The sequence below is a fragment of the Yersinia artesiana genome (genome assembly GCF_902726545.1).
Classification (GTDB): Bacteria; Pseudomonadota; Gammaproteobacteria; order Enterobacterales; family Enterobacteriaceae; genus Yersinia; species Yersinia artesiana.
This window is the reverse complement of the sequence record NZ_CACVAD010000011.1, coordinates 1-103,292: the sequence shown is the minus strand read 5'-3', so window position 1 is coordinate 103,292 and position 103,292 is coordinate 1. Positions and strand designations below refer to the sequence as shown.

The following is a 103,292-nucleotide window of genomic DNA, read 5'->3' as shown; positions in this document are numbered from 1 at the left end:
GTTAATGACAAAGTGCCCGTAACGGTGAAAACAGGCAGATCGTAAAGACGCCGTAAACCCCTCCCTGGGGGCTCGACCCGCGCCATCCTTGGCGCGGACGCTTTACTCTTCTACCTGTCCTCACCTTACAAGATCGAGTCTTTGGAGTTTGTCAGCAGCAAGGCTTCAGCCTATCCAACTCATAAAATAAGTAGAATATCGCGCAAAATGACTTTATGGGGTTGTTGACTTAGCCGCTTTTAGGCTCTCAATATGGTCTGCCAATTGTTGAATATCATCATCGGTCAAATGTGCTTTTGCCTTATTACCTCTGCCGACAATCTTGCCATCACGCCGTGCGGTTAGCCCCTCAACGATTTCATTGCGAGATAGCGATATCAGTGGCGGTGCTTTATCCAGCCCTTTTTTATCAGCCAAACGCCCATGACAACTTGAACACGTTTGTTTATAGATGTGTTCGCCGTCAGCGGCGGCCTGAGCAGCGCCGCTAAACACGATTATGCACGCCGCCAGTAACAAGACTTTCATTATGCCCCCGCCGCCCATTGTTGGAACAATGTGGTCAGCGCTTTCTCATCCCGCGCACCTTGATGCAACTCCGTGACCTTACCGTTACGGTCAATCATAAAAGAGGTTGGTGTACCAATGACTTGATAGCGCTCCTGCGTGATACCCAGTTGATCGCGAATGACGGGATAACTGATATTACGCTGCGCCAGTACCGGGTTAATATCCACCTGTTCCGGATCAGTATTGATCGCCACCACCACAATATCCTGCTGATATTGCTGACTTAGTTTATCCAAAGCCGCCATCTCTGCCAGGCAGCCACCACAGCTTGCTGACCAGAAATTGAGGTAAACCTGTTTGCCTTTCCACTGTTCAAGTGCGACGGGCTTGCCTTGCAGGTCATAAGCCGCCAATTGGGGTGCAACTTCCCCCACGGCTACTTGTTCTTGCTTACAAGCGCTCAGCAATAACAGTAAAGCGCATAAACCGACCGTTTTACGCCACATGATGATTGCTCTCTTCATTAAGATATTTACCGTGCTGGAGGCGGATAATCCGGTCAGCAACACAGCCTAAATCCGGGTTGTGGGTCACCATCACAATGGTTCTACCTTGGCGATGGATATGGTTTAACAAATCCAATACCCGCTGCTCATTCTCTTCATCAAGGTTACCCGTTGGTTCATCAGCAAAAATAATGGGTGGCTGATTGACCAGCGCCCTCGCAATGCATACCCGCTGCTGCTCACCCCCCGAAAGTTGGCTAGGTAAATGGCTCATACGTGGCGTCATCCCCACCTGCTCCAAGACTTGTCGAGCCGCGTCTTCATCCACCACACTGTGATAATGCTGCGCCAACATAATATTCTCCAGCGCAGTCAAATAGGGAATAAGATGAAATTGCTGGAACACCAACCCAATCTTGTCTGCCCGGAATTTCCTGCGGCCTTCTTCATCCAAGCCAGCAGCATCAACCCCATCGAGCAATACTTGCCCTTCAGTGACGGTATCCAGGCAGGTCAGAATATTCATCAACGTGGTTTTACCTGAGCCAGATGCCCCCATAATTGCCACAAATTCACCACGATTAATGCGGATATTAATATCTTCCAGCGCCGTCACTTGCCCAAAGCGTTTGTATAAATGCCGAGTTTCAATAACCGCATCGGTGTCGTGTTCAGGTTGCACCCGTAATAGTGATGAGGTCATTTGCTACTCTCCTTTCAGGACTTTAGCGGGTTCAATATGAATTGCCCGACGGGTGGGAACAATTGCCGCCACTGCGGCCACTAACAATGACAACACCAGCGTCAGCGGCAATACCGGCGCACGCAAAGCAATTGCCGCGCTGAATACTGTTTGCCCCAACACTTGTGCCAATATATAACCTAACAACGCGCCGCAGACAGCGGCAGCCAGCGAGATAATCAAAGTTTCGGTTAACATCTGGCGGATAATGTCCCCACCACTGGCTCCCAGTGCTTTTTGCAGAGCAAACTCTTTTGAGCGCTCGCCCACTATCGCCATTAAGGTGGTGTTAACGCAAAGGGATGACAGAATGAGGATAACTACAGAGACCAACCCCATCAGCCCTTTTATTTTGTCGAGAACCTGTCCTTCGGAAGCTGAAACCTTACGAATCGGCCTAATCTCAAGATCCTGATATTGCTCACGAAGATGGCTGGCAAAGGTTTCAACCTGACCCACATCATTACTGACACTCAATAATGCATTACTGATATGCCCTGGTTGATTGAGCCATTTTTGTGCCAGCTCCAGATTGACGATCAACATGTTATCCGTGGCATCGCCAGCCTCAACAATACCTTTAACTTGCAAACGTTGGCGTTCACTACCATTGACCAAAGTGAGAGTGTCACCCACCTTGACATGCAAACGCTCGGCTAGTTTGACGCCAATCATGGCATTGCGATCATCAAAACTAACGCCAATCCAGTTACCGGTCACTTGCCAATAAGGGACTAACTGTTGCAATGACTCAAACCACACGCCCATCAGCACCACTTTTTCCAGCTCAGTGCGCGCCATCCCATAAATATAGGGGCTTGAAGCGTTGATCAGCCCTTTGGGCGCAGCATCAATAATTGGCTGGAAGCGCCCTTGTTCAAATGTGCTGCCATGCCCTGGGCCAATGTAAAAATTAGCGCCAAAAGTGCGTAATTCCTGACTCATTTTGGCATTAATATCGAAATACACCGCTGACATTGCCGTGACAATCGCCGCGCCAACTGTCAATGCCGCAAAGACAACACTGACCCGTTGCAAACGTAAGCGCAGTGCGCGCAGCACTAATCGCCAGAACATGCCATCCAACCCTTTGTGCTGAATTGCCCGATGATTAACGGCCATAAAGCACCTCCACCGGATACAGACGGGCGATGCGACGAGCGGGGAACCATGTTCCAATCACAGCAATTAAAACAGAAATCACCAACACACAAGGTACTACCATCCAGGCAAAGCTCAGCGGTGCACCAAACAACATCAGGCCGATGGTTTTTGCCAACCCCCAGCCCGCCAGGCAACCCGCCAACCCGCCGATCAAGCCGCTGATTGCCGCTTCAAGATAGAACAGCATCAGAATTTGCCACTGCCGAGCGCCCAAGGCTTTCATTAAACCAATCTCTTTCGCCCGCTCCATGATCGTGCTGGTCATCAGCGACGCTATCCCCATAGCTGCTGCAATCAATGCGGCCAATGTCACCACTGCCAACAATAGCTGTATCTTTTCAATCACTACCCCTTCGGATGCGGCGACTTGCCAGATAGGCCGTACCACTGAACCGGATATTGCCTCTTCTAATTGGTGAGCAATGGAAGAAACGTAAGCAGTGCAGTACCACAAGTCATATTCTTCGGCGTTGAGGGCTTCCAGATTTTCGCGCGCTTTACGCGATAGTTCATTCTCCGGCACCGTCAGCGCCGAGACGCGGATTGCCTGAACTTTCCCCGGAAGGCCAAGCAGCGATTGCACCGCGGCCAGTGGCAACACCAGGCGACTTTCCTCTTCACCACCACTGCTGAGCACGCCACTTATCTTCACTTTCAGCGGGCCAGAAGCTCCGTTAAGGTTCAGTTCATCACCGATTTTCCAACCGGTCTGTTGTGCCAGTTGCTTACCTAATAAAGCCTCTACCTCTGTGGCATCGGGTTTGACCGGCTCTTGCGGCCAATTGCCATCGACCTGCCAATAAGGACTAATAATTTGCTGACCGGTGTGATAATCCTCTTCATCAGGCACATCAACGGGCTGATTAAAATAGGTGCCTAATAGTGGGATATCCTGACCGTTAACCTCAGTTTCCCCACTCAACAATGGGGCAAAACCCACAATATTGTTACGCCAAAAAATATCTTTGATGTTGGGTAATTCAGCCTGATCCAGAAAATCCTGGCCCGTGAGGGGGTTACTTTTCTCACCAAACAGAGATGGCAATGCCACCTGCCCGGCTGGCTCTATCAGGATATTGGCACCATAAGACTTCAGTTCGCGAGACATTTTATCGCCAATATCTATCGACACTGCCAGTAGTGAAGAAATAAGTCCGGCGGCCAAAAATACCGTAAATACTGCCAGCGATTTACGACGGACATTTCGCAACCAAGACTGCTTGAGCATGCGCCACAACATAATTACGGGTTCCCCTGTGAGTCACTGTCTTCATCACTGATAACCGGGGTGACAAATTGCTCAGGATGTTCGCGGAAACGGTTGTAATTAGCTTCGGATGAGAAGAAGTAGGTTTTATCGCCATAACTATATTTATACTCAGCTTTTTGATTCGTCAGGTGAGTTTTATCAACTGGATCAATGACATCCAAGGTAACAACCGTCGTGAAGTAATTTACACCCGCCTCAAGAGAAGCTTTGGGAATAACCAACTCTTTATCATCACTTTTCCAATCGTCCAGCGGGATCGGGTTACATCCCCCTGCTTTGCCAATAGACGGAATGAAGATATGCACTGCGCAGGCAACACAGATAACCTGATTACCCTCCATCACATAGCCCTGATCACCGCACAATAGGCAAGCGTCAAAGACCACACTCAAGCGCAAGCGATCGGGATAGCGGTTGATAATAAAGAAGCGCACCGCTTTACCATCATCAGCCACCCAGACAAAACGGTGCAATTTACCATCCCGCACTTGCTCGACAGGAATATGAACTAAGCCATCGGCGGCTAGCGTGACAGGTAAAGCTTCAGATAATTGAGGGGGTTGCGAGGCGATTTTATCCCAGTAAAGTTGGGCACCAGCCACTACTATCCAAGCGAGTAAGGAGAAAATAAAGATTCTGCGTACGTTACGGTAATCGGCCAAAGATTTGCGGTGCGCAATCGGCTCCGAATGTTCAGCCACCACTACCTCACTGGCACGGCGCAGCGGCATTAAATAGCACAGAGTTGTTAGCGCCAACAGCAGCGCACAAATATAGCTCAACCAGGCATGCCCATTGGTCACTAAAGCGACATAACTGAGCAGTGATTTGGTTAACGGCAAAACCTGTAACTTCATCAATAATAGGATTGCATCGCCACTCAGCGGCAAAATCAGCAATAGTGTTAACAGTAACAATAATGGCCAGCGACCACGCGGTAATTGCCTCACCATCATCAGCAGTAATACCGCACTGAAGACGACCCAAGCGAATGCCAGCACAATGGCGGCCAGGTTAAGTAGTAAATCAGTATTGATCACATGAGTATTGGTAAAAGCACCCAGATTAGGGTTATTTCCCCAATTAAATGCAGCCCCCAACACCAGCAAAGCTTGCCAGCAATAGCCTAATCCGCGACCAAGGGTAAATTGACTGAATAAAAATAATATCAATGCAAGGAGTTGAATCCCCGCCAGAGCTAACTGCAATTGCTGCGATTTAGGATAATGGGCACCGGCCCATATCCCCACCACTACCATAAGTATTGTTATCCATACGACACGATTTAGTGCAGGCGCGGGCCTAACAGCCCAACTCAGCCCCAGCAATAACGCGACAGGTAAAAAGGCTTGTAGTACGGAAACAAAAAAGTAACTCATTAGCACACCTTGGAGGGATCACAACACCTGCCAGTTATCACTGCTGACCTTACAGGAAACTGATAACACCCATTATCTGACCATTTATCATCAAGAAAAGCCGCGACAACCATGCTGTCATCGCGGCCAGTGTTATCAATTCAGGCCGGTATATTTAAAGTCATAACTCACATCAAAGGGTTTCCACCAGCGACCAACACCGGTTTCGCTGTCGGTATGGCGATGCAAACCCGCTTTGGATGGCTCGCTGATATGATAGGTAACTTTATAATTACCTACGCCCATCATTTTGATGTTCGCGCCATAATGTGGGCCATCACTGGCAACCATTGGCATAAATGTGCCTTCTTGTTTAGCGCCAGTGTCTGTATTCACCAGGGTATACGCGATAGTCAGGTATGGCATCCATTCACCGGCACCGAAACCATTTTTATTACCTTCAGTGGCATGAATATCTGCTTCCAGATGAATATCGGCTTTCGCGGCAGGCAGGCCCATGCCACGAGGTTCCATATCAATCGGTTGCAAATAAACCGCAGCAATTTCCATATCATTAATTTTGATAGGTTCGCCCGCTGGATACTCTTTAAAGGCAAAAGCAGCAGGTGCTGCAAAAATACTGGCAATGATGCTGCTGGCAATAATCGTTTTCTTCATAGTCATGTAACACACCCTCAGGTATCAAATGATAAGTACAGTTTGTTATTCACACCGGCATCATGCCGGGCCATCATACTGAGATATTACTGAGCCGGAATAGCGCGCCCCCGCCGCTGCATTACCCACAAGGCAACCAGCGCAGCAATCAGCAATATTCCTTGAGGAATCAATGTCTCCAGATATGGATAGATTCCTAACCAACTAATTTCAGGTACGCCAGGCAGCAGTGTTGGCTCAAACAATTTGCCTTCAATCAATTCAAGAACACTCTTACCGGCAAAAACAAAGGCCATCAGGTACATAAAACCACCGGTAAACATAAAGAAGGGTTTGAGCGGTAATTTGACGACGGTAAAGCGCATGACCAGATAAGCCACCAGCAAAATGACACAACCGACACCAAAACCGGCCAAAATCGACAGGTGACCGCTCGTGGTACTGGCGTCGCCCATCAGTGCGAGATAGAACAGGACGGTTTCAGCCCCTTCTCGGTACACCGCCAGGAAACTGGTTAGCCATAGCCCTATCATTGAGCCACTGCTGAGTGACTTGGAGAATTTCCCCTCCAGATAGGCTTTCCAGTGGCGAGCTTCCGTTTTTGATAGCAACCAATAACTCATGGAGAACAGCATCACCACCGCAATCATCATGGTGAAACCTTCTAATAACTCTCGACTTTGGCCTGAATTTGCAAATAACCACTGGAAGACAAAGGCCGTTAACACACTGGCAATTAAGGCCACCACCACGGATTGGCGAATCAGTGGCAATTTGTCCTGATGGTTGTTTTTCACCAGATATGCGACGATAGCCGCCACAATCAGCAAGGCTTCCAACCCTTCGCGGACAATGATTAGCAAACTGTAGATGAACAGGCTCCAATCAGTTTCATCCCCACCACCGAGCATCTCAACCGCGCTAGCCAAATCTTTTTGCAACGCCGCGGCTTCCGTTTGTAGCTGTTCTACTGGCTGACCGGCTTTCATCAAACTGACTAAACGGGTGAAATGGCCCTCTAATGTTGATTTAAACGCAGCATCACGCGAGCCAACTTTATTCTCCATGCCGCTGGCTTCGAATAAATCAAAATAAGTATCCTGGACAGCCATCATGGCTGGCGTGGTTTGCCCGTTCTGGTACTGGCTGATAGCTGCGCTAATAGCCTGATTTATTTTGCTGGAAACAGCCGCCCAATCGGCATTAGCCTGCCCATCAGAATGGGTATTTGAGTCAGAAGGTTGCCCTGAGGCTGGTTGATCAGCAGTGACTTGCTGCTGTTCGCGGGTAGTCGGTAAGCCCGGCAATGTATCTTCGATGGTTTGAAGTAAGCCCGTGACACGATAAGCAACTTCGGTTAGTTGGTCAGGTTTGCTGGTTAAATCGATAAGAGCAGTAAATTGTTGGTTTATCGCCGCCGCTTGTTGTGCGGAGCGATTGCCACGCACCGACATCTCCATTTCAGAGTTTTTAAACCCCAGATAGTGCGCTTGTTGCACACTTTGGCTGGCGGCGGCGAATTTACCTTCTTGATATTCACTAATAGCCTGCGCTAATAAATCATCAATAATTTTAAAACTTTGCTGCCAGTAAACGGCAATGTCGCTATTTTCATAGGTTGCATGTTGCTGTTCAGCGGTAAGTTTATGGCCGTCAGTTAAAACGGGCAGTACGCCAGTCAACTCACCTTTAAGCCAATTAATTTTATTATCAACCTCAGCTTGGGGTTTCCCCTCACCGATCATGCGCCGGATTTCACCAAAGGCGGCTTCCATTTGATAACTTTTCTGCGCCGAAATATTGATACGAATCGGCCCTTCCAGATTCTCAAATACTTCAAAATAGGCCATTTGTACCGTGGTACGGGCTTCATCATTTTTCTGCTGTTGGTACAACTGAGAGGTTTTATCGAGACGGGATTGGATATCATTGACCCACTGCTGATAGTCTTGAGTCGCCCAGGCTAAAGAGCTGGATAGCCACCAACAGCAGCAAAGCAGGAAAAGTTTGTGCCAAATTCGCATAATGAGTGACGCACATGAAGTTGATAATGAGATTTATTAACATTAACACTAAACAACAGAAATGTGTCTTGATCCGTATCAAAATATATTTAGTCTTTTGAATTTTTGTTTAAAAATGCGGAATGCCTCGCAAGATTAGAGCGAGTAACAGCAATGAATAAGGCGGTTTGGTGATGAGTTACATTGAAACGGAATATGAACAGGTTCGCGCAATTATCGGTGATAATTCTATAATCACTCTGCTATCTATCGGCCATGAATCGACAACGGTGGTCACAGGCAGCTCTGGCAGGGTTTTCGCTGAACAGCATCTTACTGTTGGCTCTAATCATGTTGCTTTGCGTTATTTCAAACATAACCCCCCCACGCCAGATGAGATGGAAACCGCCATTATGGTGGTGGAAGATGAAGTTATTCGTATCAGCCCTGCGGTGAATAAAACCTCACAATTGATAACCACCGATGGTTATATTGCCGAGATTGCACATCTTGCGGGCTTATCCACGCAAGCGAAAACCGTTATGTCACTGGAGTCTGTTGAGCGAATGTTTGACCGGTTGGCTGCCGTCATGATGGGGAGACCGGCTGCATCGGAAGGAATACCCGCAGACAATGAATTTGCTGCACGTTTGCTGATTTTACGCGAATTTATGCATCATTTGCAGTTTTCTGCCATTACAGTGCTGAGATAAGAGCGCATGATTGAGTGAGTATTTTGGCTAAAAAAAACTGACAGGGCCGTATTCGCGGCGCACTGTCAGTTCATAATTAATGGTCAGTTCATAATAAATGGTTAGTTTCTTTTACTGCCAATAATAACTCGGCTTACTTACCGGTTTTTTTAACCAGATTATCCGCAGGTAATTCCCCTGGCAGATAATTAGGCAAACGCCCCGCCGGGAAGATAGCCAGTAGTGATAACAACGCCATAATCAATAAGCCAAATTTCAGTGAGCGAAGACGGGCTTCTTCATTGACTCGCACCGCTTCCGCGACCTGCTCAGGTGTTGCGGTGGTTTGCGCCAACACACCTTGCAGGCGGTCATTACTGACGAAGTTGATGCTATCCATATTCACTTGCGCCTGAATTTCAGCCGTCAGAATTGGCGTTTCAGCCACGCCACGGATCACGTTAGCGCTCAGCAAACCAACCAGTAACGCGCCGGCAACAGCAGTACCGATGGCGTTTGCCAGGTTATTCGTGGTACCACGTAATGAGCCGACATCACCGGCCAGTTCTTTCGGTGATGCACTAACCAACACGTTGAACAGCAAGGTGACCAATGCTCCTTGAGCCAGACCAAATACCACTAAACCAAACAGTACAGCGAATTCACTCCAGTTATTGCGCACCACAAATGCCAGCCACAACAGAGCAATGGTACAGGTGATGAAACCATAACGGCCAATTTTGCGTGGTGTCAGCTTCTTATAGAAACGGACAATCAACATCGCTGAGAAGAATACCGATAAGTTAAATGGCATCATGGCAATCGCCGTCGCCATCGGGGTACTGCCCTGCACTATCTGGATATACAGCGGAACCGAGAAGTTCAGCATAGCTTCCAGTGCAACCACCGCAAACATAGCAAATACAGCCGCTTTTTCAGTCGGTGAGCTAAGCACTTCTAATGCCAATAAAGGCGTTTTACCTTGCTCTTGACGACGGCGAGTCCAGACGACAAACGCCTGTCCCAACACGATACCCAATACAATCATGAAAGGTGCAGGAGAGAAGCCCAGCAGGTCGAACGGCGCACCATCACGAACCAGACCGAAGCCCCAGCGGTTCAAGTTGTTAAAACCAAATGACAGCAGGATAATCGCCGACGCCGCCAAAATGACACCAAACACATCAATGCCAACTTCCGGACGGCCCTGGTCAGACTTCAAACGGAAGCTCAACACAAAGATGATGGCAGATAACACAATCAAGATGCCGAACGCTGGACGCCAGCCGATGTATGTTCCCAGCACACCACCAATCAAGAATGCTGCCACACCGGCACCGGCACGCGCTGAGCCTAAAGCACCCAGTGCTGTAGCCTGTTGCGTACCGCGGTAGTTTTCAGCAATCAAGGCCACCAGAGCAGGCACCAACGCGGCACCCGCCAGACCACTTAACGCCTGAGCACTGATCATCACGGTCACATTCGGGCTGAATGTCATCATGACCTGCGCGACACCGAATAACAGCACGGTACTGCGGAATACCACCAGCGGCCCGAAACGTTGGTTGAGTTTGGCACCCAACATCACGAAACCAGCAACAGAGAGTGAGTACATCACGATCGCCGTTGCAATGGTCGTTGGTGGCACATTAAAGCTCTTGACCATCCCACCTAACGCTACCGGCAGGGAGGCCACGTTAAATGACATCAGAATCTGGGCCAATGCGATGGTGATCATCGGCACCCACGACTCTTTAACTTCCGCACCTGCGCGGTGAGTTGATTGATTCGCCATAAATATCTCTATCCTTTTGAAAAACAATATTGTTTTAAACTCAATCCGGTTGTACAAAGCGCATTTGACGCCACATGACCGGTTTTTTGAGCTTTACCTGACTCTCACGGCTCAACTCTTTTCGGTGTAAGGCTCAGAAACAAACATGTCCATCCCAAGACTACGTGATAAGAACCGGGCGGCCAGTTGACCTTTAACACTGTTACCTGCGCTATCCAGTAACGGGGCAAAAGTCCCCAAGCCACCTTTACCTGGTGACACTGTAACAATACCGCCACCAATACCGCTTTTCCCAGGAAGGCCGATATCATAAAGCCAGTCCCCGGATGTTTCGTACAACCCTGCCGTGACCATTACCGCCAATGCGTAATGGCAAACATCATTATCGACCACTCGCTCACGAGTCAGTGGATTGACACCGCCGTCTGCCAGTGTCGCGCCCATGACAGCTAAGTCCCGCGCACTGACATTCAACGAACATTGGCGCGTATAGAGATCGGTGGCGATAAGAGGATCGCACCCCAGACGGCCATAGCCTTCCAGCACGTTGGCAATGCCGCGGTTGCGGAAATTGGTTTCGCAGGCGGATTGATACACTTCTTCATTAAGGGTCAGTTCTCGGCCAGCAAAGCGGCACAAACCGTCATAAATGAATTTCCATTGCTCATCACTGCTCGCCCCCGGAACCAGACTGGTGGTAGCAATAGCGCCGGAGTTCACCATAGGGTTAGTGCGCCCATCAGGTGCGCGCTCAATGGCCGTCACTGAGTTAAAAGCCATACCTGTGCTATTCACACCCAATTTTTCACGGGCGACTTTCGCCCCGATGGCCTGACAGACCAGTGCAAAAACAAAAGGTTTGGAGACACTCATGATGGTAAATTCATAGTCTACATCGCCGGCTGAATGCACTTTACCGTTAGTGCCGACCATGCAGACGCCAAATAGATTGGGAGGAATGCGTTCCAATGCAGGATAAACCGTCGAAACGACACCTTCATTATCAGAGCTAAACCGTTTGTGGGCTTCTTGCACCAATTTAACTACGGTATCAGGATCCGGCAGATGCCCGGTAGATACGTAGTCGATAATTCTATTTTTGCTATCATCTGTTGGCATATAGTTATCTCTCGTTTAACTTCTGTTTATATTTCTGCCTTTCTTTTACCTGTAAGGCTTATTTTAATCGCCAGAAATACAGCTACGTTTTAATTTATATAAAACGATAATAGTAACTTTTAGTTTCTCTGAGCCATGTTTTATCAAAAGATCATAAAATTCTTATAGTAAGATATCTCAGGTTAAGAAAACTGTATATCAGTTGTTTTGAATAGTTTGGTTTTGTTTTTACAGGGAAAATTTATAAGAACTGTTGCAATATCATCGAAATAACGATAAAGCCGGAAGGTTTTTGCGGAGAGTAAGATAATGACAAACAGCAGATAAACGTGTTAGCTAGTATTAATCCGACATAATAGTATTTTATTATCGGTAAATAGCCCTTTAATAAACGCCAAACATTGAATTGCGATACTCAGGGCCGACCAGCATATTATTACTTATGATAAATAGGGTTGTATCCAATTTAGCCCAACCACAGTACCTGCCCGCGGATGATATTCACAACCAATCCACCCTTTGTAGTTAATCTCATCCAGTAGCCCAAATAAATAGGCGTAATTAATTTCACCTTCATCGGGTTCATGACGGCCCGGTACTGATGCAATCTGAATATGCCCATAGCGCCCCGCAAACGCGGTAATTAAATGGCTGAGATTACCGTCCACTATCTGCGCATGGAATAGATCCAACTGCGTAAATACATTAGGGCGGTTGATGAGATTAACCAGTTCCAATGTTTGGTATTGGCTGGAGAACAGGTAATTAGGTTTTATCTTCGGATTTAACGCTTCAATCATGGCATTAATATTATACTCGGCAAACCGGTCAGCGGCATAACGCACATTGTCGATAAAGACCTGTTGATAATTTTTTCGGTCGGCGTCTACAGGTACCACACCAGCCATGATATGAATAGATGGGCAGCCCAGTGCCAGCGCATATTCCAAAGCCAAATCAATATCACGGCGAGCCTCTTTTTCTCGCCCCGGCAGCGCTGCCAGCCCCCACTCACCTGCATGAATATCGCCGGGAGGAGTATTAAACAACACCTGTTGCAAACCTTGCTCTTTCAATTTCGCTGCCAATTGATCTGCTGGATATTCGTAGGGAAATAAAAACTCCACCCCCCTGAAACCCGCGTCTTTCGCTGCCTTGAAACGTTCAAGGAAAGGAACTTCTGTAAACATCATGGATAAATTAGCGGCAAACTTAAGCATATTTAACTCCTTAATTCGGCGATTTCGTCATCGGTCAGATAACGAATAGGTCGGTCACCCAGTGTAAATATCAGGCGCGCAGTTTCCTCTAACTCTTCCATATTGTCTGCCGCTTCCCGCAAACTTTTCCCCACCACCACCGGGCCATGATTTGCCAGTAAAAAAGCACGATAGTGCGGAGCCAACTTCGCCAACGCCTCCCCTAATCGACTGTCTCCCGGACGGTAATATGGCACCACAGGAACATCGCCGACCCGCATCACCACATAGGGTGTAAAGGGCTTAATGGCATTGTGGCAATCAAGACCTTGCAAGCAAGAAAGTGCTGTTAAATAAAGGCAATGCAAGTGAACGACGGCTTCACATTCAGGATTATTAAGATAGATTGCACGATGAAAACTTACCTCTTTTGAGGGTTTATCACCCGAGATCCATTCACCCTCTAAACTGACCTTAGATAGCCGTTCGGCATTTAACTCACCCAAGCAGGAGCCGGTAGGCGTCGCTAATAATGTGCCGTCCGCCAGTTTCAGTGACAGATTTCCAGCTGAACCGGTGGCATAACCTCGTTGGAAAAAGGAGGCTCCCAACTTGACCATATCTTCCCGCGCCTGCTGCTCATTCATACGGCAAACTCCGTTTGTGCTCTGGCAAAAAAGTTTTCATCACCAAAATTACCCGACTTCAACGCTAATGAAATGGGGTGGTCGGTCGATTTTACCCAAGGAACCCCAGGAGAGATGGCTGGCCCAATATGAAAAGCTTGAATACCTAATGATTGGGCGACAATACCGGAGGTTTCACCACCCGCCACGATGAAACGCTGAACACCTTGCTGCTGCAAACTGCGTGCTAAAGTTCCGAACAGATGTTCCACCGCCTCACTACTGGCAGTCGCGCCCCACTGCTGCTGAATACTCTGTAATACCTCGGGTGCCGATGTGGCGTACAGTAATGGAGCTAATGGCCCAGAGATATTCTCCATCACCCAAGTACAAAGCGCCTTAGCATAGGATTCAGGTTCATTGAGACAACGGGTTATATCAATTGACCGGGCTGGAGCCTGTTGAACATATCGAGCAACCTGCCGATTGGTCATCGCTGAGCAAGAACCGGATAGCACAACACATAACTTGCCTTGTGGAGCACCGGCTTGTGTCGCAGGCAAGTGGTGTGGAACACCGTTCATCCACTGCCGAGCCAGGCCGATTGCCAAGCCAGAACCGCCCGTCACCAACACCATATCGCGCACCGCTTCGGCCTGTGTCAGTAAGTGGCTCTCGTTTAAGGTGTCCAGCACCACATAGCGTATGCCTTCATCTTTCAGACTGTGCAAGTGTGATTTTACCGCGTCAGCGCCTTGATCCATCACGGAGCTATTGATCAAACCACTGCGCCCACGACTCTGCGTATCCATCAGGCGCAGGAGATTACTGTCAGTCATTGGGGTCACCGGATGATGGCGCATCCCTGATTCAGACAATAATTGCCCCATAACAAATAAATACCCCTGATATACTGTGCGCCCATTGATTGGCAGCGCGGGGCAGAGGATAGTTTGTTGCTGGCCAAGAGCATCCATTAACGCGTCGGTCACCGGACCAATGTTACCTTGCGCGGTGCTATCAAACGTCGAACAGTATTTAAAATAGAATTGTGTGCAGCCCTGATTTTGTAACCATGTCAAAGCCGCTAACGAATCTGCCACGGCCTTCCCGGCTGAACAAGAGCGCGATTTCAAACTGACCACAACCGCATCTGCCTGCACCTGATAATCCGTTTTAGGTATGCCAGTGACTTGCACCGTAGACATGCCATTTTCCACCAAAAAACTGGCAATATCCGTAGCACCGGTGAAATCATCTGCAATAACGCCTAGCCGCATCAGATACTCTCCTGTTCTTTTATCAAGCCAGATTCCATGACACATACTGATAGCATTTTTGTGTGAGTCATAACCCCTCCGTGTTAATTTTGGTGATAATTTGATTTATTATGTTAATGGTAGCCAGAGTGGTCAGGTATTATTGTGAGTTTACTCACAATAATTAACACAATGTAATCATAAATCACATGAATTAACATCAAAAACAGGGCTTGCGTTCACATCATAAGAAATAAAATGGATAAGTGAGTGATTCTTAGCGTTAAAAAATGAGAAATATTTCCTAACTGCTGACGTATAATCACATTAATTACCATTGCCATGTAATGAGCAAACTGAATAAGGAGCGAACGTGATACCCGTTGAACGCCATCAACAGATACTGGCACTGGTTGCCGAACGCGGCGTCGTCAGCATTGCTGAACTGACCGAACGTTTAGGTGTATCGCATATGACCATACGTCGTGACGTGCAAAAATTGGAAGAGCAAGGTGCCGTTTTATCCGTTTCGGGCGGCGTACGTTCAACTGAGCGACTGGCGACCGAGCCCTCTCATCAAGACAAAACACTCATGTACAGCAGTCAGAAAAACGCCATTGGTATGGCGGCAGCGCTGCATATTCCACGGAATAGCTGTATTTATCTTGATGCAGGAACCACCACATTGGCGTTGGCACGGCAGTTGGAAGCCAGGGATGATTTATTGGTGGTCACCAATGACTTTGTTATCGCGAATTTTTTGATTGAATCCTGCCAATGTAAAATGATCCACTCCGGTGGCACATTATGCCGCGAAAACCGTTCTTGTGTCGGGGATGCCGCCGCCCGCACGCTACGAAATTTATCCATTGATATCGCCTTTATTTCAGCATCCTGCTGGGGGCCCCGTGGCATATCAACACCGGACGAAGACAAAGTTGTGGTAAAACGGGCGGTTAGTGAGGTTAGTAGCAAGCGCGTGCTACTGGCTGATGCATCAAAATACGGCAAAGTTGCCACTTATTTAGCCTTACCTCTTACTGACTTTGATGCAGTGATTACTGACACCGGTTTGACACCTATAGCCCATGAAGAACTGACCACTAAAGAGATCGAACTGATTATCGCCCCAGCCGTGCGTCAAGCTGATTGATCGATAAATAGCCTGCCCTCCTCTTGTCATGCATACCGCCCCGACAAAGGAGGGAAATTTGACAACTATATACCTCGCGATGTAGTTAAAGTCGCCCCAAGTCTTAGCGCCCTAATAAATAAACGGCGTAAACTACAGGGTAATTTCGTTTGCATCATTTTTATTTGCAACTTTTGATACAGCACCCATCTCATCAATCTGGATGTCTGAAGATCACGCAGGCCGCTGTTTCTGGAGCATGACATGAACAATGCAACAACGGCTGGAAAGCAAAAAGTGCCGTTACGACTCAGTACGTCTATCACCCTCATGGTTGCAGCAGTGATTATTTCCGTGTTATTGGTGGTTCACACGCTGTTCTTCGTTCAACTCAGCAAGATGGCGCAAGAGGGTTTGCAAGACAAAGCGGTTGCCGTCGCCCGGGCTCTCTCTTTTTCCCCCACCATCATTCACGGATTAACTGACCCTGAAGCCGGGAAACACATTCAGGCTTATACCAGTCAAGTTCAGCAAGCGAATAACCTGCTATTCATTGTTGTTACTGATATGAACGGCATTCGTTATTCACATCCTAATACTGAGATGATCGGACAGCATTTTATCGGCGATGATTTAGAACCAGCGCTACTAGGCAAAGAAAACAGCGCGATAAATCAAGGTGTACTGGAAAGAGCATTGCGTATTTTTATTCCTGTTTATGAACCTCACGGCAAACAAATAGGCGTCGTTGCGATAGGGATTTCGCTTACCAACATTGACTCGGTGGTCAGTGAAACCCGCTGGACTATCCCCTGGACCATATTATTTGGGGCACTGATTGGCTCACTCGGCACCTGGTTTTTAGTCAAGGTACTGAAAAGAATTATGTTGGGTTTTGAACCCTACGAGATCTCCAACTTATTTGAACAGCGTAACGCCATGCTGCAATCGATTAAAGAAGGCGTCATCGCAGTCGATGCCAATTCGCGCATTACCGTGGTAAATCATGAGGCGAAACGCTTATTTAAACAAAGTGGGCCGATGGAAAATTTATTACTCAGTAGCGCCAGCAAGTATTGGCCAGTGCGTTTGTACTTAGAGCAGGTTTTGGAAACCGGGATTGCCCGACGTGATGAAGAAATAAACTTTAATGGCAGCATATTACTGACCAATACTGTTCCTGTGATGGTAAAAGGCGATATTATCGGCGCAATCGCCACTTTCCGTGATAAAACCGAAGTGAGTCAATTGATGCAACGCCTCACCGGCATGGTGCATTATGCTGATGCCTTACGAGCACAGTCGCACGAATTTATGAATAAACTCCATGTGATTTTGGGTTTATTACATATGAAGTATTATCAGCAACTTGAAGATTATATTGTTAAAACATCGAATAATTATCAGGCGGAGATTGGCTCTCTACTGCGCAAAATAAAATCCCCAGTCATTGCCGGTTTCCTGCTGGGGAAAATCAATCGGGCACGCGATTTGGGCATCACATTATCCATCAGTGATGATAGCCTATTACCCGACACCGATAATGAGCAAATAACGACCACCTTAATTACAGTTTTGGGCAATCTGCTTGAGAACGCCATGGAAGCCATTGGCAACCTGTCTCAACGAGAAATTAACGTCAGCTTCCATTATCAAAATGGCCGAGTACATTGCGTTGTCAGTGATGATGGGCCGGGTATTGCCACCGAGTTGCAAGACAGTATTTTTGATAATGGTTTTTCCACAAAAGGAAATGAACACGGCATCGGTTTGAGCCTGGTTCGTCAGAGCCTGGAAAGTATTGGCGGCAATATTGAGTTCGATTCCGAAGCGGGTGTTTTTACCCAATTCTTTATCAACCTTCCCTACGATGTAACCTCAAATAATATGACCTCCAGTGACAATTATTCCAACAACATCAGCGCGGTAAATCATGATTAATGTATTAATAGTAGATGATGATGCAATGGTAGCTGAGCTGAACAAGTGTTATTTGAGCCAGGTAGCGGGCTTCAACTGCTGCGGTTCGGTCTCCAGTTTGCAGCAGGCTCGGGATCATGTGATAGCAGCGGAACAGCCTATTCACCTGGTCCTGTTGGATGTTTTCATGCGTCAGGACAATGGATTAGACTTGCTGCCAGTTCTACGTGAATTCAGTGAGCATACTGATGTTATTGTTATTTCATCTGCGACTGATGTGAATACCATCAAAAGAGCGCTGCAATACGGAGTAGTGGATTACTTAATTAAGCCGTTCCAATTCTCACGCTTTGAAGAAGCACTGTCGACTTATCGTGAAAAACAGAGTTTGCTGGGACAGCGTGAATATTGCGCACAAGAAGATGTCGATTCCTTATTACGGCGCAGTAATGCCGCTCCGATCGAGCGGAAGAAACTACCCAAAGGGCTAACAGCGCAAACACTGCGCACTGTGTGTGAATGGATTCTGGAAGTACAAGATGGGGAATTCTCAACGGAGCAGATGGCAAATGCTATTGGTATTTCACGCGTTTCTTGCCGTAAATATTTAATTTACCTTTCCGATACTGAAGTTCTGAGCACTAAAGTTCTGTATGGTGCAACCGGGCGGCCGGTTTATCTCTATAAACTCTTGCCCAATCAACAGGAGGTATTAAAGCAGTATTGCCAATAGCATTAGCGCCAAACAGAACTCAATTATCAAAAACAACCGGTATCCAATAAAATATGCCGGTTGTAATGCCATTACTAAAAAAACATTTGAATACCTTATTGCTAATTAGGTTTATTGATCATAATTAATAACACCTATAGAACCGATGTCAAATCATAGACTTTGTGTAAAAAGATAAATCATGCATATAAAAAGAATATCTTTATAAAAAAATAGCGCCTACCTTAATTAATTAAGATCAACTGAAACTTAATGCAAAGTGATAGTAATAAAAGATAAAGTCAGGCTAAAAACAGTATCGATAGGAAATATATAGAATAGATTTATAGTAAAAAACGCGCCCCCCACATTCATTTACATAACAACCAGTTACAAATTTCTCTAAAACCAATCAATAGTTACAATAAATGTTTTAATATGAAAGCATGTGGTGTGATTATAAATTAACCTTAGCTTTTCAATTAGTGACTTCGTTAATACCGCAAAAAAAATAATTTATAAGTTAATATTTTTTTGCCTCATCACGATAGAAACGATAGCATGCCCTCCCATAATTCAAGAGTAATGTTCAAAGCCATAACAAGTGAAGGCGCTAAGACGCTATTTATGCATTAACCTTTAGCAATCAGTTGCAGTAATACATTCACGATGATTGCACAACAGACAGGAAAATAGGGAATGTCTATGATGTCAGGAAAGCACTCTGCAAAAACCCATCACGACGCGAAAAAACGCTGGTTAGATTCTCATGATACTGGCTATCACAAAAGTATGGGCCGACGTCATATACAGATGATAGCGATCGGCGGTTCTATTGGTACCGGCCTATTTTTAGGCACAGGTGCTCGTTTGCAAATGGCAGGCCCAGCATTAGCATTAGTTTATTTGGTCTGCGGGGTTTTCTCATTTTTTATTCTCCGGGCCCTCGGCGAACTGATTTTACACCGCCCCTCCAGTGGTAGTTTTGTTTCTTATGCTCGCGAGTTTCTCGGCGAAAAAGCATCCTATGTTGCTGGATGGATGTATTTTCTCAACTGGGCAATGACTGGGATTGTTGATATTACCGCTGTTGCACTCTACATGCATTACTGGGGCACCTTCTCTGATGTCCCTCAATGGCTGTTTGCGTTAGGCGCACTTTCAATTGTCGCCACCATGAATATGATTGGTGTTAAATGGTTTGCAGAGATGGAATTCTGGTTCGCACTGATCAAAGTCGCCGCCATCTCCCTATTTCTGATCGTCGGGGTTATCTTTCTTGGGACTGGCCAAAGTGTTGGTGAGCACTCGTCCGGTATGCATCTGATAACTGATAATGGCGGATTTTTCCCCCACGGATTACTGCCCGCACTGGTATTAGTCCAGGGAGTCATATTTGCTTTTGCTGGTATCGAGTTAATTGGCACCGCAGCCGGGGAGTGCAAAGACCCAGAGAAAATGCTGCCCAAAGCGATCAACAGTGTGATTTTACGTATTGGCCTGTTTTATGTCGGCTCAGTGGTTCTGCTGGTATGCTTATTACCTTGGAATGCCTATCAGGCAGGTCAAAGCCCTTTTGTGACATTCTTCAGTAACTTAGGCGTTCCTTATATTGGGACAATCATGAATATAGTGGTGCTATCCGCCGCTCTTTCCAGCCTGAACTCTGGGCTATATTCTACAGGTCGCATTCTGCGCTCATTATCGATGGGCGGTTCAGCCCCCAAGTTCATGTCAAAAATGAGCCCCCAATCAGTTCCTTATGCCGGAATACTGGTGACTGTCGGTATCTATGTTTTTGGTGTTGTACTCAACTTTCTCGTCCCATCACAGGTATTTGAGATTGTTTTGAATATTGCATCACTTGGGATTATTAGCTCATGGGCATTCATTATTGTGTGTCAGATGAAGTTACGTCAGGCAATAAAGAACGGTACAGCCAAACCGGTTGCCTTCAAGATGCCTGGCGCCCCCGTGACATCCTGGCTAACCCTGCTTTTCCTGGCCAGTGTATTAGTCATGATGGCATTAGACTATCCGAATGGTACCTGGACCGTTGCAACTTTACCTGTCATCGCCGTATTGCTCGTCATTGGCTGGTTTAGCTTACGTAAACGCGCTCGAGAGGTTGCCGCTGAACATAGAGATATGCCAGTTAAAGAAAGCGGAGCTAAAACAGTGCAACCTGCTGAGTTGTACGGACAAAAGTCAGCGGGCTAAATAAAATATTCAGCCCGTAGGTTGATAAACAAACCTACGGACTGAGTTTCCCCAGCAGAAAATCACGCAAAACTACTGCCTGATTATTTTGCGCATCACGACTGCCATATAACAACGTGATCGGATGCTGTTGCAACACCGCCAACAAAGGTTCCCAAGCGGTAGAGTTATTGAGCTGATCCTGATAGCGTCTAACAAATTCCGGCCAATCCAAATGTTGATGAAACCATTGCCGCAAAGCGTTATCCGGCGCAACCTCTTTTAACCATACGCCCCCCTCCAGGCGTGCTTTACTGATTCCACGCGGCCATAAGCGGTCAACCAAGAAAGTATGGGCCTGATAAGGTGGTTCAGCATCATAGACCCGCTGCAATGTAACCTTATTTATACTCACAGCAATCCCCTTTCGCTCTTTTCAGTCTCCAATTAAACCAGTGACTGGTGTTACAACTCGCCTAATGTGGGTTTTACTTTCTGATCCGCAATGTGAGTTCTATTTTTGGTAGAGATCCCAGCGGTTGCCGTAGATATCTTCAAATACCACGACCATACCATAGGCTTCTTTACGCGGTTCCTCGCAAAACGTCACCCCTTTCGACTTCATTAATTGGTAATCACGCCAGAAGTCTTCAGTCTCAAGAAAAAGAAATACTCGTCCGCCACATTGATTGCCAATAAATACTGCTTGATTATCATTAGATGCACGAGCCAGCAATAAACGACACTCACTATCTTCTGTAGGTGAAACCGATACCCATCGCTTCCCAGGCTGCGGCTCATCTTCCCTCAAAAAGAAACCCAATTTCTCAGTGTAATATTCAATCGCTTTATCGTAATCATCAACCACGATGGCGATGTAACCTATCCCTCTTTTTTTACTCGTCATATATTATTCTCATCCATCACAGTTAACTTAACTCTAATGCTATCAATATCTCTCGACAAGCATAAGAAGCTTATCACTCATGTTAAACACTGTAACATCCGGCGAAGACCATGATAATTATTTATTCATAAATACGAACATGCTATATTTCTTCCAGCTAAATTTTTGGTAAAAAAAATGACTACAGTGCTGATTAATACCACCAAACAGATGAAGAAAAAAAATATCATGCTGGTGACGGGTACATTAAAATCACTGGTGTCCGCAACTAAAGGTGATATATCTGCTCAAACGGGCTTAAGCTTAGCAACCTGTGGCACGATACTGAATGAATTGTGTTCTGAGGGAGAAGTTATCGAGGAATCTCTCGATGAATCACGCGGTGGTCGACCAGCCAAACGTTATATCTATAACCCAAATTACTTCAGTATATTAAGTGTCTATGCCGAAGGTACAAATGACAGCGGCGTTATTTCGTCTTATCTCACCTCGGCCGATGGCAAAAAAATTCAAGAATATAATGAAGTCTATAATAGACTGACTGTAGAAACATTAATTAACCATATTAAAGAGATAATAGATAAACATCCTAATATCAAGGCATTAGGCCTTGGCCTCCCCGGCGTTGTGGTCGATGGGAAAGTCCTGACTTGCGATATTACTCACTTAGAAGGACTGGATATCGCTGAACGGTTAAATAGTCAATTAGGTATTTTTGTCCAAGTGGGTAATGATATGAATTACACTGCATTTGGCTTTTATCGAAATGATTGTCGCGATATAACTGACCCTATTGCTTACATTTTCATGCCTCCAAGACATTGCGCAGGTTGTGGCATCGTTATTTCTGGAAAAATGCTACGTGGGGCAAGCCAATTTGCTGGAGAAGTATCAAAACTGCCCTTCTATGATAATTTAACCACCGGAATGAATACTAATTCTGGTCAGAGTCCCGAATTTGAAAGACTTCTCCATATCACTTCATCTTTAATTGTTATAATTAATCCGGTCACCATAGCAATATCAGGGAATAACATAAATCAGGCATGTATTGATGCGTTAACTATTGAGTTATTAAAAAAATTCGACAGCAAACACATTCCTCATTTTGTTTATCGCGATTGTATAAAATCTGATTATCATAAAGGTATATCTGAATATACCCTTGATGCCTACAATAATTTTAGAGTCTTTGACAGTTAACCCTGACCTACATCCAATGATGCTGGAAACCCAGGCTTAACACTAAAAATCTCATATCTGTGCTCGTATTCTATCCCTACTTAATTCCCTCGAACAAACATCTTCCACGGCGAGAATGTTCTTGACTTCCTGAATGTCATCATTATATTTTATGACTTAATATAAGTCTTTTAGTAAGTGTTTCTACATAGCTAACAGGCTCGATTCTTCAACCATTAACCAGAGAAAGGTAACTACTGAATGTCTGGATCTACACTCGATACCACTCTGGATACTTATGCTAAACGCTCCGCTACTCGGGCAATATTCTTTGTCGCCGGGTTTGCAATGGGCCTTTGGGCTTCACTGGTACCCTATGCACAAAATCGTCTGCATTTTGATGCCGGCTCATTAGGATTACTGCTGCTTTGCCTGGGGACTGGCTCACTACTTGCTATGCTTTTCTCCGGGAGACTCATCGGCCATTTTGGTTGTAAAAATATCATGCTATTAGGTATCGCCCTAACCTGTATATTCCTGCCGACCCTGGCAATCATTGATCAATTCCCTTTAATGGCTTTATGCCTATTTTTCTTTGGTGCCGGAATTGGCTTGGCTGATGTTGCGGTTAATGTCCAAGGCTCACTGGTTGAGCAATCATCTGATAAACCACTCATGTCAGGTTTTCATTGTTTGTTCAGTGTTGGCTCAATTGCGGGGGCTGGTGGTGGAGCAATATTATTTACGCTTGGTTTGATGCCTCTCTCCGTGACATTCATTGCCATAGCAGTCATAGCGATTATTACCGCGACGGCTTTCAATGAATTAATCCCCTTTGGTGATCATAAAGAACCTACTGAGCAAGCAATAACAAAACCGAAGCCCAATTTCCGGCTCATGCTAATGGCATTGATGTGCATGATTTGTTTCATGGCGGAAGGTGCGGTATTAGATTGGAGCGGCGTTTTTCTCACTAATGATCGGGGCCTTGATATAACACATGCAGGTTGGGGATTCGCAATTTTCGGTGGAACGATGTCAATTATGCGTTTCACTGGTGATAAAGTTGTTAGCCTTTTGGGGCGTAAACGCGTGCTGGTTTTCAGCAGTATCATCGCCATGATCGGGTATGCGGTTGCGGTCATTATCCCCGACTGGAAATTCACATTGCTTGGTTTCGCGCTCGTCGGAATTGGGGCCGCAAATATTGTCCCGGTACTGATAACCCTGGCTGGTCAGGAAAAAGTCATGCCGGTCAATATGTCCGTTGCCATGGTTGCAACACTGGGTTACTTCGGTGTTCTGGGTGGGCCGGCACTGATTGGTTTTATTGCCCACTTAACTGATCTCTACACCGCATTCACCATTATGGCACTGACATTCCTTGTTATTACGGTCGGAGCATTTAAGCTGAAATATATCAACGAGGAATAGCCACATCAAAAATTAATACAGCATGAACATATTTTTAAAGATTTATCTAAAGAGAAAAATTGTGACTGAGTATGGTAACTTTACCAGCTAGCAAAATTTTGCTAGCTTTTTTTTAGATAAATAAAGTTAAGATATTTTCTATCAAACTACTATCTTCAATATGTTAAAGAGGGAAGCAAAATGAGTATTAAAATCGTTGCCGTTGATATGGATGGAACCTTTCTTAACGATCAGATGAGTTTTGATCGGAAACGGTTTAGTGCTCAATATGCACAATTAAAAGATAATGGAATAAAATTTGTTGTTGCCAGTGGTAACCAATATTACCAGCTCATCTCATTCTTTCCCGATATCGCTGATGAAATTGCATTTGTCGCTGAAAATGGTGCTTACGTGAGCAATAAGAATACAGAGGTTTTTTGCGGCGTAATATCAGATGAGAATTGTGATATAGTTCTAAAAACACTATTACCAATAGCCTATCTTGACGTTATTGTTTGCGGAAAGAGCGGAGCCTATATGCTCGATTCATCAGATAATGCGTTTTTTACCACCATGAGTAAATATTATCACCGCCTTAAAATAATCGACAGCTTCAATCAAGTGGATGAACCTGCTTTCAAGTTTGCCATCAGTTTACCCGATGAAAAATTGGCTGACTTTATGACGTTCATTGAAACTGAATTAGCCGGTATTGTCACACCGGTGTCCAGTGGTCATGGTTCCGTTGACCTGATCATTCCCGGTGTACATAAGGCTAATGGTATTAAATTACTCCAGAATATATGGGGGGTGAAAGATGAAGAAGTGGTGACTTTTGGTGATGGTGGCAATGATGTTGAGATGTTGCAATATGCCGGTTTTGGATTTGCTATGGCGAATGCGCCAGATCGTATTAAAAAAATAGCGAAATACCAGGCCGATTCGAATAATGACTCAGGTGTATTAAATATCATTGATAAAATCTTAAGAAAAGAGCCTCCATTTGCATAACTATAATCACTCGCATAAATTATAAGAAATTTTAGCCGTTATTTTCTTCTCATTGTGAATAATCATAAAGACAAAATGGGGGCCAGATGATTGCCCCCGTAATGATTTTACAAATGCTACTTAAATCTTTTTTATCAGTGATTATTCAAAAATTTATCAAGGAATTGGCGAGTGCGTTCATGCCGCGGATGAGCAAACAGTTCTTTCGCCGGGCCTTGTTCCACAATCCTACCGTGGTCCATAAAAATAGCCCGGTCTGCCACATCTCGGGCAAAACTCATTTCATGAGTGACGATAACCATCGTCCGTTTTTCCTCAGCCAGTGCGCGGATGGTATTTAATACCTCACCCACCAGCTCTGGGTCTAATGCAGATGTCGGCTCATCAAATAGAATGACCTGAGGCTGCATAGCGAGTGCACGCGCGATAGCCACACGCTGTTGTTGCCCACCGGATAAACGACGAGGATAAGCATCTTCCTTGCCACTTAATCCAACTTTCGCCAACAGCTCACGCGCACGTTTAACAGCCTCTGACCGTTTTTCGCCCTTCACAATCACCGGCCCTTCAATGATATTTTCCAACACCGAGCGATGAGGAAATAAATTGAAGCTCTGGAACACAAATCCGACCTTTTGTCGTAATGCGCGAACTTGCCGTTGTTGCTTATTAATGGGGATGCTGCCATCAATCTCTATATCACCGACCCGAATAATCCCAGAGTCAGGCGTCTCAAGCAGATTGATGCTGCGTAATAGCGTTGTTTTACCTGAACCACTTGGCCCGATTATCGCCACCACTTCGCCACTGTTCACTTCAAGCGAGATACCGTGCAGTACCTGTTGACCTTTAAACTGTTTGGTCAGCTCTTTAATGTCGATGGTACTCATGGCTACTCCTGATCCTGACGATTAACATGGGCTTCCAGACGATTTTGTAATGCTGATAACAGGGTCGCCATGATCCAATAAATCAGTGAGGCCGCCAGATACATAGTGAAAACTTCCAAGGTACGAGAAGTCACCAATTGCGCCTGGCGGAAAAGTTCGGGGACCTGAATGGTCGCGGCCAGCGAGGTGTCTTTGACCAAACCGATAAAACTGTTACCCAGCGGAGGGAGTGCGGTACGACCTGCTTGCGGCAATATAACGCGGTAGAGGGTTTGCCAACGCGTCATCCCGATACTGGCGGCGGCTTCCCACTGCCCTTTCTCGATCGATGAAATCGCAGCACGTAATGTTTCTGAGGTATAAGCCGCCGTATTCAGTGATAAGCCAATTAAGGCTGCTGGCATAGGGTCCAGCTCAATGCCAAATTGCGGCAAACCGTAATAAATCATAAACAGTTGAGCAATTAACGGAGTACCCCGGAAAATAGAAACGTAAAAACGAGAGAGAAGTGAAAAAGGCAAGAAGCGGGATAACCGCATCATGGCTAACATAAAACCTAATGCCAGACCAAAAAACATTCCCCCTAAGCTCAGTTGGAGAGTAAGCCAGGCACCTTTCAATAAAAATGGTGCTGAATCCAGCACCAGTTGAATACTTTCTTGCATTATTTAGTTACGTCCGCGCCAAAATATTTTTCTGAAATTTTGGCCAATGTGCCATCTTTTTGCATTTCAGCGATAGCTTGATTGATCGCTGCCAACAGCTCAGGGTTATTTTTACGCAATGCCACACCTGACTCCTGACGGGCAAACGCTGGGCCAGCCGCGGCAAGAGTATTGTTGGTTTTCTTCACCAAGTCCAATGCAGCTAAACGGTCAACCAGAATGGCATCTGTACGGCCAACACGAAGATCTTGATACTTAGTTGGGTCATCATCATAGGTGCGAATATCAACATCTTTCAGGTTTTCGCGTAACCATTGCTCATAGTTACTGCCCAAACCCACGCCCACTTTCTTACCCACCAAATCTTCAGGTTTGGTGAACTTGCCTTCATTGCCTTTCTTGGTCAAAACCTGAATACCTGAAATAGTATAAGGCGTTGAGAAATCATATTTTTTCTTGCGTTCATCTGAAATGGTGACCTGATTAATCGCCACATCGATACGCTTAGATTCCAGTGAGGCCAGCATACCATCCCATTTAGTCGGGGTGATTTTTGCTTTAACGCCCATATGCTCTGCCAATGCATTGGCAAAATCCACTTCGAACCCAGTGAGCTTGCCATCTTCACCCTGGAAGCTGAACGGTGGATAAGTTCCTTCCAACCCGACAATCAGGGTTCCTCGCTCTTTAACCTTATCTAACAGGTCTCCCGCAGCATATGACTTCACATTCAGGCCTGTTGCCAGTGCAACCGCCACCATGCCCAGAACTACCCGACGACGTACAATTGAAAAGCCCATAAATACCCCAGCTGTGATGTTTACTTTTGATATTCAAAACTTTATCAGTGTTGTTAATAGAATAAAGAAATATAAACTAATAACGATAGCTATAAATGGAATAAGCAATAACCAAAGATTACACCTGCGGATGATAAGCAAATAATGCAGGTGCACCGCCAGTATGGATAAACAAAATGGGGCCATCATCGCGAAACTTTTTCTGCTCCAGGCCATCAAGTAAACCAGCCATCGCCTTACCGGTATAAACCGGGTCCAGCAATATCCCCTCCAGCCTTGCCAAAAGCGAGATTGCCGCCAGCCCTTCTTCGTTCGGCATACCATATTGCGGCGCGAAATAATCATCCCACAGCGTAATGTTCTCCAGCTGATTAATGCCCAGCGATGTCGCTAATTCTTGCTGAATCTGAGTGACTTTAGGGAGTTGCTCTTCTGCTTTACGCGATACCGTGACACCAATCAGTTCCACTTGTGGTAGCAGCTGCTGCATCCCAACAGCCAGCCCCGCATGGGTGCCCGCACTGCCCGAAGCCACAACCACCGAGCTAAAAGCGACCTTCCCAGCCGATTGATCTGCAATTTCCAATGCACACTGCACATATCCCAGAGCGCCCAAGGCATTAGATCCCCCAACCGGCACCATATACGGGCGAAAACCTTGTGCCTCGAGGCGGGTTGCCAACTCAGCCAATTGCTGGTTTGGGTCATATAGACCGTCACACATCACCACTTCAACATTAAACAAATCCAACAGCAATCGATTGCCATTGGTCAGATAGTTTTCCTGTGAGGTACCGATAGGATTCTCAAGTAACGCGACACAATGTAGCCCCAATTTTGCAGCAACAGCCGCTGTTTGGCGCACATGGTTAGATTGGATAGCCCCCGCAGTCACTAATGTATCCGCTCCCTGCCTCAACGCATCGGCGGCCAAAAACTCCAGCTTACGTAGTTTATTGCCGCCAAGGGCCAGCGGTGTGACATCATCACGTTTAATATAGATCTCACGCCCTACATAGTCAGAAAGACGAGATAGCTTTTCTAATGGCGTAGCATTACCGACTAAATCCAGGCGCGGAAAACTTTTCAAGTTTTGTTCAAGCGTCACAGGCCCTCCAGGACATTAATGATATGACTGCCACGATTACCTTAAGTAATTCGAGTTGCAGACAGGCAGAAGCAAACCAATCCCCGACTGACTGACTCAAGTCAGCGGCTCGGGTCAGTAAACGTCGCTAGCACCCCTGCTCAAGTGCGGAGGGAAAACATAGATTTATCAGAAGTGGCATCAATAATCACTGATTTTATTATAGATGTAGGTAAGCAATCACGCAGGTGAATATAGGAGATAATAAAAAGCCCGGCTAAGGTGAGCCTTGCCGGGCGCGGAACCACTGAAGATAATGACGTAATCGTTTTGCTTTATATTAGAGGCGCTTTCAATGAAAAACACAGAGTTTTCTCAAGTGAGAACACGCCGTCATTAACCTTAGTAGCTCTTTTGCCATGCCAAATATTGATCATACTTACGCAAAGCAATGCGGTAATTGTTATGTGCTGCATTGGGCAATTCATCAATAATACGTTGATGCATGGTTTCGCTGGCGAATTTATCTGCTGGATAATTGGTTGCAACCAGCATTTCATCTAACCGGCGTAACCGCACAACATATTCGCGCACGGTACTATGACTCATCTCAGTTTGTTCAAATAAATACTGTTTGAACGCCATAATATCGAAATAACCCGGTGCGCTATTGCAATATATTTCACTACAAAAACGGCACAATGCGGTTAATTCATGCTGAAGTTTCAACCAGACTTGATCATCAATGGGCTGATCCATACCGGCAATTGCTTCTTTATTGATAATTTGTCCGCGGAAAACCAACGCCATACGATCAAGTTGTTTATGACAATGTGAACAATGAGTTTGTCCGTGCTTATAATCTTTTAAATAACGGCTCAGCGGCCGCTTTTTTAGCTGAAGTCCTGGCATAAGAAGACCTGCATTAATAAAGTTAAACACTGTGATATCACTGAGCGAAAATGAATTATGAGTCGTTATTCAGGCGGGCGCGTAAGCGTTTTATCGCCTGGCTATGAAGCTGGCTGACGCGGGATTCCCCCACTTCCAGCACGGCGCCGATTTCTTTCAGGTTCAGCTCTTCCTGGTAATACAGCGTCAACACCATTTTTTCACGTTCCGGCAAAGCCTCGATCGCTTCAATAACACGTTGGCGCAGATTTCCTTCCAATAAATGCTGTAACGGATTGGCATCTTCATGCCCTTCCAGCATGGGTTCGACGCTTTCGCCATGCTCTTCCCGCCATTCGTCATAGGAAAAAAGCTGGCTGTTGTTGGTGTCCAACAAGATCTGGCGGTACTCAGTCAGATCAATATCAAGATTTTGCGCGACTTCCTGCTCAGTCGCCGGACGTCCGAGCCGTTGTTCAACCTTTTGCATCGCACTGGCCACTTCGCGTGCATTGCGCCGTACACTACGTGGCGCCCAATCTCGGCTGCGCAGTTCATCCAACATCGCGCCACGTATACGCTGTACCGCATAAGTGGTAAATGCGGTTCCTTGTAAAGCGTCATAACGCTCAACAGCATTCAGCAGACCAATCCCCCCAGCCTGCAACAAATCATCCAATTCCACACTGGCCGGCAGGCGCACCTGCAAACGCAATGCCTCATGTCGCACCAGAGGAACATAGCGTTGCCAGAGGGAATTTTTGTCCATCACGCCTTCGGCGGTATACAGATCGCTCACTAGACAGGCACCTAAGGGTAAGAGAGTCGTACCATTATCCTGTCCGGTCAGTTAGACAATCGCCTGAATAGGCCTATAAAAAGGCGGCTATTTGACTTATGCCCATGGCTTTTACTGTTAACGTATTGCTGACATTGAAAAAATAGAGCGATAAATAGAGACCAAAACCACGAAAAATAGATTATTAGCGCCCAGTTTGAACTTATTCTCTTTGGAAATAATATTGCCGATTATTTCCAAAGAGAATGGTGTCAATATCAATATAAAAACCCCGCCGAAAAAGGCGGGGTTGAATAATGCTGTGTTTGGGAATAATTAACGCAGCAGAGACAATACAGTTTGTGGAACCTGATTTGCCTGGGCCAGTACAGAAGTCCCTGCTTGTTGCAGAATCTGTGCACGGCTCATGTTAGATACTTCAGTAGAGTAATCAGCATCTTGGATGCGGCTACGTGCTGAAGTCAGGTTGTTAGTGGTGTTGTTCAGGTTAGTGATGGTAGATTCAAAACGGTTCTGAGAAGCACCCAGTGAGCTACGTTGAGTATCAACCGCTTTCAGTGCAGCATCGATGTCAGCCAGTGGGGTAGTACCAACAGCAGTACCGTCAACGTTGACTTTACCTTTCAAAACGTCAAAACCTTCAGCAGCGACTTTACGCAGATTGCCGTTAACCAATGCACCAGCATCAGTTGCTGCTTTAGTGGCTGGAGTTTTGATAGCAGAGCTAACAGAAGAAGTTAATGTAGAGTTAGCATTCGTCGTTGCAGTAGTCAGTGCTTTATCAGCAACAACTTTTGCAGCCGCGATAGCTTCAGGAGTAGCCAAGCCAGCAGCAGCGGTGTAAGCAGTGTCTTTAGCCGTCATAGCATTAGCAACAGCTGTATCACGAGCAGTTAATGCAGAATCAATCGCAGTTTTCAGTGTTGCATCACCGGCTGGATTCAGTGCATCAGAGAAAGTTTTATTCGCTGCAGTGGATGCAGTACTGAATACACCATCAGCCGCAGTTTTAGCAGCAGTAAGTGTTGTATCAGCGGTACCTTTAGCAGTAGCTAAAGCGGTATCAGCTGCGGCATCTTTTATACTTGCATCATAGGTTGCTTGAGCTGTTGCATAGGCAGCAGTTTTAGCCGTTTCTGCAGTTGCATAAGAAGCAACTTTAGTGGTTAAAGCAGCATCTACCGCGGTATTACGAGTATCAGCCAGAGCGCCAGTACTATCGGCCAGAGCAACTGCAGTATTGTAAGTGGCAGAAGCCGTTGCCAATGAACCATTGGTATTGATTTGAGCAGAAGAAGTGCCATCTGCGCCAGCGGTTGCCAGGTTCCAGCCTGAGCTTGCGCCGATGTTGATGCCGATGCTTTGGCCATCTTGTGCGCCAACCTGGAATGAATAAGTAGAATCAGCCGCTGTACGGTTATCCAGAACTTTGATACCGTTGAAGTCAGTTTGTTTAGTTACGCGGTCAATCTCTTCCATACGCTGGTTAACTTCAGACTGGATGGAGTCGATATCTGACGCAGAGTTAGAACTGTTTTGCGCCTGAACGGTCAGGTCACGTACACGCTGCAAGTTGTTGTTGATTTCGCCCAGTGCGCCTTCAGCGGTTTGTGCGATAGAGATACCGTCGTTCGCGTTACGTGCAGCAACAGTCAGACCGTTGATGTTAGAAGTGAAACGGTTAGCGATGGCTTGACCAGCAGCATCATCTTTCGCGCTGTTGATACGCAGACCAGAAGACAAACGCTCAATGGCGGTGCCTAAAGAAGACTGGGATTTGTTCAGGTTGTTCTGAGTCAGCAGAGACAAGCTGTTAGTGTTAATTACCGCCATAGTATTATTCCTTAAATGCTGTTGGGTTATGGTTTGGGCATACTGCCCACGGCTTCATCACCGTCCTAACTTGTATCGGCGTACTTCAAGGAACCTTTAGCTATTCGACAAAATAATTTTAAAAATTTATATTATTGAACGGTAATCTTTCCTTTATTTACACACTTATTCAATGGCAGAAATAACACCCTGTTATCCCCTGTTATTCCGGCCATCATAATTTCTATTTTATGTGTAAACTTTCTTTATTCCTTGCCGATAACCATTGCAACGACACTTGAATATTAAGGATTAGACATGGCGAGTATCAGTGCATTAGGCACCGGTTCTGGAATGGATTTGAATACACTGCTGTCACAATTATCGGCTGCAGAGCAAACACGACTTACACCGTTAACGACGCAACAGACTAGCTATAAAGCTAAGCTGACCGCATTTAGTGTATTGCAAAGTGCGTTAGCCAAAGTTGAAACGGCATCGGCGGCCTTAAAAAAAGCAGATACGCTGACCAGCACCGCAGTCAGTGGTACCAATACTGCTTTCAGTGCAGTAACCGACAGTAATGCCAGCGCGGGTAACTACAGTATTGAAGTCACAAACCTGGCAAAATCACAGTCATTGCTGTCGACTGAGGTGGCGAATACCACGGATAAATTAGGTAACGATAATGCCACTCGCACTATCACCATTACCCAACCGGGTAAAACAACGCCAACAGAAATTAGCCTGACCAGTGATCAAACCTCTTTAGCTGGCATCCGCGATGCTATCAATAAACAGGAAACCGGTGTTAGTGCCAGTATTATGAAAGCCGATGATAATACTTATTATCTGGCATTAACGTCGAAAGACACGGGTACACAGTCAGAAATGACGGTCAGTGTCACTGGCGATGATACGCTGAATGACTTTCTGAACTATACGCCAGACAGCACTGGCGGCAGTGGTGCCATGACGCAAAAAGTGGCAGCTGAAGATGCAAAATTGACAGTAAATGGCGTGGATATTGTCCGTCAGAGCAACACCATTACCGATGCCCCCCAAGGTGTGACATTAACCTTGAAAGCCTTAACCAAAACGGATGAACCAGAGCAGCTGAACATTACCCGCGATGCAACTGCGACCAAAGCAGCGGTTCAAAGTTTTGTCGATGCTTATAACTCATTGCAAACGACTTTTGCCTCTTTAACTAAATATACTGCGGTTGAACAAGGGAAAGATCAGTCAACCAGTAACGGGGCACTGGTTGGTGACGGAACATTACGCAGCATCCAGACGCAATTAAAAAGTCAGTTAGCCTCCTCACAAGCAGGCGATGTTAAAACACTGGCCAGTATGGGGATTACACAAGACATTGATGGCAAATTAGTCATTGATTCCACCAAATTGGATGCGGCGCTGAAAGATAAGCCTAACGGCGTAACCAGCTTCTTTGTTGGTGATGGTAAAACTACCGGGTTTGCCACCCAAATGGACAATTTGCTCAATACGGCGCTCGATAGCAGTAAAGGCACGCTGAAAAGTGCTACTGACGGTATCAATAAGTCATTAAAAAATCTGGATACTCAAGTGATCGCCACCACGGCCAGCATCACCGCGACGATTGAGCGTTATAAAGCACAATTTACCCAATTAGATAAATTGATGACGTCATTAAACAGTACTGCTAGCTTCTTGACGCAGCAATTCAGTTCATAAGGATAGTCTATGTACAGCCAATCAGGAGCTCAGGCTTATCAAAAAGTGGGGTTGGAAAGTGGTGTCATGAATGCCAGCCCACACCAACTGATCATGATGCTGTTCGACGGGGCGCAAAGCGCCCTGATCCGCGCAAAAATTTTAATCAATCAGGGTGAAACTGCCGCCAAAGGTGCTGCGTTATCAAAAGCCATTAACATTATTAATAATGGGTTGAGTGCAGGACTGGATATGGAAAAAGGTGGCGAACTGGCAGATAACTTGTCAGCCTTATATGACTATATGTCACGACGCTTACTGCATGCTAATTTGCATAATGACGAACAGGCCATTGATGAAGTCATGGTTCTGCTTGAAAATATTGCGGATGCCTGGCGGCAGATCGGCCCCAATTATCAACCTGATTAGGACCCCATTTAATGGAACGTCACCAGCACCTTTTGTCTGAATATCAACAAATCCTGACCCTCAGCGAGCAAATGTTAGTGCTGGCGACCGAGGGCAATTGGGATGCGCTGGTTGATCTGGAAATGACTTACCTTAAAGCTGTTGAAAGCACCACTAATATCACTATTTTTTCATGCTCATCGCTAATGCTACAAGATTTATTACGGGAGAAGCTAAAAGCTATTTTGGATAATGAAATAGAGATTAAGCGTTTATTGCAACTGCGTCTGGATGCATTAAGTGAATTGGTTGGGCAATCAACAAAACAACAGGCGGTAAATAATACGTACGGCCAGTTTCCTGACCACGCGGTACTGTTAGGTGAGATACAGTAACCTACAGCTAGTATGGCCATAAAATAGTATTTGTAACTGAACTGTCGCTTGCAACTACAATTATTAAAATAGCAATCAATTTTAATTGTTATGGTTTTTAACAAATAAATTTATTGATGGTAACAACCTTTCATGTCTGATTGACTATTATTCTCACTCCACAGCTTTTCGCTAAAATAGTCAGTGATGGTGAATTTTCTATTAAAATAAGTTGCTAGTCTGCCATTCAAAGCGTAAAGATATTCTCAGGCCAAAATTGTGAAATGAATATCGATGGAACGTACAATTAAATTTTGTCCCGGGGTGGGTAGCTCGGCACATGTTATTCAACATACAGAGCTACTCCTTACATCAGTCTATATTGAGCATCCTTTGCTCATTATGGTTAACCGTGGGCATAAAGTCATTCGTTGGGCTAATCAAGAGTGTATTGTCCGAACGGGTGAAATAGTTGCAGTCAGCAGCGGGCAAACAGTTGATGTAATTAATGGCTTATCTGATGATGGGTTATTTTTCAGCCATCAACTCCGTTGTGATCCTCGTTTGATAGCCACCTTCGCCAATCATCCTGCTTCTGCTGGCCTTGGGGTTATACCTGGGGTTATGCCAGTGCGTGATTTGGCACCTGAATTTATTAATACTTTCGGCAATACATTTAAAGCAATATCCGATGTGGGTGATATCCCCCCTACTATCGTCAGACATCGTATGCTTGAATTATTACTTTGGTTAGCTCAGCGTGGTGTTAAATTTAAACTAAACGATGGTCATTTATTAAGTGAAAAAGTGCGCCGTTGTCTGTCTACTGATCCACATAAAATATGGTCTGCTGCTGAAGTCGCCGACCATATGGCAATGAGTGAAGTGGTATTGCGGCGAAAATTAGCAGCCGAAAATATACTCTTACGTGATTTGATGATTGATGTCCGTATGACCAGCGCTTTACGTTTATTGCAAGGCACTGATTGGCCAATTTCACTCATTGCCAGTCAAGTCGGTTATGAAAGTGCATCACGTTTCGCAGAACGTTTTCGCAAACGTTTTGGGTTTGCCCCTACAGCCATACGCGGGCATCACCGATTACAGCCTCCCGATAATGATCCACCGCCGGTAAACTATCACAGTTATTTAAACCTGATATAGGGCCGGAATTACTCCGGTTAGTCTCTATTTTTGGTTATTCTTAATATGATTTACTTATTTCTGTCATTTCATACAATTGCATTCCTATGGAGTTATCTCACTCTTTTTATAGATAATCATCCGGACTGCTAAATACTGCTTTTAGATATTCTACACACGAAAACATTATTTTTTTAGGCCTCCTCCAGTTTTTTCCTCCAGCAATACAGTCTCAATATCGATAAAAGTCTTAATAATCATATAAATATATATAAGCCACTGAAAGAAAGAGGAATATGTCACTTTTGCATGGGCATCCTATGATTAAAATTGATTAAATAATATCCTCTCAGGATCGCAATGATGCCCAGTAACTTGCTCGGACTAAAAAGCCGCTATCCATTGCATATCCAGATTGCGGCTCTCTTCACGCTATTGATTGTCTCAATCGGTACCGTCATTATCATTTTCAGTCATAGCCAACTGACTAAATTGACTGAAATCAGCACCAATAGGCAGTATCAAAAAACGGGAGAGGCAATCGCGGCAGAATTGGATGCAGTAACACGGCCCATGATGATGTCTGTTAATATTCTTGCCAGTATGCAAATTACTGAGTTATCAACGCTTGAACAGCGCATGGGTTTTGTCGGTAAATTTATTGAAATACTGAAGCAGAATGATTACGCCAGTGCTGTATATAGTGCCTATCCTAATGGCGATTTATTTATGTTGCGCCGTCTGACCGAAGCTAACCGTAAATTATTTCACGCTCCAGAGAGTGCTGAGTGGATGATTCAAAGTAATCGTTTCCTCGATAGCTTGCCAGAAAAACGGTTTATTTATCTGAACGAAAAGCAGCAAGTCATTGCCGTTATGCCCAGAGATAATGATAGCTATGATCCCAGAAAGCGGGATTGGTTTATTTTAGCATCAGCCAGCCCAGGCCTTATTACATCCCCTATCTATATTTTCAAGGGAACCGGTGAAGCGGGTTTTACCTATAGTCGCCGTTCTGAAAATAATCAGTCTGTCATTGGGTTAGATGTTTCACTGGCCTCGTTATCTGAGTTTTTAATAAGACAGAATCTACCACCAGATAGTCAAGCCATCATTATCAACGCCCACGGTGAGGTTATCGCAAGCTTACCTAAATCTAAAGATTCCTCAGCAAATCCCACTAATGGGGATAAGCAAATTCCGGTATTACAAACATTACTAGATACCCAAGAAAATAGCCTTGTCAGCAATAACCAACCAGCTAATAACAATGACAACAGCATGATATTTGAAGCACAAGGTAAGCACTGGTACGGCTCCATTGTCGATATTGATAACAACGGAAATAAATATCAGCTCGTTATTGCGACGCCAGCCAGTTATTTGACTGCTGATGCAAACTCCATTCGGAATCACTCAACCCTTATCGCTTTTATCCTATTAATGCTCAGTTTACCGCTAGTGTGGTACTTCTCTCGGAAAATATCCAACCCACTGATTCGCCTCCGCCGGGATGCTGACTCTATCAGTAACTTGCATTTCGAAGAACGCGAGTCTGAACATTCTATGATTGAAGAAGTGGATGAGTTGCACAAATCAATGTCAAAAATGAAATCGACACTGAAACAGTTTATTTCAATGGGCAATATGCTGACGGCGGAAAATAACTTCTTCCGTCAGATGCAGGGATTATTAAGTGAAACAACTGAAATCGCCGCGATGACCGGCGGCATTATTTTCCTGGCAGATAAACAAGAAGGCCATTTCACACCGACAGCATTTCGTTGGAATGGTGAAAATATCCCAGTAGCTGAAATGTCCTCATTGAGTATAACAGAAGATAACTTCACCACTTTTCAACCCGTTCTTGAGGGAAAAACCATTGCCGGAACGCTAAATAAAGAGAATATATTCCGTCAATTACAAGACTTCTTGCAGCCTTATTTACCCTTGCGGTTTGTTGCTGTGCCCATGAAAACTCACGATAAACAACTGTTAGGCTTTTTGTTGCTATTTAACCCCTATCAATTAAATGCAGAACGTGAACGTTCAAAAATTCAATTAGTTAATGCACTGGTCGGTAGTTTATCTGTTTCCGTAGAAACGCAGCAATTATTGCAAGAACAAAAAAATCTGCTCAATGCATTTATTGAGCTTATTGCAGGAGCCATTGATGCCAAGAGCGCCTATACCGGCGGCCATTGCCAGCGAGTCCCTGAAATCACAAAAATGCTTGCCAGAGCCGCAGTCAATATCAAAGAAGGTCCTTTCGCCAACTTTAATTTATCTGAAAATGAGTGGGAAGAACTGCATACTGCTTGTTGGTTACATGACTGTGGCAAGATAACAACACCTGAATTTGTCGTGGATAAATCGACAAAACTGGAATTAATTTATGATCGCATTCATGAAATACGCATGAGATTTGAAGTGTTAAAACGCGAGAAAGAAATAGCCTTCTTGCGCCGTCATGCCACCGTTAGTGCTAATGAAACGGATCAACAAACGCTGGCAGCGGAATTGCGCCAATTGGATGATGATTTTTACTTTATTGCCCACTGTAATATTGGCGGAGAATTCATGTCCGATGAAGCAATAGCGCGTATTCAGCAAATTGCTCAATATAACTGGACCCGGACATTAGATGATAATGCCGGCATTGCTCAGGAAGAGCGGGTGCGCAAAGCCCGGCAACCGGCAGCTTCCCTGCCGGTACAAGAACCCATGCTGGCAGATAAAAAAGAACATCTCATTTACCGTGATAATAAAAACAAACGTCCAGAATATTATGATTTTAAATTACCAGAGCCGACTTTGCTTTATAACCGTGGTGAAATTTATAACCTCAGTATTCGGCGTGGCACATTGACCGAAGAGGATCGTTATAAAATAAATGAGCACATTATGCAGACCATTGTCATGCTCAAAAAACTCCCCTTCCCACGAACCATGGCGAATGTTCCCTCGATTGCAGGTGGCCACCATGAACGTATGGACGGCAAGGGATATCCCTATCAACTCACTTATAAACAGATGAGTATTCCTGTTCGAATGATGGCCATCGCCGATGTATTTGAAGCACTGACAGCCGCCGATCGCCCTTATAAACCAGGAAAATTATTATCTGAAGCGCTCAATATTATGTTGAATATGGTGAATGAAAATCACCTGGATAGAGAACTGTTTATTTTGTTCCTGGAATCAGGTATCTGGCATGAATATGCCATTGCTCACTTGCCGCCAGACAAAATCGATAATATTGATATTTCGGTAATACTGCAAAAAATTGGTCATCAGAATATAGTATTGGCACAAAGCGCTTAGTCAGCAAGAAACAGAGAGTCATCGACAGACGTTAAGGCTATGCTAAATTAAATCATTTTAGAGTTGGCAATGTTGGGAGCAAATGCGTGTTCTACAGTTACGGTGAAACAGAGATTAATCATCTTAAGCGGCGGGATAAAAAGATGGCAGCAGCTATCGAACGATTAGGAATGATTGCCCGTCCATTATCACCAGATTTATTTGCTGCACTCATCAGAAACATTGTTGATCAGCAAATTTCCGTTAAAGCGGCGCTCACCGTTAATGCACGGCTGATGGCATTAGTCGGCACGGTCACACCGATAACTATTGCCGCAGCCCCGATAGAAGCTATTCAGGGGTGCGGAATGACGATGCGTAAAGCCGGATACATTAAGGGTGCTGCCGATGCAGCACTCGATGGTTCACTGAATTTATCGGCTATTTCTCAGTTACCGGATAATGAGGTCATTACCCAGCTTTCAAGCCTGAATGGTGTCGGTATCTGGACGGCAGAAATGCTGCTTATTTCTTCACTTTCTCGCCCTGATGTGCTCAGTTGGGGTGATTTGGCCATTCGCCGCGGCATGATGAATTTATATCGCCACAAAACGCTACCGCGCGAACGTTTTGAACGCTATCGCCGCCGCTACACCCCTTATGGCACAACTGCATCACTTTATTTATGGGCGTTGTCCCATGAAGTTTAGACACCCATATTCATAACGTCTTGATAAGCCGCTACCAGCTTATTACGCACTTGAATACCTAGCTGTAAAGATACAGACGACTTCTGCATATTTACCATCACGTCATTGATACCTACGCCAGGCACACCTAATTCAAAATTCTGCGCCAACGTACGGGCTGTTTGCTGGTTTTCACTGATTTTGCCGATAGCCGCTTTTAATTCACTCGCAAAGCCGGCCTCAGCGGGCAGTGTTTTCGCTGAACCCGAGGCTTGCAATGCCGTGACTTGCAACTGCTGTAAAACCCCTTCGATACCTTGAACAGACATGTTCATCCTCAGAGTGCGTCAGTAGGTTAATAACTGCGTGACAAATTCGCGCGCAAAAGCGGTTGTTCACCATTCAAACAGCTATCACTTTTTTCAGGATGACACCCTAACACATCATTTTTGCGCTAAAGCGGCTAAATAGACGTAAAAATACCGGCTTATTGAGCCATCGAATTTCCACTTACAGCAAATAATGGCATGCCGATATAGTCCAAATAATTCGAGTTGCAGGAAGGCGGCAAGGGAGAGAGTCCCGATGAACTTACTGTAGTAAGTGATTCGGGTGATTGAACGCGGCCAACGCACATGCGGCTTGAAGTATGACGAGTATAAAAGGGGATATCAGCTATTGATGCGTTATCGCTCACAGCATTTGGGAGTCTGTTTTGTTCCAACACATTAGTTACATAAAAAATACTAACTCAAACGTTATTCAGCTTGGCCAAGGACGTGTATGAATGCCTCGATAACTGGCGGTGAAAATCGTGAAAACACCTTTACGACGACACTGGCACGCCTACGCGCGAATCCAAAAATCCCACTGCTGATTGCGGCTGCTGCGGCCGTCGCTATTATTGTCGCGCTGATGTTATGGGCTAAAAGCCCGGACTATCGCGTCCTTTATAGCAACCTAAATGATCGTGATGGTGGTGATATCGTCACGCAGTTGACGCAACTGAATATTCCCTATCGCTTCGCTGATAATGGCGGAGCATTGTTGATCCCGGCAGATAAAGTGCATGAAACCCGTCTGCGTCTGGCTCAACAAGGTTTACCTAAAGGTGGTGCAGTAGGCTTTGAGCTACTGGATCAGGAAAAATTTGGCATCAGCCAATTTAGCGAACAAGTCAACTATCAGCGTGCGTTGGAAGGCGAACTGGCACGAACGATTGGCACACTCGGCCCGGTATTAAATGTGCGGGTGCACTTAGCCATGCCGAAACCGTCACTGTTCGTCCGTGAGCAAAAATCACCAACGGCCTCTGTCACACTCGCCCTACAACCCGGTCGTGCTCTTGATGATGGTCAAATCAACGCCATTGTCTATATGGTTTCCAGCAGTGTGGCGGGTTTACCACCTGCTAACGTCACCGTCGTCGATCAGACCGGACGTCTGTTGACACAATCTGATAGCGCCGGCCGTGATTTAAATGCAGCGCAACTCAAATTTACCAATGAAGTTGAAAACCGCTTCCAGCGCCGCATTGAAACTATCCTCGCACCGATGGTGGGCAGCGGTAATGTTCATGCCCAAGTGACCGCACAAGTTGATTTTGCCAGCCGTGAGCAGACTGACGAAGAGTACAAACCGAATCAGGCTGCTAACCAAGGAGCGGTGCGCTCTCAGCAAGTCAGCACCAGCGAACAACTGGGTGGGACCAATGTCGGGGGCGTTCCAGGGGCATTATCCAACCAGCCTTCAGCCACACCGGTCGCACCGATTGAAGTGCCTCAGGCTACCCCTGCGGCAGGTGCTGGCGCGGCGGCAAATGCAGCCAATCGCCCGGCAACCGCAGCCAGACAAACCGCCACGTCCAGTAATAGTCGTCACGACCAAACCACCAACTTCGAAGTTGACCGTACTATCCGCCATACCCAGCAACAAGCCGGCATGGTGCAGCGCCTCTCCGTTGCCGTGGTGGTTAACTACGGCAGCGATAAAGCGGGTAAACCTATCGCGCTGAGCAAAGATCAATTAGCGCAAGTGGAATCGCTAACGCGCGAGGCCATGGGCTTCTCCACGGTACGCGGCGACACATTAAATGTGGTGAACACACCGTTTAATGCCACTGACGATGCTGGCGGCAGTAACTTGCCATTCTGGCAACAACAGTCGTTCTTTGATCAGTTGCTGAATATTGGTCGCTACTTGCTCATCTTACTGGTGGCGTGGATCTTGTGGCGCAAACTGGTGCGCCCACTGATAGCTAAGAAACAAGTGGCGGATAAAGCAGCGGCGTCGGTCAATAACATTGTTCAGGCTGCACAAACCACTGAAACAGCGAAACAAACTAAAGAAGAGCTGGCCCTGCGTAAGAAAAATCAGCAACGAGTCAGTGCTGAAGTTCAGGCCCAGCGTATACGCGAACTAGCGGATAAAGACCCACGTGTTGTCGCGCTGGTTATCCGTCAATGGATGAGTAATGACCAATGAGCCTGACCGGAACTGAAAAAAGCGCCATCATGCTGATGACTCTGGGTGAAGACCATGCCGCCGAGGTGTTTAAACACCTCTCCTCGCGCGAAGTCCAACAACTCAGTACCACCATGGCGAGTATGCGTCAGGTTTCTCACCAACAGTTGGTTGATGTATTGGCTGAGTTTGAAGACGATGCAGAGCAATATGCCGCACTGAGTGTGAATGCCAGCGATTATCTGCGCACCGTGCTGATAAAAGCATTGGGGGAAGAACGCGCCTCCAGTCTGTTGGAAGACATTCTGGAATCACGCGAAACCACCAGCGGCATGGAAACCCTCAACTTTATGGAACCGCAGATGGCGGCCGATCTGATCCGCGACGAGCATCCGCAGATTATCGCCACTATTTTGGTTCATCTGAAACGCGCTCAAGCGGCCGATATTCTGGCACTGTTCGACGAACGCCTGCGTAACGATGTCATGTTGCGTATCGCCACCTTCGGCGGCGTTCAACCGGCGGCATTGGCTGAATTGACCGAAGTGCTGAACAACCTGCTCGATGGTCAGAATCTCAAACGCAGCAAAATGGGCGGTATCCGCACCGCGGCTGAGATTATCAACCTGATGAAAAGCCAGCAGGAAGAGACGGTTATGGACGCGGTACGCGAATACGACGGCGAGCTGGCACAGAAGATCATCGACGAAATGTTCCTGTTCGAGAATCTGGTCAGTGTCGACGACCGCAGCATCCAGCGCTTACTGCAAGAGGTCGACAACGAGTCGCTACTGATTGCCTTGAAAGGTGCCGATCAGGCGCTGCGCGAGCGCTTCCTCAGCAACATGTCGCTGCGAGCAGCAGAAATCCTGCGCGACGATCTGGCCACCCGTGGGCCGGTACGTATGTCGCTGGTCGAAAACGAACAGAAAGCCATCTTGCTTATCGTCCGTCGTTTGGCGGAAAGCGGCGAGATAGTCATCGGCGGCGGCGAGGATATCTATGTCTGATAGGATTAATACCCTGCCCTGGCAACCCTGGTCACTAAATGACTTTGCCAGCCAACCTGAGCCTACTGCGGCGACTACGCCGCCGGACATCAGTATGCTGTTTACTGATGAGCCAAGAGAGGACGGCGAACCAACAGCAGGTGATGAACAGCAGATATTGATGAACCTGCAACTCGAAGCTGAGAAGCAGGGTCGCCAGCAAGGATTTGCCAAAGGGTTGCAGGAAGGTCTGGATAAAGGTTATCAAACCGGTCTGGAAGAGGGTCATCAGCAAGCGCTGGCCGATGCTGAGAAACAGTTGGCCCCTATCACCGCACACTGGCAAAACTTGGTCAGCGATTTCCAAAATACCCTTGATGCGCTGGACAGTGTGATTGCCTCACGGCTAATGCAAATGGCATTGGCGGCAGCCAAGCAGATTCTGGGTCAACCGGCAATTTGTGATGGCACCGCGTTGCTGGCACAAATTCAGCAAATGATTCAGCAAGAGCCGATGTTTGCCGGTAAACCGCAATTGCGTGTCAACCCTAATGATCTCGCCGTGGTTGAGCAGCGCTTAGGCTCGACTTTGAGTCTGCATGGCTGGCGTTTGTTGGGCGATAGCCAAATTCACCCAGGTGGCTGCAAAGTCAGCGCTGAAGAAGGTGATTTGGATGCCAGTCTGGCGACGCGCTGGCATGAATTATGCCGTCTGGCTGCGCCGGGAGAATTATGATGACTGCGCGCCTCGGTCGCTGGCTGGCTTCGATGGATAAATTCGAAGAACGTATTAGCCAATCAACTACCATTCGTCGTTACGGGCGATTAACGCGCGCCACCGGTCTGGTGCTGGAAGCCACTGGTTTGCAACTGCCACTGGGGGCCACCTGTCTGATTGAACGCCACGATAACGGCGAAGTACAAGAAGTTGAGAGCGAAGTGGTCGGCTTTAACGGTCAACACCTGTTCTTGATGCCATTGGAAGAAGTGGAAGGGATTGTGCCCGGCGCCCGCGTTTATGCGCGTATCACCACCGGTGGAGCCTCGGCCAGTAAACAGTTGCCACTCGGCCCAGAATTACTGGGGCGCGTATTAGATGGCAGCGCCAAACCACTTGATGGTTTACCCGCCCCTGAAACCGGCTATCGCGCCCCGCTCATCACTCCCCCGATCAACCCATTACAACGTACCGCGATTGAACAGGTCTTGGACGTTGGCGTGCGCACCATTAATGCTCTGCTAACCGTCGGTCGTGGGCAGCGTATGGGCCTGTTCGCCGGCTCCGGGGTGGGGAAAAGTGTGTTGTTAGGCATGATGGCTCGCTACACCCAGGCGGATGTGATTGTGGTTGGCTTGATCGGTGAACGTGGTCGTGAAGTAAAAGATTTTATTGAGAATATTTTAGGCCCCGAAGGGCGTGCGCGCTCAGTCGTCATCGCGGCACCGGCGGACGTATCGCCGTTACTGCGCATGCAAGGTGCGGCTTATGCCACTCGTATTGCAGAAGATTTTCGTGACCGTGGCCAGCATGTCCTGCTTATCATGGACTCTTTGACGCGCTATGCCATGGCGCAACGTGAAATCGCACTGGCTATCGGCGAGCCTCCAGCGACCAAAGGTTATCCGCCATCCGTATTCGCCAAATTACCGGCGCTGGTTGAGCGAGCCGGTAACGGGGTGTCTGGCGGCGGTTCGATCACTGCATTTTATACAGTATTGACCGAAGGCGATGATCAGCAAGACCCGATCGCCGACTCGGCGCGCGCCATTCTTGACGGGCATGTGGTGCTATCACGCCGCCTGGCAGAATCAGGCCACTACCCCGCTATTGATATTGAAGCCTCTATCAGTCGTGCCATGACATCACTGATAGATGAGAACCACTACCGCAAAGTTCGTCAATTTAAACAATTACTTGCAAGCTTCCAACGTAACCGTGATTTGGTCAGCGTTGGGGCCTATGCCGCCGGCAGTGACCCATTACTGGATAAGGCCATTGCCTTGTATCCACAAATGGAAATCTTCTTACAGCAAGGCATGTTTGAACGCAGCAGTTACGAAGATGCCTGCCAGCATCTGAAAAGTCTGTTTCCGGGTTGATAAAAGAAATTTCCGGGTTGATAGCCAATAACCCAGGCCACAGCCCCTGCCGTATACCCAAAGTAGTTGGCGTTGCAGGTAGGCAAGTGAATAAACCCCGATGAGCTGGTTCAAGTCAGTGATTCGGGTGCATGAACGTAGCTAACGACCCTGCGGCGTCAAATACGAAGGGTATTTGAGGAATACGATGAAAAGTCAGTCACCTCTCGTCACCCTGCGCGACCTGGCTCAAAAGGCGGTCGAACAGGCAAGCACCCAATTAGGGCAAGCACGCTTGTCCTACCAGAATGCTGAGCAGCAACTCAGTATGTTGCTGTCCTATCAGGATGAATATCGGGTGCGGTTGAATGACACGCTGAGTAACGGCATGGCCTCTTCCAGTTGGCAAAATTATCAGCAATTTATTCAAACATTGGAGCAAGCCATTGAGCAACATCGTCATCAATTGGCCCAGTGGAATACCAAAGTTGAACAGGCAGTCAAGCATTGGCAAGAAAAGCAACAGCGGTTAAATGCGTTTGAAACACTGAATGAGCGAGCCGAAACCAGCGCGCGCTTGCAAGAAAACCGATTGGATCAAAAATTGATGGATGAGTTCGCCCAGCGCGCCTCACAAAGGAGTCTAAATTCATGAATCTGTCTTTATTGCCTGCTGTTACAACCGCTGGTGAAGCCGAGGGGGCATCATCCTCGTCATCCATTGCAGCACTCTTTACCGACGCAGGGTTACCGGCTGATTTCGCCAAACTGTTAGGCGATCAATTGGGAAAAGAACTCACCGCTCTGGATGCTTCGACCTTGAAATCATCCCTGGCCGCCACAACTGATCTCACCGCCGATGTTGACAGTGGTAAGTCAGCCAGCGGCAACAGCAAATTGAACCAATTGTTGGCAGCATTAGGTGATATCAGCGCCACGCTGCCAGCGGGTTTGACCCATGCCGGGCAAACTGGCGACGCTGCGGGTAGCAAGAAAACCGTAGTCCATGATGACAGTAAGCTCGACAGTGCCAGTGATAAAACGGATCCCTCCGCATTGCAGACTTTGCTGGCAATGTTGCCGCATCAGGTCGCTAATACGTTGGGTACGGCGAACAATGGGCAAAAGGCCACACTGACTGATGGCAAAGGCTTGGCGGACAGCAAAACTACCGCCCAGCAAGATATTGCCACTTTGACCAGCCTGACATCGCAAGATAAAGGGTTAGCTGCGCTGATTGGCGGCACCGTAGGCAGTATAAAGAGTGATAAAGCCGCAAACAGTGGCGATACCCTGGCGGGTGCAACCACTAAAACCAAAACCAGCGCCGCACAAGATAAGCTGGCCCAGTTAAGTGCGAAAGATGCCGACACTCTTAATGCCAAAGTTGCACCGCTGGTCGCACAAGCGGATACCACAGCGACCGCCGCGGATAGAACGCTGATCAGCTCGGCTACCGTGACCCCATCTCTCCCTCCAGTGTCCAGCCCGGTGTTATCGACCACCGCCAGCGCCCACATCGCGGCTCCCGCCAGCGGTTATTTAAGTGCGCAGTTGGGTAGCCAGGAATGGCAACAATCGCTGGGACAACAAGTGATTATGTTCAGCCGCAATGGGCAACAAAATGCCGAGTTGCGCCTCAATCCGCAAGAGTTGGGTGCCTTACAAATTAGCCTCAAAATCGACGACAATCAGGCGCAGCTACACTTTGCTTCAGCGCACAGTCAGGTTCGGGCCGCCATTGAAGCTGCCATGCCAAGTTTGCGCACCGCTCTGGCTGAAAGTGGCATTCAGTTAGGTCAAAGCAGTGTCGGCAGCGAAGGCCAATGGCAACAAGCGCAGCAACAAAGCCAACAGAATCAGCAAGATTTTGCCTCACGCGGTCAACCTGGATACGGTGAAACCACCACGGGAGAGGCGCTGACCAGCACACCATTGGTGACGCCAGCCTCGCTGCAAGCGCTGGCAAACGGTAATGGCGGCGTTGATATTTTCGCCTAACGCGGATGTTAATTGCGCCAAAAGGTGACAAACGGGCAAGTTAGGCCGTTTTTCGCCACCTATTCTGCCTATTGGGATTAAAGATACGCGGGATAATCATTAGTAATAATTTGGATAGCCTGGTGTCAGTTGCTCCTGGCTATTACCGTGATCCACCGGTTTGATACCAAAACAGGAATTTGCCTTCTCCATGTCTCAAAATACCTTCCCGGCCAAGCGTAAGAGTTCGATCTGGGTGATCCTGCTGGTGCTGATTGCCGTAGCAGCCACTGCGGGTGGCGGTTATAGCTGGTGGATACTCAATCAGAGTAAAACCACCACAGCGAAAGTGGCCCCGGTAATCCCAGTATTCATGCCACTGGAAACCTTCACGGTCAATCTGATCACGCCAGATAATAATCTGGATCGTGTGCTTTATATCGGATTAACGTTAAGACTTCCCGACGATAGCACGCGCACAAGACTAAATGACTATCTGCCGGAAGTGCGCAGCCGTCTGCTGCTACTGCTCTCCCGTCAGTCCGCTGATAGCCTGGCGAATGAAGAAGGCAAACAGCGGTTAGTGGGTGAAATTAAAAACGTTCTTAGCCCGCCAATGGTTAAAGGTCAACCTAATCAGGTAGTCAGCGATGTGCTGTTTACCGCATTTATATTGCGATAATCATTATGGGCGATAGCATTCTTTCACAAGCAGAGATTGACGCACTGTTGAACGGTGACAGCGGAGGTGATGAACCCGAAGCTGCCACTGGCAACGAGACAGACGTCAAGCCTTATGACCCGACGACCCAGCGACGTGTGGTGCGTGAGCGCCTGCATGCGCTGGAGATAATCAATGAGCGGTTTGCCCGCCAGTTCCGTATGGGGCTGTTTAACCTGTTGCGCCGCAGCCCAGACATCACGGTTGGCCCGATAAAAATCCAGCCATATCATGATTTTGCCCGTAACTTGCCGGTGCCAACTAACCTCAACTTGATACATTTGAAACCGTTACGCGGAACAGCACTGTTTGTTTTCGCTCCGAGTTTGGTGTTTATTGCGGTTGATAACCTGTTTGGTGGCGATGGCCGTTTCCCGACTAAAGTGGAAGGCCGCGAGTTTACGCATACAGAACAACGCGTTATTAACCGGATGTTGCGCTTAGCGTTGGACGCTTATCGCGATGCCTGGGCTCCTATCTATAAAATAGATGTGGAATATGTCCGTTCTGAAATACAGGTGAAGTTTACCAATATCACCACCTCCCCCAACGATATCGTGGTCACGACCCCGTTCCAGGTGGAAATCGGGGCGTTGAGTGGTGAGTTTAATATCTGTATTCCCTTCGCCATGATTGAGCCGTTACGCGAACTACTGACCAATCCGCCACTGGAAAACTCCCGTCAGGAAGACAGTCATTGGCGTGAAACGCTGGTCAAGCAAGTTCAGCATTCCGAGCTGGAACTGGTGGCTAATTTTGTTGATATCCCGCTGAGATTGTCGCAGATACTCAAGCTACAACCGGGGGATGTATTACCGATAGATAAACCGGACCGACTGATTGCTCATGTCGACGGCGTACCTGTGCTGACCAGTCAGTACGGGACATTAAACGGGCAATATGCCCTACGTGTTGAACATTTGATTAACCCTATTTTGAATGCTCTGAATGAGGAACAGCCCAATGAGTGACCCTAAGCTTCCGTCTGACGATGGAAAGGAATCCGTGGACGATCTGTGGGCTGATGCGTTTAATGAGCAGCTGGCATCGGATAAGCCAGCGGCCACTACTGATGGTGTATTTAAATCACTGGAAGCGCCTGACGCACTGGGTAATCTACAGGATATCGATTTGATTCTTGATATTCCGGTGAAGCTGACCGTTGAGTTGGGTCGCACCAAAATGACTATCAAAGAGCTGCTGCGCCTGTCGCAAGGTTCAGTTGTTTCCCTTGATGGCCTGGCGGGTGAGCCTTTGGATATTCTGATCAACGGTTATCTGATTGCGCAGGGTGAAGTGGTGGTGGTCGCGGATAAATATGGCGTTCGCATCACTGACATTATTACCCCGTCAGAACGCATGCGTCGTCTGAGTCGCTAATGACCGCAGCGCAAACAGTGGCGACAACCACCACTGACTCAACATCTTCTGATTCCGCACCGGCTGCCAATATGCCGGTGTTAGGAAATACTCAGGTGACAACAGCCCAAACCCCTGTTACCGGGTTTGCGGCCAGTCACCCAGGTATCGCCTCGCAACAAGCTGCCCCGGCGATGCCCGCAGGCTCGGTGTTGACGCAAGTTGGCTCGGTGCTGGGCGGTATTTTACTGCTGATTTTATGTGCCGCCTGGCTGGTGCGCCGCTTAGGTTTTGCACCACAGGCCCGCAATAATAAGCTGTTAAATGTGCGAGCCAGTTGTCAGGTTGGTCAGCGCGAACGCGTTGTTATTGTCGAAGTAGATGACACCTGGCTGGTATTGGGTGTCACTGCCCAAAACGTAACGCAGCTCCATACACTGCCACGCCCAGCGGTTGACGAAACCGACACCGCGCTGTCGGCTGATAGTGGAAAACCGGCTGATTTTCGCCAGATACTGAACACCTATCTATTAAACAAAAAATCGCTGTTAAACAAGCATTCAAAACATCCGGAAAAATCGGCATGATGTCTCTGCGCCCGATCATGAATAAAGCCCCCCTACTGCTACTTGCTCTGCTGTGCTCTCCGGCGGCAATGGCGCAACTGCCGGGTATTATCAGCCAGCCGCTGGCCAATGGTGGTCAGAGCTGGTCTTTACCGGTACAGACGCTGGTCTTTATCACCACCCTGAGCTTCCTGCCCGCCGCATTACTGATGATGACCAGCTTTACCCGCATCATTATTGTGCTCGGTTTGCTGCGCAACGCATTAGGAACTCCTTCTGCGCCACCGAATCAGGTGATGCTGGGTTTGGCGCTGTTCCTGACTTTTTTCATCATGTCGCCGGTGTTTGACAAGGTCTATCAAGATGCTTATCTGCCCTTCAGTCAGGACAAAATAAGTATGGAAGTGGCGATGGATAAAGGCTCGCAACCGCTGCGTGAGTTTATGTTACGCCAGACCCGCGAATCTGACCTGGCACTGTATGCCCGCTTAGCCAATCTGCCGCCACTGGAAGGGCCAGAAGTGGTGCCTTTGCGCATTCTGTTACCGGCGTATGTGACCAGCGAGCTGAAAACCGCGTTCCAAATTGGTTTTACCGTATTTATTCCGTTTTTGATTATCGACCTGGTGGTTGCCAGTGTGTTGATGGCGCTCGGGATGATGATGGTTCCGCCCGCCAGTATCTCGCTGCCCTTCAAACTGATGCTGTTTGTGTTGGTTGATGGCTGGCAGTTGCTACTCGGCTCGTTAGCGCAGAGTTTTTATAGCTAAGGTAAATACGTCATGACACCTGAATCGGTAATGGCCCTCGGCGTTGAGGCAATGAAGATAGCCCTTGCACTGGCTGCACCATTATTGCTGGCGGCATTGATCAGCGGCTTGATTGTCAGCCTGCTGCAAGCCGCAACGCAGATCAACGAAATGACACTATCATTTATCCCCAAAATACTGGCGGTGTTCGCCACCATGGTCATTGCAGGCCCATGGATGCTCAGCCTGATCCTCGACTATATGCGTAATTTGTTCACCAGCCTGCCAACGTTGATTGGCTAAGCATGCTGTCTCTTGATACCACTCAACTTAGCATCTGGGTCAGCCAGTATTTCTGGCCTCTGATCCGCATTTTGGCGCTGATCACCACTGCACCGGTATTAAGTGAAAAGCAGATAAACCGTAAAGTTAAAGTCGGGCTGGCAGTATTAATTACGTTTTTGATTGCCCCCTCTCTGCCACCGGTGAATATTCCTTTAGTCTCCAGCGGCGCTTTCTGGGTCGCTGGCCAGCAAGTATTAATTGGCGTCGCCATCGGTTTAACCATGCAGTTTGCTTTTGCCGCTATCCGGCTGGCCGGTGAAGTGATTGGTTTGCAAATGGGGCTATCGTTCGCCACCTTTTTTGACCCTTCCGGCGGGCCGAATATGCCCGTCCTCGCCCGGTTGCTAAACTTGCTAGCGATGTTGTTATTTCTCTCGTTCGATGGTCATTTGTGGCTAATTTCTTTATTAGCTGACAGTTTTCATACCTTGCCTATCCAGTTTGAACCGCTTAATGGTAATGGTTTCCTGGCATTAACTCAGGCCGGTTCATTGATCTTTATGAATGGCTTAATGTTGGCATTGCCGCTCATCACCCTGCTGCTTACCCTAAATATGGCGTTAGGGATGCTTAACCGTATGACACCGCAACTTTCTGTTTTCGTTATCGGTTTCCCACTCACATTGACGGTTGGTATTATCTCGCTGGGATTAATCATGCCGTTATTGGCACCTTTTACCGAACATCTGTTTGGCGAGTTTTTTGACCGGCTGGCGGGTGTGTTAAGTGGTCTGGCAAAGTGATTCGGGTAAGCGAGCACAGCCAACACTGCTGCAACTTGAAAGATGACGGATAGAAAAGAAGGTATGTCACCCCAAACCTTAGTGGGAAAAGGTGACATACCAAAAAGTGTACCCGGTTTAAGCACACTTAAGAGGGAACCTGTGGGGCTGGCCCACAGGTAGAAGACGGATTATTTATTCAGTTGGAACAGAGACAAGCCCTGCATATTGGTGAATGTGGTGTAAGAAGCCTGTAACGCGGCTTGCTGCATGACATAGGACGAAATAGCAGCGTTCCAATCCACATCTTGCAAGTCACTCAAACGCTGCGTGTTGATCAACGTACGATCAGAACCCAGGCTGTCGAGGCTGTCTAATTCCTCCAATTGTGTACCAATTTCAGCTTGCACTGACAGCACGTTGTTCAGTGAGTTAGCCATGCCACGGATACCTTTATCCATCTCATCAGAAGCCTGCTGTTTCACATCATCCGTTGCGCCTTGCAGTGGGGTCTTCAATGATTTCAACACGGTGTCGATGGTATTAAAGATATTGCTTTCAGCAGCCACCGGATCACCATTCGCATCATTCGGCTCTGGTGTCGCATTGCTGGTTAATGCCATAAATATGCTGGAACCGGTATGACCCACCGTCATGGTACGGTTCGAATCTACCCGTTGTTGAATCGCAACATCCCCCCCAACGTAAGTCACTTCACCGGTAGTGCTCACCGCGAAAGGCGCTTTATCGCTTTTAAAACCACCAAACATATAGCGGCCATTACCGTCAGTTGAGTTGGCCTGATTCAACAACTGGTCTTTTAGACCCTGCAATTGTGTCGCCATTGACGCCCGGTCATCATCACTCAAAGAGTCTTTCGCCGCACCAATGATCAGGCTTTGAATCGACTGAATGGTGGAGGTCGCCTGTGATAATACCGTGGTTTCCAGCGAGGAACTTTGGCGAGCATAACTCCGCGCCAAGGTGTACTGGTTATTTTCCGATTGGGACTGTGACACCATAACCGCCTGCGATGCCGCCATCGGATCATCAGAGGGATTAACCACCCGCTTGCCCGTCGAGAGCTGTTGGCCCGACTGCATCCACAGGGATTGAGCATTGGTGATGCCCTGCATATTTTGCTGATACAGCATGCTGGTACTTAAGCGCACGATGTCAGTTCCTTTTTAGCAACAGCTTAGCCAGTTTTTCCGCGTTAAGCGCAATACTGACTAAACCTAAAATGAGATAAGTAGCGGCAGTAACGCCTTGCCGCTGACCCAAACTTAACCACGCAAGTCCAGCAACGCGTTGAACAAGGTTGAAGCGGTCTGAATCACCTGCGCATTCGCCAGATAATATTGCTGGAAACGCTGTAAATCGCCGTACTCTTCGTCCAGATTCACGCCAGAAATTGACTGCTGCTCTGCCGTCAACTGGGTAACGATGTTGGCCTGCGCCGTGCTGTTGGTTTTTGCCGTTGCCGTCTGGTTACCCACATTACTGACCAACCCGGCATAAGCACCTGACAGTGTTGCTTTACCATCAACCAATTTCTTGGTTTGCAAATCCAACAGCGCTTGTGCATTAACGTTGTCGCTCGCACCACCATCAGCAGTACCGGCTGCGGCAATCATGCTGGAGTCTGTAATGGCGACCTGTAAATTAGCCGCAACATTAGAAACAGTTTTAACTGTGAATTTATCTTTCGCTTGCGGGCCGGTTGTGCCGCTATCAATACTGACCGCCACACCGTCAAAATTCAGTGTCGGCTTACCGTCGGCATCCGTACCCGCCGTAGTAGGCACTTTGGTGTTATCCGACAAACGTGTGACCTGCCAGTTAGTCCCATCGAATTCCACGGTATAATCACTGGCTTTTACTTTAGAGGTATCGGTATAAGCCACGGTTAAACCAGCATCACCCTGATTTTTGCTATTTTTCACCACAGAAGGGTTGGCGAAGCTAAAGAAATCTGTGCCCGCATCACCATTAGCATCAAAGCCAGCTTTATGTTGGGTGTTAAAGCTATCAGCCATCACCAGCGCCAATTGCCCTAATTGGTTACGGGCACTATCCAGCGCTTCGCTGCGGAATTTCAGGGTTCCACCCAGTGACCCGGTAGTCAGACGACTTTCGTCGATCTCCATGGTCTCGCCAGAGCCACGGTTATAACCCAGGGTGAGGCGAGTCGCATCCGCGCTGGAAGGAATAGCTTCCACTTTATAAGCATTCGGCCCTTGCACCAGCGACAAACCACCGGCAAATGACACATTGTAAGTATCGCCATCTTGCTGGGTTACCGTCACGGCAACAATCTGGTTTAACTCGGTTACCAGTTGGTCACGTTGGTCGAGCAACGCATTTGGCTCGCTACCACTACTGCCCCGCAGGCGAGTAATCTGGTCATTTAGCTTGGCGATTTGCTCTGCATAGTTATTAATTTGCGTCGCACTGTCGCTTATCTTTTGATTAACGCCGGTATCCATATCACGCAGATATTTATCGGCATTTTGGAATTGGTTAACCAACCCTTCGGCTTTACCCAATACGGTTTTACGCGCAGCATCATCGCCCGCATTACTCACCAGATTTTGCAGGTTACTAAAGAAGTCCTGCATCGTGGTTGAGATGTTATTTGAAGTATTGGACAGTAAATTATCAATTTGCGAAATTTGTTGATAATAGGTTGTCAGCCCACTGCTTTGCGTTTGTGAGGCGCGCAATTGGTTGGTAATAAAGGCATTATATTCGCGGTTAACACCGGTTACGGACACGCCGTTACCAATAAAGCCCGCCGGGCTTAAGGTGCCACCATTTTGCGCAAAAATAGTGTTCTGACGGTTATAACCGGCCACCTGGAAATTGGTGATATTGTTACTGACGGTGCTCAGGGCATATTGTGCTGCGCTCAGACCACTCATCGCAGTATTCATTAAACTATTGGACATGAAGAGATCCTTTTACCGCAGGCGATTCACATCGCACACCTGCATTTATTAATATGGGGATACTGCCTGAGGAAACCTAAGCCCCCGCACAGCCTATTCAGAGTATCGGCCCGAGTTTGGAAAACTTGAGTGAAAATATGGGTGTTATTGCCAGTAAAACCAATGAATAAAGTCGCGCACGTTACAGTGAGGACAGGCAGATCATAAAGACGCCGTAAACCCTTCCCTGGGGGCTCGAGCCGCGCCCTCCCTGGCGCGGACGCTTTACTCTTCTGCCTATCCTCCCCTCACCAATAGATATTGGAGTCCAAACACTGCTCAACCCCAAAATGCCAAGTAAAATTGCCTATTAGAACAACTGGCTCAGATCGCTGCTGTAGGCTTTTACCGCCTGCTCACCGGCATTCCTCATTTGCTGAATGACACTCACTAATTTTTGGGCATATTGCGGGTCAGTCGCATAACCGGCACGTTGCAGAGCATGCGCGCCTTGTTCAGGGCTTTGGGCGGCAGCGACATTGGCGTAGCGCGGATTTTGAGTCAGCAATTTGACATAATCACTGACAGCCTCGACGTAGGAGCCATAAACCCGGAAGCGAGCTTTGGTTTTCTTCGCCACACCTTGCTCATATTCCGTGGTGGTGATTTCACTGACCGGGCCATCCCAGTTGCTGCCTGCTTTAATACCAAAGACGTTGTAGCTGCTCTTACCATCAGCCGTTGGGATCTCACGTTGCCCCCAACCAGATTCCAACGCGGCCTGCGCCATAATAAGCTGATGCGGAATACCACTCTGTTGGCTGGCAATTTGTGCCGGAATCGACATGCGCGCGACAAAATTACCGGTGCTTTGTGGCAATGACGCTGAATTGTTGGCCGGTGGTGTCGGCATTGCCCGACGCACCATTTGCTCCAATGCTTGCGCTGGCAGAGTTTGCAGAACTTCGTTATCCAGCATCATTGGCACTGTACCGGCAGTTTCACTCGGTGATGTTGTCCCTGAAAGCTGCTCCACCATCATATCCGCCAGCCCTAACCCCTTGACCGACATTTGCTGGGCAATCTGTTGGTCATACATTGAGGTATAGAGCCGGGTTTGATCACTGTTCATCACACCATCTTGCGGCAAGGCGGAGCGCATGCTTTTCAGCATCATCTGCACAAACATCCCCTCCACCTGCTGGGCAACCTGCTTCAGGTTGCCATCGGGATCTCTCGCCGCGTCACGTTTTAAGCTGTTCAGTGATTGGGTATCATAAGCCGCCCCGAACATTTCATTGGCGCTGCCGGGCATTGCCATTAAATCGCTCATTAGATAATTTCCAATTTAGCCCGTAAGCAGCCAGCACTTTGCATCGCCTGCAAGATAGACATCAAATCAATCGGTGTGGCCCCCAGTGAGTTCAAGGCGCGTACCACATTATTCAGATTCGGGCTGGCATTAACGCGCTGCAATACGCCGCCTTGTTGCTGCACGGAAATCTGAGTATTCGGAGTGACGACCGTCTGACCACCACCGAAAGGTGTATCAGGCTGACTAACAGTGTTTTGTTTATCCACCACCACCGACAAGTTCCCTTGGGCCACAGCACAGGAATCCAGCACCACATTACGGTTCATCACCACCGAACCAGTACGTGAGTTGATAATCACCTTGGCGTCGCCTGCATCAACATTGACCGGAATATTCTGGATATCGGCCAGGAAACGCACTTGCGAACTGTTACCGCGCGGGACTAAAACCTGAATAGTTCGGGCGTCGATGGCGGAGGCAGAACCGAAACCACGCTGGCGGTTGATAGCATCACTGACCTGTTGCGCCATGGTGAAATCTTCATTATTCAATTGCAGATTAATCACCCCATCGGTGCCAAAGGTGGTCGGCAGTTCGCGTTCAATAGTTGCACCATTGCTGATACGCCCACCCGTCAATTGGTTGACCTGAACACTGCTACCACCAGAAGAAGCACCCGCCCCGCCCACTAATACGTTACCTTGCGCCAGAGCATAAACCTGATTATCGACCCCTTTTAGTGGGGTCATCAGCAGCGTACCGCCACGAATACTTTTGGCATTCCCCATTGATGACACCACCACATCAATGGTTTGCCCGGCGCGGGAAAACGCCGGTAACTTAGCGGTAACCATCACTGCGGCCACGTTTTTGAGCTGCATATTGGTGCCCGGTGGCACGGTAATCCCCAATTGGGACAACATGTTACTCAGGCTTTGCGTGGTAAACGGTGTTTGCATGGTTTGGTCACCGGAACCATCTAAACCGACCACCAGACCATAACCAATTAATGCGTTATCGCGTACGCCCTGAACGGTCACCAAATCGCGGATACGCTCGGCTGACGCCGGTAATGACACCAGCGTGAACAGCACAACAAGCTGCATAATAAATTGAGTGATAAGTGACTGTTTACGCATCAATGGGCCTCTTAGTATGGCGAAACATTAAGGAAGAACCGCTGCAACCAGCCCATGGTTTGCGCTTCATTGATATAACCATTGCCCACATACTCAATGCGCGCATCAGCGACCTGAGTTGAGGTCACGGTATTGCTGCCACTGATGGTGCGTGGGTTGACGACCCCAGAGAAGCGAATGAATTCGGTGCCCTGATTAATGGCTATCTGCTTCTCGCCCACTACATGCAAGTTACCGTTAGCCAAAACTTGATCAACGGTCACCGTGATGGTGCCACTGAAGGTGTTATTCGCATTGGCCCCACCCTTGCCACCAAAGGTGCTATCACCAGAAATATCCATATCCGCACGCGCATTACCCAGTAAGCCGTCGAGATAACGCGGAGCAGTCGCGACGCCAAATTTGCTGGAACCATTACGGCTCGCATTCGCTGAGGAGCTTTTGCTGGCACTGACATTTTCCTGCAAAGTAATGGTCAGCGTGTCACCGACATTACGTGGGCGACGGTCTTCGAACAGTGGCTGATAGCCATAGTTCATCGGCTGGGCAGCCTGAAAAATAGAGCCATTCGGCAGTGGCGCACTGGCAGGTGCTGGCTGGGCAGACGTCGAGCCATCTACCAGTGATTTGTGCGGAATATACGCGCAGCCATTGAGTAGCAGCGTCGCCATCAACGGCGCACCCACCCATCTCAACTCAGCGAGTTTACGCAGCGGCTTTCTATCCATCTCTGATTATCTGTCCTGTAACCTGTTGGCGGCTGGCAAGATCAGCCATTCTGCGGCAATCAGGGGGCATCATTGCCCCCCGAGAGCGGATTTACAGCTGTGTCAGTTTTTGCAACATCTGATCTGACGTTGAAACCGCTTTACTGTTGATTTCATAGGCGCGTTGCGTCTGGATCATGTTGACCAACTCTTCCGCCACATTGACGTTAGACGTTTCAACATACCCCTGATACAACAAGCCGCCGCCGTTCAGACCCGGTGTAGTTTCATTCGGGGCACCGGAACTGGCGGTTTCCTGATACAGGTTCTCGCCGACACTTTCCAGGCCACTGTTATTGATGAAGGTCGTCAGTGTCAGTTGCCCAACTTGCTGAGTAGCAGTTTGCCCCGGCAAGGTGACGCTAACGATACCGTCGCGCCCAACCGTCATGCTTAGCGCATTAGCCGGAATGGTGATAGCCGGTTGCACCTGAAAACCACCCGATGTCACCAACTGACCATTTTGGTCAACCTGAAAAGACCCATCGCGGGTATAGGCATTGGTGCCATCAGGCATTTGCACCTGAAAGAACCCCTCACCTTTAATAGCGATATCTTTGCTGTTATCGGTTTTAGACAGGTTACCCTGACTGTGTAAACGCTCAGTGGCTACCGGACGAACACCGGTACCAATCTGCAAACCCGATGGCAAGGTGGTCTGCTCGGAAGATTGCGCTCCCGGTTGACGCATGGTTTGGTACAACAAATCTTCAAACACCGCCCGCTGGCGTTTAAAACCATTGGTGCTGACGTTCGCCAGGTTGTTGGCGATAACATCCATATTGGTCTGCTGTGCATCCAGGCCGGTTTTGGCAATCCAGAGTGATCGGATCATCAGTTTATTCCTCTGCGCCTAGGCGCTTAGCTCAGGGCTAATAGTTGATTAGCGCGCTGTTCGTTTTCATCCACGCTGTGGATGACTTTCATCTGCATTTCAAAACCACGGGCATTGGCAATCATGTCAGCCATGGCTTCAACCGCTTTCACGTTACTGCCCTCCAGCACGCCCGGCATAATCTTGATAAGCGGGTCATTCGCCAACTGAGCACCCCGCGCCTGTTGTGTTGCAGGAGTTAGATGAAATAACCCGTCATCACCGTGCATCACTTCACCTGCTGTTGCTCTGACCCGTTTAATCTGACCAAGCTGAGCAATGGTATTCGGCGAATCACCGGCATTCAGTGCCGAGATAGTGCCATCAGCCGCAATAGTGACCGCCGCCTGAGGAGGCACTTCGATCGGGCCGTTGTCACCCATTAGCGGGTAACCCTGCACCGTCATTTGCCCATCAGCCGAAACTTGAATATTCCCGTTACGGGTATAAGCCTCGGTGCCATCGGGCAGTCGAACCGCCAAATAACCATCTTGCTGCAAGGCCACATCCAACGGACGACCGCTGTAGTTCATCGTCCCCTGACTGATATCTACGCCGGGGGTCGATGCTGTGACCATGGTGCGAGTGGCCATACTTGGCCCATCAATAGGCACAGCCCGCATCGCCGCCAACTGCGCACGAAAACCCGGCGTTGAGGCATTCGCCAGGTTATTAGCGGTAACCGCTTGCAGTTCGAGTGACTGCCGGGCAGCCCCCATTGCGGTATATATTGCGTGATCCATGAGCGAGTCCCGTCAGTTCGATTAACGCAGGTTAACCAGAGTTTGTAAGATCTGATCCTGGGTTTTGATGGTTTGCGCGTTAGACTGATAGTTACGCTGCGCCACAATCATGTTCACCAGCTCTTTACTCAAATCCACGTTAGAGGATTCCAGTGCGCCGCTGGTCAAGGTTCCGAAACCGCCGCTGCCCGCTGTCCCAAGGATTGGGTTACCGGATGAAAGCGTTTCTTTCCATACGTTATCGCCTTCGGATGACAAACCTTCAGGGTTAGCGAAGTTGACCATCACGATTTGACCGAGCAATTGAGTCTGCGAGTTGGAATAAGTACCAACTACCGAGCCGTCGTTATTAATCTGGAAGCCGGTGAATTCACCCGCAGCGTAGCCAGTCTGGTTTTGGGTCACGATGCTATCTGTACCGGTATTTTGCTGCTTGCTGCCCGCCACACTCAGCGTGAAAGTCTGTTCTGGTGCACCGTTAACCACACCCATTGGGATAGTCAAGGTGAAGTCAGTGGTACTGGCAGCGTTCGTACCATTGGTAACACTTTGCAGTGCGCCGTTGGTATCAAACGTCATGGAACCGCGTTTCTCCGCAGTTTGTGCCGGGTTAGCGCTGCTATCGAGGGTGTACACATCCCAGGAGTTGCCCGCCGTGGTGCTTTCAGAACGTTTAACATAGAACACATTGATTTCATGGCGGTTACCCAAGCTATCGAAGGTGGTCATGTTATTGACGAAACTGTAGGTGTCAGGTTTGGTGGCATCAAAATTGGTGGTATCAGGAATAACATCATGGGTTGAGGTCAGGTTAGCCACCATGGTGCCTGAGGTTGTTGCCTTGGCCGGGATCATATCCTGCGGAACAGACAGCGCTACCGGGTTCGCCCCTTGCTGTACAGTCGGCGGGGTACCGGTCGCCGGGTAGCCGGTCAGGCTCAGGCCCTGCATATTGACGATATTGCGGTTCTCATCCAGTTTAAACTGACCGTTACGGGCATATAACACACCACCGCTGCTGTCTTGCATACGGAAGAAACCACTTTGACTGATAGCCAGATCCAGACGGCGGTTAGTGGTGGTGGTGGTACCGTCGTTAAAGTCCTGAGTAATCCCTGCGACTTTAACGCCCATCCCGGTCTGAGAGCCGGCAAACATATCGGCAAAAGAAACTGAGCCGGCTTTAAAACCTGACGTCGCCGAGTTGGCGATGTTGTTACCGATCACATCCAGGTTACTGGACGCTGCGTTCAAACCGCTGACTGCTTGAGAAAAGCCCATTTTCTTCTCCGTTAGATTCGGGGTCCGTGAAAGACCTTAAGCATTGATGACATATCAAACGCTACTTTTAAAAATGATGGTGAATCAGTTCGAATCATTGGTTCACCGTAATGTTTTTGGCTACTGCTTCGGTCAAATAAGTGCGTTATAGAATCTGACGAACCTTATCCATGGTGATAGTGCCTGCCAGACCGAGATCCAATTTAGAACCATCACTACCACGGGTGACACCGTTGACAATGGCATAGCTCAATGGTGTGGCAACCACTTGTGCCCCCCCATTGGTGGCACTGATAGTGACGGTATAAGCGCCATCCGGTGCATTGCCGCCCGCTTCCAGCGAACCATCCCAGGTAAAGGCATGTACGCCCGCCGTCAGGCCACCAATCTCAATGGTACGTACCGCCAAACCATTGCTATCGGTGATAGTGGCAGTCACTTTGTCTGCGGCACGCTCCAGCTCAACACCAAATGGTGTGGTCGTCACAACGCCATCTTTGCTGCCGGCCAACACATTGGTTCCCGGCACCATCACACCGCGACCAATCAGGCTGCTGGCTTGCAGGGATTGGCTGCTATCAATTTGGCCGGAAATAGAACCCAACGTGGTATTCAACTTTTCAATGCCGCTCACGGTGTTGATCTGCGCTAATTGCGTAGTCAACTCGTTGTTTTGCATTGGGTTGGTCGGGTCCTGATTTTTTAACTGCGCCACCAGTAAGGTCAGAAAGCTGTTTTGCAGATCCTGACTGGTGCTGCCGGTGGTCGAACTGGTACCGGTGGTGCTGGTGATACCGTAATCGCTATCGGTCAGGGAATTGGTAATGGCCATTTATGCGGGCTCCTGTTATTGACCCAGTGTCAGCGTTTTGAGCATCAAGGATTTGGTCGTATTCAATACTTCAACGTTGGCTTGATAGCTGCGTGAAGCTGAAATGGTGTTCACCATCTCGCCGGTCACATCAACGTTTGGCATACGAACATATCCCTTGGCATCAGCCAGCGGGTTGCCGGGTTGAAAAACCAAACGATCCGGTGCCGGATCATCGATTATCTGAGCCACACGCACGCCGCCCGTTTCTTGCCCCGGTTGAGCCGCTACCTGAAATACCACTTGCTTGGCGCGGTAAGGTTGACCATCCGGGCCGGTTACGCTGTCGGCGTTCGCCATGTTACTGGCGCTCACGTTCAGTCGCTGCGACTGGGCTGATAATGCTGAACCGGCAATATCAAAAATATTCAGTAAAGACATCCGTCTTATCCTTGTTGTAACACTGACATCATCCCTTTAATCTGACCGCCAAGAACGGTCAAATCGGTCTGATATTTCAGGCTATTATCGGCAAAATTGGTACGTTCACGGTCCATATCCACCGTGTTACCATCCATTGATGGCTGATCCGGGACACGGAATAATAAGTCCAGGTCAGGTGGCTGAACTGTACTTGCCGGGATATGACGGGCTGACGTCAAACTGAGCGACACCCCGGTACCGCTGGCACGTCCTTGCTCCATCACTTTTTTCAGTTGGCTGGAGAAATCAATATCACGCGCCTGAAAGCCGGGTGTATCCGCATTAGCAATATTGGACGACAGGATCTCCTGTCGTTGCGCACGCAAATTAAGCGCCTCTTGTTGAAAACGCAGAGCACCGTCCAGTTTGTCGAGCATAGTCCCCCCGCAAGGTTAGAATTTGGAGTCGACAGCATAAACGCCGTACAGGGAAGCCTATCGTCAGAATAAGGGCAAAATGCGTTGCTATTTGTTCCCTTAACCTCAGCGAGGTACAGGTACACTAGTGTGCAAGAGGGCAGCAGTGTGTGAAAAGACAGCCCCTGGCGTTACCGGGTTGTGTAAACGAAGAGAGGATTGATGGCAATGAACAGAAATGGCGTCATAACATGTGCATTGGGGGTGCTGTTGCTAAGTCAAGCCGCCACTCATCAGGCGATGGCGGCAGATTTATCAGCGCAGGTGAATCAATTCTTCCAACAGCACTATCCGGATAAAGAGAGCCAGGTTAACGTGGTGATTAAAACCCCGCAGAACCAGTGGCCACAATGTGATATGCCGGAAATCACGCTACCGGCTAATGCCCGCCCATGGGGCAATATCAGTCTGTCAGTACGTTGTGATGGCGTGCGGCGTTTTATTCAGACGCAAGTACAGGTCAGTGGTCATTATGCCGTGGCTGCCCGTCAACTGGCCGCAGGTGCAAAAATCACACCACAAGATATCGACATGAAAAAAGGTCGGCTCGATACCCTGCCTCCCGGCGCGTTATTGGAACCCAATTTTGCTCAAGGTGCAGTCAGTTTACGGCAAATCAATGCCGGCCAGCCGCTGACACGCAATATGTTGCGCCGCCTGTGGATAGTCAAAGCTGGGCAAGATGTGCAGGTCTTGGCACAAGGTGAAGGGTTTAATGTTAATAGTAACGGTAAAGCAATGAATAATGCGGCTATTCAAGATAATGTACGTGTGCGCATGGCATCAGGCCAAATCGTCAGTGGCACTGTGGCCGACGATGGCACCGTACGTATTCTGTTATAGTTATTAAAGTTTTTTTAACCTGTGCCGATAACTCTTATATGCAGTTATTTGCGGGTAAAAAGTGACAATCCCGCCATTCTTTTACTGAAAGATAAAAGTCTCGCGGGTCGATAAACGTCAATCCCGCTATAAAGGGAGCAACAGAACATGAGTATTGATCGCACTCAGCCGCTATTACCGGTTACACAAGTGCAGCCACGGGAAACCAGTGATATTGCGCAACAGACGCGTAAACCTTCCGCTCAATCAAAAACACCGGTAAGCGGTACTGAGGTTAAATTGAGTGATGCGCAGGCAAAACTGATGCAACCGGGCAGTCAGGACATCAATGTAGAACGTGTCGAAACATTAAAACAGGCGATCCGTTCAGGCCAACTGACCATGGACACCGGTAAAATTGCCGATGCCTTGCTCAAAAATGTCGCCGATGACCTGAAGAATAGCTAAACGTAAAAATCGTTAACTGTAAAATTATTAACCGTAAAAGGATAGGTGGTGGTGGAAAGATTACAAACCAATCTGGACCAGCAACTGGAACTGCTTGAATCCCTGAAAACCGTAGTAGCACAAGAGCAGCAACTGCTGTGCTCCGGCCGGATTCAAGGTATCGTGCTGCAAGGCGTCACTGAACAAAAAAGTTCAATTTTGGCGACCTTGGCTTATCTGGATCAGACCCGGCTCACCACCGAAAAAGCCACCAATATTCAAGCGCCCTACAGCAGCATCACTGCGCTGGCGGAGCGCTGGCAGCGTATTTTGGAACTGGCCGAAAGCCTGCGCTACGGCAACCTGCATAACGGGCTTTTGCTGCAACAGCATATCGAGCATAACACTCAAGCTCTGGCGGTTTTGAATACACGTCACGGCCAATCCCTCTACGGGCCAGATGGTCACTCCAAAGGAGCCAGTTTACTGGGCCGCAAGATTGGTATTTAGCACTATTGCGGCTGCGCACAGAGGGGATACGCCTGTGACACCGATGTCCCCTGCAATGCACCGCTAGCCATATTCATAGCGACAAATACTGTGCTGGTCTTTTTAGTCCAATAATTGCCTGCTGGCCAGTTAGCACTATCATAGTTAGTCAAATTCCCCCACTCTCCCCATAAAGTGCCGTCTGGCGATCGCGAGCCATTGGTGGCGCGCGACGACTCAATCAGCGTGACTAAATCACCAAGCTGCTGGCACTCTCTACTTGCCGCTAAACTTTCCATCGGTGAACTGCTCTCTAAGGAGACCCACAAATTAGGTTTGAATTGATAGGTTGCCGTATAAGTCGGGAATTTTTTACTTTTGGCGCTCACAGTGACGGTGTTGCCATAAGTTTTATAGGTAATCTTGACCTTACCCTGACTATCAACCGGCACATTGCCCGCAAAGGATGACGTCCATTCATACTGAGTATTATTCGTCACATTATTATTCATTACCAACTGGAACGTAGCATTACTAAAGATGGTTTTCGGGAAACTTGTATCTGTGGCGAATTGCTCACCGTTCACCTGAATACCGGTTATCTGCGGTACTGGATACAGAGTGATTTTTTCCTGTAACGAGCTAAATGGCACCCCACCCACCTGTGGCGTGATATCGACATCTCCAACATTATTCCCCACCACACTGGCGGTATAGTTATCAGTATTTTCAGTGAACGCACTGATAGTGACAGGCGTACCACTTTGCATAAATTCAAGATCTGTTAGCCCACTGATAAACTCATTATTTTTATTACGCGGAACAAACGTCAGTTGCGACTGCATGGAGCCATCGGCAACAATATCAGCTGTGGAAACGTTAAAACTGGATTTTGTGGCATCTGGCGGCAGCATGGCGAACTGCACATCAACGCCAGACTGTTGCCCTTCAGTGTCTAACGTGACCACTGACACACCAGCAGAGGTATTAGTTAATGCAATGCTTATCATACCTTGCGCATCGGTTTTTTCCGTGACTTTACTGGGAAGCGCACCATTACTGGTGGTTACCACCCCCTCTTGCCCGACAACCGGCGCACCATCACTATCCGTCACCGTAAATGCCACCGTGATGGCGGCGCTGCCATCAGCAAGCGCACCATCATTAGTCACCTTCGAGGTGATATTAAACTGAGGTTGCTGCACAATAACGGTCAATGTTGAGGGATTAGAGCTATTGCCGCGGTTATCGATGGCCGTGGCGCTGAGGGTATAGGTGTTGACCGCCGGTTCATTCACGTCGGTTGTCCCGACAGTCCGGCTCGCTGCCGCGATACGTCTATAAGGTGGCAATACCACATTGTACTGTGTGGCACTGACGGGTATTAATTTACCGCCGGCCGCAACCCATTGCGCATCATCCCAGAGAATGCGTTGCAGGGCAGATTTAGACTGTATTTGTGCACCAACGGAAAAGACCTGCCCCGGCAAACCGGAAAGCACCGCGGGGGAGAAGGCTAATTTGAACGTATTCTGTTTTTGGTATTCCAGAACAATATTCGGATTGCGTTCAACCAGATTATAACGGCTCTCGGCCAGTAACCGGGTTCCGGCCACCACTGCGGGGCTAAACTGCGAACGGAAACTTTCTCCCAGTCGATAATCCATTTGTAAGTTCCATTGTGTTTCATGTTTCCGACTTTTTCCCATTCGTTGATCAACGCCGAGGGTAATGAAAGGGATCGGCGTATAAATAAGCCCTGCGGTCACCGCATAAGGGTTATTTTGCAGGTTATCTTTGCCAAATAAAGCCACCCGCTCACCACGGTATTGCTCATATTTTAACTTCCCACCCAACTGAGGAAGTGTAGGTAGATACGCTTTGGCGTGAATATCACCTCCGCTTGCCGGGCGCTCATTATAGTCAACGAAATCACGAGATTGATGCCACCCATTGAGACGAAAATAACCATTAGCCGATAACTGTAAATAATCAGTCCAGGCTTCTGCACCCACGCCAAGACGATGATTGTGCCCGGTCATATCATTGTCATAGAAAGTGTTAAAACCATACATCCAATTTTGTTGGAAAGTACGCACCCCAGCACCGATATTAAGGGTATTGCGGCTGTCTTTATTTCTTATACCCAACTGACTAAAAAAGATATATGAAGCAGAGTCATACCAAGGCAACAGCCAGTCGAGAGAACTTTCTTTGAGGGAGAATTTTTTGTCAAAATTAACATTGACTTGCGTCGTCCCGAACCTATTTAACCAATGCTTTATTTCCTGATTTGCCGCGTCATTTACCATTGATCTGGTAATATTAGATGCATTACCCGACGCCGCCAGACTGGTTCCGGCATTGATCATCTTATTGATGGTTTCATTGTGGTCAGCAGGATTATCTAACTCGTCTGAATTAAAATAATGTTGCTGTGAGCCCCCAGAGGTAAATGTGCCCAATATTAAACCAGCCGATAATATTAACCTGGCAATAATTTTAGTCACAGTTAGCGTATTAAAAAATGAATACATTAATGCACTCCTTTGGCATGAGCTAACGCAGCAATATTTACTTAAAGAGTTACGATAATAAACAGTAATAAAAAAGAATCCACAGCCGATTTCACAAGCAGCAATAATAGAGTAGCAGAATTTACACAATGCAAATTAAAATATTAAAAAAATACCAATGGAATTATTGAAAGATAATTATAAGATGGCATGATAATATTCAATAATTAATTTAATCATTGAAGTATATTTATGCTAAATATATAGACCCTGAGTTTTATTATCAAAATAGCTTATCTTCGATTCATAAAATAGATTCTCTACATTTTTCACAATGCATTAATCTGATGCGACTAAGCAATCGTCGGCTTAGTTTAAAGGAGGCTATATGAAAAAACAGAGCGTACTTTTGAGTTTGATTTTTTGCGGTGTGATGGCGATGTCAGTACATTCAACGGCGCAGGCAAAAGAGCGAAGCAGCATGATGTTGCTTCCAGTGTGTTGCGCCTTCACTTATCCATTTTGGATTCAGCGATAATTGACGATGACCTGGTTATTAATCACTTGCAGTGGCGGATTGACCCGCCCTTTTCCTGCGATAAAGTAGATAAACGTCAGTTGAGTCGCAGCCGCCTCTCCGGCCAATCCGCGACTCAGGCCGCTCCCCCCCTCAAGGGGCATACAGCGGGTTGGCGTACATAATTTAACTTGTAAACCATCTGGTGCTGCCGACATTAATTGGTAGCGCCAACTTACCGAGACAATTCGCGCGTTCTCTTGCGCCAGTGCAACCGGTGATTGCAGCGGCTTGGCTGAGATTGCCACACCGCGCACACTTTGCGTAATGCCAATATCGTCTGCCACCCAAGAGCCTGAAGCCATGGCATTTAATGGCAATATTCCGATTGAAAATAAACCCACCAAAACTCTGCGGGAAAGACAAGTCAGCATCAGGCAGCTCCTATGGTTGAGGTCATACGGATTTGGCGATTGTCGCCAATCTCCAGATTAGACAGCACCACCATCTGCGGCAGGCTGCGGCGCAAGAAGCGGGCTAATAATGCCCGCAGTGCGTGGTTAACCAACAACACCGGCGGAGCGCCCAGCATCTCTTGGCGTTGCAGTGCTTGTTTGGATTGTTCCAACAGGCGGTCAGCCAGCCCCGGTTCCAGGCCGCTGCCACCTTGCAGTGCCTGTAATAACAAGCGCTCCAAGGCCGCATCCAGCCCAATAACTTGAATTTCGCCAGTACCGGGGAACCACTGTTGGGCAATTGAGCGACCCAGCGCAACACGTACCACTGCGGTTAACTCATATGGGTCGGTTTGATTGGGTGCATGTTCAGCAAGTGTTTCAATAATGGTGCGCATATCACGAATGGAGACTCGCTCCATTAACAGGTTTTGCAGCACCTTATGCAGCGTGGTTAAGGTCACTACACCGGGAATGAAGTCCTCGGTCAGCTTCGGCATTTCTTGTGAAACCCTATCCAACAGTTGTTGGGTTTCCTGACGGCCGAACAATTCACTCGCATATTGACTGATCAGATGATTTAAATGCGTGGCGACGACCGTACTGGCCTCAACCACGGTAAACCCTTGAATTTGTGCTTGTTCACGTAATGCACTTTCAATCCATACCGCAGCCAAACCAAAGGCTGGATCCTGTGTGGCTTCGCCGGGCAATGTCCCCACCGCGTTACCTGGATTGATCGCCAGCCAGCGGCCTGGATGGGCTTCGCCGCTGCCAATCTCGACCCCTTTCATCAAAATCCGATAACTCGCAGGCGGGAGTTCCAGATTATCCCTGATATGAACTACCGGCGGCAGATAGCCCATTTCCTGAGCAAACTTTTTGCGGATACTGCGAATACGCCCGAGCAACTCACCATTTTGCTGGAAATCGACCATCGGGATTAGGCGGTAACCGACTTCCATCCCCAGAGGATCTTCCAGTTGCACATCTGACCAGGTGGCTTCAGACGCTTGCTGCTGATCCTGTACAACCGGCGTTTCAGCCGCCGCAGGCTGCTGTGATTGCTTACCGCGCAAACGCCAGGCTAATGCCAGCAATGCTGCCGTAAATAATAGAAACACAAAGTTAGGCATACCGGGCACCATACCCAGTAAACCCAGCACGGCAGCACTCAACACCATCACCCGTGGGTTGTTGAACAACTGGGTGACCATTTGCTGGCCTACATCCTGATCCGTGCTCACTCGGGTAACAATAACACCCGCGGCGGTGGAGATAACCAATGCCGGGATTTGCGCAACCAAACCATCACCAATGGTCAACAGCGTATAGGTTTCGGCAGCATGACCCACGGCCATGTTGTGCTGAAGCACCCCCACTAACAGGCCGCCGACCACGTTAATGACCATGATCAGTAACCCGGCGACCGCATCACCCCGAACAAACTTACTGGCCCCGTCCATTGAACCGTAGAAGTCCGCTTCTTGTGTCACATCTGAGCGGCGCTTTTTCGCTTCGTCTTCACCAATCAAACCGGCGTTTAAGTCGGCGTCGATAGCCATCTGTTTACCGGGCATACCATCAAGAACAAAACGTGCGCCAACTTCGGCAATACGCCCTGCCCCTTTGGTGATGACCATAAAGTTGATGATAACCAAAATAACAAAGACCACGATACCGATGGCGAAGTTACCGCCCACCAGGAAATGACCAAATGCTTCAACCACTCGGCCCGCAGCTGCGGCACCGGTGTGTCCATCCATCAAAATGATACGGGTAGAAGCCACGTTTAGGGATAAACGCAATAAAGTGGAGAACAACAGAATGGTCGGGAATGCCGCAAAATCCAAAGTGCGCTGAGTAAACATCGCAACCAGCAATACCATGATGGACAGCGCGATGTTGAAGGTAAACAGCAAATCAAGGACGAAAGGCGGCAGTGGCAGCACCATCATCGACAAGATCATGAGGATTAAGATAGGGCCAGCCAGAATTTGCCACTGCGTATCTTTGAAATTGCCCGGTAAACGAAGCAGGGCGGCCAAATTAGCCATTAGTCAGTCTCACTCTCTTCTGTTGCAAAATCCAGCCCTTCCGGTACCGGCAGATGTTCAGGTTTTTTCGGGATTAGCCCACCTTCCCGCTTCCAACGTTTCAGCTGATACACCCAGGCAAGGACTTCCGCTACCGCCGCATAAAGGGTGGCAGGAATATGTTGCCCCACTTCGCTGTGCCGGAATAATGCCCTGGCCAACGGCGGAGCTTCTAATAAAGGAATGCGATGTTCAGCGCCCAATTCACGAATGCGCAGTGCCACGGCTCCCGCCCCTTTCGCCAATACTTTTGGCGCACTCATTTTGGCTTCGTTGTATTGCAACGCGACAGCATAGTGAGTCGGGTTAGTCACTATCACATCCGCTTTGTGCACATCAGCCATCATTCGTCGGCGGGCCATAGCCCGTTGCTGCTGGCGGATACGCCCTTTCACATGAGGATCACCTTCTTGATCCTTGAACTCATCACGTATTTCCTGTTTGGTCATACGTAACTTTTTAATATGGCTGGTTATTTGGAAAAACACATCGAACCCGACCATAGGGGTCAGGCCCAGAACCACCACAAGCCCACAGAAAATAATCAGGTGGAGCGCGTCACCTAAGGCGGCTACCGGCGGTGCGGCCATTAACCGCATCATATCGGGCCAGTTATGCCAGAGAAATATGCCGGTAACCCAACCCACCAGTGTCGCTTTCAAGATGGCTTTCAGCAGCTCCGCCAGCGCCTGTGAGGAAAACATCCGCTTTAAACCGGCAATCGGACTCATTCGCTTGAGGTCAAATTTGATCGATTCGCCGCTAAACAGTACGCCGCCCAGTAACATCGGTACCGCCATTGCTACGATGACCAATCCGGCAAAAATAGGTATCAGCGCTATCAGCGTTTGTCTAAGCAACATGCCAATTTGACGCAGCATTTGCTTATCATCACTGATAAGAGCGTGATCAAAATGTAACCCTTGGGAAATCATGGCGGCCAGTTGTCGCGCCATCGATTCCCCTGAAACCCAGAGAATAGCCAAACCAGCCCCGAGCATCAGCATCGAGGTCAGTTCGCGTGAACGCGGGATCTGGCCTTTTTCGCGAGCCTTCTCCAGCTTATGGGCTGTGGGTTCCTCGCTTTTGTCCGCATCGCTATCTTCAGCCACAGCAATGGCTTCCGTTAACGTAAATGTTCCTGTTCAGCGTAAGCGTTCCCATCCAAGAGAAAATTAATATGCGTAGCATGACAAACATTTAGTTAGCCTATGGCTGGAACAACGCTGCAATTAGGGGGTTATTTCTCGGATGAGTGCACTCCATTGGCATGGATTGAGCTGGAATGGATTGATGAGTAGAACAGACCTTGCACGTCAAATGCCCACATAGCCAAGGTCGTGATGAGATGAAAAAATGACTCTGCATCTGTTATTAAATTAATTGAGCGTTTAAAACGCACCTGTTGAGGAAATAGACAGATTGAGTGCTATATAAACAGTTTTGACTGCTGTTGTTCCTGCACCTCTGAATAGTATTTATCCAAATAAGAGTAAAATGACAACCATCATATTAAAGGGAAATTAAAATGAAACGATTTGACGTTACTTATGATACTTTGAACAATAAACGAAAAAACATCTCAATAATAAAATCTGCTCACATCCTTGTCATAAGAATGCATCCTGATACAGATTTTTCCAAAATGATGCTCAATGCTATCAATGATAGTGATATAAAATATAAGGTTATATTTAAGGTTATCAGTGCCAATACCTATGTCATCAGCATAGATGCCCCAGCAGATAGAGTAAGTGATCTCAAGAAAATCATCGCGGGTAATAAAGCAGTCAGGTTTGCCGGCTATGGATTTAAAACAGAAAAAAATAAAGAACCGATTATTTATACTGAGAATATATTTGTTCAATTCAATGATAATTTATCCGAATCTGAATGTGAAAAAATAATATGTGAATGCAATCTCACTATTAAGAATAAAATAGCATTTCTTAACAATGCTTACTTTACCTCAACACAAAAATATACCGGTGAAAATACTTTTGCTATTGCGGAAAATATTCTAAATCGAAAAGATATTAAGCATTGCTATCCTGAATTAATTTATCACAAAGAACACAAGACCATTCATCCTAATCAGTGGCATTTAAAGAAAACCATAGTGCGCCATGAAGTTGAGGTGGACGCCAGCGCCAACGTCGAAAACGCGCATAAAATTACCTTAGGAAAAGGCACGACTATCGCCGTCATTGATGACGGTTTCGATATGGGTCACCCGGAGTTTAGTCGTGAAGGAAAAATCGTTCATCCTTGTAACCTGTCTGGCGTAAACACCGATGATGATCCCACACCGGGAAAATATGATACTCACGGTACCCCCTGTGCAGGGGTGGCTTGTGCCGATGGTCGCTATGGTGCCTCTGGTGTAGCACCTGAAGCTAATCTTATGCCAATACGTCAGGCGGGGGGTTTAGGTTCATTAGACGAAGCTCTCGCCTTCGTGTGGGCGACAGATAATGGAGCCGATGTTATCTCTTGCAGTTGGGGGCCAAAAGGGAGTCTGTCGGCTAACTCAGATGATTCTCAACATGACGCTGTGGCCGCACTGCCAGCACTGACCCGCATGGCCATTGATTATGCGGTAAAGAAAGGACGCAAAGGTAAGGGGTGCGTGATCTTTTTTGCCGCCGGTAACAGCAATGAATCTGTCGAAAAGGATGGTTACGCCAGCTACGAACCGGTTATTGCTGTTGCTGCTTGTAATGACCGAAGTATCCGCTCCGTTTACAGCAATTATGGTAAATCACTTTGGTGTGCTTTCCCTAGTGATGACTCCGCAGACCCCCTGTTTAACCACCCTGCTCCTCTAACACCGGGTATCTGGACCACCGACCTGCGTCGTGAATATGGTGATAATCCGGGGAGCAGCACTGCTATAGGGGATATTTTTGGTAATTACATTAATAATTTTGGTGGGACGTCCAGCGCCTGTCCCGGTGCTGCCGGTGTTGCTGCATTGATTATTTCAGTCAACCCCTCTCTGAACTATCAGGAGGTCAAAGATATCATTCGTGACAGCTGTGACAAAATAGATGAAAAGAATGGAGACTATGATGAAAATGGTCACAGTGAATGGTATGGACACGGGCGAGTCAATGCGGGCAAAGCCGTGTCGTTAGCCCAAAAATTGTATCAGGAAATGGTGGAGGGCCATAAATAAAGGAGGCGCAGAGAAATACCGCTTAACCAGCGGTCATGCAGATGAGGAAACGGCCTCATCTGCACCCGAAACATTTTCTGCCGCTTAGAAGCCCAGGCTATCTAACAGATCATCAACCTGATCCTGGCTCGCAATGACGCCAGCGCCATTTTTATCCAATTGCGGCCCATTGAGTAAACTGTCAGTCGGTTTCTGCGGTTTTGACGGCATATCAGGAATGTTCTCCATCAATACCATTAATAACTGTTTCTCAATCTCTTGCACCACATCCATCATACGCTTGATGACCTGACCGGTCAGATCTTGGAAATCCTGTGCCATCATGATTTCCAATAATTGCGCATTGGTGAATGAGGTATGTTGTGGCACTACATCCAGATATTCACGGGTATCAGTGACCAGAGAACGGGCATCTGACAGTTCGATTGGGTTCTCAAACCATTCATCCCAACGAACTTTTAGCGCTTTTGCTGATGACTCAAGCTCATTCTGACGCGGCTGTGCTGCTTCAACACAGTTCAAGGCTCTTTCCGCCGCCTGCGCGGTCATATGAACCACATAGTCCAGCCGGTCGCGGGCATCAGGAATGGCTTCTGCCGCCTGAGCAATTGCCTGATCAAGACCCAACTCACGCAAACTGTCGCGTAACATCCGCGTCAGTTGACCAATACGACTGATTATATCACTGGCTGATGCCGCATCTGTTGCGGGCATTTGATGGTTACTCATCTCGCCTCCTTACATACCCAACTTTTCAAAAATCTTATTGAGCTTCTCTTCCAAGGTAGCGGCAGTGAAAGGCTTCACTACATAACCACTGGCACCGGCTTGCGCTGCTGCGATGATATTCTCTTTTTTAGCTTCAGCCGTTACCATCAGAACTGGCAGAGTACCAAGAGCACCATCAGCACGGATAGTTTTCAACAGGTCCAGGCCATCCATATTTGGCATGTTCCAGTCAGAAACCACAAAATCAAAACCACCCGTACGTAATTTATTCAATGCGTCTACGCCATCTTCGGCTTCTTCCACATTGTTAAAACCCAGCTCTTTCAGCAGGTTTCTGACAATACGACGCATGGTCGAAAAATCGTCTACCACCAAAAATCTGAGATTCTTATCCGCCATACCAACTCCTAAGGTTTGTTGCTCACCGCTGAGCGATTAAATACCAACGCCCGATTTCCACCGGAAAATTTCTACTAGATTCGCAGGGCTTGACCGCTGCTTATCTGTGCCAACATGCGCTGACTTACCTGGTTCAAATCCAGGATTTCATTAACGCCGCCCATCCCAATAGCTTCGCGCGGCATCCCGAAGACCACACAACTGGCTTCGTTTTGGGCAATGGTGTAAGCCCCTGCCCGATGCATCTCCAGTAAACCGGCAGCACCGTCATTACCCATTCCCGTCAGAATGACACCGACCGCATTGCGCCCGGCATACTGCGCCACTGAACGGAAAAGCACATCAACCGAGGGACGATGGCGATTAACCGCAGGCCCGTCATGAATACGCACCTGATAGTTTGCCCCACTGCGCGCCAATTCCATGTGCCGATCACCGGGTGCAATATAGGCGTGTCCGGGCAATACCCGCTCACCGTCTTCTGCTTCCTTCACGGTAATTTGGCACAATTTATTGAGCCGCTCCGCAAATGAGCGGGTAAAACCCGGTGGCATATGCTGTGTTATCAACAATGCCGGACTGGTCGGTGGCAAAGGTTGTAACACGGTACGGATGGCTTCAGTCCCCCCCGTCGATGCGCCGATCGCAATGAGTTTCTCACTACTGAGCAGCGGCGTATGGCTCAGCATCACCGGGGCATGTTCCGGACCGCGCTGTGGTAAGCGAGCTTTCGCGGCCGTGCGGATTTTCTCCGCAATCAACTCGCTGTAAGCCAGCATCCCTTCTCGGATACCCAACTGCGGTTTGGTGACAAAATCGATAGCCCCCAACTCCAGCGCGCGCATGGTTATCTCTGAGTTTTTCCCGGTTAGTGATGAAACCATCACCACCGGCATCGGCCGTAACCGCATCAATTTTTCAAGAAAATCCAAACCATCCATCCGTGGCATTTCAACATCAAGTGTTAATACCTGCGGATTGAATTTTTTAATCAAATCACGGGCAACTAATGGATCTGGTGCTGCTGCAACCATTTCCATATCTGGGTGACTGTTAATAATCTCTGTCATTAACTGGCGCATTAACGCGGAATCATCAACGCACAATACTCTGATTTTACTCATCACCTCTCCTTGGTCAGTCCATAAACGGTCTGCCCGCGCAAATAGAATTCCCGACTAATTTGACTGAAATTCTCCGAGTGGCCTGCAAACATCAAGCCGCCGGGTTTTAGCAAAGGAACAAAGCGACGCAAGATGCGCTCCTGCGTTTCTTTATCAAAATAAATCATCACATTACGACAAAAAATAGCGTCAAACTGCCCCGGTAATGCCCATTCGGGTGCTAACAGATTCAGTTGCTGAAAATGAATCATATTGGCCAGTTCCGGTCGCACTCTGACCATGCCCTGGTGGGGGCCGGTGCCACGCAAAAAATAGCGTTGCATTTGTTGCGCAGACAATGAGCGCAATTCATCTTGTCGATACACGCCACTGGTGGCTTTCTCCAGGACTTGCGTATCAATATCACTGGCCAATATCTGGCAAGATCCCGACCGATTTCCCAACACATCACACAATGTCATGGCGATGGAATAAGGCTCTTCTCCGGTCGATGCCGCCGTACTCCAAACCGAATAACTCCCCGGCCGCTGACGAGCATGCTCTGCCAGAATTGGGAAGTGGTGCGCCTCACGGAAAAATGCCGTCAGGTTAGTGGTCAAAGCATTAACAAACGCCTGCCACTCTGCACTGTTAGGATCGGTCTCCAGTAAAGCCAGGTATTGACCAAAATCGTTAATCCCCAGCAACCTCAACCGCCTCACCAGGCGGTTATAGACCATTTCCCGTTTGTGATCGGCCAGCACAATCCCAGCTCGTTGGTAAATAAGTTGGCAAATGCGTCGGAAGTGAACATCCGACAGCGGCAGCCGCTGAATCATCTGGGTCAGGGGAGACCCAAACTCTTGGGGTGATGGTTTCATCCGGTTTCACCCCACAATACAGTCTTCGTTACACCGTTTGACAATCTGGGGTTTCCTTAACAGCCGCTGTTTTCACAACAAATTGCTGACTACTGCGAACTGCTGCCTGCCCCTCCCCGCTGTCGCTATCCTGCTCCAAACGAAAAACAGACACTGCATCGGAGAGCATACCTGCTTGCTCCTCCAGTGCATTAGCCGCAGCCGCTGCCTCTTCCACTAATGCGGCGTTTTGCTGAGTGACCTGATCCATCTGTGTTACCGCGAGTGAAACCTGCTCAATACCCCGGCTTTGCTCATCCGAAGCGGAAGCGATTTCACCCATAATGTCGGTAACCCGAGTCACTGAGCGAACAATCTCTTCCATGGTGGTACCCGCATTTTCCACCAGGGTGGAGCCCTGGCGAACACGGCTAACCGATTCATCGATTAACCCTTTGATTTCTTTTGCTGCCTGCGCACTGCGCTGGGCTAAATTGCGCACCTCGCCCGCCACCACGGCAAAACCGCGCCCTTGCTCTCCGGCGCGAGCTGCTTCAACAGCGGCATTCAGAGCCAGGATATTGGTTTGGAAGGCGATGCCATCGATAACGCTGGTAATAGCACCGATCTTCTGCGAACTGGTGGCGATATCATGCATGGTTGTCACGACACTTCCGGTTAACTCACCGCCTTTAGCTGCGGTACCCGACGCATCTCGCGCCAGTTGTGTCGCCTGACGGGCATTATCGGCATTCTGTTTCACCGTCGCCGTCAGTTGTTCCATGCTAGCCGCTGTTTGCTCTAATGAAGCCGCCTGCTGCTCGGTTCTTGCCGACAAATCATTGTTACCGGCAGAGATTTCCTGAATACCGGTTAACATCGATTCTGTCCCATCGCGCACATGGCTAACGGTGGTGATGAGCGACTGTTGCATGGTGCGCAAACTGGCAAACATCTGACTGATTTCATTACTGCCCGTCACCGAAATCTGGGCGGATAAATCACCTTGGGCAATGCGGTCAAAATGGGCGCGCATGGTTTTTAATGGCGAGACAAACATAGTGCGCAGCCAGATCAGTGAAGAAATCGCCATAGCAATTACCATCAGAATTGCACCGGCAAAGATCCACATGGCGAGGTGGTAAGCCTGTTGGTTCTGAGTGCCGGCTTCTGCAATCACTTCATTGGCATACTGTAAATATTGCAAGAAATCAGCTTCAAACAGGTCTTGAGTTTTCTGGGTGGGTTGATCCATAAAACTCTGCAAATTACCGGCTTCCAGGAAATCGATTAACTCCCGGAGTGAACTGCGTAAGTTCTGATAACTGTTCTTGGTTGCATCTAACAACTCACCACCGGTATCACTCTCATCCAGACGAGGTACCGCCAGAAACTGATTAAAATAGAGATCGGCTTTCTGTAGTGAACTCCGCGCATTGCCCATTAGCGCGTTGACTTGCTCCTGAGGGACTTTGAGAGCCGAGCGAGTCGCCGCCCGGTTTAAGGTATTACGCGCCTGAAGTAAGGATACCCAACTGAGGCTTAATGCATCCCGTTGCTGGCTGCTGAGATCCACTCGGTTTAAATTTTGATAGTCTGAACGAAATGCAGTAAATGACAGACCACTTGAAATCAACTGTATCGAGCAAATCAACATCAATAACAGGAAAAAGCTGGTAGAAATCCGGATTCGGCCAAACATCGTAACCTCTTCTCAGCCGGCTCGTTGGCCGGCTTCTATTTTTATCTACCCAAGATAATTGGAGTTGCAGGTAGGCTGCCAGCAAACGAATCCCGATGAGCTTACTCCGGTAAGTGATTCGGGTTCGTGAGCGCAGCTAACACCCCTGCAATTTCAAGTATGAAGGGTTGTAGGGGACTAGAAAGTTTCCCAATTTTCTTGCAGGTCACTTCCCAGTGCTTTTTTAGCAGTACCGCTCTTATCCTGTGTCGGCTGCTTGGTTTTTCTCACATCTTTTTTGCTACTACTGCTATCCATACGCAGAACAAATACGGACATGGATTGGGTTAGCATACTGGCTTGCTCTTCCAGTGCTGCGGCGGCAGAGGCAGACTCTTCCACCAAAGAGGCGTTTTGTTGGGTCACACGATCCATTTCAGTCACCGCCTGACCGACCTGATCGATACCACGGCTTTGTTCATCAGAGGCGGAAGCGATTTCGCCCATGATGTCCGTTACGCGGGTCACCGCATTCACGATATCGCCCATGGTTTCGCCGGCACTTTCAACCAGTACAGAACCCATATCGACACGGTTGACTGAATCTTCGATCAAGCCTTTGATTTCTTTGGCTGCTTGCGCACTGCGCTGGGCCAGATTGCGCACTTCACCGGCGACAACGGCAAAACCACGGCCCTGCTCGCCGGCACGAGCGGCTTCAACCGCAGCATTCAATGCCAGAATATTGGTTTGGAAAGCGATGCCATCAATGACGCTGGTGATATCGGCAATTTTCTGCGAGCTACCGGCAATGTCATGCATGGTTTGCACCACGTTCGCGACGACTTTTCCACCTTTTTGCGCGGTTTCAGATGCACTTAATGCCAGTTGGCTAGCCTGACGGGCATTTTCAGCATTCTGTTTCACCGTAGCGGTTAACTGCTCCATGCTGGCAGCGGTTTCTTCCAAAGAGGCGGCTTGTTGCTCGGTACGTGCTGACAAATCATTGTTGCCCGCAGCAATTTCTGATGCACCACTATAAATAGCATCAGCGCCTAAACGGACATCACTGACGGTAGTCACCAATTCAGATTGCATGTGCTTCAGGCTAGCTGCCAGGGTGCCCATTTCGTTGCGACTGTGCACTTCAATATTCTGAGTCAAATCACCGTTAGCAATATGTTTGATATGCTCAATCAAGTGTTTGAGTGGGTTAATCAAGATGTGTTGCATACCCAGCCACACCACCACAATGGCGACGAATACGGCAATCAATACAAAGACAATCACGCTCATCGCATAAGTAAAGGAGCGGTTACTGTCTTCCACGGCACCGGAATACAGACGGTCGTTTTGTGTCAGGTAAGTGTTGTAGTCATGCTCAAAAGCATTTTGGAAACTGGAGGTTGGCTGGTCAAAGAATTCATTGATCTTACCCGCTTCCATCAATTGGATAAGCTCAGTTAACGCGCCAAAATATTGCTCATAAGTCTGTTTTAATTTTTTAGCCGATTCCGGGTCTTGCTGGCTATCCAGCGGAATTTGCTCGTAGCTTTTAAAACGTTCTGCCGCCACACCTAATGTTCCTTTGGCTGACGCCAAAAGATCATTTACAGTCGGGCCGCTGCCAGTGTGATTCACATCCATCATGTAGCGAATGCCCGCGCGGTTTAACGTATTGCGTGTTTGCAGTAGATTGACCCAGCTTTCATTCAATACCGACTGTTGTTGACGGATAACTTGTAAAACCGCGAAGTTTTCTTTGTCATTTTTCAGTGAGTTAAAGAAAAGCCCGCCGGAAACCAGCTGTAAGGCACCAAATAGCACTAACACCAACAGCAAGCTGGTGACCACTTTCATACGCTTAAACATGTTATCCCTTCATTATTACGATTACGTCAAAATACGGGTACGCCAAAACATAAGACGTTTAATTAACTGTGTTATCGGCACCACAGGGGGGAACTTTACCGGGGAGAAAGATTATTTTACCGGGGAGATACTGAGTATTAACAATTTGATCTTTGGCTTTAGACCAAATTTGAAGCAGAAGGGCTAACTTGCCCTCCTGCGCGTTGGAAAAGGTAATGATAGATTAGGCTTAATTAACCTTTCACCACTGAATCAAGCAATGACATCTCTTCACTGCTCAGCAACTTCTCAATATCAACCAAAATCAGCATCCGCTCACCCAGTGAACCTAAACCTGTCAGGTATTCGGTCGCCAAAGTCACAGCAAACTCAGGGGCTGGGCGGATTTGCTCAGCAGTCAATGACAGCACATCAGACACACCATCCACGACAATACCGACAACGCGCTGACCAAAATTCAGTACGATGACCACTGTATTTTCGTTATAGCTGACGCCCTGTTGGGCAAATTTAACCCGTAAATCGATAATAGGAACAATAACGCCGCGTAAGTTAGTAACACCTTTAATGAAAGCCGGGGTGTTAGCGATACGGGTCACTTGATCATAACCCCGGATCTCTTGAACTTTCAGAATATCAATGCCGTACTCTTCAGCACCCAGCGTAAAAATCAGGAATTCTTGTCCTACCGTTTCGCCAGCCAGCTTCGTGACGGTTGCTAGTCCTGCCATGTTTTTACCCTTCAATCAATAGGTTGAATTTATGTTTATTTTTCAAAGCTCTATGCCCTAAATAATTCGAGTTGCAGGAAGGCGGCAAGTGAATAAATCCCGATGAACTTACGATGTTGTAAGTGATTCGGGTGATTGAACGTAGCCAACACGCATGCAGCTTGAAGTATGACGGGCATATTACGCGACGACGACATCATCAGCCGTAACACGCTTTTCCCGGTTTAAGGCCTGCAACGCCGACACATCCACAATTAATGCCACACTGCCATCACCCAAAATGGTGGCGGCAGAAATACCTGGAACCTTGCGATAATTGCTTTCCAGGTTTTTCACCACCACCTGATGCTGACCAATCAATTGATCTACCAGCAGGGCATAACGACGACCAGCACTTTGTAGAATCACAACAATGCCTTGGGTGGCTTCAGTTTTCGCATTTTCAACATCAAATACCCGGAACAGCTCCACCAGAGGCAGATACTCACCACGCACTTGCAATACGCGTTCACCGCCAGCCAGTGGATGGAGATCCTCAGCCAATGGTTGCAGAGATTCCATTACGGCGTTCAATGGTAAAATGAACACTTCATTACTGACTTTAACGGACATGCCATCAAGAATAGCCAGCGTCAATGGTAGCAAGATCCGAATTGAGGTACCTTTACCGGCCTGGAAACTGACTTGTACATGGCCGCCCATTTCCTGAATATTTCGCTTAACCACATCCATGCCAACACCGCGACCAGAAACATCGGTCACCTGCTCGGCTGTAGAGAATCCAGGGGCGAAAATCAGCATGCCGACATCTTCATCACTCATATGCTCATTAACAGCCATACCCTGCGATTGTGCTTTCGCCAGAATTTTCTGCCGGTTTAGCCCTGCCCCATCATCGAGGACTTCAATACAAATATTGCCACCTTGATGTTCGGCCGACAGTGTCAGATTACCTACCGGTTGTTTACCGGCCGCGATGCGCGTTGCTGGATCTTCAATACCGTGGTCCAAGCTGTTACGCACCAGATGGGTTAATGGGTCGATAATGCGTTCAATCAGACTTTTATCCAGCTCAGTCGAACTGCCAAGCAGTGTCAGTTCAACCTGTTTATTCAACTTGCTGGCCAAATCACGCACCAAGCGCGGGAAGCGGCTGAATACATATTCCATCGGCATCATTCGAATCGACATCACCGACTCTTGCAAGTCGCGCGCGTTGCGCTCCAACTGCCCCATGCTATTGAGTAAATCGCCGTTAATCACCGGGTCTAAGGTGCTGGAACGCTGAGCCAACATTGATTGAGTGATAACCAATTCACCCACTAAATTAATCAGTTGGTCGACTTTCTCAACTGCCACGCGAATACTGGTGGATTCACTGGCTTTCGCTTTAGGTTTGACATGCTCTGCGCTGGTTGGCTGGGCAACGACGGCCTCAACCTTAGGTGGGTTCTTGATTTCAGCAACAGCGGTAACTTGAGGCACTTCAACCACCGGCGCGACAACAGCCACTTCAGCTTCTTGCGCCGACTCGGCTTGAACAAAGCTAATCTGCTCCGGCTCCAGCACAAAACAGAGCACCGCACTGATATCATCTTCGCTAACAGAGGTAATCAGGGTCGCTTCCAGGCTATCTGTACCTTGGTGCGGATCTTTGACTTCACCCAAATTGCCCAGTTCTTCCAGCATCAAAGGGATTTCTTGCTCTTTCAAACCCGACAGGCGGATGCGCATTCCCCCCTGAACTAAGGCAGGAGACTTGCTGCTGGCCTTGGCTTCAGCGGTCGGGGTGGTCGCTTTATCTGTGGTCGCCACATTATGGGGGGGTTGTTGTTCTAAAGCTTCGAGTGCCAGTTGGCGCAATGCATGGCAGATATACTCAAAACTTTCTGCATTAGGTTCTTGAGAGGTTTTGTAGGCGTCCAACTGTTCTTGCATAATATCTTTCGTTTCCAAAAACAGGTTGATGATATCAGTGCTCAAGCGCATCTCGTCGCGGCGGGCACCATCCAACAGGTTTTCCAACAGATGGGTTGTTTCTTGTAAGACAGTAAATCCAAATGTCGCAGCGCCGCCCTTAATTGAGTGAGCAGCGCGGAAAATGGCATTGAGTTGTTCATTATCAGGGGCCAGCGGATCCAGCAATAACAGGTGCTGTTCCATATCTGCCAGCAATTCATCTGCTTCATCAAAGAAAGTCTGATAAAACGCGGTAATATCCATGCTCACGGTGTCACCTCTACTGTGCGTCGCGGCTTGTCGGAGAGACCGGTGCATTACTTGCTGGTGCCGCTGGCAACGATGTCGTTGGTCCGCGGGCAGCTTGAGTAATGTTCTCCGTGCTCGATTGTTGTGTTTGTGGTGCTGTTACAGGCGGTGCCACCGCTTTCACCGACTCAGTTGCCGTCGCTGACGAGGCTGATGTTATCAAGGCTGATGTTGTCGAGGCTGATGTTGTCGAGACCGCCGCGGGTACAGGTGCTGATCCGCGAGTACCAGATTGTGCTGTCGGTATCGTCGCACCGCTGGTCACTGGCGGTGTCGCAACAGTAGCGGGTGATGCCACCGCAGGTGTCGTCCCGGTAGAATCAATCTGTTTTAAGCTCTCAGCTTTTTCGATATCCAGCGCTTTGTTATCTAAATTCTCGTGCTCAATATCATGTTGAGTCTGCTTATTCAGCACCAGAATACTGATACGGCGGTTAACCGGGTCATCTGATGCCTGCTCTTTTAAGCGCATCGTCGATGCCATGCCTACCACGCGTAATACTTTGCCTTCATCCAAACCACCGACCAGTAACTCACGCCGTGAAGCATTGGCACGATCTGCTGACAATTCCCAGTTGCTGTAACCCCGTTCACCCGAAGCATACGGCAAGTCATCGGTGTGGCCAGACAGGCTGATCTTATTGGGAATATCATTCAAAATAGGGGCAATGGCACGTAAAATATCGCGCATATACGGTTCAACCTGAGCACTCCCCATCTTGAACATTGGCCGGTTTTGGCTATCAATAATCTGAATTCTCAGCCCTTCATCCATCATGTTAATCAACAGATGTGGCCGCAAAGCTTTCAGTCTCGGGTCTGATTCAATTAATTGGTCCAGTTTTTCCCGTAATTTATTGAGTCGATATTCTTCTTTGCGGCGCTCTTCAGAATCAACCTGCTTGCGCACTTCACCGACTTGTTGGGTGGGATCATCACCACCGCCAGGAATTGGGCTGGTACTGTCGCTGCTTTTTTCACCGCTGGACAGAGCAACTTTCAATGGTGTGCGGAAATACTCAGCAATTTGCGTCAGCTCTTGCGGGCTGGAAACTGACAGCAACCACATCACCAGAAAGAAGGCCATCATTGCTGTCATAAAGTCAGCATAAGCAATTTTCCATGACCCGCCATGGTGGGCTTGGCCATGTTTGGCTTTGCGCTTTTTGACCAGAATAACGGGGTGGTTCTGATGCTTCATGCGTCCTCTTCTGTCGCTTGCGGTGCCGGCGCTTTCACTCTGCGCACATGCTCTTCCAGCTCAATGAACGAAGGACGTTCCGTGGTGTAGAGCGTTTTACGACCAAATTCCACGGCAATTTGCGGCGCATATCCGTTCAGACTGGAAAGCAGAGTCACCTTGATGCACTGCATCATTTTGGTGGTTTCCGCACTCTGTTGACGTAACAACGTCGCCAACGGTGAGATAAATCCATATGCCAACAAAATACCGAGGAATGTCCCTACCATCGCATGGGCAATTAACGCCCCAAGCTCTGCGGCGGGCCGGTCTGCGGATGCCAAGGCATGCACAACCCCCATCACGGCGGCAACAATACCGAATGCAGGTAAAGAATCGCCCACCATCGTCAGGCTACCGGCAGGCACTTCGCATTCTTGCTCGTGAGTTTCGATCTCTTCATCCATCAAGGCTTCGATTTCAAAAGCGTTCATATTCCCACTGACAATTAACCGCAAATAGTCGGTAATAAATTCCACTAATATCTTATCGGCCAAAATTCTCGGATAATTAGAGAAAATTTCACTTTCCAAGGGGCTTTCAATATCCCGCTCCAATGACAGCATTCCCTGTTGACGGGATTTTGCTAATAAGCGGTACAACAGCGCCATTAAGTCCATATAGAGGACTTTATTATATTTAGAACGACGCATCAGTTTTGGCATGGCTTTCATTGTGGCTTTTATCGCTTTGCCATTGTTGCCCACAATAAATGCGCCAATACCCGCACCACCGATAATTAAAAATTCAGCTGGTTGATATAATGCGCCCAGGTGACCACCGACAATGATGTAGCCGCCAAAAACCGCACCTAAGACCACGATATAACCCAAAATAACTAACACGCGATATCCTTAGCAAAGTGTGTGGGTGGAAGGTGAGGCGTTAGCACCCTTTGAGGGTCATGAGTTGCCATTGGCGGGTGACAGAAACGGTATCCATACCGCTGCTGCAACCCAAAATTCTGACAACTCAAAGAAACTCAAACTGCGCGTCTAACCTGCTCATCCAGCAGTTGTGAAGTTATATCGGCAGATTGCGGAGAAAGTTTACGTTTTTTTACTGCGCGGGAAGGTGGCTGGCAAAGACTGCAAACAAAGCTGTTGCGTGGTTGATGCGCATGAGTGATAAAAGTGCCACCACAGCAACTGCAACCAGAGAGCTGCAACATACCACTGTCAACGAACCTAACCAAGGTCCAGGCACGGGTTAACGCCAGTAATGGCGGTATTCCAGACTGATCCGGGCACTGTTCGAGATAAAGACGATAAGCCTTAATAACGGCCTCAACACCGGTGCATTGCCCACTTTTTAGCAAGAAACTATAGGCGTTATAAAACATCGATGAATGAATATTTTGTTCCCAAGTCATAAACCAATCGGTCGAAAACGGCAACATTCCTTTAGGAGGAGGACTGCCTCTCAGCTCTTTGTAGAGCTTAATTAAACGCCCCCGACTGAGTTGCGTCTCGCTTTCTAACATCTGCAAGCGCGCACCTAAAGTTATCAACTCCATTGCCAAATGAATATCTTTGGCTTCCTGAACAATACTTTTCTCAACCATCGGTCATGCTCTTTTCTTAGACGCACTACCGTCTTTTAACGATAGTTCGTGGAGTAAATGACTCGACAATAAAATTCCTGTGTGGATTTGCTGCAAATCATCCACACGAGATTCTTTCGTCAGATGATGAATTGTATTGTGATCACTGAAACGGAAATGACAGACCAATTGGTTAGTCTCCGCTAATTTAACCATCTGCGGTAATGTTAACTGCGATAATGCATCGGCCATGGTATCTGTAATACCGAGACGAAACATCGCTGAGGCTTTCTCATCGTTAATTAACCGTTGAGCTAAAAGCAAATATGACAAATTAATATCATAAATATGTTTGAGTAATTCAGACGTACTCATTTTATGCATCCCGACTGATTATGTTTTAAAACATAAGTTGGATGATAATATTCCTCACCCAAGACCTGGGATCCTTCCCGTTATACAGTTAATTAAAACTTATAGAACTAAAAGTAATTGAAACCTGCTAGTGCAACATTGCAAAAATACCGCTTCGGTCTGAAATGACATGTCGTCTTTCTGGCAGTTTGATTTTATGCTGCTCTGATTCTGATCTTGCTTCTTCGACATGAAACTTTTCTTACAAAATATTAGGAATAATCCTAGAGAGGCCCAACTCTACTCCCGAATCGTTAGCACATACAATGTGACTAGTGATTCATTTTAAATGTAATGTGACATAGATCACAAAAATAAAATAAAAAACTGCTACCGCTCTCTTTTTTTGTTCGTTTTTTGACCACTAGAGTGTTCAAAAAATAACCATAAGTCAGAAAAGAGCTAAAAAACTAAGGATATAGGCCTAATTCTCAGTGTTTTTAGATCAATTCGAACAAAAGCATCCCTAAAGCAAAATAGCAGAATATAAATCTGTCATAACCGCAAATTATTAGCATTAAGGGCTAATTTGACACTTTATAACTCGGTAATCCTATAAGTAACTACTAGAAACTATTTTGTTTTAACGAATATTTATGCGGCATGAAAAAATGCTTTTCATCGTTTGTTTATTAACCTATTTGTCGTTTTTCGTTAAAAGGATCGATAACACGTATTAAAAAAGGCAGTAGAGGTAACCACATGTTTCACGCTTTTTTCTCTCCATATTTTTTTGCGTACATTTTCAACTTTGGTTGATATCCGTAGTTTTACAAGGGTTTTGTAAGTAAAATGTAAGATAAATTAATTAATAATGTTTGGAATATAAGTTCTGCATGTCTTTTTATATTATTACCTTCACTTAACTAGCTGCTGTAAATGGTTTTTTTCCTGGCCACAGTCAAATGTGATTAACATCTCATTTCTTAAAGATATGATCCTCTAACCTTTATGCTACAGCCGCGCTTATGGGAGCTTAATGATGGGATACAGGAATGTGCTGGTCGCAGTCGCACTTTCACCGGATAGCCAACAATTGGTGAATAAAGCAGTTTCTATCGTCCGGCCTTATGATGGTCGTGTCTCATTAATTACCCTGACAACAGAACCGGAAATGTACAGCAGCTACGCGGCCCCAATGTTGGGAGATTTGCGTTCGGTATTGCAAGAAGAGGCGCTGTTGTTTATGGAGGAACTGGCTAGCCATGCTGATTATCCCATTGAAAAGCGAACTGTTGTTCATGGCGAATTCGCCGAGAGCATGGCTTATTTCTGTCAGCAGCAACATATTGACCTGGTGATATGTGGCAACCACAGCACGAGGCTGCTCAATAAATTTTCCTGCTCAGCGGCTCGTCTGATTAATACCAGTACGGTGGATGTGCTGATCGTGCCTCTTTAAAACGAGCCCCCTTCTCATCTTTAAAGGCGTTCGCCTCCCGCAATGGCAACGCTTTTCTCACACTTGCGCACTATTAGCTGAACTCCTTATGAAGAGTTCTACTATGATTTTCAGCACTCACTCTTTTTACTCCCCGTATTGAATGATTCGAAATAAGGGAATCAGATGACTCAAGATAAAATAAAGAATCGCCGTATTCTATTGGCCTCACGCCCACGCGGTACACCGACCCAAGAAAATTTTATATTAGACACTCAACCCATCCCGCAACCGGCAGCGGGGCAAGTGTTACTACGTACTCGTTATTTATCTCTCGACCCCTATATGCGAGGCCGAATGAGCGATGCACCATCTTATGCCGCTCCAGTTGAGGTGGGTGATGTGATGGTGGGTGGTGCCGTCTCACGGGTTGAAGCCTCACAACATCCGGACTTTCAGGTTGGGGATTGGGTACTGGCTCCGAGCGGCTGGCAGGATTATGCATTATCGGATGGCTCTGATATTCGCAATTTAGGGCCACAACTCTCCCATCCGTCACGCGCACTCGGTGTGTTGGGGATGCCGGGCTTTACGGCTTACATGGGCTTATTGGATATTGGTCAGCCCCAAGCGGGTGAAACATTAGTCGTGGCGGCGGCCAGTGGAGCCGTAGGTTCCGTCGTCGGGCAAATAGGTAAATTGAAAGGATGCAAAGTTATCGGTATTGCTGGCGGAGCAGAAAAATGCCGCTATGTAGTTGAAGAATTGGGGTTCGATGCATGCATTGACCATAAGGCAACAGATTTTGCGCAACAACTAGAAAAAGCCTGTTCAGCGGGCATTGATATCTATTACGAAAATGTGGGCGGTGCGGTTTTCGACGCGGTATTACCCTTATTGAACCCCCGCGCTCGCATCCCGGTTTGCGGCTTGATTGCCCGCTATAATGACACCGAGTTGCCGGACGGCCCGGATCGTTTACCACTGTTGCAAAGCATCATTTTGCGCAAACGCATTCGGATGCAAGGATTTATCATTTTTGATGACTATGCCCCGCATTTCGATGACTTCTTACAGCAGATGACTCCTTGGGTGGAGCAAGGGAAAATCAAGTTCCGCGAAGATTTGGTTGATGGCCTGGAAAATGCACCACAAGCCTTTATCGGCCTATTGGAAGGTAAGAACTTTGGCAAGCTGGTTATTCGTGTCAGTAATGAATAATTATCATCGTTCCGGGGCCTATTGGCCCCGGATTTCTGGAGATAAATATGCGTTGTTAGAACCACTTGCCAAAGCGACGGATATAAAACTGCTTCATCAGTTGCGCAACAACACAGTAACTAATTAAAGTACCGGCTAACCATGGGAAATATTGCCATGGCAATGGTTGCAACCCAACCAATGTTCCTAATGGTGAGAACGGGATATAAATACCGATAGCCATAATGACACCGGTGGTTAATAACACTGGCAGTGCCGCAGTGCTTTGAATAAACGGAATTTTTTGTGTGCGCAACATATGAACGACCAATGTCTGTGACAATAGGCCCTCAATAAACCAACCTGATTGGAACAGAGCTTGATGCTCGACACTATTAGCTGCAAAGACAAACCACATCAATGCAAAGGTAGTGATATCAAAGATGGACGAAGTTGGCCCAATCCACAGCATAAAACGACCAATATTTTTAGCATCCCACTTGCGCGGTTTACGTAAAAACTCTTTGTCCATTTTATCCCACGGCAGAGAGAGCTGAGAGATGTCATACATCAGATTTTGTAGCAGCAAGTGAATGGCAAGCATGGGCAAGAATGGAATAAATGCACTAGCCACCAATACAGAGAAAACATTGCCGAAGTTCGAACTGGCGGTCATATTCAAGTATTTGATGATATTGCCAAAAGTCTCGCGTCCTTTAATTACACCCTCTTCCAACACCATCAAATTCTTTTCCAGCAAAATGATATCGGCGGACTCTTTGGCGATATCGGTGCCAGTATCAACAGAAATCCCCACATCTGCATCGCGCAATGCCGGAGCATCATTAATACCATCGCCAAGAAAACCGACAGTGTGCCCGTTACTTTGCAGCATTTTCAAAACACGTGATTTTTGTAGCGGCGTCAGCTTGGTGAACACCGTGCGCAACTCCACTTCTCGCGCCAGCGTTTCATCATCCATGTTTTCGATATCAAGGCCACTCAGCGGCTCGCCAGGATCCAGCCCCACATCACGACAGATTTTGGCTGTGATAATCGGGTTGTCACCGGTTAATACTTTTACCGCCACGCCATTTTCCCGCAATGCAGCAATCGCCGCCTCTGCACTCTCTTTTGGTGGGTCAAGGAACGTCAGTAACCCCTGCACCACCAACTCGCGCTCATCATCACTATTTAAAGGTAATTCATTGATTTTAGTACCTAATTCACGCGTAGCCAATAGCAAAACGCGAAAACCGTCTTCATTATATTGCGTAGCCAATGCCAACAATGAGGTGCGGCGAGTTTCATCCAGTGGATAAATATCACTCCCTTCGCGCACGTGAGTACAGATGCTCAGCATCTCCTCCACCGCACCTTTGCAGATCAATGTCTGATGCTGCTGTTCATCTTTCACCACAATCGACAAACGGCGGCGGATGAAATCAAAGGGTAACTCGTCCACTTTATTAAAACTGCGCAAAGCATCAATTTCTGGTTTACCACGGCTGAATTTGATAACCGCCTGATCCATCAGATTGCGCATGCCACTTTGATGGAAGCTGTTCAGCCATGCCAGTTGTAATATTTTGCTGTCATTGCTACCACGAGCATCTAAATGGTGTTCAAGAATGATCCGGTCTTGCGTCAATGTCCCCGTTTTATCGGTACATAACACATCCATTGCACCAAAATTTTGTATGGCATTCAGCCGCTTAACCACCACTTTGCGCCGCGACATCGCTATCGCGCCCTTAGCCAGGTTAGAGCTGACAATCATCGGCAACATTTCAGGTGTCAAACCAACGGCTACCGCTAACGCAAACAACGCCGCCTCGCTCCAATCGCCTTTTGTGAATCCGTTAATCAGCAATACAATCGGCACCATCACCAACATAAAGCGGATCAATAACCAGCTAACACTGTTAACTCCCCGGTCAAACGCGGTTTGTGCACGGTTGCCCACAATAGACTTGGCAAGCGACCCGAAATAAGTATGCCCGCCGGTGGCAACCACCACCGCCATTGCTGTTCCGCTGGCAACGTTGGTCCCCATCAAACAAATATTCGACAACTCCAGTAATTCGCTCTCGCTGCTGGCATCCACCTCGACCGATTTTGCTGCTATCGCTCCCATGGCATCATATTTCTCAATAGGAATAGCTTCTCCTGTCAGAATTGCCTGGCTGATAAACAAATCTCTGGATTTAATCAGTCGCAAATCAGCTGGGATCATATCCCCGGCAGATAATAAAATAATATCGCCCGGCACCAACTGCTTAATGGCAATTTCCTGTTTTGCCGGTTGAGCACTATGGTTGCTGCGGCGCAGAACCGTCGCCGTGGTGCGCACCATCGATTTCAGTGCTTCTGCCGCTTTGTTGGTACGGTATTCCTGCCAAAAACGTAATAACCCACTGATTAAGACCATTGTGACAATAATACCAACACCAACCAGATCGGTTTCCTCGCCACGTTGTAAAGGTAGCCAATAATCTGTCACAAAACTGATTGCTGCCAGGATCATTAAAACAAAAATAAAAGGGTTATTAAATGCGGCCAATAATTGAATTAATGCCGGCGGCGCTTTCTCATGCGCGACTTCATTAAGACCGTATAGTTCCAGCCGTTCTTTGGCGTCTTCTTCTGTTATCCCGTTCAAATTAGCATTCAGCCTGGATAATGTTTGATCCAGGCTATTTTTAGCCTCTAATGCAATAGTAAAATGTTTTTTATTATTGCTACGGCCTGTACCTGTCTTTTGAAATTTGGTCATAACGCTTCTCTTTTAATTCTAAACGCACAGGGTTTATCCGCTCAATTATTGAGAGACAAATGTGCTGAACTATTATTGCGCTGCCAATTTTATATTTAATTAACAGCAGCTAATTAAGTTAACTTCGGGGTGTTCGTCCATAACAACTCCTTACTACCACATGGGGCAGAATTATTTATTAACTGCTAATTTGGAAAATATATTAATTACCTGACTTATACTGGCAACTCTGAGGCAATACGCCAATGAATAGCACTGACACTACGTTCCAGACTGACGCGGCAAACAATACTTTCGATTTCTTTTTGTGCCGCAGGGGTCGCCATTATTTCAGCACAAACTTCCAATTGCCCCGGCTTGGCAATATCGGCACTGCATAATGATTGCAACCGTAATGCCACACCATTGAGGGCCTGTAAAATAAGGGTACGAACCAATACTTCGTCTTCCGCGCCACAAGTCACTTGAATGCGGTAACGAACTTCTAAATCAACGGCTTGTTGCTGAGGTTGCATATTAATACGTTGCGCAGCCTCGCGTAGCAATATATTGGCGCATAGAATAACCGCGGTTGCTGCGACGGCATTCCAATATAATCCCAGGCCACAAAGCACACCAATGCCGGCGGAACACCATAAAGTTGCTGCGGTGTTCAGGCCGCGAATATTCATACCTTCGCGCATGATGACACCTGCCCCAAGAAAACCAATTCCTGACACTACTTGAGCGGCAATACGGCCGGGGCTGTCTGGCGATGTGGCATAAGAACTGAGCATAAATACAGCTGCACCCGTTGCAACCAATGCGTTGGTTCGCAAACCGGCCATGCGTTGACGCCATTGTCTTTCGGCACCAATTAATGAACCCAGACACATTGCCAGTAATAAATTTACAACAAAAGGAGTTAAGGCCATGATTCTCTCCATGAATTAATCATTGGTAGAATGTACCCTAAATAATTCGAGTTGCAGGAAGGCGGCAAGTGAGATAATCCCGATGAGCTTACTGTAGTAAGTGATTCGGGTTATTGAACATAGCCAACGCATATGCAGCTTGAAGTATAACGGGTATAATCATGTGCTATTTAGCACACAGGCTATTGTGCTGATATATACCTAAAGGCAAATCAGCAATAACGGGTGTTAGCGCCTGGAGGGAAAAGTGCGTGGCTGTTAAATACCATAATAAAAACCCAAACTAATAAACTCAAAATATCATCATTGAGTTAGGAAATTATAGGGTCTGCACAGCTCAGGAAATACAGGAGAGTGCTGCCCGCCATGTTTCGGCAAGCAACAAATCGGTCGGGAGATGAGTTAGCTTGCCTTGCTTATTTGACTACTACTTTGCGTATCCATTAGTTTCTCCACCGAAATTTTCCAAGAGTATAGTTTCCGATGATAATCATGTAAAGACTATATTTCTAAACAAAACTTAAACCAATTAGAATTAATTAAATAATAGAAATAACAATGCATATATAAGCCCTAAATTAATAACATCTCACCATCCCGTATCATTTTGCTAAAAATAAGGCTTCTCCGGCAAAGCATCCACCTTGTTGCTACACTGCATGCATTGAAGTTATCACTGGGGCTTTCCATGACAATATCGCCAACAGCAACGATGACCCACCAATTGTGGAACAGCTTGGGTTATGCCGATTTACCTGATAACTCATTATTATTCAGCGGCGAAGGGCAACTACCGTCAGCATTCCCTGTCACCTCACTGGCTTGTGCATCCATTGCCACTGCCGGATTAGCGGTTGCTGCATTAATCGAAGCAAAACACGGTTTACACCCCCAAGTGACAGTTGATCAACGTTTGGCTGCCTTGTGGTTTGGCTGGTCACTGAAACCGATTAACTGGCAATTGCCTTCCGCATGGGATGCTATTGCTGGCGATTATCAAGCCAGTGATGGTTGGATTCGTTTGCACACTAATGCCCCACATCATCGTAGAGTTGTTGAGGGTATATTAGGGCCGCATGAACATAAAGCAGCCGTAGCAGATGCAGTTAGTCAGTGGAAAGTCAGTGAGTTAGAGCATGCAGTGATCACATCTGGTGGATGTGCAGCACAAATGTACTCCCTCCAACAGTGGCAACAACATATACAGGGAAAGAGTGTTGCGCAAGAGTCAATTTTTGCCGCCTTTGATCATCCACAGGTAACCGCCCCCACCTGGGGAATCCCACTGGCACAGCCATTGGCAGGTATTCGGGTACTCGATCTCACTCGTGTACTGGCCGGCCCCATCGCTACCCGCTTTCTGGCCGGATTAGGGGCCGATGTCTTACGCATCGATCCTTTTTCCTGGAATGAACCCGCGATTGAGCCAGAAGTTACCCCAGGCAAACGCTGTGCGCGATTGAATCTCACTAATCATCATGATCGTCATATCTTTGAAGCATTATTACGTCAGGCAGATATCATTATTCACGGCTACCGAGCAGGTGCATTAGATGAATTAGGCTATGGGTCACATCAGCGGCGGCAATTATCCCCCGGATTAGTTGATATTTGTCTGAATGCCTATGGCTGGAGTGGCCCTTGGCGTAGCAGACGTGGCTTTGACAGCCTGGTCCAGATGAGTTGTGGTATTGCTGAAGCGGGGATGAAATGGCAAAACACACTGCACCCGTTCCCCCTTCCTGTGCAAGCGTTAGATCATGCAACAGGTTATTTAATGGCGGCGGCAGCGATACAGGGTTTGATTCAGCGCCTGACACAAAATACCGGTTACAGTGCCCGCCTATCTTTAGCCCGTACCGCCAATATATTGATTGATACTTCTTATCAGCCAGATGACATCAATTTAAAAACCAGTAGTGCAACAACCGAAGATTATCAATTGCAACCCGAAATGACCTATTGGGGCCCAGCTCTACGTTTGCGCGCGCCACTATCCTTATCTACGACCCAATGGTCTTGGGAGCTTGCTGCATCTCCCCTTGGCAGCGCCACTGCACAATGGCTTCAATAGTGCCACTTCCCCTAACTGACGCAGGACAGTGCTGCGTCAGGAACACCTGTCAAGTCCTTGACGTAATTACAGAAATGTAATGACTCTTTAATTCAAACTGCGATCGCGATCTCATTTATAGTCCTAACTATTTTAGGGCTGTTGCCGATAGATTCTTAAAGGACTGTTGAGAAAATTTTAGATATAGGGGTGGATTAACTTTAAGTAGCGATGCCTTAACCCGAACTCATTGACGTTGCCAATTGGCTGCCAACCACAGGGTAACTTCATGTAAGGGCAGATAGGGCAAGGACCTTTCCTCGAGCGACTATAGAAACGGAACTAACAATGAAACGTGGAAGTACGCATAAGCCATTGGATATAAAAATAACGCCAGAACATAATAAAGATACGAAAGTATTTTTTATTAATAATATGCGTCTGGTCACTCTGTTTATCGCCATCTTGACGGGAATACTGCTGTTATTTGCTGCGGCAATTGGTACATCTGGTTACTTTTTAAAACAAAGTAATCAATCGCTGGAAGAAGCGACTCAAGAACTCGATATCCGTCTGGGCCTGTCTAACAGCTCAAACCATTTGCGTACAGCACGCCTTATCTTGATTCAGGCCGCGTCATCGGCACGTATTGGCGATGCGACGGGCTACCAACAGGGCTTGAAGAATGCTGAAAATCTGATTTCTCAGTCGCAGCAAATGTTTGACCTCTACTATAACCGCCCAATCAAATCTGAAACGGACACCGCTCTGGACGCCCCTCTCAAAAAGGCCTATGAACAGTATCGCGACGATGGCATGAAACTCATGCTAGAAGCGACTAAAGAGGGACATTTCGAAGAAGTTATCTCACTGGAGGCAGAAAAACTTAATCAGTTAGATGATGCCTATAACGAGCCGTTGCTAAAAGCCGTTAAATATCGCACCGAACGCGCCAACGAAATTAATCAGTCGGCTCAGCAAGAAGCACGCCTTGGGTACATGCTGATGGGTGGTGCCTTTATTCTGGCTATTTTGCTGACATTAATCGCTTTTTTAGTGATCAGCAAAGTCATTATCAAACCGATTAACCGGCTGGTAGAAAGAATTCAACGCATTGCTCAAGGGGATTTGACACAAAGTCCAGCCCCATTTGGCCGCAATGAAATCGGCGTATTAGGTCATAATATTCAGCAAATGCAGGATTCATTATCCTCCACGGTTGAAGCCGTCCGCAGCAGTGCAGAATCTATCTATCAAGGTTCCAGTGAAATCGCGCTGGGTAATACAGACCTCTCCGCACGAACCGAGCAACAAGCCGCCTCACTTGAACAGACCGCAGCCAGCATGGAGCAACTGACCGCAACCGTTAAACAAAATGCGGAAAATGCTCATCACGCCAGCCAATTGGCAGCGAATGCATCCGGTAAGGCAGCCCAAGGTGGTGACATCGTGAATGATGTTGTCAGCACGATGGATAAAATATCGCTTAGCTCAATGAAAATTGCTGAAATTACTAATGTCATTAACAGCATAGCTTTCCAAACCAACATTCTGGCATTGAATGCGGCGGTAGAAGCTGCCCGCGCCGGTGAGCAAGGCCGTGGATTTGCCGTGGTTGCCAGCGAGGTTCGTAATTTGGCACAGCGCAGTGCTGATGCGGCCAAAGAGATAGAATCACTGATCGAAGTCTCGGTTGATCTTATTGGCGATGGCTCGATTCTGGTTTCTGATGCCGGTAAAGCCATGGACGAGATTGTCACAGCCGTCACGCATGTGACTGATATTATGGGAGAGATTGCCTCTGCCTCTGATGAGCAAAGCCGTGGTATCAGTCAGGTTGCACAAGCCGTATCCGAGATGGATAACGTAACACAGCAAAATGCCTCTTTAGTGCAAGAAGCATCCGCCGCTGCCGCCTCTTTGGAACAACAGGCTGAAATACTGACTCAAGCGGTTGCGGTATTCCATTTAAATGGACGTAACCCTGCTCCGGCACTTAAAACACCCGCCCCAACCTCAGCAGGCCAGAATAAAACCGGTGGGAGCAAGAAACCAACAGATGATTCACTAAACTGGGAAACTTTCTAAGCGATCACCAGAAGCTATTCAGTTGAATGATAATTGCAAAGGCTGATAGCAAAACCGGAGACAAGGCACACACCTTCCTCCGGTTTTTTATTGTCGCTCAATGAACGTTCAGCAAATAAATGTATGAGTCACTCTACTTGTGAAGCGGCTCAACAAAGGTGCCATCATGGCTATCAATTTCATTAAAGAACCAGACGCCTGCCGGATAATCCTCCAGCGAAACCAAATACATGACGCCCTCGCTAAACTGTTCCACCTCTAACACAACCCCTTCGCGCCGAGGGCCACCATCGGTTTTTACCGTCACCCGATCATTCACTTTCATGATATTACCTTCGTTTAAATCAATGTTGCTAGTGTAGTACAGAATCAGGTGAGAATGATAAGGTTTACGCGCAATCAAGCCTATGCTTTTGATGAATATATTTAAGCGTCAGAAAAGAATGAATTCGCACTAAAAAGTTGTTGGGAAATGAGCAGATGGGGAGCAAAAGAAGAGTGGGTTAATTCGACAACTTAACGCCAGAAAGTAAAAAACCCGCCTTGGCGGGTTTTTTTATAATCAGCCAAAGGCCAATTAGATTGCAGTTACGTTTGCTGCAGACGGACCTTTAGCACCGTTCTCGATAGAGAACTGTACATTCTGGCCTTCAGCCAGGGTCTTGAAGCCTTGATCTTGGATTGCAGAGAAGTGAACGAACACGTCTTTGCTGCCATCAGCTGGAGTGATGAAACCGAAGCCTTTAGACTCGTTGAACCACTTTACTTGACCTTTCATCATGTTAGACATGTGTATTTCCTTTATTAAAAAATTTTGCCACCATGGGCGTGTTATAGCCGGTTATCAGTCGTTACTTATGGAGGCACTATGAAGGAAATTCGTCAGTGAAGAGCTATCAACGATAACGCTTTAAATATGAACCACTTTACTCAAGATGTCGTGCATAAATAGGTCTGTACCACAGGCCGAGACGCATTAACTCATGACCGGCTTTTAATAGCAACTCTTTTTAGCAAGCAAACTGAAGATTCTTGTTTGCATGACTAAAATAAGACCAAAAAAGCTATTTATTATACTCTTGCTACTCGGTATTACGCAGGATAATCAGTAAAAATATTGTAAACCCACCCCAATACTTCTCCTGATTTTAGAATCAGCAGAGCCAAAAAACCTTCAATAGCCTGTTTTAATTCTATTTGCGGCCTGGCGCTGAAAATTTATCCTTTGAATTTGCTATGGTTAATGACCACGGCAAACACGCCTGCCAGCCAACTATAAACGCATTACTGCTTCAACGTGTTGATGGGATAATGGCGCTAGCGCAAACACGCTAACTTTCGAAAAAGATAAGGCTGAGATCATGACAGCACAGCAAAAAGTTAAACAGCAAGCTACACCAGCCCTATCACAGATTTTATTGCGCAGGGATTGGGAAAATCCGCAGATAACACAGTACAACCGCCTGGAAGCACACCCGCCATTTTACAGTTGGCGAAATAGCGATGCAGCGCAAAACGATGCACCGTCTCCACAGCGGAAATTACTTAATGGGCAGTGGTCATTCAGTTATTTTACCCAACCAGAATCCGTGCCCGATGAATGGGTTGATCACGATTTGCCAGAAGCTGTGTCGATGCCGGTGCCTTCCAATTGGCAACGCCAAGGTTATGACATCCCGATTTATACTAATGTGCAATACCCTATTCCCGTTGATCCACCACGGGTGCCGCAAGATAATCCAACCGGTTGCTATTCATCTAATTTTACCGTTGATCCTAAGTGGCTTTCATCGGGGCAAACCCGCATTATTTTTGATGGTGTGAATTCCGCTTTCTATCTCTGGTGCAACGGCCGATGGGTCGGGTATTCCCAAGACAGCCGTCTACCTGCCGAATTCGATCTCACGCCTTATCTAAACGCCGGCAATAACCGTATTGCTGTTCTCGTATTACGTTGGAGTGATGGTAGCTATCTGGAAGATCAGGATATGTGGCGGATGAGTGGGATTTTCCGCGATGTCAGCCTGTTGCACAAACCAGATATTCATTTGCGAGATATTCACGTTTCTACCCATTTATCACCAGAGTTTAGCTCCGCGCATTTAGAGGTAATGGCCGCCGTTAATATTCCTCCACTTGATATTAATAACTCACAAGTAACGAGAGCCTATCAAATCCAGGTTCAGCTCTGGCTGGCGGATTCGTTAGTCGCCAGTTTGCGACAGCCCCTGGGTACTCAGCCAATTGACGAGCGAGGCCATTACACCGATCGCTCTCATTTAAGCTTGCGAGTAGCACATCCTTTATTATGGAGTGCGGAACAACCTACGTTATATAGAGCTGTCGTCTCGCTACTGGATAGTCAGCAACAACTGATAGAAGTGGAAGCCTATGATGTCGGTTTTCGGCAAGTGGCTATACACCAAGGCCTGCTCAAAATTAATGGCAAAGCGGTATTGATTCGTGGAGTGAATCGTCATGAGCATCACCCACAAACGGGCCAGGTCATAGATGAAGAAAGCATGCTGCAAGACATCATTTTGATGAAACAGCATAACTTTAATGCCGTACGCTGCTCACATTATCCCAACCATCCGCTATGGTACCGCCTGTGTGATCGCTACGGTTTATATGTTGTCGATGAAGCCAATATTGAAACTCATGGGATGCAACCTATGAGGCGGTTGGCAGATGATCCACAATGGTTTTCCGCTTTTAGTGAACGCGTTACCCGAATGGTTCAGCGTGATCGTAACCATCCTTGTATTATTATTTGGTCATTGGGCAATGAATCAGGCCACGGTGCCACACAGGATGCACTCTATCGTTGGATAAAAACCAATGACCCCACGCGCCCGGTGCAATATGAGGGGGGCGGTGCGAATACTCAAGCCACTGATATTGTTTGCCCCATGTATGCCCGTGTCGATGAAGATCAACCTTTCCCAGCGGTACCTAAGTGGGCCATTAAGAAATGGATTGGCCTACCGAATGAATCTCGCCCATTGATTCTGTGTGAATACGCCCATGCCATGGGGAACAGTTTTGGTGGATTTGCCCGCTATTGGCAGGCATTTCGCCAATATCCTCGGCTACAAGGTGGGTTTGTTTGGGATTGGGTCGACCAAAGCCTCACCCGGAATGATGAAAACGGTCAGCCTTATTGGGCTTATGGCGGAGACTTTGGCGACAGCCCCAATGATCGTCAATTCTGTATGAATGGATTAGTTTTCCCAGACCGTACCCCTCACCCCAGCTTGTATGAGGCGCAATGCGCGCAGCAGTTCTTCCAATTCTCACTTATTAGCACCTCACCGCTGGTGATCAATGTAACCAGTGAATATCTGTTCAGAAACAGTGACAACGAACATCTGTACTGGCGCATCGAGTTAGCCGGTGAATCAATTCTGGAAGGGAGCGTCCCACTAAACCTATCACCTGAGAGCACACAGCATTTCACCCTAACCGAGCGGTTACCCGTGATCAGTGAACCTGGTGATTTATGGTTGAACATTGAAGTCAGGCAGGTAAAAGAAACGCCTTGGTCGCCAAGCCATCACCGTAGCGCCTGGCAGCAATGGCGTTTACCACAGTCATTATCAGTCTTACGCCACTCTTTAACTGATTCAGCTACACCCAATAACCTCAAGTTACATCAAGATACGCAGCATATTACGGTGGCCCATCAGCAACAATACTGGCAGTTTAATCGTCAAACCGGATTACTGGAGCAATGGCATGTAGATGGGGAAAACAGGTTACTCACCCCTTTACGCGATCAATTTGTTCGTGCTCCGCTGGATAACGATATTGGTATCAGTGAGGCAACACGTATCGATCCGAATGCCTGGGTTGAGCGCTGGAAGCAAGCTGGCATGTATCAACTGGAGCCACGTTGCTTATCACTACAAGCAGATACATTATCTCAGACCATACAAATCAGCGCGGAATATAGCTACGAGTTTGCCCAGGAACAGTTGTTACATACACATTGGCTATACCGTTTTGATCAACAAGGGCGCATGACTATTGATGTCCGAGTCCAGGCGGCAACTTCACTCCCCTCTTTAGCAAGAGTCGGTATGTGTTGCCAATTATCTGATGTTTATGGAAATGTTGACTGGTTAGGGTTGGGGCCACACGAAAACTATCCTGACCGTCAGCTCTCAGCACAATATAGCCATTGGTCGCGCCCCCTTGAGCAGATGCACACTCCCTACATCTTCCCCAGTGAAAATGGGTTGCGTTGCAAAACCAATACGTTGAATTACGGGAATTGGCAATTAACTGGTCAATTCCATTTTGGTATCAGTCGCTACAGCACGCAGCAACTCATGATGACCAGCCATCAACATTTACTTAGACCAGAAGCTGGTACCTGGTTAAATATCGATGGTTTCCATATGGGGGTGGGGGGTGATGACTCATGGAGCCCTAGTGTCCATGTCGATAACTTACTGACTAATGAGACTTATCAATATCAGGTCTGTTGGCAATACAAAGACTCAATCTGATGAACGCGACAAATTTTGCAACAATATCAACACAGAGTTTCAGATTTATACCTATATCAGGCCAAGAGGAATACCACTAGTATCAATGTGTTCTAAACATCTCTTAGTCTCGCTTATTGCAATGCAACGAGTCATACATGTACTACTCCTTTGCAAATTTATGCGCCCACCCTGTTGGGCGCTTTTTTTGTTTTCTGTGACCCGTCCTAAACAGCATTGATACACTTAACTCGCATACTGACAGAAGTGATATTAATCAATGTGTTAAACGCACGCAACTGTAGTGACACACTAAATTTGCCCACCTGAATAGATATTAAAGCCAGCTCAGAGCTCATCAATATAATGGTGGTTTGATGCCGAATGAGTCAGAACGATTGTTCTGGAAAAACTCTAAATCCGTGGCCAGTTTTTGTGACCACAACAGTGTTAATCAATGAGGAGCAGGTCAAACCAATAAAATTGACTTGTGTTTTGCTAAAGAGCAAAACAATCATCTAAAGGTTCCATATCACATCTGACCGAACGAAAAACAACCACCTATCTTTGTGATTTTATTATAAAAAATATCCTTGAATTCGGATATTTCACCTCCATATAAATAAAGCTGGCCTACCCGCAGCAACAGACGGTTAATGTGGCTTCCTTCATATCCCATTCAGGAAAAAGGATAAAGGATATGAAAAAGCCGCTAAAAAACTCTGGCTCATTCAAAGGAAAACGTGCAAGACGGCCAAATAATGACAAGAAAATAACTAAGGACACAGTAGATAAACAAGAGTCGCACTTCTTTAAGAAAGCTGGCGATTTTTTTAGATTTACATACTGGTTTCTGCGTTTGTATCGACTCATTACTGGACATAGTTGGTGGTGACACGGCATCCATCATCAACCTGCATGTAGGGAGGTATTTAACGGAAAAATAAAAAAACAACACACTGATATTATTATGTATTTTTTAGCTTAGGAGTAAAACATGAAATCAACTATTAAGAAAAGACACGACTTAATCTCTCATTAATCGCTGTGAAATTGGAGGAAGCGCCACATCCTCCCATTTAGGCTCATTTCGCTGAAGCAGCCGCTAAATGAGTTAGGGTAGTATTTTAGGCCAGGAACCTATGAACAATTCACTACTGGTAACCAACAGAGACGGAACAAGGGAGCGCATCAATCTCGATAAAATTCATCGAGTTATTGAATGGGCTGCCGAAGGTTTACACAATGTCTCTGTATCCCAGAAGGAATTGCGCTCTCATATTCAGTTTTATGACGACTCTGCAATTTCAGATGAGTCTATTAGTGAGGCCATAATTTCCTCAGTATTTAGATTCATGGGAAACCAGCGGCGAATCAAAACAACGTCTTTTATTGGCAATGTTCATAAATTAGTGGATTCAAAATCACTAAATTTAGGCAAACAATCCGCAACTGTTCAGCCTGAAGGTCTTGTCCTGTTCACACAACTGCTAAGAGTGTTGTGTAAGCTGGCCCGCTCCCCTCCATGTGGGGTTAGTGGCCTTAACATTTATAATGATTATAACTGAGCATCAAACATACATAACACCCCAAATATAAACCCTTACGCCGTTTGCATCTCTTTCCTGATGGTCATATCTGAGCACTTACGCCTTTTAGCGATCATGCGCAGTGAAACACCATATACATGGTGCAAAATAACCAGCTCATACTCTTCTGGTTGATACTTTTTCAGCCGTGCCACACAGCCATCAATCATAATGCCGTCATCATCACAGCACTGTGGCCGTGATTTGTTGGTATAGGGGAGCTGCCCTTTAAACCTGCGGCAATAGGTTGCCAATCTACCTGGCTATTATCATTGGCGGCCCATGCCCCCAAAGCTCCAATAGATATAGAGTATCCAGCATTGGTTTTTCCTGCTCTGACGGCAGGCTTTGCGGTGCGGCTCTCATAACTTCCCTTCCTTTCGTAAAATATACTGGGTGCGCATAACGCCCTCCGCGTGATACAGACGGGCAGTGTCACTATCAATTAAGCGGGTGCGCCGGTCACACTCGTCATGACATGCTGCACATTACCCAGGAGAAAACAGGTTCACGCCTGGCTATTCCACTGGATCTGACTTGTCAGTCGATAAACATGTCATTGAGGGAGGTGGTGGCCAAGTGTCGCGATGCGGTGCTCAGTAAATATTTGGTTCATCGCCATCACCACAACCTTTAAAAAAGCCAGGATCCGTTCTGGTATCACATGGATGGAGGGAACTGCGCCAACCTTCCATGAGCAACGTTCTCTGTCTGAGCGCCTTTATCGAGAGCAAGGACTGGAAACAC

The 103,292-nt window shown here is 47.4% G+C and carries 93 protein-coding genes and 3 pseudogenes; 40 read left to right on the top strand and 56 right to left on the bottom strand.

Translation table 11 applies throughout. From position 1 onward, the window contains the following. Nucleotides 1-213 precede the first annotated feature (213 nt). From HU019_RS05430 to HU019_RS05395, 8 genes are all read right to left on the bottom strand, one after another. Complete coding sequence (locus HU019_RS05430) at nt 214-528, bottom strand: c-type cytochrome (RefSeq protein ID WP_174850046.1); 315 nt, start codon at nt 526-528, stop codon at nt 214-216. Next, on the bottom strand, nt 528-1,016 hold the full coding sequence (locus HU019_RS05425; RefSeq protein ID WP_174850045.1) for a TlpA family protein disulfide reductase: 489 nt from the start codon (nt 1,014-1,016) through the stop codon (nt 528-530). Before HU019_RS05425 ends, HU019_RS05430 begins: the two co-directional genes overlap by 1 nt. Then, entirely contained in the window at nt 1,006-1,719 is a 714-nt protein-coding gene (locus tag HU019_RS05420) for an ABC transporter ATP-binding protein (protein WP_005168971.1), read from the bottom strand. The genes HU019_RS05425 and HU019_RS05420 overlap by 11 nt, the downstream gene beginning before the upstream one ends. Nucleotides 1,720-1,722: 3 nt before the next feature. Further along, nucleotides 1,723-2,835 carry an ABC transporter permease gene (locus HU019_RS05415; protein WP_174850053.1) on the bottom strand — a complete coding sequence of 371 codons (1,113 nt, stop codon included), beginning with the start codon at nt 2,833-2,835 and terminating at the stop codon, nt 1,723-1,725. A 34-nt stretch (nt 2,836-2,869) separates the two neighbouring features. Then, the gene (locus HU019_RS05410) at nt 2,870-4,162 is read right to left on the bottom strand and encodes an ABC transporter permease (protein WP_174850044.1); all 1,293 of its coding nucleotides are present in this window, start codon (nt 4,160-4,162) and stop codon (nt 2,870-2,872) included. A 2-nt stretch (nt 4,163-4,164) separates the two neighbouring features. Continuing rightward, nucleotides 4,165-5,571: a Fe-S-containing protein gene (locus tag HU019_RS05405; RefSeq protein ID WP_174850043.1), complete on the bottom strand. Its 1,407-nt coding sequence runs from the start codon at nt 5,569-5,571 to the stop codon at nt 4,165-4,167. Nucleotides 5,572-5,706: 135 nt separating this feature from the next. Continuing rightward, nucleotides 5,707-6,234, bottom strand: coding sequence for an iron transporter (locus tag HU019_RS05400; protein ID WP_004390794.1), 528 nt, complete (start codon nt 6,232-6,234; stop codon nt 5,707-5,709). An 80-nt stretch (nt 6,235-6,314) separates the two neighbouring features. Then, nucleotides 6,315-8,252 (bottom strand): FTR1 family iron permease, encoded by a 1,938-nt coding sequence (locus tag HU019_RS05395; RefSeq protein ID WP_174850042.1) that lies wholly within the window; start codon nt 8,250-8,252, stop codon nt 6,315-6,317. A gap of 173 nt (nt 8,253-8,425) precedes the next feature. On the opposite strand from HU019_RS05395, the gene HU019_RS05390 reads away from it, so the two are divergent. Continuing rightward, nucleotides 8,426-8,944, top strand: coding sequence for an acetate and sugar kinases/Hsc70/actin family protein (locus HU019_RS05390; protein ID WP_174850041.1), 519 nt, complete (start codon nt 8,426-8,428; stop codon nt 8,942-8,944). Between the two features lie 133 nt (nt 8,945-9,077). Here the strand turns inward: HU019_RS05390 and HU019_RS05385 are convergent, their stop codons facing one another. The 5 genes from HU019_RS05385 to otnK all read right to left on the bottom strand — a co-directional run bounded on the left by HU019_RS05385 (nt 9,078) and on the right by otnK (nt 14,942). After that, nucleotides 9,078-10,718, bottom strand: a complete 1,641-nt coding sequence (locus tag HU019_RS05385; protein ID WP_174850040.1) for an MFS transporter — start codon at nt 10,716-10,718, stop codon at nt 9,078-9,080. 111 nt (nt 10,719-10,829) lie between these two features. Beyond that, nucleotides 10,830-11,837, bottom strand: coding sequence for a glutaminase A (gene glsA, locus HU019_RS05380; protein WP_174850039.1), 1,008 nt, complete (start codon nt 11,835-11,837; stop codon nt 10,830-10,832). 440 nt (nt 11,838-12,277) lie between these two features. Beyond that, nucleotides 12,278-13,057 (bottom strand): 2-oxo-tetronate isomerase, encoded by a 780-nt coding sequence (gene otnI / locus HU019_RS05375; protein WP_174850038.1) that lies wholly within the window; start codon nt 13,055-13,057, stop codon nt 12,278-12,280. 2 nt (nt 13,058-13,059) lie between these two features. Next, on the bottom strand, nt 13,060-13,683 hold the full coding sequence (otnC, locus tag HU019_RS05370; RefSeq protein ID WP_174850037.1) for a 3-oxo-tetronate 4-phosphate decarboxylase: 624 nt from the start codon (nt 13,681-13,683) through the stop codon (nt 13,060-13,062). Continuing rightward, nucleotides 13,680-14,942 (bottom strand): 3-oxo-tetronate kinase, encoded by a 1,263-nt coding sequence (gene otnK / locus HU019_RS05365; RefSeq protein WP_320407026.1) that lies wholly within the window; start codon nt 14,940-14,942, stop codon nt 13,680-13,682. The genes otnC and otnK overlap by 4 nt, the downstream gene beginning before the upstream one ends. Nucleotides 14,943-15,294: 352 nt before the next feature. Between otnK and ygbI the strand changes: the two genes are divergently transcribed. The 4 genes from ygbI to ansP all read left to right on the top strand — a co-directional run bounded on the left by ygbI (nt 15,295) and on the right by ansP (nt 20,905). After that, nucleotides 15,295-16,074 (top strand): DNA-binding transcriptional repressor YgbI, encoded by a 780-nt coding sequence (ygbI, locus tag HU019_RS05360; protein ID WP_174850036.1) that lies wholly within the window; start codon nt 15,295-15,297, stop codon nt 16,072-16,074. 243 nt (nt 16,075-16,317) lie between these two features. After that, nucleotides 16,318-17,994, top strand: a complete 1,677-nt coding sequence (locus HU019_RS05355; protein WP_174850035.1) for a sensor histidine kinase — start codon at nt 16,318-16,320, stop codon at nt 17,992-17,994. Next, the gene (gene dcuR, locus HU019_RS05350) at nt 17,987-18,706 is read left to right on the top strand and encodes a two-component system response regulator DcuR (protein WP_174850034.1); all 720 of its coding nucleotides are present in this window, start codon (nt 17,987-17,989) and stop codon (nt 18,704-18,706) included. Before HU019_RS05355 ends, dcuR begins: the two co-directional genes overlap by 8 nt. 684 nt (nt 18,707-19,390) lie before the next feature. After that, nucleotides 19,391-20,905 (top strand): L-asparagine permease, encoded by a 1,515-nt coding sequence (ansP, locus tag HU019_RS05345; protein WP_174849239.1) that lies wholly within the window; start codon nt 19,391-19,393, stop codon nt 20,903-20,905. A 34-nt stretch (nt 20,906-20,939) separates the two neighbouring features. Here the strand turns inward: ansP and HU019_RS05340 are convergent, their stop codons facing one another. Continuing rightward, nucleotides 20,940-21,299, bottom strand: coding sequence for a DUF488 domain-containing protein (locus HU019_RS05340; protein ID WP_174849189.1), 360 nt, complete (start codon nt 21,297-21,299; stop codon nt 20,940-20,942). Nucleotides 21,300-21,398: 99 nt separating this feature from the next. Then, on the bottom strand, nt 21,399-21,791 hold the full coding sequence (locus HU019_RS05335) for a VOC family protein (protein WP_174849190.1): 393 nt from the start codon (nt 21,789-21,791) through the stop codon (nt 21,399-21,401). A gap of 177 nt (nt 21,792-21,968) precedes the next feature. On the opposite strand from HU019_RS05335, the gene HU019_RS05330 reads away from it, so the two are divergent. From HU019_RS05330 to HU019_RS05320, 3 genes are all read left to right on the top strand, one after another. Next, nucleotides 21,969-22,994 (top strand): ROK family protein, encoded by a 1,026-nt coding sequence (locus HU019_RS05330; RefSeq protein WP_174849191.1) that lies wholly within the window; start codon nt 21,969-21,971, stop codon nt 22,992-22,994. Between the two features lie 240 nt (nt 22,995-23,234). Then, entirely contained in the window at nt 23,235-24,407 is a 1,173-nt protein-coding gene (locus tag HU019_RS05325; RefSeq protein ID WP_174849192.1) for an MFS transporter, read from the top strand. 180 nt (nt 24,408-24,587) lie between these two features. Then, nucleotides 24,588-25,400, top strand: coding sequence for a Cof-type HAD-IIB family hydrolase (locus HU019_RS05320; RefSeq protein ID WP_174849193.1), 813 nt, complete (start codon nt 24,588-24,590; stop codon nt 25,398-25,400). A gap of 134 nt (nt 25,401-25,534) precedes the next feature. Here HU019_RS05320 and tcyN read toward each other — a convergent pair whose 3' ends face one another. From tcyN to HU019_RS05285, 7 genes are all read right to left on the bottom strand, one after another. Next, entirely contained in the window at nt 25,535-26,290 is a 756-nt protein-coding gene (tcyN, locus tag HU019_RS05315; RefSeq protein WP_174849194.1) for an L-cystine ABC transporter ATP-binding protein TcyN, read from the bottom strand. Nucleotides 26,291-26,292: 2 nt separating this feature from the next. Further along, nucleotides 26,293-26,955, bottom strand: coding sequence for a cystine ABC transporter permease (tcyL, locus tag HU019_RS05310; RefSeq protein ID WP_174849195.1), 663 nt, complete (start codon nt 26,953-26,955; stop codon nt 26,293-26,295). Continuing rightward, nucleotides 26,955-27,755 (bottom strand): cystine ABC transporter substrate-binding protein, encoded by an 801-nt coding sequence (tcyJ, locus tag HU019_RS05305; RefSeq protein ID WP_174849196.1) that lies wholly within the window; start codon nt 27,753-27,755, stop codon nt 26,955-26,957. Before tcyJ ends, tcyL begins: the two co-directional genes overlap by 1 nt. A 118-nt stretch (nt 27,756-27,873) precedes the next feature. Beyond that, nucleotides 27,874-28,863: a D-cysteine desulfhydrase gene (locus HU019_RS05300; protein WP_174849197.1), complete on the bottom strand. Its 990-nt coding sequence runs from the start codon at nt 28,861-28,863 to the stop codon at nt 27,874-27,876. A 381-nt stretch (nt 28,864-29,244) separates the two neighbouring features. Further along, nucleotides 29,245-29,754 carry a flagella biosynthesis regulatory protein FliZ gene (gene fliZ / locus HU019_RS05295; protein ID WP_174849198.1) on the bottom strand — a complete coding sequence of 170 codons (510 nt, stop codon included), beginning with the start codon at nt 29,752-29,754 and terminating at the stop codon, nt 29,245-29,247. A gap of 55 nt (nt 29,755-29,809) precedes the next feature. Then, entirely contained in the window at nt 29,810-30,532 is a 723-nt protein-coding gene (locus tag HU019_RS05290; RefSeq protein WP_005160341.1) for an RNA polymerase sigma factor FliA, read from the bottom strand. Between the two features lie 315 nt (nt 30,533-30,847). Then, complete coding sequence (locus HU019_RS05285; RefSeq protein WP_174849199.1) at nt 30,848-32,365, bottom strand: flagellin N-terminal helical domain-containing protein; 1,518 nt, start codon at nt 32,363-32,365, stop codon at nt 30,848-30,850. A gap of 297 nt (nt 32,366-32,662) precedes the next feature. On the opposite strand from HU019_RS05285, the gene fliD reads away from it, so the two are divergent. From fliD to HU019_RS05255, 6 genes are all read left to right on the top strand, one after another. Further along, nucleotides 32,663-34,063, top strand: a complete 1,401-nt coding sequence (fliD, locus tag HU019_RS05280) for a flagellar filament capping protein FliD (RefSeq protein WP_174849200.1) — start codon at nt 32,663-32,665, stop codon at nt 34,061-34,063. 9 nt (nt 34,064-34,072) lie between these two features. Continuing rightward, complete coding sequence (gene fliS, locus HU019_RS05275; protein ID WP_174849201.1) at nt 34,073-34,471, top strand: flagellar export chaperone FliS; 399 nt, start codon at nt 34,073-34,075, stop codon at nt 34,469-34,471. Nucleotides 34,472-34,482: 11 nt separating this feature from the next. Further along, nucleotides 34,483-34,845, top strand: a complete 363-nt coding sequence (gene fliT, locus HU019_RS05270; protein ID WP_174849202.1) for a flagella biosynthesis regulatory protein FliT — start codon at nt 34,483-34,485, stop codon at nt 34,843-34,845. Nucleotides 34,846-35,118: 273 nt separating this feature from the next. Next, nucleotides 35,119-35,988 (top strand): helix-turn-helix transcriptional regulator, encoded by an 870-nt coding sequence (locus tag HU019_RS05265; RefSeq protein ID WP_174849203.1) that lies wholly within the window; start codon nt 35,119-35,121, stop codon nt 35,986-35,988. Between the two features lie 342 nt (nt 35,989-36,330). Beyond that, complete coding sequence (locus tag HU019_RS05260; RefSeq protein ID WP_174849240.1) at nt 36,331-39,291, top strand: HD domain-containing phosphohydrolase; 2,961 nt, start codon at nt 36,331-36,333, stop codon at nt 39,289-39,291. Nucleotides 39,292-39,377: 86 nt separating this feature from the next. Beyond that, on the top strand, nt 39,378-39,980 hold the full coding sequence (locus HU019_RS05255) for a DNA-3-methyladenine glycosylase family protein (RefSeq protein WP_174849204.1): 603 nt from the start codon (nt 39,378-39,380) through the stop codon (nt 39,978-39,980). On the opposite strand, the gene fliE is transcribed toward HU019_RS05255, so the two are convergent. Continuing rightward, the gene (gene fliE / locus HU019_RS05250; RefSeq protein ID WP_005160376.1) at nt 39,977-40,288 is read right to left on the bottom strand and encodes a flagellar hook-basal body complex protein FliE; all 312 of its coding nucleotides are present in this window, start codon (nt 40,286-40,288) and stop codon (nt 39,977-39,979) included. The genes HU019_RS05255 and fliE overlap by 4 nt on opposite strands. 454 nt (nt 40,289-40,742) lie before the next feature. Between fliE and fliF the strand changes: the two genes are divergently transcribed. The 13 genes from fliF (at nt 40,743) to fliR (ending at nt 51,953) form a co-directional block, all read left to right on the top strand. Further along, nucleotides 40,743-42,443, top strand: a complete 1,701-nt coding sequence (gene fliF, locus HU019_RS05245) for a flagellar basal-body MS-ring/collar protein FliF (protein WP_174849205.1) — start codon at nt 40,743-40,745, stop codon at nt 42,441-42,443. Further along, entirely contained in the window at nt 42,440-43,432 is a 993-nt protein-coding gene (fliG, locus tag HU019_RS05240; RefSeq protein WP_005160381.1) for a flagellar motor switch protein FliG, read from the top strand. Before fliF ends, fliG begins: the two co-directional genes overlap by 4 nt. After that, nucleotides 43,425-44,147 (top strand): flagellar assembly protein FliH, encoded by a 723-nt coding sequence (gene fliH / locus HU019_RS05235; RefSeq protein ID WP_174849206.1) that lies wholly within the window; start codon nt 43,425-43,427, stop codon nt 44,145-44,147. The genes fliG and fliH overlap by 8 nt, the downstream gene beginning before the upstream one ends. Next, nucleotides 44,147-45,511: a flagellar protein export ATPase FliI gene (gene fliI, locus HU019_RS05230; protein ID WP_174849241.1), complete on the top strand. Its 1,365-nt coding sequence runs from the start codon at nt 44,147-44,149 to the stop codon at nt 45,509-45,511. The genes fliH and fliI overlap by 1 nt, the downstream gene beginning before the upstream one ends. Before the next feature lie 187 nt (nt 45,512-45,698). Beyond that, nucleotides 45,699-46,145: a flagellar export protein FliJ gene (fliJ, locus tag HU019_RS05225; RefSeq protein ID WP_174849207.1), complete on the top strand. Its 447-nt coding sequence runs from the start codon at nt 45,699-45,701 to the stop codon at nt 46,143-46,145. Then, complete coding sequence (locus HU019_RS05220; RefSeq protein ID WP_174849208.1) at nt 46,142-47,491, top strand: flagellar hook-length control protein FliK; 1,350 nt, start codon at nt 46,142-46,144, stop codon at nt 47,489-47,491. The genes fliJ and HU019_RS05220 overlap by 4 nt, the downstream gene beginning before the upstream one ends. 190 nt (nt 47,492-47,681) lie before the next feature. Continuing rightward, the gene (gene fliL / locus HU019_RS05215; RefSeq protein ID WP_174849209.1) at nt 47,682-48,152 is read left to right on the top strand and encodes a flagellar basal body-associated protein FliL; all 471 of its coding nucleotides are present in this window, start codon (nt 47,682-47,684) and stop codon (nt 48,150-48,152) included. 5 nt (nt 48,153-48,157) lie between these two features. After that, entirely contained in the window at nt 48,158-49,162 is a 1,005-nt protein-coding gene (gene fliM, locus HU019_RS05210) for a flagellar motor switch protein FliM (RefSeq protein ID WP_174849210.1), read from the top strand. Then, nucleotides 49,155-49,571, top strand: a complete 417-nt coding sequence (gene fliN / locus HU019_RS05205) for a flagellar motor switch protein FliN (protein ID WP_005160399.1) — start codon at nt 49,155-49,157, stop codon at nt 49,569-49,571. Before fliM ends, fliN begins: the two co-directional genes overlap by 8 nt. After that, the gene (gene fliO / locus HU019_RS05200) at nt 49,571-50,137 is read left to right on the top strand and encodes a flagellar biosynthetic protein FliO (RefSeq protein WP_174849211.1); all 567 of its coding nucleotides are present in this window, start codon (nt 49,571-49,573) and stop codon (nt 50,135-50,137) included. The genes fliN and fliO overlap by 1 nt, the downstream gene beginning before the upstream one ends. Next, the gene (gene fliP / locus HU019_RS05195; RefSeq protein WP_174849212.1) at nt 50,134-50,886 is read left to right on the top strand and encodes a flagellar type III secretion system pore protein FliP; all 753 of its coding nucleotides are present in this window, start codon (nt 50,134-50,136) and stop codon (nt 50,884-50,886) included. Before fliO ends, fliP begins: the two co-directional genes overlap by 4 nt. A gap of 12 nt (nt 50,887-50,898) precedes the next feature. Next, the gene (fliQ, locus tag HU019_RS05190) at nt 50,899-51,168 is read left to right on the top strand and encodes a flagellar biosynthesis protein FliQ (RefSeq protein WP_050075376.1); all 270 of its coding nucleotides are present in this window, start codon (nt 50,899-50,901) and stop codon (nt 51,166-51,168) included. A gap of 2 nt (nt 51,169-51,170) precedes the next feature. Further along, a complete protein-coding gene (gene fliR, locus HU019_RS05185) occupies nt 51,171-51,953 on the top strand; it encodes a flagellar biosynthetic protein FliR (RefSeq protein ID WP_174849213.1) in 783 nt (260 codons plus the stop codon). 170 nt (nt 51,954-52,123) lie between these two features. On the opposite strand, the gene flgL is transcribed toward fliR, so the two are convergent. From flgL to flgB, 11 genes are all read right to left on the bottom strand, one after another. Continuing rightward, a complete protein-coding gene (flgL, locus tag HU019_RS05180) occupies nt 52,124-53,104 on the bottom strand; it encodes a flagellar hook-associated protein FlgL (protein ID WP_174849214.1) in 981 nt (326 codons plus the stop codon). A gap of 114 nt (nt 53,105-53,218) precedes the next feature. Next, nucleotides 53,219-54,883, bottom strand: coding sequence for a flagellar hook-associated protein FlgK (gene flgK / locus HU019_RS05175; RefSeq protein ID WP_174849215.1), 1,665 nt, complete (start codon nt 54,881-54,883; stop codon nt 53,219-53,221). A 349-nt stretch (nt 54,884-55,232) separates the two neighbouring features. Next, a complete protein-coding gene (gene flgJ / locus HU019_RS05170; protein WP_174849216.1) occupies nt 55,233-56,195 on the bottom strand; it encodes a flagellar assembly peptidoglycan hydrolase FlgJ in 963 nt (320 codons plus the stop codon). Continuing rightward, nucleotides 56,195-57,316: a flagellar basal body P-ring protein FlgI gene (locus HU019_RS05165; RefSeq protein WP_077174929.1), complete on the bottom strand. Its 1,122-nt coding sequence runs from the start codon at nt 57,314-57,316 to the stop codon at nt 56,195-56,197. The genes flgJ and HU019_RS05165 overlap by 1 nt, the downstream gene beginning before the upstream one ends. Nucleotides 57,317-57,327: 11 nt before the next feature. Then, complete coding sequence (gene flgH, locus HU019_RS05160) at nt 57,328-58,044, bottom strand: flagellar basal body L-ring protein FlgH (protein WP_174849217.1); 717 nt, start codon at nt 58,042-58,044, stop codon at nt 57,328-57,330. A 91-nt stretch (nt 58,045-58,135) separates the two neighbouring features. Then, a complete protein-coding gene (gene flgG / locus HU019_RS05155; protein WP_174849218.1) occupies nt 58,136-58,918 on the bottom strand; it encodes a flagellar basal-body rod protein FlgG in 783 nt (260 codons plus the stop codon). A 26-nt stretch (nt 58,919-58,944) separates the two neighbouring features. After that, complete coding sequence (locus tag HU019_RS05150; RefSeq protein ID WP_174849219.1) at nt 58,945-59,700, bottom strand: flagellar basal body rod protein FlgF; 756 nt, start codon at nt 59,698-59,700, stop codon at nt 58,945-58,947. Between the two features lie 21 nt (nt 59,701-59,721). Further along, nucleotides 59,722-60,981 carry a flagellar hook protein FlgE gene (flgE, locus tag HU019_RS05145; protein WP_174849220.1) on the bottom strand — a complete coding sequence of 420 codons (1,260 nt, stop codon included), beginning with the start codon at nt 60,979-60,981 and terminating at the stop codon, nt 59,722-59,724. Between the two features lie 145 nt (nt 60,982-61,126). Further along, the gene (gene flgD / locus HU019_RS05140) at nt 61,127-61,813 is read right to left on the bottom strand and encodes a flagellar hook assembly protein FlgD (protein ID WP_174849221.1); all 687 of its coding nucleotides are present in this window, start codon (nt 61,811-61,813) and stop codon (nt 61,127-61,129) included. Between the two features lie 15 nt (nt 61,814-61,828). Further along, a complete protein-coding gene (flgC, locus tag HU019_RS05135; RefSeq protein ID WP_005168794.1) occupies nt 61,829-62,233 on the bottom strand; it encodes a flagellar basal body rod protein FlgC in 405 nt (134 codons plus the stop codon). A gap of 5 nt (nt 62,234-62,238) precedes the next feature. Next, on the bottom strand, nt 62,239-62,652 hold the full coding sequence (flgB, locus tag HU019_RS05130; protein ID WP_005160463.1) for a flagellar basal body rod protein FlgB: 414 nt from the start codon (nt 62,650-62,652) through the stop codon (nt 62,239-62,241). A 201-nt stretch (nt 62,653-62,853) separates the two neighbouring features. On the opposite strand from flgB, the gene flgA reads away from it, so the two are divergent. The 3 genes from flgA to HU019_RS05115 all read left to right on the top strand — a co-directional run bounded on the left by flgA (nt 62,854) and on the right by HU019_RS05115 (nt 64,470). Beyond that, a complete protein-coding gene (gene flgA, locus HU019_RS05125; RefSeq protein ID WP_174849222.1) occupies nt 62,854-63,534 on the top strand; it encodes a flagellar basal body P-ring formation chaperone FlgA in 681 nt (226 codons plus the stop codon). 147 nt (nt 63,535-63,681) lie between these two features. Continuing rightward, nucleotides 63,682-63,981 carry a flagellar biosynthesis anti-sigma factor FlgM gene (gene flgM / locus HU019_RS05120; protein WP_019080852.1) on the top strand — a complete coding sequence of 100 codons (300 nt, stop codon included), beginning with the start codon at nt 63,682-63,684 and terminating at the stop codon, nt 63,979-63,981. Between the two features lie 48 nt (nt 63,982-64,029). Next, nucleotides 64,030-64,470 (top strand): flagella synthesis protein FlgN, encoded by a 441-nt coding sequence (locus tag HU019_RS05115; protein WP_174849223.1) that lies wholly within the window; start codon nt 64,030-64,032, stop codon nt 64,468-64,470. 2 nt (nt 64,471-64,472) lie between these two features. Here the strand turns inward: HU019_RS05115 and inv are convergent, their stop codons facing one another. Beyond that, entirely contained in the window at nt 64,473-66,986 is a 2,514-nt protein-coding gene (gene inv, locus HU019_RS05110; RefSeq protein ID WP_174849224.1) for an inverse autotransporter invasin Inv, read from the bottom strand. A 367-nt stretch (nt 66,987-67,353) separates the two neighbouring features. Between inv and HU019_RS05105 the strand changes: the two genes are divergently transcribed. Continuing rightward, entirely contained in the window at nt 67,354-67,503 is a 150-nt protein-coding gene (locus HU019_RS05105; protein WP_174849225.1) for a hypothetical protein, read from the top strand. On the opposite strand, the gene HU019_RS05100 is transcribed toward HU019_RS05105, so the two are convergent. The 3 genes from HU019_RS05100 to flhB are packed head-to-tail and all read right to left on the bottom strand — an operon-like array spanning nt 67,494 to nt 71,145. Next, the gene (locus tag HU019_RS05100; protein ID WP_174849226.1) at nt 67,494-67,916 is read right to left on the bottom strand and encodes a flagellar protein FlhE; all 423 of its coding nucleotides are present in this window, start codon (nt 67,914-67,916) and stop codon (nt 67,494-67,496) included. The genes HU019_RS05105 and HU019_RS05100 overlap by 10 nt on opposite strands. Next, nucleotides 67,916-69,994: a flagellar biosynthesis protein FlhA gene (gene flhA, locus HU019_RS05095; protein ID WP_050075360.1), complete on the bottom strand. Its 2,079-nt coding sequence runs from the start codon at nt 69,992-69,994 to the stop codon at nt 67,916-67,918. Before flhA ends, HU019_RS05100 begins: the two co-directional genes overlap by 1 nt. Further along, nucleotides 69,994-71,145, bottom strand: coding sequence for a flagellar biosynthesis protein FlhB (gene flhB, locus HU019_RS05090; RefSeq protein ID WP_174849227.1), 1,152 nt, complete (start codon nt 71,143-71,145; stop codon nt 69,994-69,996). The genes flhA and flhB overlap by 1 nt, the downstream gene beginning before the upstream one ends. Nucleotides 71,146-71,561: 416 nt before the next feature. Between flhB and hreP the strand changes: the two genes are divergently transcribed. Then, nucleotides 71,562-73,211, top strand: a complete 1,650-nt coding sequence (gene hreP, locus HU019_RS05085) for a subtilisin/kexin-like serine protease HreP (RefSeq protein ID WP_227739391.1) — start codon at nt 71,562-71,564, stop codon at nt 73,209-73,211. An 84-nt stretch (nt 73,212-73,295) separates the two neighbouring features. On the opposite strand, the gene cheZ is transcribed toward hreP, so the two are convergent. The 12 genes from cheZ to flhD all read right to left on the bottom strand — a co-directional run bounded on the left by cheZ (nt 73,296) and on the right by flhD (nt 86,012). Beyond that, on the bottom strand, nt 73,296-73,940 hold the full coding sequence (gene cheZ / locus HU019_RS05080; protein WP_005164477.1) for a protein phosphatase CheZ: 645 nt from the start codon (nt 73,938-73,940) through the stop codon (nt 73,296-73,298). 9 nt (nt 73,941-73,949) lie between these two features. Further along, a complete protein-coding gene (cheY, locus tag HU019_RS05075; protein ID WP_005164479.1) occupies nt 73,950-74,339 on the bottom strand; it encodes a chemotaxis response regulator CheY in 390 nt (129 codons plus the stop codon). A gap of 74 nt (nt 74,340-74,413) precedes the next feature. After that, nucleotides 74,414-75,463, bottom strand: coding sequence for a protein-glutamate methylesterase/protein-glutamine glutaminase (locus HU019_RS05070; RefSeq protein WP_174849228.1), 1,050 nt, complete (start codon nt 75,461-75,463; stop codon nt 74,414-74,416). Then, nucleotides 75,463-76,323, bottom strand: coding sequence for a protein-glutamate O-methyltransferase CheR (gene cheR / locus HU019_RS05065; protein ID WP_019080859.1), 861 nt, complete (start codon nt 76,321-76,323; stop codon nt 75,463-75,465). The genes HU019_RS05070 and cheR overlap by 1 nt, the downstream gene beginning before the upstream one ends. Before the next feature lie 28 nt (nt 76,324-76,351). After that, nucleotides 76,352-78,004 (bottom strand): methyl-accepting chemotaxis protein, encoded by a 1,653-nt coding sequence (locus tag HU019_RS05060; RefSeq protein WP_174849229.1) that lies wholly within the window; start codon nt 78,002-78,004, stop codon nt 76,352-76,354. A 177-nt stretch (nt 78,005-78,181) separates the two neighbouring features. Beyond that, nucleotides 78,182-79,855 (bottom strand): methyl-accepting chemotaxis protein, encoded by a 1,674-nt coding sequence (locus tag HU019_RS05055; RefSeq protein ID WP_174849230.1) that lies wholly within the window; start codon nt 79,853-79,855, stop codon nt 78,182-78,184. A 233-nt stretch (nt 79,856-80,088) separates the two neighbouring features. Further along, nucleotides 80,089-80,586, bottom strand: a complete 498-nt coding sequence (gene cheW / locus HU019_RS05050; RefSeq protein WP_005164488.1) for a chemotaxis protein CheW — start codon at nt 80,584-80,586, stop codon at nt 80,089-80,091. 180 nt (nt 80,587-80,766) lie between these two features. Then, on the bottom strand, nt 80,767-82,809 hold the full coding sequence (gene cheA, locus HU019_RS05045) for a chemotaxis protein CheA (RefSeq protein ID WP_174849243.1): 2,043 nt from the start codon (nt 82,807-82,809) through the stop codon (nt 80,767-80,769). Nucleotides 82,810-82,825: 16 nt separating this feature from the next. Further along, complete coding sequence (gene motB, locus HU019_RS05040; protein WP_174849231.1) at nt 82,826-84,055, bottom strand: flagellar motor protein MotB; 1,230 nt, start codon at nt 84,053-84,055, stop codon at nt 82,826-82,828. Further along, nucleotides 84,052-84,939: a flagellar motor stator protein MotA gene (gene motA / locus HU019_RS05035; RefSeq protein WP_174849232.1), complete on the bottom strand. Its 888-nt coding sequence runs from the start codon at nt 84,937-84,939 to the stop codon at nt 84,052-84,054. The genes motB and motA overlap by 4 nt, the downstream gene beginning before the upstream one ends. Before the next feature lie 137 nt (nt 84,940-85,076). After that, the gene (gene flhC, locus HU019_RS05030; protein ID WP_050075351.1) at nt 85,077-85,658 is read right to left on the bottom strand and encodes a flagellar transcriptional regulator FlhC; all 582 of its coding nucleotides are present in this window, start codon (nt 85,656-85,658) and stop codon (nt 85,077-85,079) included. 3 nt (nt 85,659-85,661) lie between these two features. Continuing rightward, the gene (gene flhD / locus HU019_RS05025) at nt 85,662-86,012 is read right to left on the bottom strand and encodes a flagellar transcriptional regulator FlhD (RefSeq protein ID WP_005164498.1); all 351 of its coding nucleotides are present in this window, start codon (nt 86,010-86,012) and stop codon (nt 85,662-85,664) included. 1,021 nt (nt 86,013-87,033) lie between these two features. Between flhD and uspC the strand changes: the two genes are divergently transcribed. Both uspC and HU019_RS05015 read left to right on the top strand, forming a co-directional pair. Next, nucleotides 87,034-87,453 carry a universal stress protein UspC gene (uspC, locus tag HU019_RS05020; RefSeq protein ID WP_174849244.1) on the top strand — a complete coding sequence of 140 codons (420 nt, stop codon included), beginning with the start codon at nt 87,034-87,036 and terminating at the stop codon, nt 87,451-87,453. A gap of 165 nt (nt 87,454-87,618) precedes the next feature. Next, on the top strand, nt 87,619-88,653 hold the full coding sequence (locus tag HU019_RS05015) for an NADP-dependent oxidoreductase (protein ID WP_174849233.1): 1,035 nt from the start codon (nt 87,619-87,621) through the stop codon (nt 88,651-88,653). 55 nt (nt 88,654-88,708) lie between these two features. On the opposite strand, the gene mgtA is transcribed toward HU019_RS05015, so the two are convergent. Further along, nucleotides 88,709-91,408 carry a magnesium-translocating P-type ATPase gene (gene mgtA / locus HU019_RS05010; RefSeq protein WP_174849234.1) on the bottom strand — a complete coding sequence of 900 codons (2,700 nt, stop codon included), beginning with the start codon at nt 91,406-91,408 and terminating at the stop codon, nt 88,709-88,711. Between the two features lie 215 nt (nt 91,409-91,623). Next, a complete protein-coding gene (locus HU019_RS05005) occupies nt 91,624-92,322 on the bottom strand; it encodes an MgtC family protein (protein WP_174849235.1) in 699 nt (232 codons plus the stop codon). 688 nt (nt 92,323-93,010) lie between these two features. On the opposite strand from HU019_RS05005, the gene HU019_RS05000 reads away from it, so the two are divergent. After that, nucleotides 93,011-94,396, top strand: a complete 1,386-nt coding sequence (locus tag HU019_RS05000; protein WP_217450904.1) for a CoA transferase — start codon at nt 93,011-93,013, stop codon at nt 94,394-94,396. Between the two features lie 327 nt (nt 94,397-94,723). After that, on the top strand, nt 94,724-96,463 hold the full coding sequence (locus tag HU019_RS04995; protein ID WP_174849236.1) for a methyl-accepting chemotaxis protein: 1,740 nt from the start codon (nt 94,724-94,726) through the stop codon (nt 96,461-96,463). 133 nt (nt 96,464-96,596) lie between these two features. Here the strand turns inward: HU019_RS04995 and dsrB are convergent, their stop codons facing one another. Beyond that, nucleotides 96,597-96,788: a protein DsrB gene (dsrB, locus tag HU019_RS04990; protein WP_004701013.1), complete on the bottom strand. Its 192-nt coding sequence runs from the start codon at nt 96,786-96,788 to the stop codon at nt 96,597-96,599. A gap of 252 nt (nt 96,789-97,040) precedes the next feature. Beyond that, on the bottom strand, nt 97,041-97,253 hold the full coding sequence (cspE, locus tag HU019_RS04985) for a transcription antiterminator/RNA stability regulator CspE (protein ID WP_002210893.1): 213 nt from the start codon (nt 97,251-97,253) through the stop codon (nt 97,041-97,043). Nucleotides 97,254-97,824: 571 nt separating this feature from the next. Between cspE and HU019_RS04980 the strand changes: the two genes are divergently transcribed. From HU019_RS04980 to HU019_RS04970, 3 genes and pseudogenes are all read left to right on the top strand, one after another. After that, complete coding sequence (locus tag HU019_RS04980; protein ID WP_174849237.1) at nt 97,825-100,977, top strand: beta-galactosidase; 3,153 nt, start codon at nt 97,825-97,827, stop codon at nt 100,975-100,977. 679 nt (nt 100,978-101,656) lie between these two features. Then, nucleotides 101,657-101,851 carry a hypothetical protein gene (locus HU019_RS04975; RefSeq protein WP_174849238.1) on the top strand — a complete coding sequence of 65 codons (195 nt, stop codon included), beginning with the start codon at nt 101,657-101,659 and terminating at the stop codon, nt 101,849-101,851. A gap of 247 nt (nt 101,852-102,098) precedes the next feature. Beyond that, a pseudogene (locus HU019_RS04970) lies at nt 102,099-102,299 on the top strand (ATP cone domain-containing protein); the annotation flags it as partial. 260 nt (nt 102,300-102,559) lie between these two features. Here the strand turns inward: HU019_RS04970 and HU019_RS04965 are convergent. Both HU019_RS04965 and HU019_RS04960 read right to left on the bottom strand, forming a co-directional pair. After that, a pseudogene (locus HU019_RS04965) lies at nt 102,560-102,852 on the bottom strand (antiterminator Q family protein). Nucleotides 102,853-102,907: 55 nt separating this feature from the next. Continuing rightward, the gene (locus HU019_RS04960) at nt 102,908-102,991 is read right to left on the bottom strand and encodes a hypothetical protein (RefSeq protein WP_407083982.1); all 84 of its coding nucleotides are present in this window, start codon (nt 102,989-102,991) and stop codon (nt 102,908-102,910) included. A 29-nt stretch (nt 102,992-103,020) separates the two neighbouring features. Between HU019_RS04960 and HU019_RS04955 the strand changes: the two are divergent. After that, a pseudogene (locus HU019_RS04955) lies at nt 103,021-103,292 on the top strand (site-specific integrase); the annotation flags it as partial.

Bases quoted from the DNA above. Each gene is read 5' to 3' on its own strand.
- HU019_RS05430 (WP_174850046.1), bottom strand. From the start codon at position 528: ATGAAAGTCTTGTTACTGGCGGCGTGCATAATCGTGTTTAGCGGCGCT.
- HU019_RS05425 (WP_174850045.1), bottom strand. From the start codon at position 1,016: ATGTGGCGTAAAACGGTCGGTTTATGCGCTTTACTGTTATTGCTGAGC.
- HU019_RS05420 (WP_005168971.1), bottom strand. From the start codon at position 1,719: ATGACCTCATCACTATTACGGGTGCAACCTGAACACGACACCGATGCG.
- HU019_RS05415 (WP_174850053.1), bottom strand. From the start codon at position 2,835: ATGTTCTGGCGATTAGTGCTGCGCGCACTGCGCTTACGTTTGCAACGG.
- HU019_RS05410 (WP_174850044.1), bottom strand. From the start codon at position 4,162: ATGTTGTGGCGCATGCTCAAGCAGTCTTGGTTGCGAAATGTCCGTCGT.
- HU019_RS05405 (WP_174850043.1), bottom strand. From the start codon at position 5,571: ATGAGTTACTTTTTTGTTTCCGTACTACAAGCCTTTTTACCTGTCGCG.
- HU019_RS05400 (WP_004390794.1), bottom strand. From the start codon at position 6,234: ATGACTATGAAGAAAACGATTATTGCCAGCAGCATCATTGCCAGTATT.
- HU019_RS05395 (WP_174850042.1), bottom strand. From the start codon at position 8,252: ATGCGAATTTGGCACAAACTTTTCCTGCTTTGCTGCTGTTGGTGGCTA.
- HU019_RS05390 (WP_174850041.1), top strand. From the start codon at position 8,426: ATGAGTTACATTGAAACGGAATATGAACAGGTTCGCGCAATTATCGGT.
- HU019_RS05385 (WP_174850040.1), bottom strand. From the start codon at position 10,718: ATGGCGAATCAATCAACTCACCGCGCAGGTGCGGAAGTTAAAGAGTCG.
- glsA (WP_174850039.1), bottom strand. From the start codon at position 11,837: ATGCCAACAGATGATAGCAAAAATAGAATTATCGACTACGTATCTACC.
- otnI (WP_174850038.1), bottom strand. From the start codon at position 13,057: ATGCTTAAGTTTGCCGCTAATTTATCCATGATGTTTACAGAAGTTCCT.
- otnC (WP_174850037.1), bottom strand. From the start codon at position 13,683: ATGAATGAGCAGCAGGCGCGGGAAGATATGGTCAAGTTGGGAGCCTCC.
- otnK (WP_320407026.1), bottom strand. From the start codon at position 14,942: ATGCGGCTAGGCGTTATTGCAGATGATTTCACCGGTGCTACGGATATT.
- HU019_RS05355 (WP_174850035.1), top strand. From the start codon at position 16,318: ATGAACAATGCAACAACGGCTGGAAAGCAAAAAGTGCCGTTACGACTC.
- dcuR (WP_174850034.1), top strand. From the start codon at position 17,987: ATGATTAATGTATTAATAGTAGATGATGATGCAATGGTAGCTGAGCTG.
- ansP (WP_174849239.1), top strand. From the start codon at position 19,391: ATGATGTCAGGAAAGCACTCTGCAAAAACCCATCACGACGCGAAAAAA.
- HU019_RS05335 (WP_174849190.1), bottom strand. From the start codon at position 21,791: ATGACGAGTAAAAAAAGAGGGATAGGTTACATCGCCATCGTGGTTGAT.
- HU019_RS05330 (WP_174849191.1), top strand. From the start codon at position 21,969: ATGACTACAGTGCTGATTAATACCACCAAACAGATGAAGAAAAAAAAT.
- HU019_RS05325 (WP_174849192.1), top strand. From the start codon at position 23,235: ATGTCTGGATCTACACTCGATACCACTCTGGATACTTATGCTAAACGC.
- HU019_RS05320 (WP_174849193.1), top strand. From the start codon at position 24,588: ATGAGTATTAAAATCGTTGCCGTTGATATGGATGGAACCTTTCTTAAC.
- tcyN (WP_174849194.1), bottom strand. From the start codon at position 26,290: ATGAGTACCATCGACATTAAAGAGCTGACCAAACAGTTTAAAGGTCAA.
- tcyL (WP_174849195.1), bottom strand. From the start codon at position 26,955: ATGCAAGAAAGTATTCAACTGGTGCTGGATTCAGCACCATTTTTATTG.
- tcyJ (WP_174849196.1), bottom strand. From the start codon at position 27,755: ATGGGCTTTTCAATTGTACGTCGTCGGGTAGTTCTGGGCATGGTGGCG.
- fliZ (WP_174849198.1), bottom strand. From the start codon at position 29,754: ATGCCAGGACTTCAGCTAAAAAAGCGGCCGCTGAGCCGTTATTTAAAA.
- HU019_RS05285 (WP_174849199.1), bottom strand. From the start codon at position 32,365: ATGGCGGTAATTAACACTAACAGCTTGTCTCTGCTGACTCAGAACAAC.
- fliD (WP_174849200.1), top strand. From the start codon at position 32,663: ATGGCGAGTATCAGTGCATTAGGCACCGGTTCTGGAATGGATTTGAAT.
- fliS (WP_174849201.1), top strand. From the start codon at position 34,073: ATGTACAGCCAATCAGGAGCTCAGGCTTATCAAAAAGTGGGGTTGGAA.
- fliT (WP_174849202.1), top strand. From the start codon at position 34,483: ATGGAACGTCACCAGCACCTTTTGTCTGAATATCAACAAATCCTGACC.
- HU019_RS05265 (WP_174849203.1), top strand. From the start codon at position 35,119: ATGGAACGTACAATTAAATTTTGTCCCGGGGTGGGTAGCTCGGCACAT.
- HU019_RS05260 (WP_174849240.1), top strand. From the start codon at position 36,331: ATGCCCAGTAACTTGCTCGGACTAAAAAGCCGCTATCCATTGCATATC.
- fliE (WP_005160376.1), bottom strand. From the start codon at position 40,288: ATGTCTGTTCAAGGTATCGAAGGGGTTTTACAGCAGTTGCAAGTCACG.
- fliF (WP_174849205.1), top strand. From the start codon at position 40,743: ATGAATGCCTCGATAACTGGCGGTGAAAATCGTGAAAACACCTTTACG.
- fliG (WP_005160381.1), top strand. From the start codon at position 42,440: ATGAGCCTGACCGGAACTGAAAAAAGCGCCATCATGCTGATGACTCTG.
- fliH (WP_174849206.1), top strand. From the start codon at position 43,425: ATGTCTGATAGGATTAATACCCTGCCCTGGCAACCCTGGTCACTAAAT.
- fliI (WP_174849241.1), top strand. From the start codon at position 44,147: ATGACTGCGCGCCTCGGTCGCTGGCTGGCTTCGATGGATAAATTCGAA.
- fliJ (WP_174849207.1), top strand. From the start codon at position 45,699: ATGAAAAGTCAGTCACCTCTCGTCACCCTGCGCGACCTGGCTCAAAAG.
- HU019_RS05220 (WP_174849208.1), top strand. From the start codon at position 46,142: ATGAATCTGTCTTTATTGCCTGCTGTTACAACCGCTGGTGAAGCCGAG.
- fliL (WP_174849209.1), top strand. From the start codon at position 47,682: ATGTCTCAAAATACCTTCCCGGCCAAGCGTAAGAGTTCGATCTGGGTG.
- fliM (WP_174849210.1), top strand. From the start codon at position 48,158: ATGGGCGATAGCATTCTTTCACAAGCAGAGATTGACGCACTGTTGAAC.
- fliN (WP_005160399.1), top strand. From the start codon at position 49,155: ATGAGTGACCCTAAGCTTCCGTCTGACGATGGAAAGGAATCCGTGGAC.
- fliO (WP_174849211.1), top strand. From the start codon at position 49,571: ATGACCGCAGCGCAAACAGTGGCGACAACCACCACTGACTCAACATCT.
- fliP (WP_174849212.1), top strand. From the start codon at position 50,134: ATGATGTCTCTGCGCCCGATCATGAATAAAGCCCCCCTACTGCTACTT.
- fliQ (WP_050075376.1), top strand. From the start codon at position 50,899: ATGACACCTGAATCGGTAATGGCCCTCGGCGTTGAGGCAATGAAGATA.
- fliR (WP_174849213.1), top strand. From the start codon at position 51,171: ATGCTGTCTCTTGATACCACTCAACTTAGCATCTGGGTCAGCCAGTAT.
- flgK (WP_174849215.1), bottom strand. From the start codon at position 54,883: ATGTCCAATAGTTTAATGAATACTGCGATGAGTGGTCTGAGCGCAGCA.
- flgJ (WP_174849216.1), bottom strand. From the start codon at position 56,195: ATGAGCGATTTAATGGCAATGCCCGGCAGCGCCAATGAAATGTTCGGG.
- HU019_RS05165 (WP_077174929.1), bottom strand. From the start codon at position 57,316: ATGCGTAAACAGTCACTTATCACTCAATTTATTATGCAGCTTGTTGTG.
- flgH (WP_174849217.1), bottom strand. From the start codon at position 58,044: ATGGATAGAAAGCCGCTGCGTAAACTCGCTGAGTTGAGATGGGTGGGT.
- flgG (WP_174849218.1), bottom strand. From the start codon at position 58,918: ATGATCCGATCACTCTGGATTGCCAAAACCGGCCTGGATGCACAGCAG.
- HU019_RS05150 (WP_174849219.1), bottom strand. From the start codon at position 59,700: ATGGATCACGCAATATATACCGCAATGGGGGCTGCCCGGCAGTCACTC.
- flgE (WP_174849220.1), bottom strand. From the start codon at position 60,981: ATGGGCTTTTCTCAAGCAGTCAGCGGTTTGAACGCAGCGTCCAGTAAC.
- flgD (WP_174849221.1), bottom strand. From the start codon at position 61,813: ATGGCCATTACCAATTCCCTGACCGATAGCGATTACGGTATCACCAGC.
- flgC (WP_005168794.1), bottom strand. From the start codon at position 62,233: ATGTCTTTACTGAATATTTTTGATATTGCCGGTTCAGCATTATCAGCC.
- flgB (WP_005160463.1), bottom strand. From the start codon at position 62,652: ATGCTCGACAAACTGGACGGTGCTCTGCGTTTTCAACAAGAGGCGCTT.
- flgA (WP_174849222.1), top strand. From the start codon at position 62,854: ATGGCAATGAACAGAAATGGCGTCATAACATGTGCATTGGGGGTGCTG.
- flgM (WP_019080852.1), top strand. From the start codon at position 63,682: ATGAGTATTGATCGCACTCAGCCGCTATTACCGGTTACACAAGTGCAG.
- inv (WP_174849224.1), bottom strand. From the start codon at position 66,986: ATGTATTCATTTTTTAATACGCTAACTGTGACTAAAATTATTGCCAGG.
- HU019_RS05105 (WP_174849225.1), top strand. From the start codon at position 67,354: ATGAAAAAACAGAGCGTACTTTTGAGTTTGATTTTTTGCGGTGTGATG.
- HU019_RS05100 (WP_174849226.1), bottom strand. From the start codon at position 67,916: ATGCTGACTTGTCTTTCCCGCAGAGTTTTGGTGGGTTTATTTTCAATC.
- flhA (WP_050075360.1), bottom strand. From the start codon at position 69,994: ATGGCTAATTTGGCCGCCCTGCTTCGTTTACCGGGCAATTTCAAAGAT.
- hreP (WP_227739391.1), top strand. From the start codon at position 71,562: ATGAAACGATTTGACGTTACTTATGATACTTTGAACAATAAACGAAAA.
- cheZ (WP_005164477.1), bottom strand. From the start codon at position 73,940: ATGAGTAACCATCAAATGCCCGCAACAGATGCGGCATCAGCCAGTGAT.
- cheY (WP_005164479.1), bottom strand. From the start codon at position 74,339: ATGGCGGATAAGAATCTCAGATTTTTGGTGGTAGACGATTTTTCGACC.
- HU019_RS05070 (WP_174849228.1), bottom strand. From the start codon at position 75,463: ATGAGTAAAATCAGAGTATTGTGCGTTGATGATTCCGCGTTAATGCGC.
- cheR (WP_019080859.1), bottom strand. From the start codon at position 76,323: ATGAAACCATCACCCCAAGAGTTTGGGTCTCCCCTGACCCAGATGATT.
- HU019_RS05060 (WP_174849229.1), bottom strand. From the start codon at position 78,004: ATGTTTGGCCGAATCCGGATTTCTACCAGCTTTTTCCTGTTATTGATG.
- HU019_RS05055 (WP_174849230.1), bottom strand. From the start codon at position 79,855: ATGTTTAAGCGTATGAAAGTGGTCACCAGCTTGCTGTTGGTGTTAGTG.
- cheW (WP_005164488.1), bottom strand. From the start codon at position 80,586: ATGGCAGGACTAGCAACCGTCACGAAGCTGGCTGGCGAAACGGTAGGA.
- cheA (WP_174849243.1), bottom strand. From the start codon at position 82,809: ATGGATATTACCGCGTTTTATCAGACTTTCTTTGATGAAGCAGATGAA.
- motB (WP_174849231.1), bottom strand. From the start codon at position 84,055: ATGAAGCATCAGAACCACCCCGTTATTCTGGTCAAAAAGCGCAAAGCC.
- flhC (WP_050075351.1), bottom strand. From the start codon at position 85,658: ATGGTTGAGAAAAGTATTGTTCAGGAAGCCAAAGATATTCATTTGGCA.
- flhD (WP_005164498.1), bottom strand. From the start codon at position 86,012: ATGAGTACGTCTGAATTACTCAAACATATTTATGATATTAATTTGTCA.
- uspC (WP_174849244.1), top strand. From the start codon at position 87,034: ATGGGATACAGGAATGTGCTGGTCGCAGTCGCACTTTCACCGGATAGC.
- HU019_RS05015 (WP_174849233.1), top strand. From the start codon at position 87,619: ATGACTCAAGATAAAATAAAGAATCGCCGTATTCTATTGGCCTCACGC.
- mgtA (WP_174849234.1), bottom strand. From the start codon at position 91,408: ATGACCAAATTTCAAAAGACAGGTACAGGCCGTAGCAATAATAAAAAA.
- HU019_RS05005 (WP_174849235.1), bottom strand. From the start codon at position 92,322: ATGGCCTTAACTCCTTTTGTTGTAAATTTATTACTGGCAATGTGTCTG.
- HU019_RS05000 (WP_217450904.1), top strand. From the start codon at position 93,011: ATGACAATATCGCCAACAGCAACGATGACCCACCAATTGTGGAACAGC.
- HU019_RS04995 (WP_174849236.1), top strand. From the start codon at position 94,724: ATGAAACGTGGAAGTACGCATAAGCCATTGGATATAAAAATAACGCCA.
- dsrB (WP_004701013.1), bottom strand. From the start codon at position 96,788: ATGAAAGTGAATGATCGGGTGACGGTAAAAACCGATGGTGGCCCTCGG.
- cspE (WP_002210893.1), bottom strand. From the start codon at position 97,253: ATGTCTAACATGATGAAAGGTCAAGTAAAGTGGTTCAACGAGTCTAAA.
- HU019_RS04980 (WP_174849237.1), top strand. From the start codon at position 97,825: ATGACAGCACAGCAAAAAGTTAAACAGCAAGCTACACCAGCCCTATCA.
- HU019_RS04975 (WP_174849238.1), top strand. From the start codon at position 101,657: ATGAAAAAGCCGCTAAAAAACTCTGGCTCATTCAAAGGAAAACGTGCA.